The organism is Streptomyces sp. NPDC013187 (assembly GCF_042899705.1).
GTDB lineage: Bacteria > Actinomycetota > Actinomycetes > Streptomycetales > Streptomycetaceae > Streptomyces > Streptomyces hawaiiensis_A.
Genome location: NZ_JBIBAF010000010.1, coordinates 285,219 through 382,804 on the forward strand (window position 1 = coordinate 285,219; position 97,586 = coordinate 382,804).

Sequence of the window (97,586 nt, forward strand, 5' to 3'; positions counted from 1 at the left end):
CCGCCGGGCACGACGTGGTGGTGCACGCCCGCAATCCGGAGCGGGCGAAGGTACTGGACGAGCTGGCCGACCGCGGAGCACACGTCGTGGTGGGCGACTTCGCCGAGCGTGACGCCGTACGGCGGGTCGCCGACGAACTGAACGCCTCGCCGCCGCTCGACGCCGTCGTCCACAACGCCGGGGTGTGGAGCGGACCCGCGGTCATGCCGGTCAACATCGTCGCGCCCTATCTGCTGACCGCCCTGCTGCGCGGGCCGCGACGGCTGGTGTACCTGAGCAGCGGCTCGCATCTCGGCGGACGCCCGTCGGCACTGGACGCGGCCGACTGGCGGGGCGAGAGCGCGGGGTCGTACGCCGACAGCAAGCTGTTCGTGACGGCGCTGGCGGCCGCGGTGGCCCGGCTGCGCCCCGGGGCGCCGAGCAACGCCGTGGATCCCGGCTGGGTGCCGACGAGGATGGGCGGGCCGAGCGCGCCGGACGACCTCGAGCTCGGCCACCGGACGCAGGAGTGGCTGGCGTCGAGCGACGACCCGGAGGCCCTGACCACCGGCGGGTACTGGTACCACGGCCGGCGGTCGCAGCCGCATGACGCGGTCCACGACGAGGCGTTCCAGGACCGTCTCGTGCAGGCCCTGGCCGAGGAGACGGGTACCGCGCTCTGAGCGCGGGCCCACCTCGACCGGGCCCGCACCGAGCGTGCCCGTTCGCGGCCGCCCGCTCCGGGGACGGTCGGGCAGCCGAAGCGGCAGGGAACCGGGCTTGCACCGCCGGATGTGGGTTACCGGCCGCTGGCGGCGGCTCGGGGCATGCGCGGCCGGACCTACACCATCGGCGTGATGCTGCCCGACATCCGCAACCCGTTCTTCCCGGAGATCCTCGACGGCATCACCGGTGCCTCGAGGACATCGATACCAGGCCCATGGGGGCGGGCCGGGAGATCGGCCGCAACGCCGCGCGTCTGCTGCTGGAGCGGATCGCGGACCGCGGCAAGCCGTCGGTACAGGTCAAACCGTCCCCCACGCTGGTGGAACGGCGTACCACGGCCCGGCTGGGAGCGTAGCCGCGCAGGACCTCACATGGGCGGGGCCGGACGGGGCACCCGTGTGTACGTTCACCAGCGACGGAAGCCTTTCCCGCACGATGTGCGCCGTACGCTCGGTGCCGACTGTGCGAGCCGAACGGGGAGTCGAGTGATGAGCGCCGAAGACACGGACAAGCTGCTGGACGGACTGACCGTGGACACCAGCCGACGGGAGCAGCCGATCGTGCTGGACGGTGACGGACGCCCCATCCGGACCTGGCGTGAGAACTATCCGTACGACCGGAAAGTGGGCCGCAAGGAGTACGAGCGGACCAAGCGCATCCTGCAGATAGAACTGCTCAAGCTCCAGCGCTGGGTCAAGGACACCGGCGCACGCCTGGTCGTCGTCTGCGAGGGGCGGGACGCGGCGGGCAAGGGCGGCACGATCCAGCGGCTCACCGAGCGGCTCAACCCGCGTGGCGCACGCGTCGTCGCCCTGGACAAACCCACCGAACGCGAGGTGGGCCAGTGGTACTTCCAGAGGTACATCGCGCATCTGCCGACGGCCGGGGAGATCGTCTTCCTCGACCGCTCCTGGTACAACCGGGCCGGCGTGGAGCGCGTGATGGGCTACTGCTCCAAGGACGAGTACGAGTTGTTCCTCGACCAGTGCCCGGCCTTCGAGCGGATGCTGGTGGACGACGGGATCCTGCTGGTGAAGTTCTGGTTCTCGGTGTCGCGCTCCGAGCAGCGCACGCGCTTCGCGATCCGGCAGGTGGATCCGGTGCGCCAGTGGAAGCTCTCCCCCACCGACCTGGCCTCGCTGGACCTCTGGGACGACTACACCGAGGCGAAGGTGGACATGTTCCGCGCCACGGACACCGCGCACGCCCCCTGGACCGTCGTCAAGAGCAACGACAAGCGGCGCGCCCGGCTGGAGACCATGCGCAGTCTGCTGTCGCGCGTCGACTACGCGAGCAAGGACCGCGAGGCGGTGGGCACACCCGATCCCCTCATCGTGGGCGCCGCCGACACTCTGCTCGAGCCGGGTGAGGAGGACACCACGCTGTCGCCCACCCCGCTGTCCCCGGGCTCCGACGGGCCCGGCAAGCACCCCGAGACCGGCTGACGCAGTCGGGCCCCTCCCTTTCACGGAAGGTGAGGGGCCCTTGTCCGCCTCATGACCGGGCGGAGGCGCGCGTTTCCGTACGGTGGTCGTAGTACGCCCAGACGGTGACGGCCACCACGGCGGCGAGCCCGACCGTCAGGACCCGCACGGCCCCACTCGTCAGGTAGGCGACCAGCCCCGTGAGCGCCGCACCGCACAGCATGATCACGCGGCTGACGAAGCGGTTCTCGGGCGGCTGGGGGTCCTCCCGGTCCTTGAGGTCGTGCAGGGCGTCATGGGCCGGACGGGCGGAACCGCGCCGGGCACGGGCGCGGTACTGCAGCCCGTAGCTGATGACTGCGTACAGCGCGAGGGCGCCCAGGACCCAGAGCCAGACGTAGGGGTCGTCACTCGACCCTCGTGCCAGGTACACGACACTTCTCCTTCGGAAGCAGGCCTCGTCGGTGAGCGCAACTCAACCTGCGCTGCGGCCTTCCGGGTCGGCCGGACGGAAACACGCGGTCACCGTCTTGCCGTGCCGCTGGCACCTCATCGCCCACTCGTCGGCGAGCTTGCGCACGATCGCCACTCCACGGCCGGAGGCCTCACTCGGCTCCGGTTCGCGCTGGCGCGGCAGCGTCGGGTCCTCGTCGTGGACGCTCACATGAAGGCAGTCGCCGTCCCACGTGAGGACCAAATGCGCGTCGCTGTGCGCGTGGATGTGCGCGTTGGTGATCAGCTCGGACACCGCCAGCACCACCGCGTCCACCGTGTCCGGCTCGGCAGTGGCCCAAGGCAGGGTCTGGAGGCGTTCTCGCGTCCACTCCCTCCCTGCCCGCACTCCTTGGGACATTCGGAACGAGTGCGCCCACCCCATCGCCTTTACCGCCACTGCCCCCGGTCCCCTCTCCTCCGTCCAAGCACTGGCTCGTGCTGGAACCGAGTACCCGGTCCTCGCGCCGACAGGCATCGGAACGCGTCATCGGGCATCGGCTCGGCGAAGTGGCGGATGCGGGACGCCCGGACGCAGGGGCCGGCCCGCAGAGACAGGCGGCCGACGTCGACGACTGGGACGCCTGCGCCGACATCACCGTCGCGCTGCTGCGCGCCGAGGCGGGCCGCTACCGGCACGAACGGGGGCTGTGTGAGCTCACGGGCGAACTGTGCACGGTCAGCGGCGGGTTCCGCACCCGCCGGGTGTCGGCCCACGAGGCCCACTCCATGACCTTCTGCACGGCCCAGCCGGGCACCGCGTACGAGGACCGGCTGGAGCTCCTCGCCAGTCGGCGAGCAGGACCCGCCCCGATGCGGATGGTGGGCGGGCCCTGCTCGTGCGCACCATTGTCGGGACCGTGTGACGGACGGACCACGCGTGAGATCATCCGATGTGCGCGCGGCGCGCACACCCCGCGCGCACGGCGCACATCCCGCGCACCCGGCACCACCCCAGGGCGCCGCTTGGTCGGGGCTCACGCTGCCCCGCGCCACCTCACGCCGCCCGGTGCCGCAGCACTCCAGACGATGCCGCATCGCGCCGCCCGGTCGTCACAGTCCGCTCCTCCCACGTCACATGGCACGGCCCGGCACGGGTAGGCGGTGCGCATGACCCACGGCGAGACGGACGAAGAAACGGACCTGCGCGCGAGAGGGCGCGTCGGCCGCGAGCGGGCCGAAGCGGACGGACGGCCCGCGGTGGCGGGCAGCCACGGCACGACGAACGGCACGCCCCGGGTCGGCCGGGGAGGTGAAGGGCCGTAGACACGTACGTCACCGGCGCCCGCAGCCCCGTGCGACCCCGGGTAGCACCCGTCGGCCTGCGACGACGATACTGGCAGCCGCACCCGCCCCCGTTCACAGATGGACCCATGCAGACCTCCCTCACCGTCCGCACCATGACTCCCGACACGGTGTGGCTGGCGCGCGGCCGCCACGCCCCGGGCTCCGCGGAAGACGTTCTCCGGCGCTCGCTCCAGCAGCGCAAGGACAGCCAGGCCATCGACGACTTCCTGGAGTTGCCCGACGACGAATCCGCTCCTGCGGAGCGGGTCTTCGAGGCACGCTGGCGGGTCGGTGACGACGTGACCGTACGCGCCCGGCTGAGTGTGCGGCCCGAAGGCGATGCCGGGCCGGGGCAGGAGTGGACCCTGGTCGCGGAGGCCGAGCAGCCGTGGAACGACGCATGGCCCTCCCCCGCCGGTCTGTTCTGGCCCAAGGAGCCGGACACCGCCTGGAACCAGGACGCCGCCACCCGTCTGGCCCTGGGCGAGATCAACGTCCTCCCCCAGGACGACAAGGAGATGCGTCGCCTGCTGCGGAACGCCGTGCGTGGCGGATGGCACATCCACGTGGTCGTCCACGAGGCGATGACCACCGACGACCGGGGGCGTGCGCCGGTGGCGCGGTGGCTGCCGCCGGGCCTGCGCCACCGGGTGGTGGAGCATCACGCCGCCCCGCAGCAGCTGCGCGGCCTGAACTGGGCCCTGCGGGACACCGGCGTCGAGGTGCCGCGCGGCGGAGCGGTGGTCCTGCCGGGCGTCCCGGCGCCGGAGAACTACCAGGCCCGGGACTTCTCGGTCCGCGCGGTCTTCCTCGACGGCTCCGAGCCGGCCGACCTCGTCGACGCGGTGACGCGGTTCGCCGCACTGCGCAGGACCCTGCCCGACGGCGCCGAGGACGCCCTCACCGCACTGCGGGAGGACTGGCACCTGCTGACGCTCCGGGAGGAGCTGGACCGCCAGCGCGGCCTGGTGGCCATGTACGCCGAGGCGCTCGAAGCCATGACGAAGTCCCGTGACCTGTACCGGGAGGCGGCCGAGAGCGCCCACGAGGCCCTGGCCGCCTACCAGGAGTCCGCTGGGACGACTCCCGACAGACCCCGGCCGTCCGGTCCGCCCGCCGCGTCCCCGCTCCAGCAGCTCACACGGACGTTCGAACGCTTCAAGGTCAAGCGCCCGGCGCCCGCGGCCGAAGACGCGAAGAGCCACGACACGGGCGACGAAGGAAGTGACGAGAAGAGCACCTCCGCTCAGCGCGTGACGTCGGAGCGGTAACACCCTCCTGGCACGGCGCACGTGTCAGTCGCAGCCTCCTGGATACGCGGTCCGTACGGCATCACGGCCCGCCCGGGAAGGTCCTCCACGACATGGGCAACCACCAGCACCACTCGCGGACCGCACTCCGCGTCAACGGCAAACCCCACACGCTCACCGTCGACCACCGGCGGGTCCTGCTGGACCTGCTGCGCGAGGATCTCGGGCTCACGGGCGCCAAGAAGGGCTGCGACCACGGCCAGTGCGGCGCCTGCACGGTCCTGGTGGACGGGCGGCGTGTCAACAGCTGTCTGCTGTTCGCGGTCGCCCTGGACGGCTGCGAGGTCACCACCGTCGAGGGTCTGTCCGGCGACGGAGAGGAGCCGCATCCGCTCCAGCGGGCCTTCCTGGAGCGCGACGCCTTCCAGTGCGGCTACTGCACGCCGGGCCAGATCTGCTCCGCGGTCGGTGCGCTCGCCGAGGCGGCGGCCGGTCACCCCTCGCACGTCACCGACCCGGAGGCGCCCTCGGGCGAGCCGGTGCCGCTGGACCGGGAGGAGATCCGGGAGCGGCTGAGCGGCAACCTGTGCCGGTGCGGTGCGTATCCGCGGATCGCCGAGGCCGTCGAGGACGTGATCCCGTGAAGGAGTTCGCCTACGTCCGTGCCGGCAGCGTCGAGGAGGCGACCTCCGCGTACGCCTCGCACGCCGGTGCCCGCTATCTCGGCGGCGGCACCAACCTGGTCGACCTGATGAAGCTCGGCGTCGAGACGCCCACCGCTCTCATCGATGTCACCCGGCTGCCCCTGGACAGCGTCGACGAACTGCCCGACGGAGCCCTGCGCGTCGGGGCGACGGTCCGCAACAGCGACCTCGCCGCCCACCCCTTGGTCCGCGGCCGTTACCCGGCGTTGTCGCAGGCGCTGCTCGCGGGTGCGTCCGGGCAGTTGCGCAACGCGGCGACGACCGGCGGGAACCTGCTCCAGCGCACCCGGTGCCCGTACTTCCAGGACCTGTCGAAGCCGTGCAACAAGCGTGAGCCGGGCAGCGGCTGCGGCGCGCGGAACGGTGTCCACCGTGACCACGCGGTGCTCGGCCACTCCACCCACTGCATCGCCACCCATCCGTCGGACATGGCGGTGGCGCTCGCCGCTCTCGACGGGCGTGTCGAGCTGGACGGTCCCGAAGGGGCCCGCAGTGTTCCGGCGGCCGACTTCCACCGGCTGCCCGGGGACCGGCCCGAGCAGGACACCGAGATCCGACCCGGGGAGCTGGTCACCGGCGTGGTGCTGCCGGCCGCCACGGCCGGGCTGCCGTCGGCGTACCGCAAGGCCCGAGACCGGGCCTCGTACGCCTTCGCGCTCGCCTCCGTCGCGGTCGTGCTGCGTCTTGACGACGGGGTCATCGGTCATGCGGGGCTCGCCTTCGGGGCGCTGGCGCACCGGCCCTGGCGGGCCCGGCGGGCGGAGGAGGCGCTGCTGGGTGCGGCCCCGACCCGCGCGGCGTTCGAGCACGCCGTCGAAGCGGAGCTGTCCGCCGCGCAGCCACTGCGGGACAACGCCTACAAATTGCCGCTCGCCCGCAATCTCGCCGTGGACGTCCTGTCGCGGCTGACGGACAGCGCGCTCACCGGGAGGGCCTCATGACCGGCGGTGCGGGCGCGCCCGCGGAGCGCCGGGAGGGGCGCGAGAAGGTCGGCGGCACCGCCCGTTACGCCACCGAGTTCCACTCCCTGGGCGGGGCCCAGGCCTGGCCCGTACCGGCGGCGGTGGCCCGGGGCCGGGTGACCGGCGTCGACACGGCGGCGGCGCTGGCCGTGCCCGGTGTCCTCGCCGTCCTCAGCCACGAGAACGCGCCGCGCCTCGCGGAGCCGGACGATCCCACGCTCGCCGTGCTGCAGAGCGCCCGGGTTCCGCACCGCGGTTGGTTCGTGGCGCTGGTGGTGGCCGAGACCCTGGAGGCGGCCCGGGCCGGTGCCACCGCCGTCCGCGTCACCTACGACGCTGAAGAGCACGACGTGGCCCTCACCGTCTCGCACCCGGGTGTGTACGTGCCCGAGGAGGCCAACGGCGGTCATCCGGCCCTGCGTGAACAAGGTGACCCCGACGGTGCGTTCGGTTCCGCGGCCGCCCGGGTGGACGTCGCCTACCGGGTGCCGCCACTGCACAACCACCCGATGGAGCCGCACGCCAGCACCGCCCGGTGGGAGGACGGCCGGCTCACCGTGCACACCTCCAGCCAGGGCACCGGTGCCGTACGGGCCACGCTCGCCGCGCTGTTCGGCCTGCCGCAGGAGCGGATCGTCGTCACCGCCGAGCACGTCGGCGGCGGCTTCGGGTCCAAGGGGACGCCCCGGCCCGATGTGGTGCTCGCCGCCATGGCGGCCCGTCACACCGGGCGGCCGGTGACGGTGGCACTGCCGCGGCGCTACCTGCCCGCCGTCGTCGGGCACCGCGCCCCGACCCTGCACCGGTTGCGGCTCGGGGCCGACGCGGACGGCCGTCTCGAGTCCCTCGTGCACGAGGTCACCACGCACACCTCCCGCATCAAGGAGTTCGTGGAGCAGGCGGCGGTGCCCGCGCGAGTGATGTACGCCGCGCCGCACAGTCGTACGGTGCACCGGGTCGCGGCGCTGGACGTGCCGTCGCCGTCCTGGATGCGGGCTCCGGGCGAGGCTCCCGGCATGTACGCGCTGGAGTCCGCCATGGACGAGCTCGCCGCCGAACTCGGCATGGATCCGATCGAGCTGCGCGTCCGCAACGAGCCGGACGTCGAGCCCGACAGCGGCAAGCCGTTCAGCAGCCGGAACCTGGTCGCGTGTCTGCGGGAGGGCGCCCGGCGCTTCGGCTGGGCCGGTCGCGATCCCCGCCCGGGCACCCGCCGGGAAGGACCCCTGCTGCGGGGGACGGGCGTGGCGGCGGCGACCTACCCCGTCCTGGTGGCTCCGTCCACGGCGACGGCTCGCGCACGGCCCGACGGGACGTACCTCGTGCGGATCAACGCCACCGACATCGGGACGGGCGCCCGGACCGTGCTCGCGCAGATCGGCGCGGACGCCCTCGGGGTGCCGCTGGAGCGGGTCCGGATCGAGGTCGGCAGCACCGAACTCCCTTCGGCGCCGCTGGCCGGCGGCTCGTCGGGCACCGCCTCATGGGGCTGGGCGGTGCACGACGCGTGCGCCCGGCTGGCCCGGCGGCTCGCCGAGCGTCCAGGGCCGCTGCCCGAGCCGGGCCTCGACGTCAGCGCCGACACCGAGGGCGCGGCGGACGCCGAGAGCGACTTCGCCCGGCACGCCTTCGGGGCCCACTTCGCCGAGGTCGCCGTGGACACGGTCACCGGCGAGGTACGGGTCGGTCGGCTGCTCGGGGTGTACGCGGCGGGCCGCATCCTCAACCCCCGTACGGCGCGCTCCCAGTTCGTCGGCGGTATGACCATGGGCCTGGGCATGGCGCTGACCGAGACCAGCACCATGGACGCCGCGTTCGGCGACTTCACCGAGTCGGACCTGGCGTCGTACCACGTGCCGGTGCACGCCGACATCGCCGAGATCGACGCGCACTGGCTCGACGAGGAGGATTCCCGGCTCAATCCCATGGGCAGCAAGGGGATCGGGGAGATCGGGATCGTCGGAACGGCCGCGGCGATCGGCAACGCGGTGCACCACGCCACGGGCGTCCGCTTGCGTGAACTCCCGTTGTCACCGGACCGAGTGCTGACGGGGCTGCTCGATCGCCGGGTGCAGGGGGCGGTGTGACACGGTGTGACAGAGCACCGCATGGACGGGTGACCGGGGCGAGCGGCTGGTACCAGCCGCTCGCCCCGGTCACCCGTCCGTCTCAGTCGGTCGACGACGCTCCGACCGGGACGGCGGCCCACTGCCGGGCGGCGATGGGTGCCAGTACCCGGAAGACCAGTGCGACCAGGGCCAGCAGCGCCGCGCACACGGCGACTGCGGCGGCCAGCCACGGCGGGGCGAGCGCCAGATCGACGGCCCGGGGCAGGGACGCCGACGGGAAGGAGTTCCCGTACGCCTGGGCCCCGGCCAGCACGGTGGGCACCAGCACCGCACCGGCCAGGACCAGCGCCACCGGGCGCAGGGCCAGCAGCAGCGCCAGGACCGTGCACAGCACCGACAGGCCGAGGGCGAACGCGTGCAGCTGCAGGGACGCGTCGCCGCGCTGCAGGGGGAAGTGGACCACCGCGCACATGACCAGGGCCAGGGCGGCGAGCCAGCCCGACCAGGACACGGACCGGACGAGCCGGTCCATCGCAGGCTCGTGGTCCGGCGGTGCGTCGTCGAGGGTGCGGTGGTTCGCGAGGGGCCTGCCCTGGCGTGCCGTGCGGCGCCGGTCCGGACGGGCGGGCGCTTCGGGCCCGGCCGTCTCGCCCTCAGGACGCGAAGTCTCCTTCGGGCGAGGGCCTTCGCGGTCCAGCCGTTCCAGGCCGAGGCGGTCGATCAGCTCGACCAGCTCCCCGACGGACCGGCCGGTGGCGGCCGCGCGGAGGGCCTCCTCGCGGACGTGGGGTTCCTGCGGCTCCTTGTGCAGCAGGGTCACCAGCCGGGTCACCTCCTCCACCGGACGGTGGGCGGCCGCGGCCCGGATCGCCTCGTCCGCGCACTCGGCGTCGCGCGGGGGCTTCGTCAGCAGGGCGATCATCCGGGACACGTCCTCGACGGACCGGCGCACCCCGGCGGTGCGGAGCGCGTCCACCCGCGCCTGGGTGTGGTCGGGGGACTCCTCCAGCGAGACGATGAGGTCGACCACCTCCTCCAGCGGCCGGTCGGCCACGGCGGCGTGCACCAGGTCGCTGACGGCGTCGCCGTACGGTACGCCGGAGGCCGGGCCGGTGCCGGGCCGGAGCTCCACCGGGTTGTCGTCGAGCGACCGGATGACGAACGGCCGCGCACCGGGGTGGTCGGCGTCGCCCGGCCCGGGCCCGGCCGGCCCGGGCCCGGCCGGCGGATCGGCCTCGTCCCCGCCGCGCGCGGTGGGCTCGGGCGCGGTGCCCTCGCTCGGGTCTGCGGCAGCGGACCGGCCGGGGCCCGGCGCGGAGTCCGGCGTGTCCGGCGCGGAGTCCGGAGTGTCCGGCGCGGGAGTCACAGGCCTCGCCTCGGCGGGATCCAGCCAGTCCTCGACGGGAGGAGCCGGTTGCGCGGCGGCCCGATCCGGTCCGTGGGCGGCGGAGTTGGCCGTCTCGTCCGGGTCGCGGGCGACGGGCCGGGCAGCGGTGTGGTCCGTCCGGTCCGGTTCGAAGGCCGGCGGCTGCGCCGGTGCCCCGGCCGCCGGGTCGGAGCCGAGGGCGACGGGCTCGTCTGTCACCCGGTCGGCCGGGTGGGGACCGGCCGCGGGTTCGGAGCGCCCCGCCTGGTGCGTCTCGTTCGGGCCGGCGGCGGGCCGCGCGCTCGTCTGCGCCACCTGGTGCGTGCCGGTGGCGACGGTCGTCTCGGCGGACGGCTGGGCGGACCCGTTCGGCTCGACGGTTATGGCAGGTTCGTTCGAGCGGGGTGATGAAGAGCAGGTGGTCATACTCGCCTCCGTGGGAAGAGTGCGGCCGCTCCTGCGCCCCCCGTCGTGTGACGAGCGACGTTACGCTGACCATTACTAGGCGCCCCCGTCACCCCGTGCCACTCGGGTGAGCCACCGGGATGACCATGCGCGCGGGAAAATCCGCCGACTCGCCGACATGTCGGGCCCCGGCCGCAATACAGCCGCCGGAAAAGGGAATCCAGCTAAGGACACCCCGTGTCGTGGTATGCCAGGAGGAGGGCGCCCCGTGGACACGACCACACAAGTGATCATTCTGGCCGCGGCCCTCGCGGCCGTCGTCCTCGCCTTCGCCGTGGCCGTCCTCGTGCGGCTGGTCCGCACCCGGCGCGATCTGCGGCGCGCGGGACTGCCCGCGGGCCCGCGCTGGGTCTTCTGGGGCGCGGTGCTGTATCTCGTGCTGCCCACCGACTTGGTGCCCGACCCGGTGTACCTGGACGACATCGGCGTCCTGCTGCTCGCTCTGCGCACTGTCCGCGGCTCCCTCGGCGAACGGGAGCGCAGGTCGGCACACCGGCCGGACCGGCAACTGGCCGATGACTACGGAAAGTAAGGAAACCAACCACCCGTTCGATTCGTATAAGTCTCTGGAAGCCGAATCTGGTCGGCGGACCGGGTGGACTGCCCCTGGGCCACCGCCTGCTCGGCGCAGTACCGACGAGGGAGAGACGATGCAACCGTTCGCGCTCAACTACGCGCGCCCGGCAGTGGAGTTGGAAGCTGCCATTCCGTACGTGTACGACGCCGGACTGCAGTTGAACGTGCTCCGCGACGGCCGGGTCGCGGCCTGTGACTTCGCCCTGTTGAGAGAGTTCGGCACCACGACGTCCACCGCCGGCTCCAAGACGCACTTCGACGACTGACCGCGGGCCGCCGACGATGACCGTACTGATCCTCACCTGTGAGGAGGACGTCACCGCGGACATGGTGGTCGTGCACCTGAACGCCACGGGGGTTCCGGTGGTCCGGGTCGATCCCGCGGACCTGACCGGTGGTGTCTCGCTCTCGGGGGAGTACGTGCACGGCCGGTTCCGCGGCCATCTGTCCGCCGGGGGGCGGCTGGTGAGTATCGGGGGGCTCCGGTCCGTGTGGGTGCGCCGGCCCGGCATCCCGGCCGCGCGGGCGGCCCAGCCGTCCGCCTGGCTGACCGAGGAGGCCAACCAGGCGCTCTACGGCATGCTGCGGGGCTCGGACGCGCGCTGGATGAACCACCCCGACGCGGCCCGGCGGGCCCGCCACAAGCCGTGGCAGCTGCGGCTCGCCCAGAGATGTGGCCTGCCCGTGCCCGCGACGCTGATCACGACGTTTCCGCGCGCCGCCCGCGAGTTCGCCGAACGCTACCCGGAACTGGTGGTCAAGCCGGTGTCGGGCGCGCATCCACAGGACCCGCCGCGGGCCGTGCCGACCAGCCGGGTCGCGCCCGACACGGACTTCTCCGCCGTGGCGTTCGGGCCGACGCTGCTGCAGCGGCGGATCACCAAGCGTGCCGACATCAGGCTCACCGTCGTGGGCGAGCGATTGCTGGCCGCCCGTAAGGCGACCGCCGAGGACGCGGACCCGGACGACGTCGACGTGCGGTTCGCCGCGCCGGGCTCACCATGGCTGCCCACCGATGTGCCGTCCCGCATCGCGACGGGCGTCCTCGCCTATCTCCGCGAGGCGGAACTGGCGTACGGGGCTTTCGACTTCGTGGAGGACTCCGACGGGGTTTGGTGGTTCCTGGAGTGCAACCAGTCGGGGCAGTTCGGGTTCGTCGAGGTGGAGACGGGTCAGCCGATCGCCCACACCATCGCCGAGTGGCTGGCCCGGCCTGTCTCGGTCCAGCCGTCCCATGTCAACGGCTCGAACACGAGGGTTCCTTGAGAGCCCGGCCCGGCGGCGGGCCGGGCCGGGCAGCCGTCCCGTTCACTGCGGGCGCGGGCCGGGAAGCATACCCGCGCGCTGCCAGCCCGCACCCGGGGAGTGCGGGCGGTCGTAGCCGAGGGACTGTGAGGGCCGCATGACCAGCTCCAGTTCCCTGCTCACACGTTCGGCCTCGCGGCGCACCTGTGCGGGTACGTCACCGCGCTCCGCGATGAGTCGGTCGTAGATGGGGGAATCCTGGAACACCCGTCAACGCGCCTTTCTGCTCGTCGGCCCCGTGCGGGGGCGAGACTGCGAGTGTAGGCGGCGCCGTGTCCCGGAGTGTGAATTCCCTGGGATGACTTGACGCAGACCGGACATCCGTGACAGGTGAAGGCGGGTTGTTCACGCTCCCGTCGTGGAACCCGGGCGGACGACCATCAGGACGGTGACCGTCGCCCACAGCAGGTTGAAGACGCCGGTGAACATGGCGAGTTGCGCGGTGGCGCGGTGATCGGGCGCCTGCTCGCCTTCCAGCTGCTCCAGGATCTCCTCCTGCCGGGGCAGGACGAAGGCGGCCAGAACGCCCGCGGCCGCGGCGGTCAGGGCGATGGAGGTGACGAGCCATCCGCTGCCGAGGACGCCCATGGCGGCCGCGGTGGCGAACCCGAGAACCGGAACGGTCAGACCGACACCGGCGTAGACCCGGCAGATGCGGTGCAGGAGCGCCACCGTGCCGACGCCCGTGGGCGCCGCGCGGCGCGCGGCGGGCGGGAACATGCTGGCCGCGACGGTCACGGGACCGACGGCGACGATGGCCGCCAGGACATGGAGGGACAGCAGGATCTTGGTCACCGGGGCTCTTTCCGTGGAGGCGAGGGACTGCGCCCACGCTAGGGTGGCCCGGCGTGATCACCCAGAGGCTGGAGCGACAGCTTCCAACGGGTTCCCGCCAACCCGTCCCACCTGCGCTCTCCCTTCCGGAGCCGGCGCGATCCCACGTCACCGGGCCGGCGGGAACACGCCTAGGGTGGCGGTCATGCACTCCGTGGCGATCCTGGTTCTCGATCACGTGGTGCCGTTCGACATGGCGGCGCCCCAGCAGACGTTCGACTGGACCTGCCTGCCGGACGGGCGGCCCGCCTACCGGGTCCGGTTGTGCGCGGAGACGCCCGAGGTGCGCGCGGACGGCGGCTTCACCCTGCGGGTCGAGCGGGGGCTGGAGGCACTGGCGGAGGCGGACACCATCATCGTGCCCGGCTGCTCCCCCGACGCCGCGCCACCTTCCGCCCGGGTGCTGGCGGCCCTGCGCGAGGCGGCCGGGGCGGGCACCCGGATCGCGTCGGTATGTGTCGGCGCCTTCGTGCTGGCGGAGGCGGGGCTGCTGGACGGACTGCGCGCCACCACGCACTGGGTGGCCGCCGGTGAACTGGCCCGCCGCTTCCCGCGGATCGAGGTGGAACCGGATGTGCTGTACGTCGACAACGGGCAGATCCTCACCTCCGCCTGGGCAGCCGCCGCGCTGGATCTGTGCCTGCACATGATCCGGCGGGACCTGGGATCGGCCGTCGCCGCGAACAGCGCCCGGATGTCGGTCATGCCGCTGGAACGCGAGGGCGGCCAGGCCCAGTTCATCGTGCATGAGCATCCACCCGTGCCCCGGGGCTCCGCGCTCGAACCGGTGCTGGAGTGGATCGAGGATCACCTGGCCCACGAGGTGACGCTGGGCGCACTGGCGGCGCGAGCGGGAATGAGCGAGCGGACCTTCAGCCGCCGCTTCCGCGAGCAGACCGGCACCACGCCACTGCAGTGGCTGCTGCGGGCGCGGGTCCGGCGTGCCCAGTACCTGCTGGAGAACTCCGATCACTCCGTCGAACGGATCGCACGCCAGACGGGGTTCGGGTCGCCGACCGCGTTCCGGGAGCGGTTCCGCAAGGTGGCGGGCACCACACCGTACGCGTACCGCACGGCGTTCCACGGGCGGACGAACGCCTCGGCGGCCCGTTCCCGGGCCGCCGAGGCGTGATGCCCGGTCCGCGCCGGGCCTTCGTCAGCCGTCAGCCGACGAGCGTCAGGCCGTTCTCCCCGTCCGCGTCCGCGGCATCCGGCCGCCCTTCGGTGAGCAGCAGAACATCCGCCTTGGCAATGGCGTCACTGATGTCGGACGTCCCCATCATCACGCACAGCGTGTAGCTGACGTCCTCCAGTTCGCGTGCCGCCGTCGGCACGTGCCTCTCCGACTGAGCGATCCTCAGCGACGCGTACCGCGTCAGCAACTCCCTGACGATCTTCCGGTCCGGTACAAGCACGTAGCGCCCCTCTCTGTGTTTTCGCTGCGTATGCCCGAACCACGCGTAAACATTCACACCATTTTCTCACCCGGGATGGATTTGACGAGAACTGATCGGTTGCGACCGGTCTTGGGTGAGCCGACCGCTGTGCGGGCGGTGCACACCCTCCACCCGGCCGGGACGCCGACGGCCGTATCTCGTCACCACGACGGCATCCGGCCAACGCCCCTTCTCCTTTCCGTCTTTCGGACAACCGAGCAACCGGTCCATTCCTCTCACAGTGCGGCGAAGCGAACGCCTCTCCACATGACGGCCCCGGCCTGGACCTATCGGACGCGCCGTGCGGCCTGCTTCCTTCTCACACCACCGGAGGACGAGGGAACCATGACCAGAAGACGCACCGTTCGGCTGCGGCGTACGCTGCTCGCCGGCACCACGGCCATCGCCGTGCCGGCCGTTACGGCCGGCATCGTGGCCGCAGCACAGGAACCCGCGAACGCCGCGACGGGCCCCGAGCTGAGCCTCGTCGCCGCGACCGACTCGGTGACCCTCACCTCCTGGAAGGAGGAGCCGGGTGTGTACCTGGACCTCGGCACCTACCTCGTCTCCGAGGGAGCGCCGCTGGAGCTCAAAGTGACCCGGAAGTCCTACAAGGACCCGGTGACGGTCACTCAGACCGTGTACGAGGGCGGCAAGGCCAAGGCGAAGAAGCTGCCCACCGGCACCGTGAAGGACTTCTCCGGGCTGCCCGGTTTCTCGGAGATCACTCTCACCGACAAAGCCGGCAAGAAGGTCCTCACCCGCAGCGAGAGCTTCTGCCCGAACAACGCCAGCGGCCGCGTGCGGCCCGACGCGCCCTCCACCTCCAAGTATCCGGAGAGCTGCCCCACCAACCCCTTCACCCTCGGCTCCGTGTGGGGCGTCGAGAAGGGCTGGGCGGCCAACACCTACGCGGGCTCCTACACCGAGCCCGTCCAGCTGCCGGCGGGTACCTACACGGCCAAGGTCGGTGTCGCCAAGAAGTACCGCGACCTGTTCGGCATGGCCGACAAGGCGGCCACGGTCAAGGTGACCGTGGTGGAACGAAGCGACGAGGACGAAGAGAGCGCCACCGGGGCGGTACCCCGCTCCGCGAAGGCCGGCGAGCACGCCGGGCACGGTGCGGGTCACCAGGCGCCGACCGCGCACGCCGGTCACGGGCCGGGGCATGCCCCCGCTCCCGCCGAGGCCGCCGCGCCGGTGACGAGCGGTGCGGGTCCCTCGTACAACGTGGGCCACGGTCCGCTGAAGGCCGCGCCGCCGGCCCTGCCGTGGGCGCTGAAGAAGAAGCAGACGACCTCGCTGTCTCCGCAGGCCCGGGACATCGGCGGCCGGACCGACGGCTCGCGTCAGGCGCCCGCCCTCGAACCGCTGTCGAAGCGGCCCACCGGTGAGGCTTCCGTCCCGGACGTCCCCAAGCCGGACCTGCGCTCGCTGCCTGCCTACGGCATCACGATCAGCGACGGGGGCAGGGACATCCCGGGCAAGGATCACCTGGCGTTCAGCGCCAACGTCTGGAACGCCGGCCCCGCGCAGCTCGTGGTGGACGGGTTCCGCTCGCCCGGCAAGGCCAAGATGGACGCCTTCCAGTACTTCTACGACGCCAAGGGCAATCAGGTCGGCTACACCCCGACCGGCACCATGGAGTGGGACCCGCGCCCGGGGCACGTGCACTGGCACTTCACCGACTTCGCCAGTTACCGGCTGCTGAAGGCGGACAAGAAGGAGGCCGTGCGCAGCGGCAAGGAAGCGTTCTGCCTGGCCAACACCGATGCGATCGACTACACGGTGAAGAACGCCAACTGGCACCCGTACAACACGGACCTGGCCACCGCCTGCGGTGAGGAGAACTCGATCTCCGTCCGCGAGGTGCTGGACGTCGGCTCCGGTGACACGTACACCCAGGACCTGCCGGGCCAGTCGTTCGACATCACCGATCTGCCCAACGGCACCTACTACATCCAGGTGCTGGCCAACCCGGAGAAGCGGCTGAAGGAAACCGACCTCGACAACAACAGTGCCCTGCGGAAGGTCGTGCTCGGCGGCAAGCCGGGTAACCGGACGGTCACCGTGCCGGCGCACGACCTGGTGGACGCCAACTGACCCCGCGGCTCCTCGCCGAGGGAAGAGTCCCCGCCCGAGACCAGGGCGGGGCACGGCCATCGGCGGCATGCCCTGAGCGCCAGTAGGTCGCTCACCGAACGGGTCACCGGTCCTGGTGGCCGGCGATATCGACACCGTTCGCTGACGATGCGGTCGCTGCGGTGATCGGCTGCGAGGAATCCGGCTCCAAGCGTACGCAGCAGTGACCGGGGCGGGGCGCCAGGCATGCCTGGTAACCGCTTTCGGCGAGCCCGTCGAGCAGGCCGCGGAGCAGGTGGAGGTTCATGCCGCACACCGTCTGGGTGTGCTCGCGGGCGAGGGCGTGGAAGGGGCAGTTGCCCAGGACGATGGCATCACCGTCGGAGCGGGGTTCGAAGCCGTTCTCTTCCAGCACGGCGACCACGTCCGCCTGGCCCGGTCCGGCGAGTTGCGCGCCCAGGCCGTGGGCCTTTCGGTGGAGAACCGAACGAACCGGTTCACCTGTGGACTCGGATTCCTCCAGTGCCTGGGCCAGGAGCCGTCCGGCCAGTTCGTAGTGCCGCTCCGGGAGGCTGACGGTGACCTGTTTGGCGGACCGCTTGTAGAGCTTGGCGGGCCGGCCTGCTCCGGGCCCGGTGCGGCCGCTGCGCCGCTCATAGACGACGTCGAGCAGCGATTCGTCGGCCAGCCGGTCCAGGTGGAAGGCCGCCGTCTGCCGGGCGAGGCCGAGGGCCTCGGCCGCTTCGTCGCGGCTGACCGGGTCCGGCCGGCGTACGACGTGCTCGTAGAGCCTTCTGCGGGTCGGCTCGTCGAGAGCGGCGACGGCGGAGACGTCGGGGCGGGGTACTTCCTTCGAGGGGTCCACGAACACCAGTGTAAAACCAACAGCGATTGACTAAAGAAGGTTTCCGCGCTTCTATCGTTAATGAGAGTTGTCGATAGAAGGAGGGCGCCATGTCGTCCGCAACCACAACCACCGCATCCGCCGCCTCCCGGCGGCCCGCGCTCAGCGATCCCGGCTACCAGGCGTTCGTCATCCTGCGCACGGGGTTCACCGTGGCGCCGATCCTGTTCGGGCTGGACAAGTTCGCCAACCTGCTCGTGGACTGGCCCACCTACCTCGCCCCGTGGATCAACGACATCGCTCCCGGGAGTGCCCAGGCGGCCATGTACGCAGTCGGAGTGATCGAGATCGTCGCGGGCCTTGTCGTCGCGCTCGCCCCGCGCTTCGGCGGCTGGCTGGTGGCCGGCTGGCTCGCCGGGATCATCGTCAACCTGCTGACCATCCCCGGTTACTACGACGTCGCGCTGCGCGACTTCGGCCTGCTGCTCGGCGCGCTGGCCCTCGCCCGGCTCGCCCAGCGCTACAACGGCGAGCGCCAGTCTCGCTGACGACAGGAAGCGGCCGCCGGGGGGCGACGAGGCGGGTGGGCCCGCCATCGGCTCACCCGCCGGGTACTCGACGATCTTCACCAGGACGATCCGCTCGGATTCCCGCTACGACGAACGGGATGGGGCGGGTCGATAGGCCCCCTGGGCGGCCAGACCCCGCTCAGGCGGCGTCCAGCTCCGCCAGTTCCCCGGCCGTCAGGGTGAGGCCGGTGGCGGCGAGTGAGTCGCGCATGGTCTCGGGCCGGCTCGCGCCCGGGATCGGCACGACCACCGGCGACTTGGCGAGCATCCAGGCCAGGCACACCCGCTGCGGGCTCACCCCGTACGCTTCGGCGATACGGGCGAAGGGGGCGTGGCCCGAGCCGAGCTCACCGGCCTTCGAGATCCCGCCGAGAGGACTCCAGGGCAGGAACGCGATGCCGAGCTCGTCGCACAGACGCAGTTCCGGCTCGCTGGAGCGGAAGGCCGGGGAGAACTGGTTCTGCACGGAGACCAGGCGCCCGCCGAGGATCTCCTGGGCCTGCCGGATCTGCTCGGGGTTCGCGTTGGAGATGCCGGCCATGCGGATCTTGCCCTCGTCGAGCAGGTCCCGGATCGCGCCGACGGACTCCGCGTAGGGGACGCGCGGGTCGGGGCGGTGGAACTGGTAGAGGCCGATGGCGTCGACGCCGAGCCGGCGCAGCGACTCCTCGCAGGCCGCCTTGAGGTGGTGGGGGCTGCCGTCGAGCGTCCAGCTGCCGTCGCCGGGGCGCAGGTGGCCGCCCTTGGTGGCGACGAGGACGTCACCGCCGCGGTCGTGGGAGGCGAGGGCCTTGGCGATCAGGGTCTCGTTGTGACCGACCTCGTCGGCGTCGCGGTGGTAGGCGTCCGCGGTGTCGATCAGGGTCACACCGGCGTCGAGGGCCGCGTGCAGGGTGGCGAGGGAGCGTTCCTCGTCCGGTCGTCCCTCGATGGACATGGGCATCGCGCCCAGGCCGATCGCGCTGACCTCGACGTCACCGATGCGGCGGGTGTGCATGGGTCGTGACCTCTTCCGGCTGTCGGGCGATGGTGCACTCCAGCGTGGACGCCGTACGGCCGGGGGTCCAATAGAAGAAGTGGAACGCATTCAGCACTCGGGCCACTGAATCGCGCCCGGCCTTCTGAGGCCTCCTTGTCACGCCTGGATGAATCCTCGCGCCCGAGGACTCAACTCCCCCACACAGACCGGCGATCCGTACGGCGCTCCCCCGCCCCGCTGCCATATTCGAGAGCCACTTCGGAGGTGGTTGTGAGCACAGAGGTGACAGCATCCGGTCCGGGGGAGACGGCGACGCACACGCCCGGGGACACCGCGGAGCGCGTCGCCGGCCTGGAGCACCGGCGGGAGCGGGCGGTCGCCCCGGGCGGTCCGCGCAGACGCGGGGAGTTCTCGGCCCGGGAGCGGATCGAGCGGCTCGTGGACAAGGACTCCTTCACCGAGACCGGCCTGTTCGTCCGGGCCCGGCCCGCCGGGCACGACGCCCGCCGTCCCTACGGCGACGGCGTGGTCACCGGGTACGGCACGGTCGACGGCCGCCAGGTGTGCGTCTTCGCCCAGGACTCCACGGTGTTCGGCGGCAGCATGGGCGAGGCCTTCGGTGAGAAGACCGTCGCCCTGATGGAGCTGGCCCTGAAGACCGGCTGCCCGGTGATCGGCCTGAACGACTCCGGCGGAGCCCGGATCCAGGAGGGGGTCGCCGCCCTCGCCCTCTACGCCGAACTGGTGCGGCGCAACGTCAAGGCGTCCGGGGTGATCCCGCAGATCTCGGTCGTCCTGGGCCCGTGCGCGGGCGGTGCCGCCTACTCCCCGGCGATCACCGACTTCACGGTGATGGTGGACGGTGCCTCGCACATGTTCGTCACCGGCCCCGACGTCATCGAGACGGTCACGGGCGAGCGCACCACGGCCGAGGAGCTGGGCGGCGCCCGCACCAGCAACACCGTCAACGGCAACGCCCACTTCCTGGCCGCCGACGAGGAGGACGCCCTCGACACCGTGCGCGACCTGCTCTCCTACCTGCCGGCCAACAATCTGGAACGGCCCCCGGAGTACGCCCCGGGGCACGCCCCGGCCGGTGACGGGCTCGACACGATCGTCCCGGACCGGCTCGGCGAGGCCTACGACATGCGGGACATCCTGCACGCGGTCGTCGACGACGGTGAACTGCTGCCGGTGCAGGAGCTGTTCGCGCCGAACATCATCTGCGCCCTGGCCCGGATCGAGGGCCGCTCGGTGGGCGTCGTCGCCAACCAGCCGCTGCACGCAGCCGGGGTCCTCGACATCGACGCGTCCGAGAAGGCCGCGCGGTTCGTGCGGTTCTGCGACGCGTTCGGCATCCCGCTGCTGACCTTCGCCGACGTACCCGGATATCTCTCCGGGGTACGGCAGGAACAGGCCGGGATCATCCGGCGCGGCGCGAAGCTCCTGTACGCCTACGCCGAGGCCACCGTCCCCAAGGTCACAGTCGTGGTGCGCAAGGCGTACGGCGGCGGATACGCGGTGATGGGCTCCAAACACCTCGGCGCCGATGTCAACCTCGCCTGGCCCACCGCCCGGATCGCCGTCATGGGCGCCGAGGGGGCCGTGGGCGTCCTGCACCGGCGCGAACTCGCCGCGTCCGACGACCCGGAGGCGCTGCGCGCAAGCCTTCTCGCCGTGTACGAACGCACCCACGGCACCCCGTACCTCGCCGCCGAGCGCGGTTATGTCGACGCCGTCATCGCGCCGCGCGAGACCCGGGAGCAGGTCTGCCGCGCCCTGCGCGCGCTGCGCGGCAAACGCGCTCCGATGCCGGAACGCCGGCACGGCAACATCCCGCTCTAGCCCTCCCCCCTTCTCCCTTTTTCCGACTCTCCCCCTCTGCGACCCGTAGGCCGATCCGCGCCGTGAGGAGCCCCGCCCGATGGACAGCCGTCGCCCCCCGCTCGCGCCCGAGTGCCCCACGCTGCCGGAGTACGTGCGGCACTGGGCCGAGACCACCCCCGACCGCCGGGCCTTCACCTTCGTCGAACACCCGGCCCCGCACTCGCGCGGCGTCCACCGCACCCTGACCTGGCGCCGCCTGGACGTGCGGGCGCGGGCGATCGCCGCACGTCTCACGGACGGGACGGGCCCCGGGGACCGGGTCGCAGTCCTGTGTCCGCAGGGCACGGAGTATGTGACCGCCTTCCTCGCGACCCTGACCGCCGGGCTGGTCGCCGTACCGCTGTACACGCCGGGTCTGCCCGGGCACGCCGACCGGCTCGCGGGCGTCCTGGCCGACGCGCGTCCCTCAGTGGTGGTGACCACGAGCCGGGTCCGGGACGAGGTGCGGGACTTCCTCGGGGCCGACGGCCCGCGGATCGTCGTCGCGGACGACGTACCCGACGACGCAGGCCGGGACTGGCGACCGGTCGCCCCCGACGCCGGGGCCCTCGCCTACCTCCAGTACACGTCGGGCTCGACCCGCTCCCCGGCCGGTGTGGAGATCAGCCACGGCAACGTCGTCGCCAACGCCCACCAGGCCCTGGCCGCCTACGGCCTCGACACCCGCCCGATGACCAGCGTGGGCTGGTTGCCGCTCTACCACGACATGGGGCTGGTGCTCAGCGTCGCGGCCCCGGTGGCGCGCGGGGCGCTGTCGGTGCTGATGGACCCGGCCGCGTTCCTGCACGAGCCGGTGCGCTGGCTGCGGCTGCTCGCCGCGCATCCGCACGCCGTCAGCGCCGCACCCAACTTCGCCTACGACTACTGCGTCGCGACCGTCACCGCCGACCAGAAGGAGGGTCTGCGGCTGGACAAGGTGACGGCGCTGATCAACGGCAGTGAGCCGGTCCGCCCGGGCACGGCCGACCGGTTCCACGCGGCGTTCGCCGACCAGGGCCTGGCGCCGGGGACGCACTGCCCGTCGTACGGGCTGGCCGAGGCCACGGTGTTCGTGTGTGCGGCCCGGCCGGGTGAGCCGCTCAGCCGGTTCGCGCTCGACCGCGACGCCCTGGCAGCCGGAAAGGCCCTGACCACCCGGCCCGACGATCCGCGGGCGGTGCTGCTGACGGGCTGTGGCACTCCGGCGGGTCAGCGGGTGCGGGTCGCCGATCCGGTGACGCGGGTGCCGCTCCCGGAGGGTGAGGTCGGGGAGATCTGGGTGCAGGGGCCGAACGTGGGCCGCGGCTACTGGAACCGGGACTCGGAGGAAATCTTCGGCGCGGAGTTCGCGGATGCCGCGGCCGGTCCGGGACGCTGGCTGCGCACGGGCGATCTGGGGACGGTGCTGGAGGGGCAGCTGGTCGTCACGGGACGGCTGAAGGACCTGATCATCGTCGACGGGCGCAACCACTATCCGCAGGACGTCGAGGCGACGGTGCAGGAGGCGCACGGGGCGGTGCGCAGGGACCGGCTCGCCGCCTTCGCCGTTCCGGGGGGTGCCGGTGGCGAGTGTGCGGTCGTCGTGGCGGAGCACGCGCGGACCGCGCGCCTCGCCGAACTGGACGTACCGGCGGTGGTGCGTGCCGTGCGCGGTGGCGTCTCCGCGCGGCACGGACTGCGACTGGCCGATGTCGTCCTGGTGCCGCCGGGCACGGTGCCGCGCACCTCCAGCGGCAAGGTGTCGCGGGCGCTGACCCGCGCCCGGTACCTGGAGGGTGCCTACGGCGGGCAGGCCCGGGCGGCGGGTGCCGCGGAATGAGGACCGTCGACGAGGCCGCGCTGCGCCGGCTGATCGCCGAGCGGGTGGCGGCCTGGAACGGCACGTCCCCGGACGACGTCCCGATGGACCGGCCGCTCGCGGATCTCGGCATGGCCTCGCGGGATGCCGTCGCCCTCGCCGGGGAGCTGTCCCGCGCCACCGGCCGGGAGCTGCCGACGACGCTGCTGTGGGAGGCGCCCACCGGGGAGGCCCTGGTGGCGCGGCTGTGCGAGACACCTGCCCCGGGAGCCGAGGCCGCGCCGGTGGGGCGTCCCGTCGTGCCCGGCGGGACGGCCGAGCCGGTCGCGGTCGTCGGGGTCGGCTGCCGCCTGCCCGGTGGCGTGCACGGCCCGGACGACTACTGGCGGCTGCTCAGCGAGGGTGTCGACGCGATCCGGCGCGTTCCGGAGGACCGCTGGCGCGACTTCACCGCGTTCCCACCCGCCGACGCCCATCCCTGGGGCGGCTATCTGGACGACATCGCCGGGTTCGACGCGGACTTCTTCCGCATCACCCCGCGCGAGGCCGCGGTGATGGACCCCCAGCAGCGGATCCTGCTGGAGGTCGTCCGCGAGGCGCTCGACCACGCCGCCGTGCCGGCCGGGTCCCTGGCGGGCACGGCCACCGGCGTGTTCGTCGGCATCTCCGCACCGGAGTACGGGCAGTTGACGGGTGCCGACCCGGCCGCCGTCGACCCCTGGGCGCCGGCCGGGGGCGCACTCAGCGTCGCCGCGGGACGGCTCGCCTACGTCCTCGACACCCGAGGACCGAGCCTGGCCGTCGACACGGCCTGCTCCTCCTCGCTGGTCGCCGTCCACCACGCCTGCGTCAGCCTGCGCACCGGCGAGAGCGACACGGCGATCGCGGCCGGGGTCAACCTGCTGCTGTCGCCGACCGTCACGGTCGCCTTCCACCGGGCGGGCGCCCTGGCACCGGACGGGCGTTGCAAGCCGTTCTCCGCGGCAGCCGACGGCATCGGGCGCGGCGAGGGCTGCGCGGCCGTGATCCTCAAGCGGCTGTCCGACGCCGAGCGGGACGGCGACCGGGTGCTGGCCGTCATCCGCGCCTCCGCCGTCAACTCCGACGGCCGCTCGAACGGCCTCATGGCGCCCAACCCGGCAGCCCAGCAGGCGTTGCTGGGGCGGGCGTACGCGCAGTCCGGGCTCGCCGCGGAGCACGTCGACTACGTGGAAGCGCACGGCACCGGCACCCCGCTGGGCGATCCGATCGAGGCGGGGGCGCTCGGCGCGGTCCTCGGCGCGGGGCGCGACACCGACCAGCCGCTGCTGCTGGGGTCCGCCAAGGGCAACCTCGGTCATCTGGAGTCCGCCGCGGGCGTCGCGGGCCTGGTGAAGACCGTGCTGGCCCTGCACCACGACGGCATCCCGCCGTCCTTGCACTGCGAGGGGGGCAGTTCCCTCACCGATCCCCGGCTGCGGGTGGTGACCGAGCCCGAGCCCTGGCCGCGCTACGGCGGCACGGCCGTCGCGGGCGTCTCGGGGTTCGGCTTCGGCGGCACCAACGCGCATGTGGTGCTGGAGGAGGGACCGCCCGGCCTGGTCCCGGTGCGACCGGCCGAGGAACCGGCCGCCCGGGTCCACCTGCTGTCCGACCTCGACACCGAGCGCCTGCGCGACACGGCGGGCAGGCTCGCCCGCCGGTTGCGAGAGCACCCCGCGCACCCCGCCGACGTGGCACGGACCCTGGCCGGCCGCACGGGCCGCGGTCCCGTGCGTGCCGCCGTGGTCGCCCGTGACCGGGGCGAACTGGCCGACGCGCTGGACGCGTTGGCGTCCGGGCGCCCGGACCCACGGGTGACGACCGGGGACCGCGACCGCGTGGGGAGCGGCCCGGTGTGGGTCTTCTCCGGGTACGGCAGTCAGTGGCCCGGTATGGGGCGCCGGCTGCTGGCCGAGGAACCCGCGTTCGCCGCCGCCGTCGAGAAGCTCGACCCGCAGCTCGCCCCCGAGTGCGGCCTGTCCCTGTACGACCACCTGTCCTCGGGAGAGGGTCTCGACCGTCTGGAGGTCGCCCAACCGGTGCTGTTCGGCCTTCAGCTGGCACTCGCCGAGCTGTGGCGTTCCCACGGTGTCGAGCCCGCCGGCGTGATCGGCCACTCCATGGGCGAGGTGGCGGCGGCCGTGTGCGCGGGCGCGCTGGACGTGGCGGACGGGGCGCGAGTCATCGCCGTACGGGCCCGGCTGCTGAGCGGCCTGCGGGGCGGCGCGATGGCCGTGGTGGACCTCGACGACGCCGAACTGGACGCGCTGGCGGGGGACTTCCCGGAGGTGCAGGTCGCCGTGCACTCCTCCCCGAGGCAGAAGGTCGTCACGGGTGACGAGGCCGCAGTGGCCGCGCTCGTGCGCCGGCTGGAGGGGCAGGGCCGGGCGGCGAGGGCCATGCGGGTCGTCGGCGCCGGGCACTCGCCGCAGGTGGACGGGCTGTTGCCGGAGCTGGTGGACGCGCTGTCCGGCATCCGGGGGCGGCGGCCGCGCGTCCCCGTCCACTCCACGGTCCTCGACGACCCGCGCGGGGACTGCCTCTTCGACGCCGCGCACTGGGCGGCCAACCTGCGCAGGCCCGTGCGGCTGGACCGGGCGCTGGCATCGGCCGCCGACGACGGCCGCACGGCCTTCGTCGAGATCTCCCCCCATCCCGTGCTGACGGGAGCCGTCGCCGACACCGTACCGGGCGCCCTCGCCCTGGCCACGCTGCGCCGGGACGCCGACGGGTCGGAGGCGTTCGCCGGGCAAGTGGGCGCCCTGTACGCGGCGGGACAGCGACTGCCCGTGCCGCCGGGGCGGGTCATCGACCTGCCGCTGCCCCGGTGGCGGCACGTACGGCACTGGTGGACGGACGGACGGGCCGCTCGTACGGAGCCGCTGCCGGAGGAGCCTCCTGCCGCGGCGACCGAGCCCTCCTCGGTCCTGGCCCGCCTTATCCAGCACATAGCCGCCGTCACCGGCCACTCCCCCGCCCGTATCACCCGGGGCACCGCGTGGGCCGACCTCGGCCTGGACTCGCTGATGGCGGTCCGGGTGCGCACGGCGGTGGAGCGCGAGTTCGGTATCGAACTGCCCCTGCGCGAGTTGTTCGCCGCCGTCACCGTCGAGGACGCCGCCACTCGTGTCGAGCGTGCCCTCCCCCGGGACGACACCCCGGTGCGGCCCCTGCGCGCCACCGGTTCGCGGCCTCCCCTGTTCCTGGCCCATGCCGCCGGGGGCCCGGTCAGCGTCTACCGGACGCTCACCGAACTCCTCGGCGACGACCAGCCGGTGTACGGGCTGGAGCGGATCGAGGAGGCCCGGACCGTGCCCGAGAAGGCGCGGCGCTACGCCGAGGCGATCGAGGCCGTCCACCCGGACGGCCCGTTGTCACTGGGGGGTTGGTCCTTCGGCGGCTTCGTCGCCCAGGAGACGGCACGGCGACTGAGCGCCGCCGGGCGGGAGGTGCGGCTGGTCGTACTCATCGATTCGGTACGGCCTCTCCCCCGCCCGGGATCGACGCGGTCCGAGCGGATCCGGGCGCACTTCGAGGGCTTCGCCCGCCACGTCGCCGACGCCTACGGCGTGCAGCTGGAGTTGCCGTACGACGAGCTCGTGGCGATGGACGACGACGCGGCCCGGATCGACGCCGCGCTGCGGGCCCTGCGCGAGGCCGCCGACGTGCCGCCCGCGGCGCTGGAGCACCAGCGGTCCTCCTACCTGGACATGGGCGTCGGCGAGTCGCACACTCCCGCCCCCCACGACGGGCCGGTGGTCCTCTACCGCGCCACGGAACCCGCGCCGCACACCGTGCGCGACCCCGCGTACGAGCGGGACGACCCGGCGCTGGGCTGGGACGAGGTGTGCCCACGTCTGCGGGTGGTGCCGGTGGCCGGTCACCATCTGTCGCTGCTCGATCCGCCGCACGTCGACGAGATCGCCGCCCATCTGAGCCGGACACTCACCGAGCCGGCCCCCTGACATGGACCCCGAGGAGCCGTCATGTCCCACCTGCCGCAGCAGCCCGCCGCCGGAGTGTCCCGGCGCACCGTCGCCAGAGCGGCGGCCGCCGCCTCTCTCGCCGCCCTGCTCGGGGCCGCGGCCGGCACGGCCCCGGCCCGGGCGGCCACCCGGCTCGGGCCGCGCACGCTGGACGTGTCCGTGCCCTCCGCGGCGCTCGGCCGCAGCGCGCCGGTCCGGCTGATCCTGCCGTCGGACTTCGGTACGCGCCCGGAGAAGAAGTACCCGGTGCTGTACCTGCTGCACGGCGCGCACGACGACTACACCTCGTGGACCCGTGAGACGGACATCGAGGCGTTCACCGCCGGCCGCGACCTGATCGTCGCGATGCCGGACGCGGGTCCCACCGGCATCCCGAGCGTCTGGCGCGGCGGCCCCGACTACGAGACGTTCCAGGTGAAGGAGGTGCCGGCGCTGCTCGCCCGGGACTACCGGGCCTCCGGCACCCGGGCGGTCGCCGGGGTGTCCACCGGCGGCTACGGGGCCATGGCCCACGCGGCCCGCCACCCCGGGGCGTTCGCCGCGGCGGCCTCCTACAGCGGGATCCTCGACACCACGGCCCCCGGTGTTCCCGCCATCATGGACGCGATCGTGGCCCGGGAGAACCTGCCGGCCGCGTCCCTCTGGGGAAATCCGGTCTTCAACCTCCTGACCTGGCGGGACTTCAACCCGCGCGCCCGTGCCACCGGGCTGCGCGGCACGGCCCTGTACGTGTCGCAGGGCAGCGGGGTGGGCGGCGGCGGTGATCCGTTGCCCGGGATCCTGGAGAGCGCCCTGTGGCCCTCGGCCCAGGGCTTCGCCCGCACGCTGGCCCTGATGGGCATCCCGGCCACCACCCACTTCTACGGGGGCGGCGGGCACGACTGGGCGCACTGGAAGCCGGAGTTCACCGCCTCGTGGCCGGTCCTCGCCCGTGCGCTGGGTGTGCCCGAGTGACGGGGGTGCCGTCGGGGCACGGAACGGAACGGAGGGGTCGTCCGTCCTACACAGGACTTCCCACTCGTCCCACAGGCGACAGCCCGCGGGTGAGCCGCTTCCGGTCGAAAGGAGTGTCCGTGATGGCTGTGCCCACCCCGCACGGCGTGCCGGACCGCCCCACCGCGCCGCAGTTCCCCCCTGAGCTGGCGAAGGTGCTGCGCGCCGATCTGGCGGCCGTCGCCGACGAGGTGGAGGAGGAGGTCCGCCGCCAGGTCCCCGAGTACGCCCGGCCCGCCGACGGCACGTACCGCCAGAACCTGCGGGCAGGGGTGGTGCAGGCGCTGACCCTGTTCGTCGACCACATCGCCGACCCGCGCGACGACGGGGGCGCGATCGCGGCGACGTACTACGAACTCGGGCGGGGCGAGGCCCTGGAGGGCCGCAGCCTGGACGCGCTGCAGTCCGCGCTGCGGGTCGGCGGGATGCGCGCCTGGCGGCGGATGGGCCAAACGGCGGAGGAACTCGGGCTGGACTCCACGGTCGTGGCCGGGCTCGGGGAGCTGGCGTTCCGGACCGTGCACGAGGTCGCCCAGGCGGCCGCGTCCGGGTACGCCGAGGCCCAGCTGCGCAGCTCCGACGAGCTGGAGCGGCGCCGCAAGCGCCTGCTGGACCTGCTCCTGGAGGACGGGCCGGTGGCGCCGGCGGCCGTGCAGGACCTGGCGCACGGCGCGCGCTGGCCCGTACCGCGGACGGTCGCCGTGGTGGCGCTCGCGGCGGCACCGGAGCGGCGGGAGGAGGACCGGCCGCTGGCGGCGGCGGGCGCGCTGGTGGACATGGGGTCACGCCCGCCGCGCATGCTGGTGCCCGACCCGGACGGCTCCGGCGGCATCGGCGGCCGGGCGTTCACGCTCGCGCTGCGCGGCCGGCCCGCGGCGATCGGCCCGACGGTCGCGGTCACCGAGGCCGCGCGGTCACTGCGCCTGGCCACCCGGGCGCTCGGGCTGATGGGCCGTGGGGTGCTGCCCCGCCAGGGCGTGGTGCGCTGCAGCGAGCATCTGTCGACGCTGCTGCTGTACGGCGACGAGCCGCTGCTGGAGTGGCTCCGGGCCCGGGTCCTGGCGCCCCTCGACACGGTCTCGGCGGGGCAGCGCGACCGGCTCGCCGAGACACTGCTGGCCTGGCTGCTGAGTGGCAGCAACGTGCCGGACGTCGCCGTGCGGCTGCACATCCACCCGCAGACGGTCCGCTACCGCCTGCGCCAGCTGGAGAAGCTGTTCGGCGACGCCCTGCACGACCCGGCGACCCGCCTCGACCTCATTCTCGCGTTGCGCGCGGAATCCCTGCGGGCAGGGCAGGACTGACCTCCGTATTCAGGCGCTTGCTCAATCGGCGACAAAAATTTGCGGGGTTTCCATAATCCCGTCCATAACAGCAGGCGAGAGAAAGCCCATACGTTCGGGGCGTCCTTTTTCGCAGGCGCTGCTCGCGCCTTTCCACGCGGAGGATCCCCCATGCGCATCCGTATGTGTCTCGCGGCGCTGTCACTGGCCGGCGGGGCCGGACTCGCCACTCTCTCGGCTCCCCCGGCCCTGGCCGCGGCCTGCTCGGACGTCGAGGTCGTATCGGCTCGCGGCACCTTCGAGCCGGGCACGCTCGGCTTCATCGTCGGCGACCCGGTGTATTCCGCCCTGCAGAAGAAAGCGGTGGGCAAAAACCTGTCCAGCTACAAGGTGAACTATCCCGCCGACCTCTCCCCCACGTCCGCGGCCCAGGGCAATCTGGATCTGGTGAACCACGTGAAGAGCCAGGCCGCAGCCTGCCCGGCTCAGAAGTTCGTTCTCGTCGGCTATTCGCAGGGTGCGAACGTCGTCGACAACTCGATCGGCATCAGCAGCGCCGGTGCGGTGGTCGGCAGCCCCATCGTGGCCACCCTGCCCACCGCCGTCGAGCCCAAGGTCGCCGCGGTGCTGCTGTTCGGCAACCCGATCCGGGCGCTCGGCAAGAGCGTCACCGGCACCTACCAGAGCCGCACGCTCGACCTCTGCGCCAAGGGCGACCCGGTCTGCGAGAACGGCGGGGGTGACGTCGGGGCGCACCTGAGCTACCGGGACGACGCCGAGGGGGCGGCCACGTTCGCCGCGGGCCGGCTCTGATCCCGTCCGGCACGAAGGGGCCCGGGAGGATGTCCTCCCGGGCCCCGGGCGTGCGTACCGGACGGGTTAGCGCGGTGTCCGCGCGAAGCCGGCGAGGCTGGTGGAGACGGGCTCGGGACGGCCGTCGTTCTGCACGGGCGCGGCGGTGAGGACGTCGAGGTGCTGGTAGCCGTCGGCCACGACGGGGTGCAGGTCGGCCGGGACCCGTCCCGCCAGCAGGCCCTCACCGGCGAGCACGGTGAGCACCGGGTTGGCCTTGAGCCCCTCGGGGTGGACGACGAGCTTCTTCACCTGGGGTGAGGTGGCCAGTTCGATGTCCGTGACCAGCTTGGTCGGGAAGTACTGCTCGGTGAAGTCCAGCGGCTGCTCGGCCAGGCTGCGGGCCAGTTGCCGCACATCGGTGACCTCCTCCCCGGCGCCGGTGAACGGGGTGCCGTCGGCCGACCGGTGGCCGGGGTCGTCCGCGTCGCCGACGCGGTCGTAGTTGCGCCAGGTGTAGAGCGGACCGTGCGGCCGGTCCGGGATGGCCTTGTACGCCGTCCCGTACAGCCCCGGTCGGGTGTCGCTCCCGTTGGCGGCGGGGAAGCTCTTGTCGGCGATCGGTCCGCCGTCGAAGAAGCCGACACTCGTCTGCAGGAACGCCAGCGGGACGGAGTTGTCGTCCAGCAGCGCCCCGAGCACCGCGCCGTTGGTGAGCCGGAAGTCCCTCACCGCCGGCGAGCCGCTGAGGAAGGCGGGGGTGTCCTTGGCGAACAGGAAGCGGTTGGTGGCCTCGATGTTGAGGTTGCGGGGCAGATATCCGGGCAGGTCGGCCTCTCCCTCCAGGTCCTTCAGGGCGCCCAGGCCCGCGATGCCGAGCAGGGTCATGGTCTCGGGATTGAGCAGCACCGGCGCGGACAGGGTGCGCGGCAGCACCCCGCTGTCCAGCCCGGCCTGCACGACGCCGTGACCGAGGCCGATGTCGGGCAGGTTGGTGTCGTCGGGGATGCTGCCGCTGAGGTCGCCCAGCGTGGTCGAGACGGTCGTGTCGAGGGCGAAGTAGCCGGCGCACTGGTTGTACCCGGCGTCCGCCGTGGTGGCGCGGTCGCCGTCGAAGTCGGCGGCGGCGAAGTACCCGGTGATGACACCGCCCAGCGAGTGCCCGCCGCACAGCACCTTCCGCTTGCGCAGTGACTGGGAGGGCAACTCGGCGGTGAGGAGGTCGTACTGGTCGCGTACGGTCTGCTCGATCCCGAGCTTCGCCATCCAGCCGAGCTGCGCGTTGCCGGTGTAGCCGCCGAAGGTCCGGCCGTCGACCTGCTTGCCGCGGTAGTAGTAGTCGACGGCGGTGTGCTGGTCGCCGGAGGCGATGCCGGTGCGGTCCTCCAGGCAGTTGGAGCGCCGGTCCAGCGCCCAGAACTCGATGTGCTGCCCCTGCTCGGCGGCCCGCTTGACGGTGTTGCGGGCGACGCTGTCGAACGCCCCCGCCCCTTCCAGGATGCCGGGCTGAGCGATGAGGATCCGGTCCGCTTCGGCCGACGCGGCCGGACCGTCGGCGGAACGGTAGCGCAGGTACGACAGCCGGTCGCAGGCCGCCGGACGGGGCCCGGCCGACTCCGGCAGCGGCACCTTCACCCGCACCATCGACTCCGTCACCCCGGTCACCGGCGACGTCGACGTCACCGGCGTCTCGGTGCGCGTGCCCTCGGCTCCTGCGCCCGGGGCGGCGGCCGTGAGTGTCCCGGCGGTCAGCAGCACCGCGAGTACGGCACCACGCCACTTCCCTCTGTGCGTACGGTTCATGTCCATGCCACGGACGCTAGGGGGGTGGCACGATCGCTCTCATGCAGTGCTGATGAGAACTCAGCTTCCGGATGGCGGCTTGTCACCGGCGCACAGCGCGCCCGGCGCCCCGGGCGCGCGAGGAGGATCCGTACCGCTTCTGGACGGCACCGAGCTGCGAACCGGCCGTTTCGGGAGCATGGTGGGGCTATGGACGGTCAACCCCCTGTGGTCGTGCAGCCGCCCGCGACGGACGGCGGACGGCTGGTGACCATCCACGGCGAGCGCATGGGCGTCGCCTACAGCCTTTTCGACGTACTGGACCTGCTGCACCGCGAGGGCCTGCCCACCACCGACACGGCCGTCGACGACACCGAGCTGATCGAGTGGCAGGGTGGCGGCCCGTACGACTGGAACAACGGGGCGTCCGACGAGGCGTAGGTCGTAGCCGTTCCGCACGCTCACGACGTCGGCCGGCCGCCGCTCGACGAGCCGTTGTCGGTGCCTGGCGATACGCTGCGCGAAAACGGCATTTTGCCCCCTTCTGGGAGGTTCCTATGGCCTCGCGCCTCAACCCGTACCTCACTTTCAACGGCGACGCCCGGCAGGCGATGGAGTTCTACAAGGAGGTCTTCGGCGGCACCCTCGACCTCAACAGCTACGGAGAGTTCGGGCAGGCGGACGCCCCGAACGCCGACAAGATCATGCACGGCATGCTGGAAACGACCAGCGGCTTCACCCTGATGGGCGCCGACAACCCGCCGGGCATGCAGTCCGAGCAGGGCAGCCCCTTCTCCGTGAGCCTGAGCGGCGACGACGAAGCCGAGTTGCGCGGCTACTGGGAGAAGCTGTCCGAGGGCGGTTCGGTGTCGGTGCCGCTGGAGAAGCAGATGTGGGGCGACGTGTTCGGCATGTGCACGGACCGCTTCGGCGTCCCCTGGATGGTCAACATCAGCACGGAGAGCTGAGCGACCGAGCCCCCCGACGGTCCCGGACCGTCCGCCCGGAGGCCGCCCGTACGCACCACTCACCACCGGTGCGCACGGGCGGCCCTCTTTTGTTGGTACGTCCTGACAAAGCTGTTGACATCCCCCCGGGGCGGCCGCATAGTACCTGCCACTAGAGCGCGCTAGTAACGCGCTCCAGTCACCGAGTACACGGGGTCCGCACCCAGGACCGCCGCACCACCATGACCGCCGCCGCCCCGGGCGCCCACCCACCGCCCGCCTCCCGGACCGGGCACGGCCCCCTCGTCCCAGCACAGTGAGGTGCACCCGACATGCGCAGACACCACAGAGCCGCCGCCCTGACCACCACCGTCGCCGTGGGCGCCCTGCTCGCCGCAGGCTGCTCCAGCGGCTCAGGCGGGAAGAACTCCGAGGCCGGCGGCACCGACGCCGCCGCGGGCAAGGCCACCACCCCGCGGATGACCGTCGCCCTGGTCACCCACGCGGCGCCGGGCGACACGTTCTGGGACCTGATCCGCAAGGGCGCCCAGGCCGCCGCCGCGAAGGACAACATCAAGCTCGTCTACTCCAGTGACCCGGTCGCCGGGAACCAGGCCAACCTCGTGCAGAACGCCATCGACCAGAAGGTCGACGGCATCGCCCTCACCGCCGCCAAGCCCGACGCCATGAAGGGCGTCGTGGCGAAGGCCAAGGCGGCCGGCATCCCCGTCGTCGGCTTCAACTCCGGTCTGGACGACTGGAAGGAGCTCGGCATGCTCGAGTACTTCGGCCAGGACGAGAACATCGCGGGGCAGGCGTTCGGCGAGCGCCTGAACCAACTGGGCGCCAAGCACGCCGTCTGTGTCATCCAGGAGCAGGGCCAGGTCGCACTGGAGGCCCGCTGCGCCGGATTGAAGAAGGGCTTCGAAGGCACGACGGAGAACCTGTACGTCAACGGCACGGACATGCCGTCGGTGAAGTCGACGCTGACCGCCAAACTTCAGAAGGACTCCTCCATCGACCAGGTCGTCACGCTCGGCGCCCCGATCGCCCTCACCGCCGTGCAGTCGGTGAAGGACGCCGGCAGCGAGGCGAAGGTCGCCACGTTCGACCTCAACAAGGACCTCGTCGGGGCCATTCAGGGCGGCAGCATCGAGTTCGCCGTCGACCAGCAGCCCTACCTCCAGGGCTACCTGGCGGTGGACGCGCTGTGGCTGTACAAGACCAACGGCAACGTCAGCGGCGGCGGCGCCGCTCCCGTGCTCACCGGGCCGGCGTTCGTCACCAAGGACAACGTCGACAGCGTCGCCGAGTTCGCGAAGAAGGGCACGCGCTGACGGAAGCGGGCGGCGGGGCACCCGAGTCAGGCCGGACCCGGCTCCTTCGGGGCCGGCCCGCTCGTCCCCCGCACCACCAGCTTGGGGTCCAGCACGGCCTCCCGCGGTTCCAGTTCCCCCTTCTCCAGCCGCTCGACGGCGAATCGGACGGCGCGCTCGGCCATCAGGGCGGCGTCCTGCCGGACGGTGGTCAGGCCGATCGGCATCAGGTGGGACAGGTGACTGTCGTCGTACCCGACGACGGACAGGTCGCGCGGGACCTCCACGCCCGCCCGGGTCAGGGCCATCAGCAGACCCATCGCGCACCGGTCGTTGCCGGCGAGCACCGCCGTCGGCAGCGGCCGCCCGCCGTCCCGTTCGGCCAGCAGCAGGCGGCCGGTCTCGATCCCGGACTCCTCGGTGTGGTGACCGGGAATCACCCGCGCCTCCGCCTCCAGCCCGTGGCGGCGCATCGCGGCCCGGTAGGCACGCCGGCGCTCCGCCGAGCCGGGGCCGCGTCCGCCGTCGATGTGGACGATTCGGCGATGCCCCAGCTCCACCAGGTGGTCCATGGCCTGCCGGACGCCCTTGCCCTCGGCCGTGTGCACGAAGTCGACCCGGGCCCGGGGCACCCGGCGGCTGACCGACACGGCGACCGTGCGCTGCCCGAGTTCGTCCAGGTAGGCGGACTCGGCGTCCGGGCCGAGCAGGATCACCGCCTCGCAGCGGTGACTGAGCAACGCCTCGATGGCCTTGGCCTCGCTGCGGCCTCGGGTCGCCCCGGAGAGCAGCACGTCGTAGCCGAGCCGTTCGGCCTCGGGGTAGATGCCGGTGATGAGGTCCGTGTGGAACGTCTGCTGCACGGTGAACATGACGCCGAGCGTGCGGCTGCGCCCGCGGGCCAGCAGCCGGGCCGCACTGTCGGGCCGGTAGCCGATCTCGTCGGCCACGCGCAGGACCCGTTCCCGGGTCTCCCGGCCGGCTCCGGCCTGGTTGCGGAAGACGATCGAGACGAGCGCGCGGGAGACGCCCGCCTTCTCGGCGACGTCCGCCATCGTGGGCCGCTGCCTGCCCGATGCATTCACCTGTGAACCCACCCTCCGACGCCGCACACCCTACGCGGTGCCCCGAACCGGACACGCACGAGAATCCTGCGATCTCCCGGCGACCAGCTATTGACATGACATTTGGACAGGGGTCATCGTACTCGAACTAGAGCGCGCTAGTAGCGCGCGACAGCCAGCGGAAACCGCAGCGTGAAGGACACCTCCATGGCAACGGCGCCTCCCCCTCCCCGCATCACCGTCGGCAACCTGTGCCTCGGGTCCGCCCCCGACTCCTGGGGCGTCTGGTTCCCCGAGGACGAACACCAGGTGCCGTACACCCGCTTCCTCGACGAGCTGGTGCGGGCCGGCTACGCGTGGCTGGAGCTCGGCCCGTACGGCTATCTGCCCACCGACCCGCAGCGGCTGAAGGCCGAGCTGGACGCACGGGGACTCAAGGTCTCCGGCGGCACCGCCTTCGGCGCACTGCACCGCCCCGAGGCGTGGGACGAGACGCTCGCCCATGTCCGGCAGGTCGCGGCCCTGACCGCCGCCGCGGGGGCGCACCACCTGGTCTTCATCCCGCCGATGTACCGGGACGAGAAGACGGGCGCGTTCACCGAGTCGCCGGAACTCACCGCCGAGCAGTGGGCCGGGTTCGGCCGGGCCGCGGACCGGCTGGGCGAGTTGCTGCTGGACGAGTACGACGTGCGGCTGGTCGTACATCCGCACGCCGACAGCCACGTCCAGACGCAAGCGGAGATCGAGCGGCTGCTGAACGAGACCGACAGCCGCTACACCAACCTGTGCCTGGACACCGGGCACGTGGCGTACGGCGGCGGGGACAACCTCGATCTCATCCGCCGCTTCGGCGAGCGCGTCGGCTACGTCCACATCAAGCAGATGGACCCGGAGATCCTCGCCCAGGTCGCCGCCGAGGACCTGTCGTTCGGTGAGGCCGTGCAGCGCGGAGTGTGCGTGTCGCCACCCGCCGGGGTGCCGAAACCGGCCGACGTCGTCGCCGAACTGGCCGGTCTGGACGCCGAGTTGTTCGTGATCGTCGAGCAGGACCTGTACCCGTGCGCGCCCGAGGTGCCGCTGCCCGTCGCGATCGGCACCCGTGAGCACCTCGCCGGCCTCGGCCTGTCGGGTACCCGGCGCCCGAACGTCGACAGGTAAGGAGCGCCCATGGACGTCAGGGACGACACGACAGCGTCCTCCACCCCCACCACGGTCGCGGCGGACGACGCCCCCGCGGCGGTCTCCCGGCGACTGCGGGTCATCACGATCATCGCCACGTTCGGGGGCCTGCTCTTCGGCTACGACACGGGCGTCATCAACGGCGCGCTGCCCTACATGACCGAGGACCTCGGCCTGACCCCGGTCACCGAGGGCATGGTCACCAGCTCGCTGCTGCTGGGTGCCGCACTGGGCGCGGTCACCGGCGGCCGGCTGTCGGACGCGCGCGGCAGGCGGCGCGCCGTCCTGCTGCTGGCCGTGCTGTTCTTCATCGGCGCTCTGGGCTGCACGCTCGCCCCGACGACCGCGGTGATGATCGTGGCGCGGTTCGTGCTCGGCCTCGCGGTCGGCGGCGCCTCGGTGACCGTGCCGGTGTACCTCGCGGAGGTGTCACCCGCCGAGCGGCGCGGTGCCCTCGTCACCCGCAACGAGCTGATGATCGTCAGCGGTCAGCTGCTGGCCTTCACCTCCAACGCGATCATCGCGCAGGTCGGCGGCGAGTCCGGCGGGGTGTGGCGCTGGATGCTGGTCATCGCGACCCTGCCGGCCGTGGTGCTGTGGTTCGGCATGCTGGTGATGCCGGAGAGTCCGCGCTGGCTGGCCTCGCAGAGCCGTTTCGGCGAGGCCCTCGAAGTCCTCAAGGAGGTGCGCTCGCGGGCCCGGGCCGAGGCCGAGCTGCAGGAGGTCTCCGCGCTCGCCGTCAAGGACGAGCAGGCCAAGCTCGGCGGCTGGCAGGACATCAAGAGCACACCCTGGGTGCGCAAGCTGATGTTCGTCGGGTTCGGCATCGCCATCGTGCAGCAGATCACCGGTGTCAACACGATCATGTACTACGGCACGCAGATCCTCACCGACGCCGGTTTCGCCGCCGACAGCGCGCTCACCGCGAACATCGCCAACGGTGTGATCTCGGTGCTGGCCACCTTCGTCGGTATCTGGCTGCTGGGCCGGGTGCCGCGCCGCCCGATGCTGATGACCGGTCAGGTCGGCACGACCCTCGCCCTGTTGCTGATCGGCGTCTTCTCGCTGGTCCTGCCCTCCGGGGACCCGAGGGCGTTCGCGGTGCTCGCGATGACGGTCACCTTCCTCGCCTTCCAGCAGGGCGCGATCTCTCCGGTGACGTGGCTGATGCTGTCGGAGATCTTCCCTATGCGGATGCGCGGCTTCGGCATGGGCGTGGCGGCCGTGGTGCTGTGGCTGACCAACTTCGCGATCGGGCTGGTCTTCCCGTCCCTGGTCTCCGGGATCGGGATCTCCCACACCTTCTTCCTGTTCGTGGCGGCGGGCGTGCTGTCCCTCGCCTTCGTGAAGCGGTACGTCCCCGAGACCAAGGGCCGCACGCTCGAGACCCTCGAGGCCGAGCTGCGGGCGCGCTTCTCCTGACCATCCTCCGAGGAGTCTCACCATGACCGTACGAGTAGGCGTCATCGGCGCCGGAATGATCGGCCAGGACCACATCCGGCGGCTCACCGAGGTCGTCACCGGTGCCGCCGTCACGGCCGTCGCCGACGTGGACACCGAGCGCGCCGCCGAGGTGGCGGCCCGGGCCGGTGCCACCGTGCTGCCCACCGGCGCGGACCTGGTCGCCTCCCCCGACGTGGACGCCGTCCTCGTCACCTCCTGGGGTCCCACCCACGCCGAGCACGTCCTGAACGCGATCGCCGCCGGCAAGCCGGTGTTCTGTGAGAAGCCGCTGGCCACGACCGCCGAGGACTGTCTGCGGATCGTCGAGGCCGAGCGGTCGCACGGCCGCCGGCTGGTGCAGGTCGGCTTCATGCGCCGCTTCGACGCCGGCTACCGGCAGATGAAGGAGGTTTTGTCGACCGGTTCGCTCGGGGCTCCGCTGATCGTGCACTGCGCGCACCGCAACCCGACCGTGCCGGAGTCGTACCACTCCGCCATGGCCGCCCAGGACACGGCCGTGCACGAGATCGACGTGCTGCGCTGGCTGCTCGACGACGAGATCGTCTCCGCCCAGGTGGTCACCCCGCGCGCCACGAGCAAGCGGTTCGCCCATCTGAAGGACCCCCAGATCATGATCTTCGAGACGGCCTCGGGCGTTCGGATCGACCTGGAAGTCTTCGTCAACTGCCAGTACGGCTACGACATCCAGTGCGAGGTCGTGGGCGAGGACGGCCTGGTCAGGCTGCCGGACCCGGCGGCCGTAGGGGTCCGCACCGCGGCCCGGCACGGCACCGGCGTGCTGCAGGACTGGAAGGACCGGTTCGCGGAGGCCTTCGACACCGAGTTCCGCGAGTGGGTCGCCTCCGTGGCGGATGGCACGGAGCCCACCGGCCCGTCCTCCTGGGACGGCTACGCCGCCACCGTCATCACCGACGCCGCCGTCCGGTCCCTGGAGACCGGCGGCGAGACCGTCACCACCGACATGAAGCCCCGGCCCGCGCTCTACGGAGGCACCGCGTGAAGATCGCCCTCGACCCGTACATGTTCCGCGCCCTGCCCATCGACGAGATGGTGCGCACGGTCGCCGAACTCGGTTACGAGTACATCGAGTTGTCGCCGCGTGACGACTTCATGCCGTTCTTCCTGCACCCGCGCGCGGACGACGCCCGGGTGGCGGAACTGAAGAACGCGCTGCGCACGCACGGCGTTCAGCTGTCCTCCGTACTGCCGCTGTACAAGTGGTCCTCGCCGGACGAGACCGAGCGGCAGGCCGCCGTGCGCTACTGGAAGCGGATGATCGAGATCACCGCGGATCTCGAATGCCCGCTGATGAATTCGGAGTTCAACGGCCGACCCGAGCGTGCCGCCGAGAGCGAGGCGGCGTTCTGGCGCTCGCTGGAGGAGCTGCTGCCGGTGTTCGAGCGCGAGGGCATCGCCCTGAACCTGGAGGCCCACCCGGACGACTTCTGCGAGGAGAACACCCCGGCCGTCGATCTCGTCCGCGCGATCGACAAGCCGTGGGTGAACTACCTGTACTGCGCGCCGCACACGTTCCACCTCTCGGGCCCCTCGGAGGTCGGCGCGGACATCGCGAAGATGATGCGTTACGCCGGCGACAAGCTCCAGCACGTGCACATCGCGGACTCCTTCAACCACAAGGGGTCCAGCGGCCTGCGCTACATCCTCAACCCGCCGGGCACCCCGGCCCGGATCCACCAGCACCTCGACATCGGCCAGGGCGAGGTCGACTGGGACGTCTTCTTCGGCACCCTGCGCGAGCTGGGCTTCGACGGGGTCGCGACGGCCTGTGTGTTCGCCTGGGAGGAGCGGGCCCGGGAGTCGTCGGCGTTCATGCTGGACCGCATCCGCAAGGAGCTGGCCGCCTAGGAACGCCGCCCGGCCGGAGCGTCAGGAGCTCGTGAGGATCACGAGCTCCCGCGTCGCCCTGGTCATCGCCACATAGTGGTCGACGGCGCCCTCGACGCCGTCGCCGAAGTCCTCCGGGTCGACCAGGACCACCAGGTCGAACTCCAGCCCCTTCGACAGCTCCGGGGTGAGCGACCGGACGCGGGGCGAGGCCGGGCGGTACCCGGGATCGCCGATCACACAGGCGATCCCGTCGGCTTGTCCGGCCAGCCAGGTGTCCAGGACCGGCGTCAGCTCCGCGGCGGACCCATGGCGGACGGGGACGCCGCCGCTGCGGATCGACGTCGGCACGTTGGCGTCCGGCAGCACGGCCCGGATGACCGGCTCGGCCTCAGCCATGATCTCGGCGGGCGTGCGGTAGTTGATGCTCAGCGAGGCCATCTCGACCCGGTCCAGCCCGATCCGCTCCAGGCGTTCCCGCCACGACTCCGTGAATCCGTGCCGGGCCTGGGCACGGTCGCCGACGATGGTGAAGCTCCGGGACGGGCAGCGCTGCAACAGCATCTGCCATTGCGCGTCGGTGAGTTCCTGCGCCTCGTCCACCACGATGTGCACGAACGGCCCGGCGAGCCGGTCCTGGTCGGCGGTGGGCAGGGCACTGTCGTCGACCAGGGAGTTGCGCATGTCCTGTCCGTGCAGCATGACCAGCACGCCTTCGCCGTCGTCGTAGCTGTGGGCCTCCAGCAGGTTGTCGATGACGTCGGCCATGCCCTCCTGCTGGGCGGCGAGGGCGGCCTCCTGCCGGCGCCTGCGCCGTGCGGCGCCCGGGTCCCCGAGCCGATGGCGTGCCGCGTCCAGCAGTGGCAGGTCGGACACGGTCCAGGCGTGCGGCTGCGCGCGTTGCAGGGTGCGCACCTCGTCGCGGTCGAGCCAGGGCGCGCACATGCGCAGATAGGCGGGCACGGACCAGAGGTCCCCGACGAGGTCGGTCGCCTCCAGCAGCGGCCAGGCGCGGTTGAAGACCGTGAGCAGTTCCCGGTCCCGCGACAGCGTCTTGCGGAGCAGGTCCTCCGGGGCGTCGCCCTCGTGTTTGTCCACGAGGATCGTGAGCAGTTCCTCCCAGACCTGGTCGCGTGCCTCGTTGTGCGGTGTGCCGGGTTCGGCCGCGTCGAAGGCCGCCGCCCAGTCGTGGGCGCCCAGGCGGATGTCGGACCAGTGGGTCGTGACCGTCATCGCCTCCGTGGGCGGCTCCTCGTAGAACCGGACGGCCTTCTCTATCGCCCGCACCATGTCCGCGGACGACTTCAGACGGACCACCTCCGGGTCGGTCTCGGCCGCCGCGGTGGCTCCCTCGTCGACGAGGTCCGCCAGGACGCAGGTCTGCACACCCTCCTCACCGAGGCTCGGCAGGACGTCGGACACGTAGGACAGGTAGGGCCGGTGCGGGCCGACGAACAGCACCCCGCCCCGGCGGTGCTGCCCGAGGCGCGGGTCGGAGTAGAGGAGGTAGGCGGAGCGGTGCAGGGCGACGACGGTCTTGCCGGTGCCCGGGCCGCCGTCGACGACCAGGGTGCCGCGGGAACCGGCGCGGATGATGGCGTCCTGGTCGGCCTGGATGGTGCCGAGCACGTCCCGCATGCGGGGTGAGCGGTTGGTGCCGAGGCCGGCGATGAAGGCGGACTGGTCGTCGAGCGCGGCGTGTCCGGCGAACGCGTCGGCGGTGAACACCTCGTCCCAGTAGTCGCTGACCCTGCCTTCGGTCCAGCGGTAGCGGCGGCGGCTGGTCAGGCCCATCGGGTTGCCGTGGGTGGCCCCGAAGAAAGGCTCCGCTGCCGGGGAACGCCAGTCGACCAGCAGCCGGCGGCCCTCGTTGTCCGTGAGGCCGAGCCGTCCCACGTACACGGGCTCGGAGCCGTCCGCGCCGACCATGTGCCCGAGGCACAGGTCCAGTCCGAAGCGGCGCAGGGCGCGCAGGCGCGCGGTGAGCCGGTGGATCTCGGCGTCCCGGTCCATGGCCTGCCTGCCCTTGCCGCCGGGGGCCCTGCGCTCGGCCTCCAGACGGTCGGACAGCTCCGCGATGGACTGCTCCAGACAGTCGGCGACGGCGGCGAAGTGCCGCTCGTCCCCGGCGATCGACGCCGGGGCGGCCTTGTGCGCGAGGCGGCCGGGAAGATCGAACGCGCTCGTTGTCGCAGGGGTCACGTCATGCTCCCGTTTCCGCAGGTCCTGGGCCTAGGCCGGACATTTTGCGGCAGACGGGGGGCCTTGCCGCAAGGCCCCCCGTGGGCTATAACTTGAGACAGGCGAGGAGAACACTCCTTGCCTTTTCTGTTGTCCGCCCCTGGTGCCCACCGGCCGTTTCCGTGTGGCACGCTCGTCGTCCTGGCAGCGTGGAGAGGCGGCGGCATGCGCATAGGACTGCTCGGCACCGGACCCTGGGCACGGATGGCCCACGCCCCCGCGTTGAGCGGGCACGAGAAGCTGGACTTCACGGGTGTGTGGGGCCGTCGCCCCGAGGCCGCGAAGGAACTGGCCGAGCGGCACGGCGTCCGCGCCTACGACGATGTCGACGAACTGTTCGCCGATGTGGACGCGGTGGCCGTGGCGCTGCCGCCGCAGGTGCAGGCCGCACTCGCCGCGCGGGCGGCGCGGGCCGGGTGCCACCTGCTGCTCGACAAGCCGCTCGCGCCGACGGTGGAGCAGGGACGAGCCGTGGTCGAGGCGGCCCGGGAGGCCGGTGTCGCCTCGGTCGTGTTCTTCACGACCCGATTCCAGCCCGAGCCGGCGGCGTGGATCGCCGAACAGGCCGCGGTACCGGGCTGGTTCACGGCCCGGGCCGAATGGCTCGGGGCGGTGTTCACCAGCGAGAGCCCCTTCGCGACGCCGTGGCGGCGGGAGAAGGGCGCCCTGTGGGACGTCGGCCCGCACGCCCTGTCCGTCCTGCTGCCGGTCCTCGGCGATGTGCGGCGCGTCACCGCGGCGGCGTACGGCCCCGGCGACACGGCGCACGTCGTCCTCGACCACACCGGTGGCGCGTCGAGCACCCTCACCCTGAGCCTGACGGCACCGCCCGCCGCGGCCGGTGCCGCCGTGGAGCTGCGCGGGGAGGCCGGGGTCGCTGCGCTGCCGGACGGCTCCGACGGAGCCGTGCCCGCGCTGATGCGGGCGGCGGACGCGCTGCTCGACGCCGCCCGCACCGGCCGCCCGCACGCCTGCGACGCGGCGTTCGGTCTGAGGGTCACCGAGATCCTCACGGCGGCCCAGGAGTTGCTGAGCCCCTGAGCGCGCGGGCGGCCCTGCCTACTGCGCCGGTTCGAAGTTGAGCCGCTCCTTCACCACCGGGTAGCCGGCCTCGGCGAAGTTCGCCGCCATGGGGAAGTTGCCCTGGTCCGTGGCGGCGGCGACGAACTCCGCCCCCTGCTCGACCAGGAAGTGCGTGCACTCGGCCAGCAGGTCGTAGGCGTAGCCCTGGCCGCGGTGCTCCGGAAGGACGCCGATGAAGCCGATGCAGGGCCCCGACTGGTTGTGGGCCGGTATGTGGATGCCGGCCAGGTCGCCCTGCGGCGTGTACGCCGTCTGCCACCACTCGCGCGGTGACGGGCACCAGTGGAAGAAGTCGAGTTCCTCCTGGGCCGCCCGGTCGAGCCCGCCCTCCTCGATGGCCCTGAGCGCGTGCGCGTCCAGGGTGGCGGAGTGGACGCGGCGCAGTGCGTCGAAGAACACGGCGTCGTCGGGTTCCACCCGGAACTGAAGGCGCCCGGGCCGCTCGGGCAGACCGCGGTCGGGGGTCCAGCGGTACAGCAGGCGTTCGACCAGGAGGTCGTAGCCGGCGGTCCGGGCGGCGGTGAAGCGGGTCTCGGCGGCGGCGCGCAGGGCCGGGTCGTCGCGCCAGCCGGTGGGCAGGTTCAGTTCCAGTTCGACCTGCCAGGGGGCGGAACGCAGGAGTGCGGCGCCCGCCTCCTCCTCGCCCTCGGCCACGTCGAACCAGTTGAGGTTGACGGGCTCGCTGTCGTCGGGGCCGCCCCACCAGGCGCCGCGGGCGACCACACGGCCGTCGCGCAGGGCCACGCGCTTCCAGTCGGGGCGGTGCCGGGTCAGCCGGTGGCCCTCACGGGCGCCCAGCGGATCGGGCAGGGTGTCGAAGAGTTCGGCGTCGCTCGTGTCGAGCGCGCGGATGACCAGATCGGCCATAGGGGTGGTGTCCTCCGGGACGCATGCTGCTCGGAGCGCTCCCGGTCGGTCAGTCGCGGCACGCCGGGGCAACGGGGAGGGAGCGCGGGAACGGTGTGATCTGCACGGCTCTGCCCTCCTTCCGCCGGTCTCGGGGCGTGGCGCGGCACAAAGCTACGTGATCTCCGGGCGGGCCGTCCATCGATTTCCGGCGGGGCTCGAGGGCCCCTTGAGGGGCGGCCGAGCGACGCCTGCCGCCCCTGTGGGGTGACACCCTCACCGCCCTCGACGGTGCGGGCCCGGGTGCGGCGGCCGGTCGGCCGTAGCAGCGTGGTGGTGTGAGCAGTATGCGCGGCCGGCCGGCGCGCCGGGACCATGACCGGCGCGGCTGGCTGCGCGGCGCACCCCCGCCCCTCTGGGCCAGGGTGCTGCCGTCGGCCCTGCTCGCGGGCGTCTGCCTGGCGGAGCTGATCACCCCGGAGCCGCTCGACATCGGATTCCTGCTGGGGGCCATCCCGCCGCTGGCCGTGCTGGCACACGGTCCGGTGGCGACGGCGGTGCTCGGCGCGCTGGTGGTGGTCGTGCTGACCGTGCCCGTCTTCAATCTCGACGATCCCGGCAGTACCGACCTGCTGACCGTGTGCTTCGTCTCGGTGCTGAGCGTGCTGCTGTCGTACGTCCGCTCCCGGCGGGACGCGCAGCTGGTCACCGAGCGGGCCGTCGCCGAGGCCGCGCAGCGGGCTGTGGTGCCGCCGCTGCCGGATCGGGTGGGGCCGGTGCGGTGCGCGGGACTGTACCGGGCCGCGCAGCGCGGCACCCTGGTCGGCGGCGACTTCTTCGACGTACGGGCGGGTCCCTACGGCGTACGGGCGGTCATGGGCGATGTGCAAGGGCACGGGCTGTCGGCCGTGGCCACGGTCGCGTCGCTGCTGGGCGCGTTCCGGGAGGCGGTGCTGGACCAGCCGGACCCGGAGGCGGTGGCGGCCCGGCTCGACCGGAGGCTGGCGGTGGACTCCGCGGGCGACCCGCACGCCGAGCTGTTCGCGACGGCGGTGCTGCTCGACTTCTCCGCCGACGCCCGGGTGGTGCGGATCGTGGCGTGCGGGCAGGCCGGACCGCTGCTGCTGCGGGACGGCCGGGCCGTCGAGCTGGACGTCGAGCCGTGCACACCGCTGGGTCTCGACCTCGCCGAGGCGGTCCCGCCCCGGGTCGTCTCGGTGCCGCTGAGGGCCGGTGACCGGCTCTTCCTCGCCTCCGACGGGGTGACCGAGGCCAGGGACACGCACGGGGTCTTCTACCCCCTGACCGAACGGCTGCCCGGCCTTGCCGCCGACGATCCGGTCGCGCTGGCCGAGCGGGTCTGGACCGACCTCGTCCGGCACTGCCCGGACGTGCAGGACGACGTCACCATGCTGGTGCTCGCGCCGCGTCCGCGGGACGGGGCGGGCGGGGCCTGACATCAAGGTGTCAGTCGCAGGGGCACGTGATTCCACCGTCACCCGGAGGTAGGACCCGCGACATCCATGGTCGTCCGAACGGGGTGTCCGGGCCCGGACCGCGCTCTCCGGATGCACGCCGCGCTCCCGCGGGGAATGGTGATATCGGACCGGTTTTTCAGCACCGGGGCCTCCCCAGCGATCCGGACCCTAGGAGCAGAGAACATGTCGACGTCAGAGCCTGCCGCATCCCGGCCGCCCGAGGACCGCGCCACCCCGGACCGCCTGCTCCACGCCCGCACCGGCACCGACGTGTCGCCGGAGGACCTCGTCCTCGCCTCGGGCAAGGACCTCAACCCGCACACCCTCGAGTGGGCCAAGCGCAAGCTGGCGGCGGAGGGACCTGCCGCCCTGGAGAAGCTGCTGCCCTAGCCGAGAATCCGCTGCCCTGGCCGTCCCCCATCGGCACACTCGGCACGCGGAGGGCCACCGGACCCGGCGCGGACGCGCACGGGCGCGGTGGCCCTCCGCGTGCCGGCGCGACCGCACGCCGGCGAACGGGTCACACGCCGCCGTCGCCCTCGGGCAGTGCGCTGTCGTCCTCCACCACGTGCACGGCGGCCTCCTCCGCACCGGCCGCCCCGCCGTCGATGCCGACGTCGGAGGCGACGGTCTCCTTCGTGGTGTCGGCGTGGGCGCCCTCGTCGGGGGCGACCAGACGGCCGGCGCGGGCGGTGCCCGCCTCGGGGTCCACCGGTTCGCCGTCGCCGTCGGGGGTGTCACCCACGCCGTCCCCGGCGGGCTCGGCGGACACGTCGGGTACCTCCTGCGCCAGCCGTTCGTCGAGGCTCTCGCCCTCGTGCTGTTCGGCCGCGGTGGTGCCGCGCTTGGTGACGCCCAGGGGCTTCTCCGGCGGGGAGTAGCCCTCGTCGAGCGTGTCGTCGTACGTCCGTTCGTCGACGGCGTCCTGCAGGTCCAGCGGCGCGGCGTCCTCCTGCTCCTCGTTGGTACCGGTGGGCTGGTACGCGTCGTCCGCCATCGGTTCGGGGCGCATCGGTTCCGTGCCCATCACTCCTGCCTTCCTGTCCGCTGCTCGGCTCGTTCGTCTCGCCTGTCCGTTCCGCGTTTCCCGTAACGCGGGCTCTAACCTCGGCGGACGTCCCCCGGAACCGGGAGGCTGCCCGAACGTCGCGGGAGCCAACAGGAGTTAAAACCCCGGGCGGTACCGGACATTACCCACCGGTCAATCTTGAAAGCTCAATCAGTAGGACTATCATCACTCGCACACACGGTGTGACCGGCTGTCGACGCGGCGGCAGCACGGTATCCGCCACCCCTTCTCACGCCGTCGAGACCGAGGCCACCCTTTCCTCCGTCCGGCGGCGAGCTCCACCCCCACCCCCCAACGCCGCCGGGACGGCCTGCCCGCCTCCGGCCGCGCACAAGTGAAAGCAGCGCATCCATGAGCTACAGCAGGGGCAGAGGGCTGCAGGCCAATGTCCTCAGCACATTCGACACCGTCGTGATGGCGGTCGCGGGCAGCGCCCCGGCGTACTCGCTGGCCGCGACCACCGCCGTGCTGGTCGGCGCGGTGGGGCCGGCGAGCCCGGCCGCCCTGCTGTATTGCGCGATACCCATGCTGGGCATCGCGCTGGCGTTCAGCTACCTCGGCCGGATCGACGTCAACGCGGGCGCCAGTTACTCGTGGGTGGGGCGCACGCTCCACCCCTTCCTCGGCTTCATCAGCGGCTGGGCGCTGGTGATCTCGGCGACGATCTTCATGGTGGCCGGGTCGCTGCCCGCCGGTTCGATGACGCTGGCGCTCTTCGACGACGGTCTCGCGGACAACACCGCGCTGTCCACGGTGGTCGGCGCGGCCTGGTTCCTCGTCATGCTGGGCGTGGTGCTCGGCGGCGCCCGGCTCACGGTCCGCGCCCAGCTGGTCATGTCCGGTGTCGAGCTTGCCGTCCTGGCGCTGTTCGCGGTGCTCGCCTTCTTCCACACCGGCAACGCCCGCGCCTTCGACTGGTCCTGGCTCGGCTTCTCGCACTTCGACGGCATGGCCGGCTTCGCCTCGGGCGCGCTCATCGCCGCGTTCTACTACTGGGGCTGGGACGTCACCAGCAACCTCAGCGAGGAGACCCGCAACAGCCGCCGTACGACGGGCCTCGCGGGCCTGATCGGGGTGGGCATCGTGTTCCTGCTGTTCGAGGTGTTCACCATCGCGGTGAACGTCATCCTCACCTCGAAGCAGATCGAGGAGAACGACGCGAACGTGCTGGCGGTGCTCGGCGAGGAGATCTGGCCGGGCTGGGGCGGCAAGCTGCTCATCGTGGCCGTGATGCTGTCCACCATCGCCACCCTGGAGACGACGCTGATCCAGGTGACGCGCTCGCTGTTCGCGATGGGCCGGGACCGTACGATGCCGTCGGCGCTGGGCCGGGTGCACCGCCGGTGGAACACGCCCTGGGTGGCGATCGTGGTGGTCGGATCGGTGGCGCTGGTGATGTTCATCGCCGCCAACGCCCTGGGCTCGGTGGGCGACATCCTCTCCGACGCCATCTCCGCGATCGGCCTGCAGATCGCCGTCTACTACGGTCTCGCGGGACTCGCGGTGGTCGTCGCGTACCGGAAGATGCTGCTCAAGTCCCCTGCCAACTTCCTCTTCGGCGGCCTGTGGCCGCTGTGCGGCGCCCTGTTCATGTTCTGGGTGTTCGTGGAGTCGCTGGGCGAGCTGAGCAGTGCCGCGATCTCGATCGGCATCGGCGGGCTCGCGGTCGGGCTCGTCCCGATGCTCTGGTACTGGAGGCAGGGCAGCGACTACTACCGGCCCGCGAAGCTGGACGCCTCGCGCGCGGTCGAGACGGACTACGTCCCCGACGAACAGGACGCGCGTGCCCGTGTCCACGAGGGTCTGTCCACCGACTTCTGAGGGGGACCGGTGATGGCACGCGGTCTCAGACGCGGTTTCACTCCCGACTTCGACCCCGACTGCGGGGACACCGACCTCACCTCCGCCCGCCAGGACGTCGTGATCGGCCGCTGGCAGGGGCTGCGGGACCTGCTGGCCGCCACCGGCCGCGACTGGACGGCCCGGGGGCACCGGATCCGGCAGCTCGCGCAGGTGTGCGCGGGCAGTTCGACCGTGGAGTCCTGGCTCTCGGCCGACGCCCACAGCGCCGACGCGCTGGTGCTGCGGGCGGCGACGGAGACCGCCCGCACCTTCAACGTGGCCATCGCGGCGGGGCGGGGCGTGCCGATCGACCAGCACCGCGTGGACGCGGCGGTGCTGGCCTGCCTCACGGCGGCGGAGGCGTACCCGGAGGACCCGACGCCCTGGGTGTCGCTGATCTCGGTGGCGCGTCTGTACCCGAAGGGCGTACGCCGGCAGGAACTGGGGCGCTGGTGGGACGAGTTGCACGGCCGGGATCCCTACAGCGTCGAGGGACACCTTCAGGTGCTCCACTACTACTCGGCGCGCTGGCACGGCACGCACGGCCTGATGTACGACTTCGCCCGGGACGCGGCCGGAGTGGCGCCGCCCGGCTGTCCGCTGCCGGTGCTGGTGCAGTACGCCCGGGTCGAGGAGTACCGCTTCGCCCTGGACGCGGCACAGGGCAGGCACTCCGCCGTGGGCCTCTCACAGCACTGGAACCACGACGGTGCGTCGAGCGACCTGCGGCGGACCTGGCAGCGCTGGGTCATGGGCCGGAGGCAGAGCGGGATCGCGCCCGGTGAACTGCGCGACTTCAACTACCTGGCCCACGCGGCCTGCTCCGCCGGCGCCACTGACATCGCGGGCGTCCTGCTGGGCATGCTGGGGCCCCGCGCGACGCGCACGCCGTGGTCGTACACGGGTGATGCGGAGAAGCAGATCACCAAGTGGCGCAAGGAGCTGCGGCTGGGGGCGTGAGCGGCGGGGGCCGCGCGGGCGCGTCGGGCCGCCCGGCTCGGGCTGTCCGTGGTGACGGGGCTGTTCGGGACGGTCGTGATCGCGGGGGCCGTCCTCGTCCTCGCGCTCGTGGTGGCCCTCACGCTCGGCTACGCCATGGCCGTCATGTACTGACGCCGCGCTCCGGCCCTGCCAGGTCCCCGGACCACTTCTCCTCGATGCGTCCGACCCTCCACACCACCAGCGCCACCACCCAGGTGGCGAAGAACAGGGCGACGACGACGTAGCCGAGGATGTTGAAATCCAGGCCGGAGATCCAATCCCAGAAGGGACCGTGCAGGTCGAGCCGTTCGGCGAGGAGGCCGAGGAGTTCGACCGTGCCGATGAGGAGGGCCACGGCGACGGACAGGCCGGTGATGGTGAGGTTGTAGTAGACCTTGCGGACCGGCTTGGAGAAGGCCCAGCCGTAGGCGAAGTTCATGAACGAGCCGTCGACGGTGTCGAGCAGGCACATCCCCGCGGCGAACAGGACGGGCAGGCACAGGATCGCGTACCAGGGCAGTCCGGAGGCCGCGCCGGAGCCGGCCAGGACGAGCAGGGCGATCTCGGTGGCGGTGTCGAAGCCGAGGCCGAACAGCAGGCCCAGCGGGTACATGTGCCAGGGCTTGGAGACCGACTTCATGACGCGGCCCAGCAGGCGGTTCATGAACCCGCGGTTGTTCAGCTGCTCCTCCAGGGCGGCCTCGTCGTAGCGGCCCGAGCGCATGGCGCGGAACACCCTCCAGATGCCGGCCAGGACGACGAGGTTGACGGCCGCGATGAGGTAGAGGAACGTGCCGGAGACGGTCGTGCCGATCAGGCCGGTGACGTCGTGCAGGGCTGAGCCGTCGTCACGGACCGGCCCGGCCAGGGTCTTCACGCCGAGGGTGAGCAGGAAGGCCAGGGCGAAGACGACGCTGGAGTGGCCGAGGGAGAACCAGAAGCCCACGGACAGCGGCCGCTGTCCCTCCCCCATGAGCTTGCGGGTGGTGTTGTCGATGGCGGCGATGTGGTCGGCGTCGAAGGCGTGCCGCATGCCGAGCGTGTACGCGGTGACGCCGATGCCGATGCCGAAGGTCTGCGCGCCGATGGCGTGGTGCTCCGGGGTGACGATCGCCACGAGGGTGAACCAGCCGATCACGTGCAGGGCCAGGATGAAGGCCGCCATCCCCCCGACCCCGGTCCACTCCCGCCGCGTCATGGAGGTGCGGACGCGGTGCCAGGCCGTGCGCTGGGCGGGGGCCGGGGCGGGGAGGCGCGGAGTGGACTCAGGGGCGGCCGTCATCGGGGGGAAGGTCTTTCTGTCGGACGGACGGCTGCGGTGAACAGCCTTGTGCCATCCTCCGGCAGCTGCAAGTGATGTGCAGTAAAGCCCGTGACAGGTCTTGTCCATGGAACCGAAAACTCCGCCGGGCCGGCGTCCGGCAGTCGGGCAGTTCAAGCCGGCGCATCGCAGTGGGGCCGGCCGGGTGTCATACCTCGGCGCTCGGTCCGTCCGGCCGGCTGTGGCGCTGCTCGACCATCTCTCGGCTCAGCTCCTCCGTCTCCGTCGCGGCCAGCCTCTCGAAGCCGTCCTCGGTGATGACCGAGACGATCGGGTAGATGCGGCGGGTGAGGTCGGGGCCGCCGGTCGCGGAGTCGTCGTCCGCCGCGTCGTACAACGCCTGCAGGGCCACCAGAGCCGCCTCGCGGCGGGACAGGCCCGGTCGGTACAGCTTCTTCAACGCGCCCCGGGCGTACGGCGATCCGGAGCCCTCGGCGTGGAAGCCGAACTTCTCGTAGCGGCCGCCGACGACGTCGAAGGAGAAGATGCGGCCCTGCTCCCCCTCGGGGGCCGCGGGGTCGTAGCCGGCGAGCAGTGGAACGACCGCGAGGCCCTGCATGGCCTGGCCCAGGTTGTCACGGATCATGGTGGCGAGCCGGGTCGCCTTCGCCGCGAGGGTCATGGGGATGCCCTCGATCTTCTCGAAGTGCGCCAGCTCGACCTGGTACAGCCTCACCATGTCCACCGCGAGCCCGACCGTACCCGCGAAGGCGACCGCGCAGTGGTCGTCCGCGGGGTGCACCTTCTCCAGGTCTCGCTGGGCGATCAGGTTGCCCATCGTCGCCCGCCGGTCGCCCGCGATCATCACGCCGTCCCGGTAGGTGAGGGCCAGCACGGTCGTGCCGTGCGGTACGCCCTCGGCCCGGACGCCGTCCGGCAGGGCGCGACGGGTGCTCAGCAGCTCGGGGCGGTGGGCCGCCAGGAAGTCGGTGAAGGACGAGGAGCCCGGGGTGAAGAACACTTCGCCCAGCCTGCCCTCGTGGTCGCTCGCCACCATGCCGTTCCCCCTCGATCGTGACCGTCCACCCGACTCCTACCTGACCCGGACCGACGGGAAACGCCGTCGGAGGTGTCAGCGGCCCGGTGCCACGCGGACGTCCAGGTCCGAGATCCGGTGGACGGGCCAGGACCGCGCGTAAGGGGGTGGCGTGCCGCCGGCCGGTGACAGGTGGGCGACCGGGCGGCGCTCCGCGGTGCGCAGGATGTCCGCCGCGGTGGTGTTCTCGTTGTTTCCGGACGTCGCCCCCGAGGAGCAGCCGGTGTAGTAGCCGATCGGGATGGCCTCGTGACCGGTGAGCAGACAGGGGGTGCGGACACCGAGCCGGTGCAGGGCGTCGGCGGTGCGGCCCCAGTCACGGCGGCTCTCGATGTTACGGGACACGGCGCCGTCCAGCACGGCGAGCTGTGCCGCGAGATGCCCGGCCAGCGCGAGCGCGACGAGGGGGGCGGCCACCGGGCGCCACGCGCCACCCGGGGTTCTGGCCAGGTGCCACAGGGCGTCGGCGACCGGGAGGGCGAGCAGCGCGTAGGCCGGCTGGAGGAAGCGCGGGGCCGCGTAGCCGATCATGAAGAGGTACGGCAGCGCGGCGGTGGCCGCACAGGCCAGCGGGACCAGGGTCCGCTCCGGGCGCCGGGCCCGGACCGCGACGGCCAGCCCGAGACCGGCCAGGACCGGCAGGGCGAACCACCAGAGGGTGACCAGGGGGGTGGGCATCGGCCCGGTGCACGGCCGGCACAGGGCGCGACCGCCCAGACTGCGCAGCTGGTCGTCGACGGCGATCTGCCAGCCCAGTCCGCCCTGGATCCGGGAGGCCTCCGCCAGCCGCTCGCCCAGCCCGCCGTAGCTCACGTACGCCTCGACCACCCACGGCACGGCCCCCGCCGCGAGACCCGCCACGAGCGCGAGGAGGAGTCGCCGGCGGCGCGCCAGGGCGAGGACGAGCAGCGGCAGGGCCACGTAGGCCGCGTCGGTGGGGCGCATCCACGCCATGAGGGCGGCCCCGGCCGCGAGACCCCACAGGAGCACCGGGGCGGGACGCTCCTCCCGGGCCCTCAGGAAGCAGCCGACGCCGATCAGGGCGCCGATCGCGACCCAGTAGTTGGGCATCGCCTGCGGGCCGTAGAAGAGGGTCAGCCACAGCGAGGCGAAGAGGGCACCGCCGAGGACCAGGACGCGGGTCGGGAACAGGCCCCGCCAGGCGCGCAGGGCCAGGTAGAGGGCGAGACCGGACAGCAGGGCGAGGTAGACGCGCAGCAGCGGGACGGACGACGACCAGGACGCGACCGGCGCCACCAGCAGCGAGACGCCGCGGGAGCGGGGGGCGCTGAAGAAGGCCGCGGGGTGGTGCGAGGTGACCTGGCTGACGTAGACGATCTCATCCCAGCCCAGGCCCAGGACGGGCCGGACGAGGACGAGCTGCGCGAGGACGAAGACGGCGGCCAGGGCGGCGAGCGGCCGGTTGCCGCGCGCCCCGAAGGCGGCGCGCGGCCCGGCCGCCTGTTCGCGTCTTCGCCTGCGGACGAGGATGGCGTTCGCGCCATCAGGCATGTTCCGCCCCTTACCCCGATGATCGGACAACATGATCAAGCTAACCCGCGGGGCGGGGAGGTGCAGGGCGGAACTCGGCCAAGTGCCTGACGCGCGAAGGCGGGTCAGCGGGCGTGCGGGGCGCGGTGCGGGGGCTGGCTCGGAGCCGGGCGGTGGGTCAGCTCAGGGATCGGCCGGGAGACGGGTGCGTCCTCGCTGACCGTGATCTCGGTGCCGTGGTGCCGGATGGTCAGGGGCATGCCGGAGTTCAGGGTGTAGGTGGCCTGGTCGGCGGTCAGTTCCACCCGCAGGCACCGGTCGAGGAAGCCCACCGTGAAGGCGAGCCGGCTGTACCGCTCGGGCAGGCGGGGCGCGAACCGCAGGGCGCCGTCGCTGCACCGCATGCCGCCGAACCCGGCGACCAGCGCCATCCAGGTGCCGGCCAGCGAGGCGATGTGCAGGCCGTCGCGGGTGTTGTGCTCCAGGTCGCCGAGGTCCATGAGCGCGGCCTCGGCCGTGTAGTCGGCGGCCAGGTCGAGGTGGCCCGACCGGGCGGCCATGACGGCCTGGACGCAGGCGGACAGGGAGGAGTCGCGGACGGTCAGCGGCTCGTAGTAGGCGAAGTTGCGGGCGATCTGCTCCTCGTCGAAGTACTCCTCGAAGAAGGCGCCGCACGTGTACATCGCCAGTACCAGGTCCGCCTGCTTGATGACCTGCTTGCGGTACAGGTCGAAGTAGGGGAAGTGCAGCATCAGGGGGTACTGGTCGGGGCCGGTGCGGTCGAAGTCCCAGCGCTGGTAGCGGGTGAAGCCGGAGTGCTGCTCGTGCACGCCGAGTTCGTCGTTGTAGGGGACGTTCATGGCCTCGGCGGCGTCCCGCCAAGCGGCCCGCTCCTCCTCGTCGGCGCCGAGCCGCGCGGCCTCGTCGGGGTGACGCTTGCACGCGTCGGCGGCGGCCAGCAGGTTCGCACGGGCCATGAGGTTGGTGTAGGTGTTGTCGTCCGCGATGGCGCTGTACTCGTCCGGTCCGGTGACACCGTCGATGTGGAAGACGCCCCGGTCGTCGTGGTGGCCGAGGGAGCGCCACAGACGGGCGGTCTCCACCAGCAGCTCCACGCCGACCTCGCGTTCGAAGGTCTCGTCGCCGGTGACGGCCACGTACCGCACGACCGCGTCGGCGATGTCCGCGCCCACGTGGAAGGCCGCCGTGCCGGCCGGCCAGTACGCGGAGCCTTCCGAACCCTCGATGGTGCGCCAGGGGAACGCGGCGCCCCGCAGGCCGAGTTGGGTGGCGCGCTCCCGGGCGGCGGGGAGGGTGTCGAGGCGCCAGCGCAGGGCCTCGGCGGCGGACTTCGGCGCGGTGTACGTCAGCAGCGGCAGCACGAACGCCTCGGTGTCCCAGAAGGCGTGACCGTCGTAGCCGGAGCCGGTGAGTCCCTTCGCGGGGATGGCGCGCTGTTCGGCGCGTGCGCCCGCCTGCAGGACGTGGAAGAGGGCGAAACGGACGGCTTGCTGGATCTCCTCGTCGCCGTCGATCTCGACGTCGGCACGCGCCCAGAAGGCGTCGAGGTAGGCCCGCTGCTCCTCCAGGAGCCCCTGCCAGCCGCTGTGCCCGGCCGCGGCGAGGGCGGCCTCGACCTGGTCGCTCATGGCGGGCCGGGAGCGGACGCCGGACCAGCCGTGCGCGACCAGCTTCTCCACGCGCAGCCGCTCCCCCGGCTCCAGCACGGAGGTGACGGTCAGCCGGGACACGTCCACGTTGGACTCGCTGCTCGTGGTGGTCCGTTCGGGGCCGGTGACGTTGTGGTCGGCCGCCACGGCGACCCGCAGGCCGCTGCGGCGGGTGCGGTGGACCAGGCGCAGCCGGCTGCCCTCGGCGAGGTCCTCCTCCGGTTCCAGCGGCGACTTCAGCGCCTTGGCGGCGCGCGGGTCGCCGTCCGGCTCGGGCAGGCTCTCGTTGGCGACGAGTTCCGACTGGACGACCACCCGGGTCCGGCTGTCGACGGGCTCCACCTCGTACGCCACGGCGGCTATCGCGCGCTGTGTGAGGGACACCAGCCGCGTGGAGCGCACCCGGACCGTCGACCCGGCCGGTGAGGTCCATTCGCAGACCCGCTCCAGGACGCCCCGCCGCAGGTCGAGGGTCCGCTCGTGGGTGACGAGCCGTCCGTAGCGCAGGTCGAACGGCTCGTCGTCGACGAGCAGCCGCAGCACCTTGCCGTTGGTGACGTTGATGGAGGTCTGGCCCGACTCGGGGTAGCCGTAGCCGGCCTCGGCGTAGGGCAGCGGGTGCAGTTCGTGGACGCCGTTGAGATAGGAGCCGGGCAGGCCGTGGGGTTCGCCCTCGTCGAGGTTGCCACGCCAGCCGACGTGCCCGTTGGACAGGGCGAACACGGACTCGCTCTGTGCCAGGACGTCGAGGTTGAGTGCCGTCTCGCGTACGGTCCAGGGCTCGACGTTGTACGCCCGCTGTGCGATCACTGCGTTTCCCCCAGTTCCGCGAGGTCCTGCACCACGATGTCGGCGCCGTGCCGGTACAGCGCGTCGGTCTGCCCGACCCGGTCGACTCCGACGACGTATCCGAAGCGCCCGGCGCGGCCCGCGTCCATGCCGGCCAGGGCGTCCTCGAAGACGGCCGCTTCGCAGGGCTGGACGCCGAGGTCCTCCGCGGCGGCCAGGAACGTGTCGGGGTGCGGCTTGCCGGGGAGCTTGCGCTCGGCGGCGACGACGCCGTCGATGCGGACGTCGAAGAAGTGCTCGGCGCCGATCGAGCGGAGCACGTCACGGCAGTTGGCGCTGGAGGAGACGATCGCGGTGCTGAGTCCGTGGGCGCGGACGGCCTCCAGATAGCGCAGGGTGCCTTCGTAGGCCTCGACGCCATCGGTGCGGATCTTCTCGAGGACCAGGTCGTTCTTGCGGTTGCCGAGTCCGTGCACGGTCTCGGCTCCGGGTGGGTCGTCGGGGTCGCCGTCGGGCAGGTCGATGCCGCGGGAGGCGAGGAAGGTGCGCACCCCGTCGGCGCGTGGTCGCCCGTCGACGTACTCGTCGTAGTCCGCCGTCTCGAACGGCCGGAAGTCCGCGCCGTCGCGCTCGCGCAGGAAGGCGTCGAACATCTCCTTCCAGGCGGCCGCGTGCACGACGGCCGTCTTGGTGACGACGCCGTCGAGGTCGAACAGACAGGCGTGGATGCTTTCGGGAAGACCGAGCTGCGTCATACAGGACCGGTTCCCCCTGCGGAGATGTTCCAGTGAGTGGCGCACGCCACACGCCGGGGGCGCGAGGGGAGCGGAGCCGTCAGCTCCCGAGCCGGGCTCGGCTCCCGACTCCCGACTCCGGCTCCGGCTCCGGCTCCCAGCTCCCGGCTCCCGACCCCCGACTCCGGCTCCGGCTCCCAGCTCCCGGCTCACGACCCCCGACTCCGGCTCCGGCTCCGGCTCCGGCTCCGGCTCCGGCTCCAGCTCCCAGCTCCCGGCTCACGACTCCGGCTCCGGCTCCAGCTCCCAGCTCCCGGCTCCCGGCTCCCGGCTCCCGGCTCCCGGCTCCCGGCTCCCGGCCCGGGGTGACACACTTTGCTCCGTGCCGCTCACCTTCGACGACCTCGTCCACCGCGCCCGGGCTCTCCCCCAGGGCGGCCGGCGCGCGCTCCTCGGCATCGCGGGCAGCCCCGGCGCGGGCAAGTCGACACTCGCCGAGCACGTGGTGCGGGAGTTGAACGGCACCGGCGACCCCTGGGTCGCGCACGTACCCATGGACGGCTTCCACCTCGCCGACGCCGAACTGGAGCGCCTCGGCCGCCGGGACCGCAAGGGGGCACCCGACACGTTCGACGCGGCCGGGTACGCGGCCCTGCTGCTGCGGCTGCGCGACGAGCCCGGCGACGACGTCGTGTACGCGCCCGGCTTCGAACGCGTTCTGGAGCAGCCGATCGCGGGCGCGATCCCGGTTCCCCCGGCGGCCCGTCTGGTCGTCACCGAGGGCAACTACCTGCTCCTTACCACCGGTTCCTGGTCCCGCGTGCGCCCCCTCCTCGACGAGGTGTGGTTCTGCGAGGTGCCGGAGCGGGAACGCGTCCGCCGGCTGGTGGCCCGCCACGAGCGGTTCGGCAAGACGCACGAGGAGGCGGTGTCCTGGGTGGCACGCTCGGACGAGCGTAACGCCGAGCTGGTCGCGACGACCCGGGGTCGGGCGGACCTGGTGGTGCCGGAGTCGGCGATGCCGGGTGCGCAGGCCTGAACGCCCGTCAGGCGTCCATCGGCAGCCGCACCCCAGCCCGACCCAGGGCCGCACCGGAAGCCCGCTCCATGCGCCGCCGCACGGACCGCCTCCTGAGCACGCCCGCACGGCGGCGACGGAGGTGAACACCGCGTCAGGAAGGACGACTTGACGCGTCCCGGCAAGCGGTTCCAAGGCTGTTCGGCCATGGGGCATGATCTGCCGCATGATCAGATCCGCCACCCTGGACGACATCCCCGAGATCCGCACCATGATCCGTGAACTCGCCGCGTACGAACGGGCGGTGGAGCAGGCCCGGGCCACCGAGGAACAGTTGGGCGAGGCACTGTTCGGGGAGCACCCCGCCGCCTTCGCCCTGATCGCCGAGGACGACGGCACGGGTGAGGTCATGGGCTACGCCCTGTGGTTCCCGCGCTTCTCGACCTGGACGGGCACCCGCGGCATGCACCTGGAGGACCTGTACGTCCGCCCGCACGCCCGCGGCGCGGGCCACGGCAAGGCCCTGCTCGCCGCCCTCGCGGCGACCTGCCGGCGCAACGGGTACGACCGCTTCGAGTGGTGGGTCCTGGCCTGGAACACGCCGACGATCGACTTCTACACGTCGCTCGGGGTCGAGCTGCTGGACGAGTGGAAGGTGTGCAGGCTGAGCGGTGATCCCCTCAGGGAGCTCGCAGCGCAGGCACCGCCCGTCCGCGACCCGGCCGCCGACACGCAGGAGAGGCACTCGTGCGACCCCCTGTGACCGAGGTGATCGCAGCGCATGGCCCGCTCGGCGGAACCGGAGGCGGTCTGGGCCCGCTTCGGTGAGGCCGGCTGGGGCCGCCCGTGGGTCGTCTGGGTCACCCGATGGGTGCGGACCGGTGGGCGCGCAGTGCGACGGTCAGTGTGTGCGGGCCGAGTCCACCGATGTAGACGCGGTTCCCGGTCGTCGCGTCGGTGCCGCCCACCACGGTGTAGTCCTGCCCCGGGTCGTACCGCAGTACCTCGCTCCGGTCCGGCCCGGCCAGCGGCTCACCCGCCCGGACGTCGGCCTCGATCCGGATCTCGTCGGCACCGGCCCGGTAGGTCATCGCGCCGGTCGTCAGGCACCAGCGGCCGTCGCCGATCGGTACGGCGCCCTCTGGCACGCCACCCGGCCGGAAGGTCAGTTCCAGGGCCCAGGGCACCCGTGGCCCGCTGATGTCGATCCGCAGATCGGCACCGTCCTCCCGCAGGTCGACCTCGACGCGGGTCGTGTGGGAGACCTCGTCCCGAGGCCGGTCGGGGAAGGCCATCGCGGCCGAGAAGCGCCCCTCGTCCGCCATGCGGTAGGCGCCGTCGTCCCGGCGCCGGTCCGATGGCAGCGGCCGGTAGTAGGCGGCCGTGAGGGTTTCGGTGAGCCGGTACCGGTGGCCGGCGGACTGTTGCATGTCGGCGGCGCGGAACGGGCCCAGGTCGAAGAAGCCCCGCGAGAGACGGACCGCTTCCAGGACCGCGTCGCCGGCGAACAGGCGCAGGAAGGTGGGATTGCAGGCGAGGCCCGAGCGGATGCGCCGGTGCTCGGGCACGTCGGAGCCGCCGTACACCACCGTGTGCGCGGTGGCCGAGGCGCGTGCGGCGAGGCGCGCGGTGGTGAGGTACCGGTCACGCGGAAGGGTCTCCGCGGCCGGTGCCGGCAGCACGCGGCACAGGTCCGGGGTGAGGAGGCTCTCGGCGAGCAGGTCGGGGTCGTCGATGCCGCCCGCGGCCGCCAGCGTCGCCGCCCGGCTGAAGTCGCCCCGGCCGGTGCGGATCGCGAGCAGCCGGTAGTGAGGCAGGTAGGGCGCCAGCGGGAACGGGTGCTTCTGGTCCTGCCGGCGCGAGTGGACGGTCTCCACCGTGCCGTCCGGCCTGATGAGGTCCAGGGTGGTGGTGAGGTTGCGTTCGACGGCGTCCAGCAGGTCGTTACGGCCGAGGACACCGGCCAGCAGCAGCAGCGAAGGGTTGGACACGTGAACCGCGTAGTTGGCGCTGCGTTCCGAGTACAGGCCTTCCGTGTCGATGTCCACGCCCTCGGACAGCCACTCCTCGATGCGCTCGAGGAGCCGGCCGTCGGGGAACGACCGGTGCAGTCGGGCGAGCGCCGCGCACAGCTCCCAGCGGTGGTTCGGGGTGTGTACTCCGCCGGTCAGGAGACTGCCGGAGGAGGCGTGGGCGATCTCGGCGAGCGTGGCCGTGAGGTCGCGCAGTTCCGGCCCGGCGCCGGCGGCCAGCACGTGCGCGTCGCACACGTCGTTGACGGTGAACGCGGAGTCCGGCGGGGACTGGACGTTGTCGCCGCCGGCGAAGAGCCCGGTGGCTGTCTGCGTGGCCTTCAGGGCGCGGAGCTGGGTCGTCGCGGCGGCGATGGCCTGCCCGCTGCCGTGCAGTGCCGATTCCGGGGACCGGTATGCCGCGATCAGCGTCTTCGCCCGGCGTGCCAGAGCGCGGTGGGCCACGCCGTCGGGTTCCTCGTCGGGGGCGGCCGCCAGCGGCATGGCCGTCCGGTCGGCGGCGCGGGCCACCGCACGGACGAACTCGTGGTCGAGCGGGGTGAGCAAGGTCAGTCCTTCAGTCCGGCGTTGATGTCGGCGCCCATGACGTAGCGCTGGAAGACCAGGAAGATGGCGATCAGGGGGATCATGGAGATGACCGACGCGCCGAGCAGGACCGACCAGTTGATGTTCTGCGCGCCGACGATGCTCTGGATGCCGATCTGCACGGTGAACTTGTTGGGGTCGTTCAGCATCAGCAGCGGCCAGATGTAGTCGTTCCAGCGCCACTGGAAGGACAGGATGGCGAGGGTCAGCATGATGGGGCGGGAGAGCGGCACCATGATCCGCACGAAGATCGACAGTTCGCGGGCGCCGTCGATACGGGCGGCTTCCACGAGTTCGTCGGGGACCGTCAGGAAGAACTGGCGGAACATGAAGCACCCGGTCGCCGTGAGCACGGCCGGGAGGATGATGCCGGCGAACGAGTTGTAGAGGCCGAGGTTGCGGACCACCAGGAACTCCGGGGCGAGCATGACCTCGGACGGCAGCATCGTGGTGGCCAGGATGCAGAGGAAGAAGGCCTTGAGCCACTTGTTGTCGTACTTGGCGAGCGCATACCCGGTGCAGCAGCTGACACCCACCGTGAGGATCGTCGTGATCACGCACACGATGGCCGTGTTGATGAAGTACTGGGAGAAGTTGGCGCTGTCCCACGCCGCCTTGAAACCCGACAGCGTGGGGTTGTGCGGGACCAGTGTCAGCGGATAGGAGAACAGGTCACTGGACGGCTTGAGGGAACTGAGGATGAACCACAGCACCGGCAGACCGTAGAGGCACGCCAGGATCCACAGGAGCGTCGTCGCGGGCACCGCCCGCCGGAGCCCCCCGGTGGCCGCGTTGCGGGGCCGCTTCCTGGACGCGGGCTGTTTGGCATCGGCGTCGAGCGGGCGTGGCATGTCTGTGGTTGTCATCGGTTCTCCACCCGCCGGTTGACGATCAGCTGGATGATCGCGACGGCCATCAGGATGAGCATGAGCACGAACGACGCGGCGCTCGCGTAGCCGATCTGGCCCCGTTTGAAGCCGGTCTCGTAGATGTACTGGACCATCAGGTTGTTCGACGTTCCGGGTCCGCCGTTGTTGAGGGCGACGAACACCGGGTATTCCTTCATCGCGTTGATCGTGTTGAGCAGGATGACGATGAACGAGGTGGGCGCGATGCTCGGCAGCGTGATGCTCACGAACTTGCGCCACGAACCGGCGCCGTCGAGCTCGGCCGCCTCGTAGTACGACACCGGGACGTTCTTGATCGCCGCGATGAACAGCAGCATCGTGAAACCGGTCCACGCCCAGGCTGCCGCCATCACCACCACCAGCAGCGACAGGTCCGCGTTCGACTGCCACGGAACGGCGCTGCCGCCGAGCTGCTCGATGACGTAGTTGACCAGTCCGAAGTTCTCACCGAACAGCCACCGCCACAGGACGCCGACGACGATGGGCGACAGCAGCCACGGGATGAAGAAGATGACGCGGGCGACCGACGAGCCCTTGGCGTGTTTGTTCACCACCAGGTTGGCGGCGAGCAGCGAGAGCGCGAAGTTCAGCGGCACGAAGAGGACGGTGTACAGCAGCGTCCGGCTCAGCGCGTCGTAGAACGTGGAGTCCCCGAACAGGTTGGAGTAGTTGTCCAGCCCGACCCACTGGAACAGCCCCACGCCCGTGTAGTTCGTGAAGGAGTAGAGGAGCCCGATCACCGCCGGCCAGACGAAGAACAGCGCGAAGAGCACGACGTTGGCCGCGATGAGGACGAGCGGCGCAAGGGTGTACTTACTGCGTCTCCTGGGCGGGCTCGCGGACACGTCCGAGGCGCGTTTTGTCATCTTCCTGACTCCGTGCTGGTGGAAGGGATTGCGGTGGGCTCACGCCATGAGCCCGACATCACGGGGCGTTGAGGGCCGGGCGGCGGTGTCTCACCCCCGCCGCCCGGCCCCGCGGCCTACGATCCGCCGCCGACCTGCTGGTTGTAGCCGGCCACGATGTTCTCCAGGGCCTTGTCGGGCGACTGCTGGCCGTTGATCGCCTTGCCGAGTTCCGTCTTGGTCGGGTCCTCGGTGAGGCTCTTGCCCTTCAGCACCCACTTCGTCTGCGCGCCGTTGAAGTAACCGGAGATCGGGGCGTAGAGCGGGATCGACTCGTTGTACAGCTTGAACGCCGCCTGCGCCGCCTCGGACTTGAAGGGGTACTTCGGGTTCAGGCCGCTCTCGACCGGCAGGAAGCCGGAGGCCTCGCACAGCACGCGGTAGTTGTCCGGCTCGTAGACCCAGGACAGGAACTTCTGCGTGGCGGTGGCGGCGTCACCGTTGTTGTTGAAGCCGACCATCATGCCGCCGCTGTTGACGTCGCTGGCCTGCACCGGCTGGGCGGGAGTCGGGACGCTCGCCCAGTCGAACTTCTTGATGCTCTCGGAGAAGGCGGCGACCTGCCACACGCCGGACCAGTAGGCGACCACGTCACCGCTCTGGAACATGGCGGACGGGTCGGCGCCGCTGGTCCACACCGACTTCGGCATGGTCTTGTTGTCGTTCCATCCGACGAAGGTGTTCACGGCCTTCTTGGTCGCCGCGTCCACCGAGAACTTGCCGGAGGAGTCCGCGTGGACGTACTTCCCGCCCATCTCGTACACCATGGCGCGCAGCCGGGACGGCGACTGGTCGAAGGTCAGGGAGTACTTGCCGCCGGTCTTCTCGCGGACCTTGTTCGCCGCCTTGATGAACTCGGTCCAGGTCCAGGTGTTCTGCGGCGAGGTCGGGAAGGAGACGCCGGCCTTCTTGAACAGCGACTTGTTGATGAACAGACCGGACGCGGTGACGTCCGAGGGGATGGCCAGCACCTTCCCGGACGAGTCCTTGGCGAGGAAGTTGGCGTTGATCTTGTTGCTCTTCTTGCCGGCGATGGAGCTGAGGTCGATCAGCTTGTTCGCCCAGATCGGGTCCAGCGCCGGCACGGCCGCCACATCGGGCAGGGAGTTCGCCTGCGCGGCGTTGTGCAGCTTCGTCGGGTAGCCGTCGTAGGGGATGTTGACGAGCTTGACGGTGACGCCGGTGTCCTTCTTGTACTGCGACACCATCTTCTTCCAGCCCGCGTCCTGCCCCGGAACCGTGGAGATCCAGAACGTCAGCGACTTGGAGGTCCCGCCCGAGTCGGACCCCGATCCGCAGGCGGAGAGCAGAAGGGCACTTGCCGTGGCCACGGCAGCGAGGGGAACCACACGGCGTATACCGCCGCGGCCGAGACGGCGGGAGCGCCGCACACCCACACTGATCATCTTCGATCCCTTTTCTTCGTAGCGGAAGAAGCACGGCGCCAGCCGAGGCGGCACGGGTGCATTTTGCAGGAAATTTCGCTTTCCGGGGGCACGGCCTCGCCCGGCCGCGTCGCCTTGACGGGTGGGGTCCCCGGCCATGACGGCCGGCGTCGCACAAGCACGCCCTCGTGCGGCTGCCGTACTTCGCGTACGGGCGGGAGGCTCACCCGGAGTCGGCGTCCCGGCCGACTCAGAAAGCGCTTGTCCGGACATTGGCACGACGAGTCGGAAGCCGTCAATCCTTCGCCCCGGCGACCTCGGTCACGGTTTGGACTCCTCGGGAAACCGCGAGCCTGGCGGCACCCACGACGGTGCCGAGATCGCCGACCGTGCTGCTGACGACTTCGGTGGGCCAGCTCAGCCGGGCGAGCTCGGCCCGGACGCCGTGCAGGAGCTGCGGGTACGCGCCCGTGCTGCCCCCCAGCACGACCAGTCCCGGGTCCAGTACCGCGGTCACGGCGGCGGCCAGCCGGCCCACGTCCACGGCATGACGGTCGACCACGGCGCGGGCGGCGGCGCGGCCCTGCCCGGCGAGGGTGAAGAGCTCCTCGGCGGTACGGGGGCACGGCCCGTCGGTGTCCGGCCAGGCCTCCGCCGCGCGCCGCAGCAGCGAGCGCGAGCCGATGTACTCCTCCAGTGCCTCGTGGCGGGGCTCGCGGCCGTCGTCCCACGGGTAGGGAATGCGGGCCAGCTCACCGGCGGCGCCGTTCGCTCCGCGCAGCACCTGACCGCCGACGACGATGCCGAGGCCGATACCGACGCCGATCCGCAGGTAGCCGAAGATGTTCCGGCCCCGGGCGGCGCCTTCGTGCAGCTCGGCGAGGGCGGCGCAGTTGACGTTGTTCTCCAAATGGACGGGGACGCCCGGCGGCAGCGCGACGGCCACGGCGTCGAAGACGGGACCGGCCTTGGCGGTCGCCGGACGCATACCGGTGCCCTCCTTGCGCGGCGCGGTGACGTCACCTACGGCGACGACGATGGTCCGCAGCGGGGCGTCGGCGGGCAGCGCGTCGAGCGCCTCGCGCACGACGTCGGCGGCGCCCTCCCGGGGCCCGGTGGCCTCGGCGAGCAGTGTGCCGTCCAGGGCGCAGCCGCGGACCCGGGTGAGGGCGGGGCCGAGGTCGACGGCGAGCACGGCCCCCGCGGCCGGCCCGAGACGGTATACGGCGGCATTGCGCCCCGTGCCGCTGGAGGCGGTGCCGGAGTGGGCGGCGAGCCGGACGCTCTCCAGTTCCGCGACGGCGGAGGACACCGTCGGTTTGGACAGGCCCGCGAGGCTCGCGAGCTGAGGCCGGGTCGCACGGCCGGCCCCGGCCAGCACGGCGAACACCGCGCCCGCGCTCTCGGTCAGGCGGGGGGCTCTTGCCAGGTCTTGTTCCAACAGTTACCCCACACAGGTCATGGGCCGCTCTCCCCGGGGCGGTCGGCTTCGCGAACGGCTCCGTGGATGCGGCGATGGGATTCCTCTTGACGCACTGTACTTCGTTAGTTAACTTCCTAACGAATGTCACGGTACTCGCCTGCCGTGACTCCGCCAGAGGCCCGTCCCGGGGCTTCCAGAGTTGTCAACTGCCCTTCTCTCAGGCACGGTTCGCCCGCCGTCGCAGCACTGCGCACCGACGAAAGAGGATCCGTGCAGGACTCCGACTCCGCCAGCTCTCTCGTGCTCGGCATCGATGTGGGCGGCACCAAGACGCACCTCCGCGCCCTGGCGGGGGACCACCGCGTCGTCGATCACGTCCGTTCGAGCGCCGGCTGGCGGCCGCACGACCCCGCGGCCGCGGCCGACTGGCTGACCGGCCTGGTCCGCGAGACGCTGCCGGCCGACGCCCGCCCCTCGGCTCTTGCCGTGGGCGCGCACGCCTGCGAGACACCCCGCCAGTGCGCGCGGATCCGCGCCGCCGTGGAGAGTGCCTTCGGCGTGCCCGCGCTGGTCGTGGGCGACGCGGAGCTCCTGGTCCCCGCCGCCGGTCTGGACAAGGGTGCCGGCCTGGTCGCCGGCACCGGGTCCGTCGCCGTGGGGCGGCTGCCCGACGGCACCACTGTCCAGGTGGGCGGCTGGGGCGCCGTGCTCGGCGACGAGGGCGGCGCCGCCGGTCTCGTCCGGGAGGCGGCCCGTGCCGTCTGGGCGGCGCACGACCGGGGCGAGGAACCCGACGAGCTGGCGCTCGGCCTCGTGGCCTCGCTGGGCGTGCCGGAGGTACCGGCGCTGGGCGCGGCCCTGGAGAGCGCCTCCGACGTGTCCGCCGAGTGGGGCCGGCACGCTCCCGTCGTCTTCACGGCCGCCGAGGCGGGCTCGACCCTCGCCCGTGCCGTGATCGCCGAGGCGGGCCGCTCCCTCGCCGCACTCGTCGCCCGTCTCGCCGCGCGCGGGGCCGTCGTCGACGACGTGGTGGTCGCGGGCGGCACCGTGCTGTCCCAGCCCGCGCTCTTCGACGCCCTCACCGCGGCCCTCGCCGACACCGTGCCCGCGGCCCGTACCAGGCCGCTGCGGGAGCCACCGGTCGAGGGCGCGGTGGCACTGGCACGATCGCTGCTGTGACGCACCGGGTCACGCGTGCCCCCTCGTTCACCCGCGGGACATGTCCCGGCCGCAGCACCCTCGCCGATGGGACACCACCCGGCCGTAGTTCTTCGCTCGTAGGCACCACCTGACCCACGGGCCACTCAACTCCCCGTCGCATCAGGCAAGATCGCACGATCGCACCCGGCCGCAGGGCCGCAGAACTGAAGAGAGGCACACCCATGCCGTCATCCGCCGGGCACCACTCCCCCACCCTGAACCGGAGGGGTTTCCTCAGAACCTCCCTGGGCGGCTCGGCCGCGCTGGTCGCCGCGCCGGCCTTCGTCGGGTGGCTGGGCGCAGCGGACGCCAAGGCAGCCACCGCTCCCGCCGCGTTCGTCGACGACTACAAGACCAACGTCCTGGCGAACCAGACGCCCGAGACCAACGCGGTCGTCCGGGCCCTGGGAGGCTTCGCCCAGGTGTGGAAGACCGGCGGCGCCTGGAACACCGGCACCCCGCTCATGCCGGACATACTGCGCGCCAACGTGCGCTACTGCGAGCGGATCACCACCGAGCGCACCGACGCGGAGGCGAAGAAGGCCTTCGTCGTCGACCGCCAGCACCAGAGCTACGCGATGATCGACGGGCTCGGCCCGCTCGCCGCGCTCTACAAGACGGGGGCCAAGGCGGTCACGTCGATCACCAGCGCCCCGGACGGAACACCACCGGCCAAGATCGACGACGCCGTGCCCGCCGGCGCCCCGGCGGGCTCCGCGCTGGGCGCCGGCTCGTACGACTCCGAACTGGGCCAGGTGGCCCGGCTGGTGGACACCCTGCGCGGCAACTGGGCTTCCGGCAACCCCGCCAAGTTCGCCTATCTGTACCCGCGGCCGTGGCGGATGAACGAGGACAGCGAGGTCGTCGACACCGGCAGCAAGGACGAGTTCGGCTTCCCGGTGTACGAGTCGAAGGTCGTGGTCGCCCCGCAGCTGCTGCGCCAGCGCAGCGACAAGCCGGCCGAGGACGGGGGTTTCCCCAGCGGCCACACCAACGCCCTGCACCTGGCCTCGCTGGCCTACGCGTACGCGGTTCCCGAGCGTTTCCAGGAGCTGGTGACGCGAGCCCTGGAACTCGCCCACACCCGGATCGTCGCGGGCATGCACTCCCCCGTCGATGTGCTCGGCGGCCGGATCATGGCCACCGCGCTGGCCGCCGCCACCCTGGCGGACCCGGCCAACTCCGGGCTCAAGGCGGCGGCCCGCGCCCAGGCCCTGGCCTACTTCACGGAGAAGACCGGCACGACGGCCGACACCCTGTACGCGTACGCGCACTCCGCGGACACCGGCGCCGACCCCTACGCCGACCGGGAGGCCAACGCCCGTGCGGTCCGGCCCCGGCTGACGTACATCCTGCCCCGCCGGGGCCGTAAGGACCCGCTCGAGGTACCGAAGGGTGCGGAGGTGCTGCTGGAGACGCGGCTGCCGTACCTGACCGCGGCCCAGCGGCGCGAGGTGCTGCGGACGACCGCGCTGCCGTCGGGTTACGTCCTGCTGGACGGCTTCGAACAGTGGGGGCGGCTGAACCTGTTCGCCGCGGCGGACGGTTACGGCGCCTTCGAGCGGGACGTCGTCGTGACGCTGGACGCGGCGGCCGGGGGCTTCCACGCGGCCGACAGCTGGCGCAACGACATCGAGGGCGACGGCGGCCTGACCAAGCGCGGTTCGGGAACGCTCACCCTGACGGGCCACAACTGCTACCACGGTGGAACCGCCGTCGAGGCCGGTACCCTGGTCGCCGCCTCGCCGGGCGCTCTCGGCGAGGGCGACGTGCACGTCACGGGCGGCACGCTCCGCGCGGACAAGGTCGCGCGGGTGCGCGGCTCGTACGTCCAGGAGGGCGAGTCGACGCTGGAGCTGCCGCTGCGCGGGAACCACGGCCCGGCCCTGACGGTGAGCCGGCGGGTTCTGCTGGGCCGGGGCAGCGTGCTGTCCCTGCGGCTCGACGCCGAGCGGCCGCCGGCCGCGGGGACGACCGTTCCCCTCCTGTCGGCTTCACAGCTGCGCGGCCGGTTCGACCGTGTCGAACTGGACTCGCCGTCGCTGCGGGCCGTGCCGGTGTACACGGCTGACGGTCTGTCGGTGCGACTCGTGAGGCGGTAGCGCTTTCTCCGGCGGGGGCTGATGCACAGTGGGTCCATGAGGGACCTCTGGATCGCTCCCGCCGTTCCGCGGCCCGTGTCGCTGTCGCCCCCGGCACGCAACACGCCTGGGCCGGGCACACGGTGGCCGGTGCCCCTCCTCGTGGCCGTGCTGCTCGCCCAGATGGCCTGCGCGATGGTCACGACCGCCGTGCAGCAGACCCCGACCATCGACGAACCGGTGTACGTGGGCGCGGCCGCGGAGTACGTGCACGAGCACCGGCTGCGGCACAACCCCGAGCATCCGCCGCTCGGCAAGCTGGTCATCGGCGCCGGGGTCGCCCTCGCGGACCCGCACATCGATGCCGCCTTCACCGGGGACCAGGGGCAGTCGGGCCGCGACCTGCTGTACGAGTCGGGCAACGATCCCTGGCGTTTGATGCTGTGGGCCCGCCTTCCGATGATCGCGCTGACCCTGTCGTTCGGTCTGGTGGTGTTCGCCTTCGCCCGTGAACTGGCCGGATCCGTCGCCGGGTTGGCCGCTCTCGCGTTGTACTGCTTCTCCCCCGACGTCATCGCCCACGGCTCGCTCGCCACCCTCGATGTGCCGTCCGCCGGGTTCGTGCTGACCTCGGCGTGGCTGGTGTGGCGGGCGCGCCGCAGACCGCTGCTGTACGTGCCGCTCGCGGGGATCGCGCTCGGCGCGGCGTTGGCCACGAAGATGAGCACGTTGCCCGCAGTGCCGGTGGTGATGGTGCTGGCCGCGCTGTCCGTGCGGCGGGCGTCCGGGGGCAGCCGGCGCCGGGCCGTGGTGGCCGCGTCAGGTGTGGCCCTGGTCGCGGTCGCCGTCGTGTGGGTCGCGTATCTGGTGGTCGATCCGCGACTGCGCTGGGTTCCGGAGCAGCATGTGCCGGTGGTGCACGGGCTGCGGGGACTGCTGGTGGAGATGATGCCGTTCCCGGAGGCCTACCGGGACGGGATGCGCGTGCAGTTCGGGCTGGAGAACCGGCCCTGGCAGGGGTTTCTGTTCGGGCGGCTGTACGACGGCTCGCTCTGGTACTACCTGCCGGCCGCGCTGCTGGTGAAGACGCCGCTGGGGATGCTCGCGCTGTGGGCCGGGGGCGCCGCGGCCGTCGTCGGGGTCCGGCGGCTGCGGCCTGTCGCCCCCTTCGTACTGGCCGTTCCCCTGGTGCTGCTGGCGGCGGCCATGCAGGGGGCACGGGACTTCGGGACCCGGTATGCCGTGTTCCTGCCGCTGTTCCTCGCGGTGGCGGCGGGGTGCGTGCTGGTGTCGCGGCGGCGGTGGGTGTCCGTCGGGGTGGCGGTGCTGGTCGCGTTCGCCGCGGTGAGTTCGGTGCGGGCGTACCCCTTCTATCTGCCGTACGCCAACGAGGCGTTCGGGGGGCCGGGCCGGACCCGGGAGTGGCTGCACGACTCGAACGTGGACTGGGGGCAGGACCTCGGGCGGCTCGCGGATCGGCTGCGGGAGCGGTATCCGGGTGAGCGGGTGTGGCTCGTGTACAAGGGCGGTGGGGTGCCGTCCGCCTACGGCATCGAGGCGCCGGATCCCCGGCGGGTGCCGGTGCGTGAGGTGCGGGGGCTGCTGGCCGTGTCGGACTCGGCGGCCGCGAAGGCCACGGGGCGGCTGGCCGAGTTGATCCAAGGCAGCCGCCCCGTCGACGACGTCGGGCACTCGATCACGCTGTATCGCCGTTGAGTGCCGGGGCCCGCACGGGTCAGTGGGTCGCGTAGAAGAACCCGTCCGCGCTCACGTGCTGCATGACCCTGCTCGCCACCCGGTAGCGGCCGTTGGGCACCTCGGGGCACTTCGCCACGTGGACCGCCAGCGGGCCGGCGAACTCGTAGCCGCGGCGTTCCGCGTGGCGGGACAGGCTGTCGGTGAGGGCCTGGCCCACGTCGGTGCCGGTGCGGGTCAGATGGTCGTGCACGTCGTCGGGGAGTTCCACGTCGTAGGCGTTGGGGACCATGACGCGGCCCTCACGGCACACGACGGCGTTGTCGTCGCACTCACGCCGCAGGGCGTCGACGACCTCGACCGGTTCCTTGTCGAGGAGCCGCGCCCACAGCGCGTCCCAGCGGTTCTCCAGGGTCTGTTCCAGCGCACTCAGCGCGCTCATGCCGTCTCTCCTGCCGGAAGCGTCGTCGGTCGGTCGGGGTGTCGGGGGATGCCCTAGCGGTCGTCGAAGTCGTCGGGGCGCACCTCGGCCTCCTCCAGGGCCTCGCGCATCGTGCGGCCGGTGGCCCCCGGCGGGCGCGTGCGGTTCTCGTCGTGCTGTTCCAGCAGTTCGTCGGTGGTCTCCGTCTTGGGCCGGTTCTCCTCGGGGACGGTCATGACGTCGGCTCCTTACTTCGGTCGCGTGCGGCGGCGGGTTCCCGCCCGGCGCACGGGTAACCCCCTGCCGGGTGGCTCATGCCGCCCGGAGAAGCCCTGGTCACCATGTGCGTGAGCTATGTTGAACGTCCGTGGGAGACGAAGGAGGCGCACCGGTGCCATCGCCGCAGCAGGCACGCGCACAGGCATCCGCGATCACCTCGGGGAAGGCCGCCCCCGAAGCGGAGGTCTCCCCGTCCGCCCAGCTCAGGGCGCTCTTCGACCGTCCCCGCCTGTCCCCGGGCCAGCGGCGCATCGCTCAGTATCTGATCGAGCACATCACCGAGGCGGCGTTCCTGTCGATCACTGATCTCGCGGACCGGGTCGGCGTCAGCCAGCCCTCGGTGACGCGGTTCGCCTCGGCGGTCGGCTTCAGCGGATACCCGGCGCTGCGGGAGAAACTGCAGTCGATCGCGCTGGGCACCCTCGCGGTCGGCCCGGCCGAGGAGATGCGGGGCAACGAACTGCAGGCGGCGGTCGACGCCGAGATCGAGAACCTGGAGAACCTGCGGCGGGACCTGGCCGACCCGAACATGGTCATCGACGTCGGCCGCAAGCTGTCGTCGTCGGCCCCGCTGACGGTCCTCGGGCTGCGCATCTCCGTCTCGCTCGCCGAGTACTTCGCCTACGCCGCCCGCCGGATCCATCCGGACGTACGCCTCGTGACGCGGGGCGGCAGCGTCGCCTACGACGCGCTGCTGCAGTCGCGTGAGGCGGGCGGGACCTGGGTGCTGGCCTTCTCCATGCCCCGGCACGCGCAGGAGACCCTGACGGCCGTGCGGGTCGCGCGGGGCGCCGGGCTCAAGGTCGCCCTGATCACCGATCTGGCGCTCGGGCCGCTCGCGGACGAGGCCGACGTCGTCTTCGCCATCGGGACGGGGTCTCGGCTGGTGTTCGACTCGTACGCGGCCCCGGGCGTGATGTGCTCGGCGCTGCTGCAGGCCATGACGGACGCGGATCCGGAGCGGACGCAGGCGCGGCTGGAGGAGTACGAGCAGGTCGCCGACCAGCATCAGTTCTTCCTCAGGGACTGAGCGGCGCCCGGCGGGTTCCACAAGGGGGCCATTCCACAACAAAGCGCGCATGAATGTTTTCATGCTCCTTGCAAACCGGATGGCATATATAAATACTGCTCACGGATCGCGACCCGGCCGGTTCCGGATCCGTTCCGCACCCGTGGAGCCGGGTCCTACCCACTCCGGGTCCCGGGTGTTCGTGGCGGCCCCGGTCATCCCCTAGGCCGGGGCCGCCCCGACCCGTCGTCCACCCTTACGACGCCGCACACCCGGAAGCGATGATCATGCAACTGACGACCACGCGCATCAGCCCCGACTGGCCCTGCCAGGTCAAGACGCCCGGGAGCTACGACTGGGAGCGCTCGGCGGCCAAGTGGCTGCGCGAACTGGTGCCCACGCGCTACGCCGGCTACCCCGTGTTCATCCGCCACCCCGTCCTCCTCGCCCGGCACGCCCACATCCAGGTCCAGAACGAGATCCGGGTCGCCCGCACCGCCCTGCAGACCGCCCGCGCCGACCTGCCCGGACTGGGCCTGCACGAGGGTGTCATCGAGCACACGATCAAGCTGTACGCGGCCGAGGTCATGCAGCTCCAGCACATCGCGCGCAGCGTCCGGGCGGTCACCCAGGCCCTGGTGGAGGCGAACCGCCAGCCGTGAGCCGCCCGGCATGACCGGCGCCGTGCGTGGCACACGTGAGGGAATGAGCACCACGAAAGCCCGGCGCGGTGAGCCGGTGACCACGGTCCTGACCTGGCAGGTGCGCCCCGGCCGGGAGCAGCGGTTCGAGGAGTGGACGCACGGCATCACCCGCTGCGCGAGACAGTTCCCCGGCAACGAGGGCGTCTCCTGGCTGACCCCCGAGGACGGCCACCGCTACCACGCGGTGCTGCGCTGGTCCGATCAGCACCGGCTCGCCGCCTGGCTGGAGTCCGAGGAGCGTGCGCGCTGGCACCGGCGGATCGAGGACGTCGCCACCGAGGTCAGCAGCGAGCGCCAGTCGACGACCGGGATGGAGACCTGGTTCAGCCTCCCGGGCACCACGGTGCAGGCCCCGCCCCGGTGGAAGATGGTCCTCACCACCTTCCTCGGCGCCTACCCCTTCACCCTGCTCATCCAGTGGCTGGTGACGCCCCACACCACCGGCTGGCCGCTGCCCCTTCGGGCCGCCGTCTTCCCACTGGTGCTGTTGCCGCTGCTGACGTACCTGGTGATGCCGCGGCTCAGCCGGCTGCTGCGGCTGTGGCTCTATCCGCGCGACGGCAACTGATAGGTCCCCGCGGGGCAGGTGTGGCCCGAGTGGCCACGGAGACGGACGAGCAGTCCGGGCGCACAAGGCGGTCTGCGAATCGGGCCAGGTATGCGATGCTCAACCCGTGACGAGCGAGCCCGTGACGCCGGCGCAGCCCGGTGCCGCACCGGACCTGGCCGAACTGGCCAAGATCGTCGCCCGGCAGCGCGCCGAGATGGACCGGCTGCGCGACCAGGCGGCCGTCTCCGCTGTCGTGGAACGGGCCAAGGGCGCGGTGATGGCGCTGACCGGCTGTTCCGCGGACGCCGCGGGTGAGCAGCTGCTCCAGCGGGCCAAGTCCGCCCGTCACACCCTGCTGGAGGAGTGCTGGATCACCCTCGGCACACTCGCTCCGATGCCGCCCGGCCCGGGCAGGGCGAGCGAGTCGTACGGCATCGAGGCGACCGGCTGGGCAGGTGACCCGGAGCCGCTGGAGGTGCCCGACGACGTCACCGCCGCCCTGGCCCGCCTCGGCCAAGCCCTCGTTCGGGTGATGACACCGCACGACCTCGCCCGGTGTCTGCTGGAGCACCTGGGTCCCGACATGTCGGCGGACGCGGTCCTGATCTACGCCCGCAGGCCCGACGGCGGCCTCGGACTGATCGGGCACGCGGGGATCGACGAGAATCTGGCGGCCCAGTGGTGCCAGGTGCCGCCGCTGAGCGGAATGGCGGCGCTGGACGCGCTCCGGGCGGGCGAGCCGCGCTGGCTGGAGGACTTCGCCGCGGACCAGCGGCGGTACCTGCTCATCGGGGATCCTCCCGACCGGTGGCGTTCGCGGGCCTGGCTGCCCGTGCCTGCCGCGGGGTCCGCCGAGGTCTGCATCGGTGTGCTGCGCGGGCGTGCCGGGGCGTTCACCCCACGCGACCGCGCCCACCTGCGGGGCGTCACCGGGCTGTGCGCCGGCCGGCTGCGCGCCTTCGAGATCCCGCCCGAGCGCGACGCCGACGCCGCCACGGACGCGGTGCAGGCGCTGTTCGAGGCGCTGCCGGTGGCGGCCATGCTGCTCACGCCGGTGCGGACCGCGACGGGCGAGACCGAGGACTTCCGGGTGGAGGCCGCGACCACCCAGGTGGGCGATCTGCTGGGCCGGACCGGCGAGGAACCGGCGGGGCGGCGGCTGCTGGAGCTGCGGCCGGCTCTTGCGGCCGAGCCGCTGTGGCAGGGCTGTCTGCAGGTGCTGGCCACCGGGACGGCGTACGAGGGCGAGCCGTTCGCGCACGAGGAGGTCGTGGAGGGCGTCGCCGAGCTGTCCGTGTACGCGGCACGGGTGGCGCCGCTGGGCGACGCCCTCGTCGTCTCGTGGATCCGGCACGGCTCCTCCGACCGGCAGGAACAGCGGCTGGCGGACCTGCAGCGGCTGGGCAATCTCGGCTGGGCGAACTGGAACCTGGCCACGCAGGAGGCGTCCTGGTCGACCCAGGTGTTCTCCCTCCTCGGCCGGGACCCCGCGCGCGGTCCGGTGCCCCTGCCCGACGTGCCGGAGCTGGCGCTGCCCGAGGACACGCCCGCGCTGACGCGCGCGGTGGGGGAACTCGTCCATGACGGGCGGCCGTTCGACGTGCCGTTCCGGATCCGGACGAGCGGCGGCATCCGGCATCTGCGGCTGGTGGCGGAAGCGGTGCCCGACCGGCATGGCACACCCGTGGAGGTGCACGGCTTCGTACAGGACATGACCGCCCGGCGGCGGGCCGAGCTGGCCCTGGTGGAGAGCGAGCGGGCGATCCTGACGCAGCACGACGTGCTCCAGGCCGAGCGGACCCTGGCCTCCCGGCTCCAGCACGCACTGCTGCCGATGTCCAACCGGCCCGTGCATCTGGCCGGGTTGCGCGTCGAGGTCGCCTATCTGCCGGCCCAGTCGGGTGTGCACGTGGGCGGTGACTGGTTCAGTGCCATCGAACTGCCCGACGGGGACGCGCTGCTGGTGGTCGGCGACGTCGCCGGGCACGGCGTCGACGCCGTGGCCACGATGGCCCAGCTCCGGTTCACCGCGAAGGGCATGGTCATCACGGGCTCGTCGCTGACCGGCGCACTCGCCCGGCTGAACACGCTGCTGCTGCACTCACGCGACTCCCATACGACCGCCACGATGGTGCTGGCCCGCTACGAGCCCCGCCGCCGGCGCCTGGTCTGGGCCCAGGCCGGGCACCCCCCGCCACTGCTGCTGCGTGACGGGAAGGCGCAGTTCCTGCGCCGCCCCGGCGGCATGCTGCTCGGGGCGGCCGCCACGCCGGTCTATCAGGAGGCGGAGTGCCGTCTCGATCCGGGCGACCGGCTCATCCTGTACACCGACGGCCTGGTCGAGCACCCTCCGGACAGCATCGACCGGGGGCTGGATCAGCTCGCCGAGGCGGTGGCGGCTCCGCACGGCGACGGGCCCGCGTCGCTGGGGCCGTTGCTCGCGCGGATGCTGCCTGACGTGCGGCGGGACGACGTGTGCGTGGTGGACGTCCGGGTCCCTGGGGTCCAGGACCGGTAGGGCACGCCCGCCTCACGAGTCCCCGCGGTGGCGCCAGTACCACCACAGGCCCACGAGCAGGGCCAGCAGGAACAGGGTGGGCAGCACCAGGCCGGGGATGCGGGAGCCGTTCATGGGCGTGGCCTTCGGTTCGCGGCGGTTCGGGCGCCTCGTGCGTCGCCCAGGGCCAGGGTGCGGCCGCGTGGCCTCGCCGTTCCGCTGCTTTTCCCAACCGTTGCCCGGCGTTCGATCAACGGGGGGGCGTCGTCAGTCGACCGGGTGGCCCGGGTCGATGGTGACGGCGTCGGACAGGCGCAGCAGCGGCCCGTCGTCCTCCCGGTGGCCGCCCCACTCGACCGGGTCGAGGACGAAGCCGATGTGGTCGCCGCCGCCCGTGCGCGTCACGATCCGGCCGACGAACCAGGCCGGCGCGTCCCGCAGGACCAGGGCCCCGCCGTACGCCTCCCGCAAGGAGACGTCCTGGAATTTGTCGGTCCGGTCGCCGGTGTGCCCGCCGAACAGCTCGGCCAGAGCGTGCTGTTCGCGGCCGAGCAGGTGCACGGCGAGGACGTCCGCGTTCCGGGCCACCCGGAAGGTGTGGTTGAGCTCGGACAGCCACACCACGAACCGCACGGGCCGCAGCGAACACTGCGAGGCGAACCCGACCAGGCAGCCGGCCCGTTCACCGCCCGCGGCGGCCGTGACCACGTACATCTCGGGGTTCAGCCGGTCGATGAACTCGTCCATGCCGGCCATGGTCACACATCAGCTCGTGCCCGCCGGGGTCCGGGACTCCAGGGCCGCCCGGGTGTCGTTGCCGTAGACACCCGTCTCGTCGCCGCGGATGCCGTACCAGAGCTGGAAGCGGGCGACCGCCGCGGTGAGGGCGGGGTCGTAGCGACCGCTGGTGGAGCCGTCCCGGTAGACGTCCGGGATGCGCAGGAGGCGTTGCTGGAGTTCGGTCACCTCCGGGCCGGATGCTCCCTCGCGCAGTGTGCCGGCGCCGTCCGGGTCCACGGGCGCGGCGGCGGGCGGGGTGGGCGAGGTGGCTGTGGGTGTGGGTGTGGGTGCGGGGTCAGGGGTGGAGGCGGCGGACCGGGCCGGCGGCGCGGGCGCGGGCGACGCGCTGTCGTCGGTGTGCTCGCCGCCGAGCAGGAGCGCACCGCCGAAGCCGATCACCGCGGCCGCGAGGACGGCCACCGCGACGGCGGCGCGGCGCAGCCCGGCTCCCGGGAGCACGGCGTCCGTGGGTCGGCGCATCTCGCGGGCGATGGGCGGGAGTTGCTGTGTCAGGGCCTCGGAGCCGGACGGCGGTCCGGTCAGCGCGACGGACTCGTGGCCGCCGGGTTCCTGACCGGTCTCCCGACGGAACTCCCGCATCAGTTCGGCGAGCGCGTCGGTGCGGCGGGGCCGCAGGACGCGGATGGGTTCGAGGGCCGGGCCGTCCTGCGGCGGCCTGGACTCGGACGGTGTCGACACGTTGCTCTCCTTCGTCCGGGCCCGGGGGCGCCCGTCTTCGAGGATCGTCCGTTCTTGTTTACGCGGCCGCCGCGGCCGGGGTTCAGAGGTCCGTCACCTCCGATGGGCAGAGCACTCAGTACCTCCGGACGAGTGCACCGAGTGCCATGTCCCTTCCGGGTGCTACGTTCGCGCTCATGAGCTCCGAGAAAGCCGAGGCGGGTACCGGGAAGCCGCCCATGCGGGACGCCTTGGTCGCGGCGGCCTTCCAGCTGTTCCCGGAGCGGGGGTACGAGCAGACCACCGTCGACGACATCGTCGCCCTCGCCGGGGTCGGACGGCGCTCGTTCTTCCGCTACTTCCCCTCCAAGGAGGACGTGGTCTTCCCGGACCACGAGCGCTGCCTGGCCGACATGACGGCCTTCCTGGCGGACGGCTCCGACGACGACGAACCCGTGGGGCGGGTCTGTGACGCGGCCCGGCTCGTGCTGCGCATGTACGCCGAGAACCCGACGTTCTCCGTGCAGCGCTACCGCCTCACCAAGCAGGTCCCGGGGCTGCGCGCCTACGAACTGTCGGTGGTGTGGCGCTACGAGCGGGCCCTCGCCGCGTACCTGCGCCGGCGCTTCGCCGCCTGCCGGGACGGCACCCTGCAGGCCGACGTGATCGCGGCGGCGGTGGTCGCGGCGCACAACAACGCGCTGCGCTCCTGGCTGCGTTCGGACGGGCAGGGCGAGGCGAGCGCAGCGGTCGACCGCGCGCTGGCCTATGTGCAGTCGGCGTTCGGCGGCGTACCGGTGCCGCCCTCCGTGGAGCAGCCGGAGGACGTGGTGGTCGTCGTGTCGCGCCGCGGGGCACCGCTGTGGCGGGTCGTGCAGGAGATCGAGACGACGCTGGGGCGGGGCTGAGCCTCCGCACATTGAGGGTACGGAGTGCCTTTACGAGTGGCACTGAGTGCCATACTCTGTGCTGCGTGCACGGTGGCACGGCGAGCCGCGCACCCGTGTGCGCGAGTGATCGCGTACGCGGATTCCGGCCGAGTGCAGGGAGTTGACCAGCGTGTACCACTCAGGAAGCGTCACTCAGCAGGCAGCCGGCTCCGCGACGGGTCTGCTCGACCCGAGGGGCCAGGACTCCGAGGCCATCCTCTACCAGCGCTGCACCTGGTGCGGCACCGCCATGTACCACCGGGTGCTCTGTCCGGTCTGCCGGGGCAGCGAGCTGCGCACGGAGCGGGCCGAGGGCACGGGCACGGTGCGCCACTCCACCGTGGTGCACCGCAACACCCCCGCGGCACGCAACGTCTCCCTGATCGAGATGGCCGAGGGCTTCGTGGTGCGCGGCCGGGTGATGGGCCCGCCGATCGGCATCCACAGCGGCGACCGGGTACGGCTGTCCACGGCCAAGGACCCGGTACGGGGCGAGCCGGTCTTCCAGCTCCTGGACGAGCCGTACCGGGCCTGGAGCTGACGCCTCCTCAGCAGAGAGTGATACGGATGCCCACGGTGCCGTCCACGCCCCGGCGCAACCGGCTGCCGAGCAGGGTGAGCCGGCCCGTCAGGCCGTACTTGCGGGCGATCAGCCGCCGGTAGCGGGCGGTGGTGGCCTGGTCGCAGATCTCCGCCGTCGCGGGCACCTGGTCACCGGTGGCGTTGCCACGCAGGTCGCAGGGGCCGACCAGTACGTCGGCGCGGTTGCGGATCCGCTTCACCTTCCAGGAGTCGGCGGGCGTCCACGCGCCGAGCGCCGCACCGTCGCGTACCACCCAGACCGGAGTGGCGACCGGTGTGCCGTTCCTGCGGTAGCTGGTGATCAGCAGGTACTTTCCCGCGCCGAGTGCGTCAAGCGGCGTGTCGTCCATGGCGGGCAGTGTACGAGTGCGTCCCGAGGCTCAGCGGAGCGCCGCCGCCATTCTGCGCACCGCCTCCGTGAGTACCTCTTGCGAGGTCGCCAGGTTGAAGCGGGCGTGGCCGGTGCCGCCTGTGCCGAAGGGGAGGCCGGAGCTGAGGGCGACCCTGCCGCGGTGCAGGAAGACATCGGCCGGGTCGTCGCCCAGCCCCAGGGCGCGGCAGTCGAGCCAGGCCAGGTAGGTGGCGTCGCCCGGCCGGTAGCGGATCGCGGGCAGGTGCTCGGCCAGCAGGTCCGCGAGCAGCCACCGGTTGGCGTCGAGGCCGGCCAGCAGGGCGTCCAGCCAGGTGACGCCGTCGCGCAGCGCGGCGGTGTGGGCGATGACGGCGACGTGGCTGGGGCCGTGCCCCACCTCCTCGGGCATCCGCTCCAGGTCGGCGGCTGCCTCGGGCCCGGCGATCGCGAGGGCGGCTTTGAGCCCGGGCAGGTTCCAGCCCTTCGAGGCCGACATCAGCGACAGGCCGCGCTCGGCGCCCGGCACACTCAGATACGGCACGAAGCCGGCGTCGCCGAGCACGAGCGGGGAGTGGATCTCGTCGGCGACGACGCGCACGCCGTACCGCTCGGCGAGGGCCGCGACGGCGGACAGCTCCGCGGCCGTGTGCACGGTGCCGGTCGGGTTGTGGGGGCTGCACAGCAGGTGAGCGGCCCGCCGCCGGTCCGTCACGGCCCGCCGGAAGGTCTCCTCCAGGACATCGAGGTCCAGGCGCCCGTCCGCCCCGAGCGGGGCCTCGGCCACCCGGCGGTCCATGTGCTCCAGGAACAGGTAGAACGGCGGGTACACGGGCGGGTTCACGACCACGGTGTCGCCGGGGCCGGTGACCAGTCCGAGCATCTCGACGACACCCAGCATGACGTCGGGCACGATCGCGGTGCGTTCCACGGCGAGCCCGTCCCAGCCCCACCGCTTCCCGGCGAAGTCCGCCAGTGCCTCCGCATAGGCGGTGCCTGCCGGGTAGCCGGTGTCGCCGAGGTGGAGCGCGTCGGTGACGGCGCGCACGACGGACCGAGCGAGCGGCACGTCCATCTCGGCCACCCACAGCGGCAGCACGTCTTCCGGGTAAGTGCGCCACTTCACGCTGGTGCGCTGCCGGAGACGGTCGAGAGTGAGGGCTTGCAGGGGATTAGGTTCACCGGACGACTCGTGCGGGATCCTGGTCATGGGCACACGATAGGGGGCTGTGCGGTGAGCGGGAATCTTGCGGCCGGGGAGCGGGGCGGGGAGGGGGACGCGGTCCTGGAGGTCGCCTGCGACGAGTCGGGGTCGGACGGTGAGAACCTCACCGGCGGGAACACGGACGTGTTCGCGCACGCCGGAGTCTCGCTGTCCGAGGCCGCGGCCGCGGCGACGGTGCGGGAGGTCCGGGACCGGATCAGGTCACCGGCCGAGGAGTACAAAGCGAACCATCTGCTGCGGGAGAAGCACCGCGCGGTGCTGGAGTGGCTGCTCGCGCCGCGAGGGCCGATCCACGGGCGGGCGCGCGTGCACCTCATGGAGAAGACGTTCTTCGTGGTGGACCGGACGCTGGGCCTGCTGCTCGACGACACGGTCGACGCGGCCGTTCTGTTCCGCGCGGGGCGCCCGGCCTTCGGGGAGGCCGGCTGGCGGGCGTTCCTGGAGGCGGCCAACCAGCTGCTGCGGGTCCGTCCGGACGGGGACCCGGTGGACGCTTTCTACGGCACCGTCGGCACCCTGCTCCGGGCACGGCCGCGGACGGACGCGGCGAGCGTCCTGGAGCGACTCGCCGCGACCCGGCCCCGCGCGGTGTCGTACCGGGACGGCCTCCTGACCGGGCCGCCGCTGATCCCGCTGCTCAATCCGCTGCTCCCGGCGATCGTGCGCACGGCCGCGCTCTGGAGCCGCGGCGGCCGGCCGGTCCACCTCGTGCACGACCGGCAGAACATGCTGACGCCGGACCGCATCGCGTGGATCGAGGGGACGGCCCGGCGGGCCGGGACCGGCCTGGTGGGGTTGCGGCTCGTGGTGGCGCGTGACGACGCACGGGTGCAGGTGGCGGACTTCCTCGCCGGAATCGCCCGCAAGATCGGCTCCGACGAGCTGAACGGCCGTGGGGATCCCTCGCTCACCGCCCTGCTGCGGCCCTACGTCGATCCGGGCTCGGTGTGGGGCGACGCCCGCAGCGGGGCCCTGCTCGCGGACCCGGTCTCCGGGTGACACGGAAGAGATCACCGGTGCGCTGAACGCGGCAGGGCTGCGCCCCGTATGGATGAGGGGCACTCAACTCAAGGAGGGCCCTGCGGTGTTCGCATCGTGATGTTCTGGTTCGGGAGCCATGCATGAGGCACGCACGACGACGGGTCGTCCGGCGAGTGACACGGCTGGCGGCCGTCGGCGGACTCCTCCTCGGAGGAGCCATGGTCACCAACGCCGTGGCGAGCGAGCCATCGGCCCCTGTCATCGGCGTCCCCTTCACCGCGCCGCCGGCGACCGGCGAGGGCACCGACCTCGTGTCCCGGCTCGGCAACACACGCACGGCGGGCAGCTGGATCGACAAGTCCGGGCGGCCGGTCGTCGCGGTCACCGACGAGAAGGCGGCCGCCGAGGTGAAGCGCGCCGGAGCGCGGGCCAAGATGGTCAGCCACAGCATGAGCGACCTCAAGTCCGCCGCGGCGACGTTGCGTTCGGCCCCCAGGGTCTCCGGCACCTCGTGGGCGCTGGACTACAAGAACAACCAGGTGGTGGTGCGGGGCGACAGCACCGTCTCCGCCTCCGCCTGGTCCAGGATGACCGAGGTCGCCGAGGGCATCGGCTCCTTCGTGCGCATGGAGCGCACCGAGGGGACGTTCACGACACGGCTCAACGGGGCGCAACCCATCCTGTCCACCGCCGGGCGCTGTTCGGCGGGGTTCAACGTGACCGACGGGGAGAGCGACTTCATCCTCACGGCGGGGCACTGCGGTCCCGACGGTTCCGTCTGGTTCGCCGACGACCGGGGCCGGCAGCAGGTCGGCACGTCGCTCAAGGGGAGCTTTCCCGGCGACGACTACTCCCTGGTCAAGTACGACGCCGGGCGCGCGGGCAAGGGCGCGGACGTGGTGGCGGTCGGTGACGGCAAGGGCGTGCGGATCACCGGCGTCGCCGATGCGGAGGTCGGGCAGCAGGTCTTCCGCAGCGGCAGCACCAGCGGACTGCGCGAGGGAGAGGTGACCGCGCTCAACGCCACGGTCAACTACCCCGAGGGCACGGTCAGCGGGCTCATCGAGACGAACGTGTGTGCCGAACCCGGTGACAGCGGAGGCCCGATGTTCGCCGACGGCATCGCGCTCGGCCTCACGTCGGGCGGCAGCGGGGACTGCAAGGCGGGCGGTACGACGTTCTTCCAGCCGGTGACGAAGGCGCTGACCGAGCTGGGCGTCAAGCTGATCGTGGCCAAGTCGGCCGGCGGCACGGGCGCCGCACCCGCCCCGTCGGCGTCGCAGGGCGCGGCCTCGCCGGGTTCGTCGGCGCCGATCACGGGGACGGACGTGTCGACACTGCTGAGCCGCCTCACCGACCCGCGCAATGTCGGCCCCGGGATGCTCGTCATCGCGGGCAGCCTCATCGCCCTGGTGGCGACGCGCTGGATCCGCGCGGAGCAGGACCGCAAGGCGTATCGGCAGTACTACTCGGCGACTTGGGGGTGATGCCGTCGGCGGCCGGGCGTCGCCGGGTGTGCACCAACACCCTGTGCGCCGTCATGGGCGGGGACGCGATCTTCGAGGAGCTCCAGGAGCACCTCGGCGTCGGCAACGGCGAGACCACCCCGCACAGCACCGACGGCTCGACGAGGAAGGTGACGGCCGTGTGATGTGCGCGCCTGGAGAGCAGGCCGCCGGTGGTGGGAGCACCGCCCTGCTCGAGCGAAGCCGAGAGCCTGGGGGACGACGATGCCGTAGACGACGGCCGAGGAGAGCGCGAGAAGGGCACCCATTGGGTCAGGGGTGCCCTTGGACGAGGGTCCTATGCGTCAGCAGGTCAGCGGGCCGGGACGAGGGTCAGGCCGCGGCGCCTACTGCGGGGCCGCGGCGGCCCACTCCAGGACGAGCCGCTGGTACTCCTCGCGCTGCTCGACGCTCAGTGTCCCGCCCGACCGGCGCCACAGCGCACGGATCTCCTCGTTGACCTCGTCAGCCGATCGCTCGGATGAGGTTTCAACAGTGGTGGACATGCTGTGAAGCATACGTCGCCGGACGTGAAGGCGACGTGAGTAATCATGACCTAAACGGTCATTTCGGACAGTGTTGCTGATCACGTCCATCTCCCGGTAAACGTGAGGCTGTTCACATCAACCACCTGTGAGTACCTTTCGCCTACGGGAAGTTCGCCGTCGTTCACGCTTCCGCCGACTCCAGCACCAGCACCTTGATGGCCAACACGGCCGCACCGCGTGCCCAGTCGTGGAAGTCGGAGACCTTCGTCTCCAGACCGACGGGGGCGGCGAGCGGGTGCCGGTGCTCTCGGATCGTCTCCTCGACCGTCTTGCCGGCCACGTCCATCAGCCCGACCCCCTCCCCCGCGAGCAGGATCTTCTGCGGCATCACGAAATTGGAGATCTGCGCCACGAGCGTGCCCAGGGCTCGCGCCGCCTCGCCGACGACCCGGGCGGGCATCGGGTCCCCGGCGGCGGCTCGGGCGAGGATCTCCTCGTAGGTGCTGTCATCGCCGGTGGCGGCCCGGATCTGGTAGCGGATGCTCGGGATGGTCAGCAGCGAGACGGCACTGCCGCGCCTGCCGTCCGGGGTGAGCGGCCCGTGGGAGTCGACGATCCAGTGCTTGCCGAAACCGCGGTCCTCCTCCGCGAAGGGCACCCGCTTGCCGCCCAGGACGAGCCCGTAGCCGAGGCCGGCGCCGATGGTGAGGACGACGAAGCGGTCCAGCCCGCGCCCGGCGCCGAACCACGTCTCCGCCTCGACCAGGGCCGCGACGTCGTTCTCCACGACCACCGGCAGGCCGGTGCGCTCCTCGACCAGCTCGGCCAGGGGGACGTCCCGCCACAGCAGGAACGGGGACTCGCCGACCACGGCACGGTCCTGGACGAAGCCGCCGACCCCGATACCGATCCCGGCCAGGCGGGGGTGGCCCGTGGCCAGTCCGGCGGTCATCTCGGCCAGCACGTCGGCCACTTCGGCGGGGTCATGGCTGGTGAGCGGGCGGTCGTGGCGGGCGACGATGTGGCTGCGCAGGGTGGTGACGACCCCGTAGACCATGTCCTCGGTGATCTTGAACCCGAGGAAGAAGCCCGAGTCGGCGACGACGTCCAGCGGCTGCGAGGGACGGCCCTGGCGCGCCTCCGCGGGTGCCCCCGCCTCAGGCACCTCGACCAGCAGACCCGACTCGATCAGCGGCTTGGTCAAGCGGGTGAGGCTGCCGGCCGACAGACGCAGCCTGCGGGCGAGTTCCGTGCGCGACAGGGGGCCGTGGACCAGCACTTCGATCGCCACGGAGCGCTCGCCCGGGCTCAGCGGCAGCCAGCCGGAGGTGCCTTCGGTCATGAAAGGTCCGACCCCCTCTCCCATTTTTTTCGCACTGAAACCAACATGACCACTCTAGGCGGATGTCGGTTCCTGGGAAAAGATGTTTGCAGGGCTCTTGACGCAGCAATTGTTTCGCACCAAAAGTAAGTCCCGCCAGAGGACGAGCCGCCGCAGCGAGGGAGTCTCCCGATGACCATCGCCTCCAGCAGTCCTCCTTCGCGTCTGCCCTCGGGCGACGCGGCGGAGGCACCCAGCAGGACCGGGCCGCGACAGGGGGTGTCCGGCGAGGACCGGGGGGACGGCCGGCTGGCCGCGGTCTTCATCGCTCCGGCCCTGCTCGGCTTCCTGGTCTTCCTGCTCTGGCCGACCCTGCGGGGCATCTACCTGAGCTTCACCCGCTTCAACCTGCTGACGCCCGCGGAGTGGGTGGGCCTGGACAACTACGTCCGCATGGTCAACGACCCCATCTTCTGGGACTCCCTGTGGGTCACCGTCGAGTACGTCGTCATCAACATCGGCGTCCAGACGGTCGCGGCGCTCGCCATGGCCGTCCTGCTCCAGCGGCTGACGCAGTCGGCGACGCTGCGCGGCATCGTGCTGACGCCGTATCTGATGTCGAACGTCGTCGCCGGTCTGGTCTGGCTGTGGATCCTCGACACCCAGCTCGGCATCGGCAACGAGATCATCAGCGGTCTCGGCGTGGACCGCATCCCGTTCCTCGCCGACGAGACGTGGGCGATCCCGACGATCGCGCTCATCAACGTGTGGCGGCACGTCGGGTACACCGCCCTGCTGCTCTTCGCAGGTCTCCAGGCGATCCCGAACGACATGTACGAGGCGGCCCGGGTGGACGGCGCGAGCGAGTGGCGGATGTTCTGGCGGATCACCATGCCACTGCTGCGGCCGGTGCTCGCGGTCGTGCTGATCATGACCGTGATCGGGTCGTTCCAGGTGTTCGACACCGTCGCCGTGACCACCGCGGGCGGTCCGGCGAACGCGACCAACGTCCTGCAGTACTACATCTACGGCTCGGCCTTCGGCCGCTTCCAGTTCGGCTACGCCTCGGCCATGTCCGTCGCCCTGCTGGTCGTGCTGAGTGCGATCACCGTCCTCCAGTACCGGCTCACCCGGGCCGGCCGGACCGACCTCGGCTGACGGAAGGGAGACACCGCCATGGCTGCCGTGACGACAACGACACCGACGACCCTGCGACAGCGCAGGATCCCCTTCGGGCGGGCCGCCGCCTGGACCGTGATGGGGCTGATCGTCCTCATCACCCTGCTGCCGTTCTACTGGATCCTGCGCACCGCGCTCTCCACCAACGCGGGCTTGAGCGCCGACCCCACCAACCCCCTGCCGGTGGACCTCACCACCAGCGGCTTCGAACGGGCGCTGGGCCTGCAGTCGGCCGAGGAGGCGGTCGCGCAGGGCGGCGCGGGCGGCGGGCTGGACTTCTGGCGCTACCTGCTCAACTCGGTGCTGGTCTCGACCCTGATCACCGGATGCCAGATCTTCTTCTCGGCGATGGCCGCGTACGCCTTCTCGCGGCTGCGCTGGCGGGGCCGGGACAAGGTGTTCGGGCTGTTCCTCGCCGGGATGATGGTGCCCGCCATCTTCACGCTGCTGCCGAACTTCGTGCTCATCAAGCAGCTGCACCTGATCGACACGCTCCTCGGCATCGCGCTGCCCACCATGTTCATGACGCCGTTCGCGGTGTTCTTCCTGCGGCAGTTCTTCATGAACATCCCCAAGGAGGTCGAGGAGGCCGCGCTGCTCGACGGCGCCGGGAAGATCAAGATCTTCTTCCGGGTGGTCCTGCCGATGGCGTCCACGCCGATCATCACGCTGGCCGTGCTGACGTACATCACCTCCTGGAACGACTACTTCTGGCCGCTGATGGTCTCCTACAGCGACAGCTCGCGCGTACTGACCGTGGCCCTCGCGGTCTTCCGGGCACAGACACCGGCGACCGGCGTCGACTGGTCCGGGCTCATGGCCGCGACGCTGATCTCGGCGCTGCCGATGCTGGTGCTGTTCGCCTGCTTCGCCCGCCGCATCGTCAGCTCCATCGGCTTCACCGGGATCAAGTAAGGGGACTGTGATGCGAATTCGACTTCGTCCGCTCGTCGCGGCGACCGGAGCGCTGGCGCTGTCCCTGGTCGGCGGATGCGCGCAGGGAGGTGCCGCAGGCTCGTCCGCGAACACCGTCACGTACTGGCTGTGGGACGCCAACCAGCTGCCCGCCTACCAGGCCTGCGCGAAGGGCTTCGAGAGGGAGAACCCCGGACTGAAGGTGAAGATCACGCAGTTGGGGTGGAGCGACTACTGGACCAAGCTCACCGCCGGGTTCATCGCGGGCACCCAGCCGGACGTGTTCACCGACCACATCCAGAACTTCGGCCAGTTCGCCGACCTGAAGGTCCTCGAACCGCTCGACGACCTCGGCATCAAGGACTCCGACTACCAGCCGGGCCTCGCCGCCAACTGGATCGGCCAGGACGGCCACCGCTACGGCGCCCCGAAGGACTGGGACACGGTCGCGCTGTTCTACAACTCCAAGATGACCCGGGCGGCCGGGCTCACTCCCGAGCAGCTGAACGACCTCTCCTGGAACCCGCGGGACGGCGGCACCTTCGAGAAGGCCATCGCCCACCTCACCGTCGACAGGAACGGCAAACGCGGTGACGAACCGGGCTTCGACAAGAACAACGTCAAGGTCTACGGCATGGCCAGCAACGGCGGCGGCTTCGGCGACGGCCAGACCCAGTGGAGCAACTTCGCCGCCTCCGCCGGCTGGAGCTACCTCGACAAGCCGCGCTGGGGCACGAAGTACCAGTACGACAGCAAGACTTTCCAGTCCGTCATCCAGTGGTACTTCGGCCTGGCGAAGAAGGGCTACATGCCGCCCCTGTCCGACTACAACGTCCAGTCCAACCAGGCGAACACCCAGGTGGCGGCGGGCAAGGCGGCCACCGCGTTCGACGGGGCCTGGATGATCTCCACCTACGCCGGCTTCAAGGGCAAGGACATCAAGACCGCCCTGACGCCGACCGGCCCGACCGGCAAGCGCGCCACGATGATGAACGGCCTCGCCGACTCGATCACCAGGGCCTCCAAGAACAAGGCGGGCGCCCGCAAGTGGGTGGCCTATCTGGCCTCGGACCGGTGCCAGACCGTCGTCGGCAAGTCGGGCGTGGTCTTCCCCGCCACCCCGGCCGGGACCGAGGCCGCCGTCGCCGCGTACCGGAAGAAGGGCATCGACGTCTCGGCGTTCACCGAACCCGTGGCCGACAAGAAGCACGCCCGGACCTTCTCGTACCCGATCGCCAGCTACTCGGCGGACATGACCGCGCTCATGCAGCCCGCGATGGAAGACATCTACGGCAACGGCAAGCCCGTAAGCAGCCTCGATCAGACCAACGACCAGATCAACCTCATCCTCTCCCAGTGAAGGGCACGCGCTCCATGACGTTCTCCCTCGGCATCGTCGGCGCCGGGCAGTTCTCGGGCCAGTTCGCCACCCTGTTCCAGGCCCACCCCGGCGTCCGCGACGTCTACGTCACCGACCTGCTGCCCGAGCGGGCCGCGCAACTCGCCTCCGCCCAGGGGCTGGCGGGCACCTTCCCGTCCTACCAGGCCATGCTGGAGTCGGAGGACGTCGACGCCGTCGCGATCTTCACCCAGCGCTGGACGCACGGGCCGCTGGTGCTCCAGGGTCTGAACGCCGGCAAGCACGTGTACTCCGCGGTTCCCATGGCGATCAGCACGGAGGAGATCGCGGCGATCATCGACGCGGTCAAGGCCACCGGGCTGACCTACATGATGGGCGAGACCAGCGAGTACAACCCGGCCACGGTCCACGCCCGCAACCAGATCGCCGAGGGCGCCTTCGGGCGGCTCTTCTACGCCGAGGGCGACTACGTCCACGACATGGACCTGGGGTTCTACGAGGCCTACCAGTACAGCGGCGGCGAGAACTGGAAGGCGACCGCCAGCTATCCCCCGCTGCTGTACCCGACGCACGCGGTCGGCGGGGTGCTGGGCGCCTGGAAGACGCACGCCGTGAGCGTGTCGGCGATCGGTGTCACCGACGACCGGGGCGACGGCGTCTTCGACAAGGACGTCAGCCAGTTCGGCAACGACGTCTCCAACGCCACCGCGCTCTTCGAGGTGGCGGGCGGCGGTTCGTTCCGTACGAACGAGTTCCGGCGGGTCGGCTACCCCTCGCACATACGCGAGTCGCGCTTCCGCTTCTTCGGCACCGAGGGCAGCATGGAGCAGCTGGCCACGGTCGCGCTGTGGCAGGACAAGCAGGGGGTGAAGGACATCAGCGAACTGCTGGAGCCCAAGCCCACCATGGCTCCCGACGACCCCTCGCTGCAGCACATCGCGCCGGAGCTGCGGGCCGCCTTCACCTCCGGGTCGGCGCCCGTGCACGACCGCGCGCGGCTGCCGAGGGAGTTCGACCACCTCCACAACGGCCATGAGGGCAGCCACCACTTCCTGGTGGACGACTTCGTGACCGCCGTCAACGACCGCTCGTTGCCGTCGGTGAACGCCTGGGTGGCGGCCCGCTACACCCTGCCGGGGATCATCGCGCACGAGTCCGCGCGGCAGGGCGGGGTCAGGCTGGAGATCCCGGACTTCGGGGACGCGCCCCGGTAGGGGACGCCGGGTGCGAGCCGGGTACCCGGTATCAGGTGCCCGGCTTGCGGCCGTAGACGAAGACGTCGTCGCCCTTCTTCAGCAGCGACCAGTACTTCTTGGCGTCGGTCTTCGTCATGTTGGTGCAGCCGTGCGAGCCCGGCGGGTTCCACATGCTGACGCCGACCGAGTGGAAGGCCTGGCCGCCGTCGAAGAACTGCGCGTAGGGCATCGGCACGTCGTAGATGGACGAGACGTGGTCGATGTTGCGCCAGTAGATCTTCTTCAGGCCGGTGCGGGTCTCGTACCCGTCGCGGCCGGTGCGGACCGGGACGGGGCCGTAGACGAGCTTCTCGCCGTCCTGGATCCAGCTCAGCTGGAGCGTCAGGTTCACGCAGGCGATCCGGCCCTTGTTCACCGGGCACTTGCCGTCCTTGTTGGGGGTCTTGCCGACGGCCTTCTGCTTCTGCATCAGGTCCATCACACCCCAGGTGACGGATCCGGCGTAGCCGATGTTCGGGGTGATGCCGTGCTTGGTCTGGAAGGCCTTGATGGCCTTGCAGTCGGCGGCGGACTGCTTGCCGTCGACCGGACGGCCGAGGAACTTCTCGACCTTCTTCTGGTACGGGCCGGCCTGCGTGGTGCAGCTCGCGGCCTGGGCCGGCGCGGCGCCGAGTGCGAGCGTGAGCGGTGCCACCAGACCGGTGATCCCCAGTGCGACGGCGCTCCGTCTGCGTACGTCCCCCATGGCTGGTCATGCCCTTTCGCGAAAACGGGTCGGTGATGTCTGCCAGCTAGACGGACGGAGAACGGTTCCGGTTGTGCGGTCGGGCGCGCTGGGACGGAACAGTGACATACCCCACCGGAACAGAGCGGATATATCTGTACACAGTGGGGCATTTCGAAGAAGATCCGGTTCCCGGCTCGTCCGTGTCAGCGGTAGCCGGCCGTGTCCGCCGGCTTGCCCGCGTCCTGCACCTCCACGAGGTAGCGCCAGGCGTCCGGGCGGCTGCCGTCGAGGTCGGTGAAGCCGTACACCTGGGCGAGTCCGCCGCTGGACAACGACTGCCCGTTCCAGCGCGCCACGTCCGCGTCGGCGGCGAGTGCGGCCACGGCCCGGCCCACGTAGTGCGGGGTCTCCGAGATGGCGAAGTGCGGGACGCGTTCGAGTGCGTCGCGCCAGTTCTCCTCGCTCACCCCGTAGTGGTCCAGCATGATCTCCGAGCGCAGCCAGCCCGGGGTGAGAGCGACCGCGGTGGCGCCGCGCGGGCCGAGTTCGTGGCCGAGGGCGAAGGCCATGCGCAGCACGGAGGCCTTGGCGAGGTCGTAGAAGAAACTCACGCGGTAGTTCTCGGCGTTGTAGTCGGCGGTGCCGTCGGTGACCTCGACGACCAGCCCGCCGGGGTTGCGCAGCAGCAGGGGCAGGGCGTGGTGGCTGGTGACGGCGTGCGTCTCGACGGCGAGCCGGAGCAGGCGCAGGCCTTTGTCGAGGTCGTGCTCCCAGAGGGGGGCGTCCCACTCGAAGAGCGTCTCGCCGCCCCAGATGTCGTTGACGAGGACGTCGAGGCGGCCCTGTTCGTCCGCGATCCGGTCCATGAGCACCTTGACCTGCGCCCGGTCGAGGTGGTCGGTGGGGACGGCGATGCCCTTGCCGCCGGCGGCGGTGACCAGGTCGGCGGTGTCCTCGATGGTCTCGGGCCGGTCGTACTCCGAGCGGCGCTCGCGGGTGGTGCGGCCGGTGACGTAGACCGTGGCGCCGGCCGCACCGAGTTCGACGGCGATCCCCCGCCCGGCGCCCCGGGTGGCACCGGCGACCAGTGCGACCTTGTCCTGCAACGGAGCTGACATGTCCGACCTCCCGTGACGTGGCTGCTTGTCGCCCCCAGGGTCCCGGGTAAGCCGGACATCTTCTGTCGCCTTTTACGGGCGAGTCGCGGTCAGTGGCCCCGGGCGATCCATTCGTCCAGGTGCGGGGCCTCCGCGCCGATGGTCGTGGTGTCGCCGTGGCCGGTGCGGACCGTCGTGCCGGGCGGCAGGGTGAGCAGTCGGTCGCGGATGGAGTCGATGATCGTCGGGAAGTGCGAGAAGGACCGGCCGGTGGCGCCGGGGCCGCCCTGGAAGAGGGTGTCGCCGGTGAAGACGGTGCCCAGTCCCGGGTCGTAGAGGCAGACGGCTCCGGGCGCGTGCCCCGGGGTGTGCAGGACCCTGAGGTCGGCGCCGCCGGCCTCGATCGTCTGGCCGTCGACCAGCCAGGCGTCCGGTTCGCGGTCCGGGTGGGTCTGCTTCCACAGCGGCAGGTCGTCGTGGTGCAGCCAGATGGTGGCGCCGGTGCGTTCGGCGAGGGCGGGGGCGGCGTCGATGTGGTCGTTGTGGGCGTGCGTGCACACGATGGCCGTGAGCCGGCGGTCCCCGACGGCCTCGGCGATGGCGTCGGCGTCGTGGGCGGCGTCGATGACGATCGCCTCGTGGTCGTCGCCGACGATCCAGACGTTGTTGTCGACGTCCCAGGTGCCGCCGTCGAGGCTGAACTGCCCGGAGGTGACGAGGTGTTCGATGCGGGTCGTCATCACAGCACCACCACCGAGCGCAGCACGTCGCCGTGGTGCATCCGCTCGAAGGCCTTCTCCACCTCGTCGAGCTGGATCGTCTCCGTGACGAACGCGCCGAGGTCCAGACGGCCCTGCAGATGCAGGTCGATCAGCATGGGGAAGTCGCGGGAGGGCAGGCAGTCGCCGTACCAGCTCGACTTCAGCGCTCCGCCGCGGCCGAAGACGTCGAGCAGCGGCAGGTCGAGCTTCATCTCGGGTGTGGGGACGCCGACGAGGACGACCGTGCCGGCGAGGTCGCGGGCGTAGAAGGCCTGCTTGTAGGTCTCGGGGCGGCCGACGGCCTCGATGACGACGTCGGCGCCGAAGCCGCCGGTCAGCTCACGGATCGCCTCGACCGGGTCGCTCTCGCGCGAGTTGACGGTGTGCGTGGCGCCCATGGAGCGGGCGGTCTCCAGCTTGCGGTCGTCGATGTCGACGGCGATGATCGTCGCCGCTCCGGCCAGCTGCGATCCGGCGATGGCCGCGTCGCCGACCCCGCCGCAGCCGATGACGGCGACCGAGTCGCCCCGGCCGACGTTCCCGGTGTTGATCGCGGCGCCGATGCCGGCCATCACACCGCAGCCCAGCAGCCCGGCCACCTGAGGGGCCACGCGTGGGTCGACCTTGGTGCACTGCCCGGCCGCGACGAGCGTCTTCTCCGCGAAGGCGCCGATGCCGAGGGCCGGGGAGAGCTCCTGGCCGGTCGAGGCGAGGGTCATCTTCTGCTGCGCGTTGTGGGTGTCGAAGCAGTACCAGGGCCGCCCGCGCAGACAGGCCCGGCACTTCCCGCACACCGCACGCCAGTTGAGGATCACGAAGTCACCGGGCTCGACATCGGTGACGCCGGCGCCGACCGCCTCGACCACACCGGCGGCCTCGTGGCCGAGCAGGAACGGGAACTCGTCGTTGATGCCGCCCTGCTTGTAGTGCAGGTCGGTGTGGCACACCCCGCAGGCCTGCACCTTCACCACCGCCTCGCCCGGGCCGGGGTCGGGCACCAGGACCGTCTCGATCCGCACCGGCTCGTCCTTGCCGGGGGCGATCACGCCGCGTACTTCCTGGGCCATGGTGCTGACTCCTTCGTCGGCCGGTGTCCGTTCCCTTCCGACCCTACGCGCGACTGATCGGTGAGGGGTGCGGATCGGCCACCCCGCGCCGCACGGAAAGCCGCGAAAGGGCAGGCCGCACGGGTCGGCGGCGACGTAGCCTGAACGCTCCGCCGACGCCGAGGGAGCGCCGTGAGCATCGCAGAGACCGAGACCGCCATCCCCGCCTGGCGACAGCTCCTCGGATACGTACGGCCGCACCGCTGGTCCCTGCTCGCCGGCGCGCTGCTGTCCCTGGTCACCGGGGCGACCGGGCTGCTGCTGCCGCTGGTGGCGCGGGGCCTGATCGACGACCTGTCGCACGACCGGGCCATCACCGGCGCCCTGCTGGCCATGTCGGCCCTGGTCGTGGCCAACGCGGCGGTGGGCGCGCTGGGTTCGTACGTGCTGACCCGCACCGCCGAGTCGGTGGTGCTCGGCGCGCGGCGTGCCCTGTCGTCGTATCTGCTGCGGCTGCGGATCACCGCCGTGGACCGCAGCGAACCCGGTGACCTGATGGCCCGCATCACCTCCGACACGACGCTGCTGCGGGCGGTCACCACCGACTCGCTGGTCGGCCTGGGCACGGGCGGGCTGACGCTCGTCGCCACGGTCGTGATGATGGGTCTGGTGGACGCCGTGCTGCTGGGCGTCACCCTGGCCGTCATCCTGGGCGCGGGCGTGGTCCTCGGGGTGATCGTGCCGCGCATCAACAAGGCGAGCAGGCAGGCGCAGGACGCGGTGGGGCTCATGGGTGCCTCTCTGGAGCGGATCCTGGGCGCCCTGCGCACCGTCAAGGCGTCCGGCGCGGAGCACCGTGAGGAGCGGACGCTGCACGAGGCGGCGCAGGAGTCGTGGCGGCAGAGCGTGCGGGCCGCCAAGTGGTCGGCCGCCGCGGGCAACACGGCGGGGCTCGCCATGCAGATCGCCTTCATCACGGTGCTCGCCGTGGGCGGCGCACGGGTCGCGACCGGCACGGTGGACGTGGGCACGCTGGTCGCGTTCCTGCTGTACGTCTTCTACCTGATGTCGCCGATACAGCAGGTCGTCGGCGCCATCACCCAGTACCAGACGGGCGCCGCGGCCCTCACCCGCATCGAGGAGGCCCTGCGCCTGCCCGCCGAACCGGCCGCCGAGGCCGCCCCGCTGCCCTCCCCCGGCGCCGAGCCCGCCGCCCTCGACTTCGACGACGTCCGCTTCCGCTACGCCGACGACCTGCCCCACGTCCATCACGGAGTGACCTTCACCGTGCCCGCGCAGGGCATGACGGCGTTCGTCGGCCCGTCCGGCGCCGGCAAGACCACCGTCTTCTCGCTGATCGAGCGGTTCTACGACCCCGAGTCCGGCGTCATCACCCTGGACGGACGGGACCTGAACGACTGGGAGCTGCCCCGGCTGCGTGCCGCGATCGGCTATGTGGAGCAGGACGCGCCGGTCCTGTCGGGCTCCTTGCGCGACAACCTGCTGCTGGGCAACCCCGAGGCCGACGAGGACGCCCTCGCGCGGGTGCTGAAGACGACCCGTCTCGACGGCTTGGTGGCCCGGCTGCCCGGCGGCCTCGACACGCTCGTAGGGCACCGCGGCACCAAGCTGTCCGGCGGTGAGCGCCAGCGCGTCGCCATCGCCCGCGCGCTGCTGCGCCGCCCCCGGCTGCTGCTGCTCGACGAGGCGACCTCGCAGCTGGACGCGGTGAACGAGGCGGCGCTGCGCGACACCGTCGCGGACGTGGCCCGGACGACCACGGTCCTCGTCGTGGCGCACCGGCTGTCCACGGTGACGATGGCCGACCGGATCGTGGTGATGGACGCGGGCCGGGTCCGGGCCGTCGGCACCCACCGTGAGCTCGTGACGGCCGATCCGCTCTACGCGGAGCTGGCGGCGACGCAGTTCCTGGCCGCCGCGGACTGAGCCGGGCATGCGTGAGGGCCGCCCGGTTCCGGGCGGCCCGCGGCGTGCGCCGCCGTCAGCGGACGTTCGGCTCGCTTCCGCGTCGGCCGCGTTCGCCATCGGCGCGGCGAGGCCGGTGACCCCGGCGGCGAGACCAACGGCGGCGACGACACGTCGTGTTGAGATCATGCCTGTCGCAAGGCGCACGGGTCCCGGGCGGACCCCGGCGGGCGGCATCGCTCACCCGTCAGGCCCAGTGTTCCGGTTGCGCTTGCCGAGCCCGCCGGGCGGGAGGAGGCTCGACAGGAGAGGCCTTTCGCGGCCCGCGTCCGGCGGGCCGCGGCCCTTCGAAGGAGGTCATCATGGGAACCGCGGCAGACCCAGCCTTCGACCGGGACACCTTGCGCCAAGGCGTGGAAGGGGATCCGGACATCCTGCTCTCCCTGTACGCCGACGATGCGGAGCTGCGCATCGTGGACCGCACGACCCAGCCCAGCCACCCCAAGGTCCTGCACGGCCGGGAGGAGATCGGCCGGATGCTGGAGGACGTCTACAGCCGCGACATGTCGCACAAGCTGGAGCGGTGCGTCATCCAGGGCGACGAGGCCGCCTACAGCGAGAGCTGCCAGTACGCGGACGGGGTGCGCGTCCTGTCCGAGTCCATGATCGGGCTGCGCGACGGCAAGATCGCCGAGCAGACACTGGTCCAGGCCTGGGACGAGTAGCAGGAGCGTCACCGTGCTCCGTTAGGGTGGGGCCGGGCCGTGACTGGCGCTGAGGTGGAGCACCACCGGGGAGCGGCCCCGCGGAGGTCGATGCCGTGCGCCTGGGCGAAGCAGTTCACCAGCCCAGGAGTGGATCATGTCGCAGGCACGGCTCATGGACGGCACCGCACTCGCCCGGCGCATCATCGGGGAAACCGGCGAGCGCGCGGCCGGACTCACCGAACGGACGGGCACCGCGCCCTGTCTCGCGACGGTGCTCGTCGGTGAGGACCCCGCGTCCGTCACGTACGTCCGGATGAAGCAGAACCGCTGCCGCACGGCGGGCATCACCTCGCGACACGTGGCGCTGCCCGCCGCCACGACCACCGGCGAACTCGTGGGCACGATCGAGGAGCTCTCCGCCGACCCGGGGGTGCACGGCATCCTGCTTCAGCACCCGGTGGGCGACCACATCGACGAGCGGGCCGCGTTCGAGGCGATAGCGCCCGGGAAGGACGTAGACGGCGTCACCTTCGCCTCCTTCGCGACCATGAGCTTCGGGCTGCCCGGTTTCGTGTCGTGCACGCCCGGCGGGATCATGCGGCTGCTCGACGCGTACGGCGTCGACCCGGCGGGCAAGCGGGCCGTGGTCGTGGGCCGCAGCGCGATCCTCGGCAAGCCCGTCGGCATGCTGCTGCTCGCCCGGGACGCGACGGTCACTTACTGCCACTCGCGCACGCAGGACCTGTCGGCGGCCGTGCGCGAGGCCGACATCGTGGTGGCCGCGGTGGGCCGGCCCCGCATCGTCCGCGGCCAGGACATCAAGCCCGGCGCCGTGGTGATCGACGCCGGATACAACGCCGGGAACGTCGGCGACGTCGACTTCGACTCCGCCGTGGAGCGGGCCTCCCTGATCACACCGGTGCCGGGCGGGGTCGGGCCGATGACCATCGCCACGCTGCTGGAGCAGACCGTGGAGGCCGCCGCCCGGCAACTCGGTGTCGCCGGGGTGTGATCAGCGCATCCAGGCGCTGTACGACATGACGTCGCCCTTCTCGACGCCGAACGCGGGCTCCGGTGCGGTGAGGGTGCTCTCCAGCCCGAGGACGGCGCCGGTGGCCGGGTCCATGATCAGCATGCGGCGGACACCGCCGGTGTCGTTCACGTAGGCCTGGCCGCGCCGGCCCAGCCGGTCGGTCACCCGGCCGACCGGCCGCAGTCCCTCGGCGCCGGCCAGGAGCCGGGCGAGCGCCGCGCTCTCCCGTGCGCCGAGGGTCCAGTGGTCGAGCAGCGTGGCCATGGCGTCGAGCAGCTCGGGCGTGGTCAGCGGGGTGTCGGTGTACTGAGCCTCCATCAGGTAGGCGCGCAGCCGGGCCGGGTCGCGGGGCGGGGGTGACATGGGCGGGGCGTCGCTCCAGCTCGGCGGGTAGGTCCGGTCGAGGAGGACGTGGCCGTCGTCGACGAGGTGCGATTCGCCGCCCGCGTCCGAGAGGACCGGGCGGCCCGGGTGCCTCGGGTCCGTGGCCACGACGAGTTCGGTGTGGCTGTCGTCGGCCCGCCAGCGCACGATGCGCTCTTCGGGCAGGGTGATCGGGGGCTTGTCGTCGGACATGCCCAGACTCCAGGACTGCACGTGCGTGCCTTTGCGCAGGCGGGGCGCGTCAGGGGTCTCAGCCACGGCTGCCGCCCGCTCGGCCATGCGGCGCAGGGGCACGGGCGTGGAGCCGGTCTCGACCACCAGCGGTCGGGGCGCGGCGACCGCGGGCGGGGTGCCCGGTCCGCTCAGCACGAGGGTGAGGGTCAGGGCGGCGACGACGGCGGTGGCGACCACACCCCAGGCCAGCCGGAGCCGCCGGGGTCCCGGGAGCAGCAGGTCGCGCAGGCGGCCGGAGAGCAGACCTCGGTCTCCTGGGCGAGTGGGAAGCCCGTTCCCCGGATCGCGCAGCAGTTGTTCGAGCCGGCGCTCGGCGTTGTGGTCCAGGGGGCCGTCGCCGAAGTGTGGGCCGTCGGGCGGTGCGGGGTCGGCGCCGCGCAGCAGTTCGAGTTCGTCAGCCATGGCCGTGTTCCTTCGGGGCGGTCATGCAGGAGTGCTCGGCGATCGGTGGTCCGGGACGCATGCGGTCGATCTCGGCTCTGAGGCGGCGCCGGGCCCGGTGCAGCCGCATGGACGCGGCCCGGTTGCCGCAGCCGAGGACGACGGCGACCTCGTCGATGCCGAGTTGCTCCCAGGCCGTCAGCCGCAGCACCTCCTGGTCGGCGGCGGAGAGCCGGGCGAGTGCCTCGTGCACCCAGCCGCCGGGCGTGTCGGCGTCGGGGCCCGCCGCGATGTGCCGGCCGTGGGCGGTGTCGTCGTTGCCGAGCCGGTCGACGAGACGGCGGCGGCGTCCGTGGCCGCGTACCGCGTTGGCCAGGCAGTTGCGTGCCACGCCGTACAGCCAGGGCAGCGCGGCGGCCGGGAGGTCGGCCCGGCGCCGCCAGGCGACCGTGAACACCTCCGCCACCACTTCCTCCACGTCGCCGGCCCGCCCGTCCAGCCGCCGGGCGACATAACGGGTGACCGCCCAGTAGTGCTCGCGGTAGGCAGCGGCGAAGATCTCGTCGTTGCTCATGTCCCGTTCCTGTCCGGCACCTTCTGGATCGTCACACCCGGTTTCGTGATGCTCGTCGCGTCGGTGCAGTGTGACTCCCGGGCGGGGCGCGGACACAGGCGGGGCATGAGGCACCTCAAGTGGCTGACGACCACGGATCACAAGACGATCGGCACGCTGTACCTGGTCACGTCGTTCGCGTTCTTCGTCATCGGTGGCGTGATGGCGCTGCTCATGCGCGCCGAGCTGGCCCGGCCTGGTCTGCAGATCATGTCGAACGAGCAGTTCAA

At 72.0% G+C, this 97,586-nt stretch carries 89 protein-coding genes, 2 pseudogenes and 1 riboswitch (1 of these 92 only partly in view); of the genes and pseudogenes, 54 read left to right on the plus strand and 37 right to left on the minus strand.

All coding sequences use genetic code 11. From position 1 onward, the window contains the following. The 3 genes from ACFY5B_RS23110 to ppk2 form a co-directional block, all read left to right on the plus strand. Positions 1-662: the 3' portion of an SDR family NAD(P)-dependent oxidoreductase gene (locus ACFY5B_RS23110; protein WP_389972205.1), read on the plus strand. 67 nt of this gene lie to the left of the window's left edge; 662 of the gene's 729 nt are visible here — the last part of the coding sequence; the start codon falls outside the window, past its left edge; the stop codon is at positions 660-662. A 257-nt stretch (positions 663-919) separates the two neighbouring features. Then, positions 920-1,060: a substrate-binding domain-containing protein gene (locus tag ACFY5B_RS23115; protein ID WP_389972051.1), complete on the plus strand. Its 141-nt coding sequence runs from the start codon at positions 920-922 to the stop codon at positions 1,058-1,060. A 133-nt stretch (positions 1,061-1,193) separates the two neighbouring features. After that, positions 1,194-2,150 carry a polyphosphate kinase 2 gene (gene ppk2, locus ACFY5B_RS23120; protein ID WP_389972053.1) on the plus strand — a complete coding sequence of 319 codons (957 nt, stop codon included), beginning with the start codon at positions 1,194-1,196 and terminating at the stop codon, positions 2,148-2,150. 49 nt (positions 2,151-2,199) lie between these two features. Here the strand turns inward: ppk2 and ACFY5B_RS23125 are convergent, their stop codons facing one another. Then, positions 2,200-2,562, minus strand: a complete 363-nt coding sequence (locus tag ACFY5B_RS23125) for a hypothetical protein (protein ID WP_389972055.1) — start codon at positions 2,560-2,562, stop codon at positions 2,200-2,202. Positions 2,563-2,604: 42 nt separating this feature from the next. Further along, positions 2,605-3,021: an ATP-binding protein gene (locus tag ACFY5B_RS23130; RefSeq protein WP_389972057.1), complete on the minus strand. Its 417-nt coding sequence runs from the start codon at positions 3,019-3,021 to the stop codon at positions 2,605-2,607. 110 nt (positions 3,022-3,131) lie between these two features. Between ACFY5B_RS23130 and ACFY5B_RS23135 the strand changes: the two genes are divergently transcribed. From ACFY5B_RS23135 to ACFY5B_RS23155, 5 genes are all read left to right on the plus strand, one after another. Then, on the plus strand, positions 3,132-3,722 hold the full coding sequence (locus ACFY5B_RS23135) for a hypothetical protein (RefSeq protein WP_389972059.1): 591 nt from the start codon (positions 3,132-3,134) through the stop codon (positions 3,720-3,722). A 272-nt stretch (positions 3,723-3,994) separates the two neighbouring features. Then, positions 3,995-5,179, plus strand: coding sequence for a hypothetical protein (locus ACFY5B_RS23140; RefSeq protein WP_389972061.1), 1,185 nt, complete (start codon positions 3,995-3,997; stop codon positions 5,177-5,179). A gap of 92 nt (positions 5,180-5,271) precedes the next feature. After that, complete coding sequence (locus ACFY5B_RS23145) at positions 5,272-5,802, plus strand: (2Fe-2S)-binding protein (protein WP_389972063.1); 531 nt, start codon at positions 5,272-5,274, stop codon at positions 5,800-5,802. Beyond that, positions 5,799-6,803, plus strand: coding sequence for an FAD binding domain-containing protein (locus ACFY5B_RS23150; protein WP_389972065.1), 1,005 nt, complete (start codon positions 5,799-5,801; stop codon positions 6,801-6,803). The genes ACFY5B_RS23145 and ACFY5B_RS23150 overlap by 4 nt, the downstream gene beginning before the upstream one ends. After that, positions 6,800-8,911, plus strand: coding sequence for a xanthine dehydrogenase family protein molybdopterin-binding subunit (locus ACFY5B_RS23155; RefSeq protein WP_389972067.1), 2,112 nt, complete (start codon positions 6,800-6,802; stop codon positions 8,909-8,911). The genes ACFY5B_RS23150 and ACFY5B_RS23155 overlap by 4 nt, the downstream gene beginning before the upstream one ends. Before the next feature lie 82 nt (positions 8,912-8,993). Here ACFY5B_RS23155 and ACFY5B_RS23160 read toward each other — a convergent pair whose 3' ends face one another. After that, positions 8,994-10,685: a hypothetical protein gene (locus tag ACFY5B_RS23160; RefSeq protein ID WP_389972069.1), complete on the minus strand. Its 1,692-nt coding sequence runs from the start codon at positions 10,683-10,685 to the stop codon at positions 8,994-8,996. A 247-nt stretch (positions 10,686-10,932) separates the two neighbouring features. Here ACFY5B_RS23160 and ACFY5B_RS23165 point away from each other — a divergent pair, with 247 nt between their 5' ends. From ACFY5B_RS23165 to tgmB, 3 genes are all read left to right on the plus strand, one after another. Next, positions 10,933-11,256, plus strand: a complete 324-nt coding sequence (locus tag ACFY5B_RS23165; RefSeq protein WP_389972071.1) for a YkvA family protein — start codon at positions 10,933-10,935, stop codon at positions 11,254-11,256. Positions 11,257-11,374: 118 nt separating this feature from the next. Further along, on the plus strand, positions 11,375-11,566 hold the full coding sequence (gene tgmA, locus ACFY5B_RS23170) for a putative ATP-grasp-modified RiPP (RefSeq protein ID WP_053673313.1): 192 nt from the start codon (positions 11,375-11,377) through the stop codon (positions 11,564-11,566). Positions 11,567-11,582: 16 nt separating this feature from the next. Then, the gene (tgmB, locus tag ACFY5B_RS23175; protein WP_389972073.1) at positions 11,583-12,566 is read left to right on the plus strand and encodes an ATP-grasp ribosomal peptide maturase; all 984 of its coding nucleotides are present in this window, start codon (positions 11,583-11,585) and stop codon (positions 12,564-12,566) included. A gap of 42 nt (positions 12,567-12,608) precedes the next feature. Here the strand turns inward: tgmB and ACFY5B_RS23180 are convergent, their stop codons facing one another. Both ACFY5B_RS23180 and ACFY5B_RS23185 read right to left on the minus strand, forming a co-directional pair. After that, positions 12,609-12,812 carry a hypothetical protein gene (locus ACFY5B_RS23180; protein WP_031111422.1) on the minus strand — a complete coding sequence of 68 codons (204 nt, stop codon included), beginning with the start codon at positions 12,810-12,812 and terminating at the stop codon, positions 12,609-12,611. A gap of 138 nt (positions 12,813-12,950) precedes the next feature. Then, positions 12,951-13,400 carry a DUF2269 family protein gene (locus tag ACFY5B_RS23185; RefSeq protein ID WP_389972075.1) on the minus strand — a complete coding sequence of 150 codons (450 nt, stop codon included), beginning with the start codon at positions 13,398-13,400 and terminating at the stop codon, positions 12,951-12,953. A 184-nt stretch (positions 13,401-13,584) separates the two neighbouring features. Between ACFY5B_RS23185 and ACFY5B_RS23190 the strand changes: the two genes are divergently transcribed. Continuing rightward, positions 13,585-14,571, plus strand: a complete 987-nt coding sequence (locus ACFY5B_RS23190) for a GlxA family transcriptional regulator (RefSeq protein ID WP_389972077.1) — start codon at positions 13,585-13,587, stop codon at positions 14,569-14,571. Between the two features lie 31 nt (positions 14,572-14,602). Here ACFY5B_RS23190 and ACFY5B_RS23195 read toward each other — a convergent pair whose 3' ends face one another. Further along, complete coding sequence (locus ACFY5B_RS23195; protein ID WP_102913448.1) at positions 14,603-14,854, minus strand: DUF5133 domain-containing protein; 252 nt, start codon at positions 14,852-14,854, stop codon at positions 14,603-14,605. 366 nt (positions 14,855-15,220) lie between these two features. On the opposite strand from ACFY5B_RS23195, the gene ACFY5B_RS23200 reads away from it, so the two are divergent. After that, a complete protein-coding gene (locus tag ACFY5B_RS23200; RefSeq protein WP_389972079.1) occupies positions 15,221-16,978 on the plus strand; it encodes a lysyl oxidase family protein in 1,758 nt (585 codons plus the stop codon). Between the two features lie 103 nt (positions 16,979-17,081). Here ACFY5B_RS23200 and ACFY5B_RS23205 read toward each other — a convergent pair whose 3' ends face one another. Further along, a complete protein-coding gene (locus ACFY5B_RS23205; RefSeq protein ID WP_389972081.1) occupies positions 17,082-17,828 on the minus strand; it encodes a helix-turn-helix transcriptional regulator in 747 nt (248 codons plus the stop codon). A gap of 83 nt (positions 17,829-17,911) precedes the next feature. On the opposite strand from ACFY5B_RS23205, the gene ACFY5B_RS23210 reads away from it, so the two are divergent. Continuing rightward, complete coding sequence (locus ACFY5B_RS23210; protein ID WP_389972083.1) at positions 17,912-18,349, plus strand: hypothetical protein; 438 nt, start codon at positions 17,912-17,914, stop codon at positions 18,347-18,349. Between the two features lie 160 nt (positions 18,350-18,509). On the opposite strand, the gene ACFY5B_RS23215 is transcribed toward ACFY5B_RS23210, so the two are convergent. Further along, positions 18,510-19,367, minus strand: a complete 858-nt coding sequence (locus ACFY5B_RS23215; RefSeq protein WP_389972085.1) for an aldo/keto reductase — start codon at positions 19,365-19,367, stop codon at positions 18,510-18,512. Positions 19,368-19,631: 264 nt separating this feature from the next. Here ACFY5B_RS23215 and ACFY5B_RS23220 point away from each other — a divergent pair, with 264 nt between their 5' ends. The 6 genes from ACFY5B_RS23220 to ACFY5B_RS23245 all read left to right on the plus strand — a co-directional run bounded on the left by ACFY5B_RS23220 (position 19,632) and on the right by ACFY5B_RS23245 (position 30,109). Further along, entirely contained in the window at positions 19,632-21,194 is a 1,563-nt protein-coding gene (locus tag ACFY5B_RS23220) for an acyl-CoA carboxylase subunit beta (RefSeq protein WP_389972086.1), read from the plus strand. Between the two features lie 79 nt (positions 21,195-21,273). Continuing rightward, positions 21,274-23,034 carry a fatty acyl-AMP ligase gene (locus ACFY5B_RS23225; protein WP_389972088.1) on the plus strand — a complete coding sequence of 587 codons (1,761 nt, stop codon included), beginning with the start codon at positions 21,274-21,276 and terminating at the stop codon, positions 23,032-23,034. Beyond that, positions 23,031-26,999, plus strand: a complete 3,969-nt coding sequence (locus ACFY5B_RS23230; protein ID WP_389972090.1) for a beta-ketoacyl synthase N-terminal-like domain-containing protein — start codon at positions 23,031-23,033, stop codon at positions 26,997-26,999. Before ACFY5B_RS23225 ends, ACFY5B_RS23230 begins: the two co-directional genes overlap by 4 nt. 21 nt (positions 27,000-27,020) lie before the next feature. Further along, positions 27,021-27,974, plus strand: coding sequence for an alpha/beta hydrolase (locus tag ACFY5B_RS23235; protein WP_389972092.1), 954 nt, complete (start codon positions 27,021-27,023; stop codon positions 27,972-27,974). 122 nt (positions 27,975-28,096) lie between these two features. Further along, positions 28,097-29,317, plus strand: coding sequence for a PucR family transcriptional regulator (locus ACFY5B_RS23240; protein ID WP_389972093.1), 1,221 nt, complete (start codon positions 28,097-28,099; stop codon positions 29,315-29,317). Between the two features lie 150 nt (positions 29,318-29,467). Further along, positions 29,468-30,109 carry a cutinase family protein gene (locus ACFY5B_RS23245; RefSeq protein ID WP_389972095.1) on the plus strand — a complete coding sequence of 214 codons (642 nt, stop codon included), beginning with the start codon at positions 29,468-29,470 and terminating at the stop codon, positions 30,107-30,109. Between the two features lie 66 nt (positions 30,110-30,175). Here the strand turns inward: ACFY5B_RS23245 and ACFY5B_RS23250 are convergent, their stop codons facing one another. Further along, positions 30,176-31,897, minus strand: coding sequence for a hypothetical protein (locus ACFY5B_RS23250; protein WP_389972097.1), 1,722 nt, complete (start codon positions 31,895-31,897; stop codon positions 30,176-30,178). Positions 31,898-32,080: 183 nt separating this feature from the next. Between ACFY5B_RS23250 and ACFY5B_RS23255 the strand changes: the two genes are divergently transcribed. The 3 genes from ACFY5B_RS23255 (at position 32,081) to ACFY5B_RS23265 (ending at position 34,154) form a co-directional block, all read left to right on the plus strand. Beyond that, complete coding sequence (locus ACFY5B_RS23255; RefSeq protein WP_031143787.1) at positions 32,081-32,311, plus strand: hypothetical protein; 231 nt, start codon at positions 32,081-32,083, stop codon at positions 32,309-32,311. 116 nt (positions 32,312-32,427) lie between these two features. After that, complete coding sequence (locus tag ACFY5B_RS23260) at positions 32,428-32,838, plus strand: VOC family protein (RefSeq protein WP_389972099.1); 411 nt, start codon at positions 32,428-32,430, stop codon at positions 32,836-32,838. A gap of 311 nt (positions 32,839-33,149) precedes the next feature. Next, positions 33,150-34,154: a sugar ABC transporter substrate-binding protein gene (locus ACFY5B_RS23265; protein ID WP_389972101.1), complete on the plus strand. Its 1,005-nt coding sequence runs from the start codon at positions 33,150-33,152 to the stop codon at positions 34,152-34,154. Between the two features lie 26 nt (positions 34,155-34,180). Here ACFY5B_RS23265 and ACFY5B_RS23270 read toward each other — a convergent pair whose 3' ends face one another. Beyond that, positions 34,181-35,188 (minus strand): LacI family DNA-binding transcriptional regulator, encoded by a 1,008-nt coding sequence (locus tag ACFY5B_RS23270; protein ID WP_389972103.1) that lies wholly within the window; start codon positions 35,186-35,188, stop codon positions 34,181-34,183. Positions 35,189-35,404: 216 nt separating this feature from the next. On the opposite strand from ACFY5B_RS23270, the gene ACFY5B_RS23275 reads away from it, so the two are divergent. From ACFY5B_RS23275 to ACFY5B_RS23290, 4 genes are read left to right on the plus strand one after another with little or no spacing between them, the layout of a single operon-like run. Beyond that, positions 35,405-36,355, plus strand: coding sequence for a TIM barrel protein (locus ACFY5B_RS23275; protein ID WP_389972105.1), 951 nt, complete (start codon positions 35,405-35,407; stop codon positions 36,353-36,355). Positions 36,356-36,364: 9 nt separating this feature from the next. After that, positions 36,365-37,798: a sugar porter family MFS transporter gene (locus ACFY5B_RS23280; RefSeq protein WP_389972107.1), complete on the plus strand. Its 1,434-nt coding sequence runs from the start codon at positions 36,365-36,367 to the stop codon at positions 37,796-37,798. 22 nt (positions 37,799-37,820) lie between these two features. Then, positions 37,821-38,840, plus strand: coding sequence for a Gfo/Idh/MocA family oxidoreductase (locus ACFY5B_RS23285; RefSeq protein ID WP_389972109.1), 1,020 nt, complete (start codon positions 37,821-37,823; stop codon positions 38,838-38,840). Beyond that, the gene (locus tag ACFY5B_RS23290) at positions 38,837-39,706 is read left to right on the plus strand and encodes a sugar phosphate isomerase/epimerase family protein (RefSeq protein ID WP_389972111.1); all 870 of its coding nucleotides are present in this window, start codon (positions 38,837-38,839) and stop codon (positions 39,704-39,706) included. Before ACFY5B_RS23285 ends, ACFY5B_RS23290 begins: the two co-directional genes overlap by 4 nt. A gap of 21 nt (positions 39,707-39,727) precedes the next feature. Here ACFY5B_RS23290 and helR read toward each other — a convergent pair whose 3' ends face one another. Then, positions 39,728-41,887 carry an RNA polymerase recycling motor ATPase HelR gene (gene helR, locus ACFY5B_RS23295; RefSeq protein ID WP_389972113.1) on the minus strand — a complete coding sequence of 720 codons (2,160 nt, stop codon included), beginning with the start codon at positions 41,885-41,887 and terminating at the stop codon, positions 39,728-39,730. 204 nt (positions 41,888-42,091) lie between these two features. Between helR and ACFY5B_RS23300 the strand changes: the two genes are divergently transcribed. After that, positions 42,092-42,967 (plus strand): Gfo/Idh/MocA family protein, encoded by an 876-nt coding sequence (locus tag ACFY5B_RS23300; RefSeq protein WP_389972115.1) that lies wholly within the window; start codon positions 42,092-42,094, stop codon positions 42,965-42,967. 18 nt (positions 42,968-42,985) lie between these two features. Here the strand turns inward: ACFY5B_RS23300 and ACFY5B_RS23305 are convergent, their stop codons facing one another. Beyond that, entirely contained in the window at positions 42,986-43,876 is an 891-nt protein-coding gene (locus ACFY5B_RS23305) for a GNAT family N-acetyltransferase (protein WP_389972117.1), read from the minus strand. A gap of 326 nt (positions 43,877-44,202) precedes the next feature. Here ACFY5B_RS23305 and ACFY5B_RS23310 point away from each other — a divergent pair, with 326 nt between their 5' ends. Both ACFY5B_RS23310 and ACFY5B_RS23315 read left to right on the plus strand, forming a co-directional pair. Next, positions 44,203-45,312, plus strand: coding sequence for a PP2C family protein-serine/threonine phosphatase (locus ACFY5B_RS23310; RefSeq protein ID WP_389972207.1), 1,110 nt, complete (start codon positions 44,203-44,205; stop codon positions 45,310-45,312). 204 nt (positions 45,313-45,516) lie between these two features. After that, positions 45,517-45,723: a hypothetical protein gene (locus tag ACFY5B_RS23315; RefSeq protein ID WP_389972119.1), complete on the plus strand. Its 207-nt coding sequence runs from the start codon at positions 45,517-45,519 to the stop codon at positions 45,721-45,723. 130 nt (positions 45,724-45,853) lie between these two features. Here the strand turns inward: ACFY5B_RS23315 and ACFY5B_RS23320 are convergent, their stop codons facing one another. Beyond that, positions 45,854-46,345, minus strand: a complete 492-nt coding sequence (locus ACFY5B_RS23320; RefSeq protein ID WP_389972209.1) for a DUF5709 domain-containing protein — start codon at positions 46,343-46,345, stop codon at positions 45,854-45,856. A 408-nt stretch (positions 46,346-46,753) separates the two neighbouring features. On the opposite strand from ACFY5B_RS23320, the gene ACFY5B_RS23325 reads away from it, so the two are divergent. Next, positions 46,754-48,223 (plus strand): APC family permease, encoded by a 1,470-nt coding sequence (locus tag ACFY5B_RS23325; protein WP_389972121.1) that lies wholly within the window; start codon positions 46,754-46,756, stop codon positions 48,221-48,223. A 12-nt stretch (positions 48,224-48,235) separates the two neighbouring features. After that, positions 48,236-49,204: a hypothetical protein gene (locus ACFY5B_RS23330; RefSeq protein WP_389972122.1), complete on the plus strand. Its 969-nt coding sequence runs from the start codon at positions 48,236-48,238 to the stop codon at positions 49,202-49,204. Between the two features lie 142 nt (positions 49,205-49,346). Here the strand turns inward: ACFY5B_RS23330 and ACFY5B_RS23335 are convergent, their stop codons facing one another. From ACFY5B_RS23335 to ACFY5B_RS23355, 5 genes are all read right to left on the minus strand, one after another. After that, entirely contained in the window at positions 49,347-50,507 is a 1,161-nt protein-coding gene (locus tag ACFY5B_RS23335; protein ID WP_389972123.1) for a HoxN/HupN/NixA family nickel/cobalt transporter, read from the minus strand. Positions 50,508-50,694: 187 nt separating this feature from the next. Continuing rightward, entirely contained in the window at positions 50,695-51,543 is an 849-nt protein-coding gene (prcB, locus tag ACFY5B_RS23340) for a proteasome subunit beta (protein ID WP_389972124.1), read from the minus strand. A 75-nt stretch (positions 51,544-51,618) separates the two neighbouring features. Next, the gene (locus ACFY5B_RS23345; protein ID WP_389972125.1) at positions 51,619-53,094 is read right to left on the minus strand and encodes a hypothetical protein; all 1,476 of its coding nucleotides are present in this window, start codon (positions 53,092-53,094) and stop codon (positions 51,619-51,621) included. Positions 53,095-53,198: 104 nt separating this feature from the next. Further along, complete coding sequence (locus ACFY5B_RS23350; protein ID WP_389972126.1) at positions 53,199-55,553, minus strand: glycoside hydrolase family 65 protein; 2,355 nt, start codon at positions 55,551-55,553, stop codon at positions 53,199-53,201. Beyond that, complete coding sequence (locus ACFY5B_RS23355) at positions 55,550-56,287, minus strand: HAD family hydrolase (RefSeq protein WP_389972128.1); 738 nt, start codon at positions 56,285-56,287, stop codon at positions 55,550-55,552. Before ACFY5B_RS23355 ends, ACFY5B_RS23350 begins: the two co-directional genes overlap by 4 nt. 361 nt (positions 56,288-56,648) lie before the next feature. Between ACFY5B_RS23355 and ACFY5B_RS23360 the strand changes: the two genes are divergently transcribed. Both ACFY5B_RS23360 and ACFY5B_RS23365 read left to right on the plus strand, forming a co-directional pair. Continuing rightward, positions 56,649-57,305, plus strand: a complete 657-nt coding sequence (locus ACFY5B_RS23360) for a nucleoside/nucleotide kinase family protein (RefSeq protein ID WP_389972130.1) — start codon at positions 56,649-56,651, stop codon at positions 57,303-57,305. Positions 57,306-57,510: 205 nt separating this feature from the next. Beyond that, positions 57,511-58,047, plus strand: a complete 537-nt coding sequence (locus ACFY5B_RS23365; protein ID WP_389972132.1) for a GNAT family N-acetyltransferase — start codon at positions 57,511-57,513, stop codon at positions 58,045-58,047. Between the two features lie 97 nt (positions 58,048-58,144). Here the strand turns inward: ACFY5B_RS23365 and ACFY5B_RS23370 are convergent, their stop codons facing one another. The 5 genes from ACFY5B_RS23370 to ACFY5B_RS23390 all read right to left on the minus strand — a co-directional run bounded on the left by ACFY5B_RS23370 (position 58,145) and on the right by ACFY5B_RS23390 (position 64,541). After that, entirely contained in the window at positions 58,145-59,863 is a 1,719-nt protein-coding gene (locus ACFY5B_RS23370; RefSeq protein ID WP_389972134.1) for a hypothetical protein, read from the minus strand. 2 nt (positions 59,864-59,865) lie between these two features. Next, positions 59,866-60,768: a carbohydrate ABC transporter permease gene (locus ACFY5B_RS23375; RefSeq protein ID WP_389972136.1), complete on the minus strand. Its 903-nt coding sequence runs from the start codon at positions 60,766-60,768 to the stop codon at positions 59,866-59,868. Next, a complete protein-coding gene (locus tag ACFY5B_RS23380; RefSeq protein WP_389972138.1) occupies positions 60,765-61,676 on the minus strand; it encodes a carbohydrate ABC transporter permease in 912 nt (303 codons plus the stop codon). The genes ACFY5B_RS23375 and ACFY5B_RS23380 overlap by 4 nt, the downstream gene beginning before the upstream one ends. A gap of 116 nt (positions 61,677-61,792) precedes the next feature. Beyond that, positions 61,793-63,121: an extracellular solute-binding protein gene (locus ACFY5B_RS23385; RefSeq protein WP_389972140.1), complete on the minus strand. Its 1,329-nt coding sequence runs from the start codon at positions 63,119-63,121 to the stop codon at positions 61,793-61,795. Between the two features lie 274 nt (positions 63,122-63,395). Next, positions 63,396-64,541, minus strand: a complete 1,146-nt coding sequence (locus ACFY5B_RS23390; RefSeq protein ID WP_389972142.1) for an ROK family protein — start codon at positions 64,539-64,541, stop codon at positions 63,396-63,398. Between the two features lie 252 nt (positions 64,542-64,793). Here ACFY5B_RS23390 and ACFY5B_RS23395 point away from each other — a divergent pair, with 252 nt between their 5' ends. From ACFY5B_RS23395 to ACFY5B_RS23405, 3 genes are all read left to right on the plus strand, one after another. Next, positions 64,794-65,702, plus strand: a complete 909-nt coding sequence (locus tag ACFY5B_RS23395) for an N-acetylglucosamine kinase (RefSeq protein ID WP_389972144.1) — start codon at positions 64,794-64,796, stop codon at positions 65,700-65,702. Positions 65,703-65,905: 203 nt separating this feature from the next. Further along, entirely contained in the window at positions 65,906-67,825 is a 1,920-nt protein-coding gene (locus tag ACFY5B_RS23400) for a phosphatase PAP2 family protein (RefSeq protein ID WP_389972146.1), read from the plus strand. Between the two features lie 36 nt (positions 67,826-67,861). Further along, a complete protein-coding gene (locus ACFY5B_RS23405) occupies positions 67,862-69,520 on the plus strand; it encodes an ArnT family glycosyltransferase (protein ID WP_389972148.1) in 1,659 nt (552 codons plus the stop codon). A 19-nt stretch (positions 69,521-69,539) separates the two neighbouring features. Here the strand turns inward: ACFY5B_RS23405 and ACFY5B_RS23410 are convergent, their stop codons facing one another. Both ACFY5B_RS23410 and ACFY5B_RS23415 read right to left on the minus strand, forming a co-directional pair. Further along, entirely contained in the window at positions 69,540-69,941 is a 402-nt protein-coding gene (locus ACFY5B_RS23410) for a DUF3662 domain-containing protein (RefSeq protein ID WP_389972150.1), read from the minus strand. A 53-nt stretch (positions 69,942-69,994) separates the two neighbouring features. After that, positions 69,995-70,156, minus strand: a complete 162-nt coding sequence (locus ACFY5B_RS23415; RefSeq protein WP_344455851.1) for a hypothetical protein — start codon at positions 70,154-70,156, stop codon at positions 69,995-69,997. Between the two features lie 155 nt (positions 70,157-70,311). Here ACFY5B_RS23415 and ACFY5B_RS23420 point away from each other — a divergent pair, with 155 nt between their 5' ends. The 4 genes from ACFY5B_RS23420 to ACFY5B_RS23435 all read left to right on the plus strand — a co-directional run bounded on the left by ACFY5B_RS23420 (position 70,312) and on the right by ACFY5B_RS23435 (position 74,980). Beyond that, positions 70,312-71,229 (plus strand): MurR/RpiR family transcriptional regulator, encoded by a 918-nt coding sequence (locus tag ACFY5B_RS23420; RefSeq protein ID WP_389972152.1) that lies wholly within the window; start codon positions 70,312-70,314, stop codon positions 71,227-71,229. A gap of 260 nt (positions 71,230-71,489) precedes the next feature. Further along, positions 71,490-71,870, plus strand: a complete 381-nt coding sequence (locus ACFY5B_RS23425; protein WP_170321006.1) for a hypothetical protein — start codon at positions 71,490-71,492, stop codon at positions 71,868-71,870. A 43-nt stretch (positions 71,871-71,913) separates the two neighbouring features. Then, entirely contained in the window at positions 71,914-72,480 is a 567-nt protein-coding gene (locus ACFY5B_RS23430) for an antibiotic biosynthesis monooxygenase (RefSeq protein WP_389972154.1), read from the plus strand. 106 nt (positions 72,481-72,586) lie between these two features. Beyond that, positions 72,587-74,980: a SpoIIE family protein phosphatase gene (locus ACFY5B_RS23435; RefSeq protein WP_389972156.1), complete on the plus strand. Its 2,394-nt coding sequence runs from the start codon at positions 72,587-72,589 to the stop codon at positions 74,978-74,980. Positions 74,981-75,226: 246 nt separating this feature from the next. Here ACFY5B_RS23435 and ACFY5B_RS23440 read toward each other — a convergent pair whose 3' ends face one another. Together ACFY5B_RS23440 and ACFY5B_RS23445 are read right to left on the minus strand one after the other, a co-directional pair. Beyond that, the gene (locus tag ACFY5B_RS23440) at positions 75,227-75,715 is read right to left on the minus strand and encodes a flavin reductase family protein (RefSeq protein ID WP_389972158.1); all 489 of its coding nucleotides are present in this window, start codon (positions 75,713-75,715) and stop codon (positions 75,227-75,229) included. 9 nt (positions 75,716-75,724) lie between these two features. Next, on the minus strand, positions 75,725-76,438 hold the full coding sequence (locus ACFY5B_RS23445) for a peptidoglycan-binding protein (protein WP_389972160.1): 714 nt from the start codon (positions 76,436-76,438) through the stop codon (positions 75,725-75,727). A gap of 218 nt (positions 76,439-76,656) precedes the next feature. On the opposite strand from ACFY5B_RS23445, the gene ACFY5B_RS23450 reads away from it, so the two are divergent. Then, positions 76,657-77,325, plus strand: a complete 669-nt coding sequence (locus tag ACFY5B_RS23450; RefSeq protein ID WP_389972211.1) for a TetR family transcriptional regulator — start codon at positions 76,657-76,659, stop codon at positions 77,323-77,325. A gap of 151 nt (positions 77,326-77,476) precedes the next feature. Next, a complete protein-coding gene (locus tag ACFY5B_RS23455) occupies positions 77,477-77,887 on the plus strand; it encodes a Zn-ribbon domain-containing OB-fold protein (protein WP_104788120.1) in 411 nt (136 codons plus the stop codon). A gap of 7 nt (positions 77,888-77,894) precedes the next feature. Here ACFY5B_RS23455 and ACFY5B_RS23460 read toward each other — a convergent pair whose 3' ends face one another. Together ACFY5B_RS23460 and ACFY5B_RS23465 are read right to left on the minus strand one after the other, a co-directional pair. Further along, positions 77,895-78,278: a PPOX class F420-dependent oxidoreductase gene (locus ACFY5B_RS23460; RefSeq protein ID WP_389972162.1), complete on the minus strand. Its 384-nt coding sequence runs from the start codon at positions 78,276-78,278 to the stop codon at positions 77,895-77,897. A 30-nt stretch (positions 78,279-78,308) separates the two neighbouring features. Further along, a complete protein-coding gene (locus ACFY5B_RS23465; RefSeq protein ID WP_389972164.1) occupies positions 78,309-79,487 on the minus strand; it encodes a MalY/PatB family protein in 1,179 nt (392 codons plus the stop codon). Between the two features lie 24 nt (positions 79,488-79,511). Here ACFY5B_RS23465 and ACFY5B_RS23470 point away from each other — a divergent pair, with 24 nt between their 5' ends. From ACFY5B_RS23470 to ACFY5B_RS23480, 3 genes and pseudogenes are all read left to right on the plus strand, one after another. Beyond that, entirely contained in the window at positions 79,512-80,501 is a 990-nt protein-coding gene (locus tag ACFY5B_RS23470) for a hypothetical protein (protein ID WP_389972166.1), read from the plus strand. Between the two features lie 122 nt (positions 80,502-80,623). After that, positions 80,624-81,970: a S1 family peptidase gene (locus ACFY5B_RS23475; protein ID WP_389972168.1), complete on the plus strand. Its 1,347-nt coding sequence runs from the start codon at positions 80,624-80,626 to the stop codon at positions 81,968-81,970. Between the two features lie 23 nt (positions 81,971-81,993). Then, positions 81,994-82,089: pseudogene (locus ACFY5B_RS23480) on the plus strand (NAD(P)H-dependent oxidoreductase subunit E); the annotation flags it as partial. Positions 82,090-82,335: 246 nt separating this feature from the next. Here ACFY5B_RS23480 and ACFY5B_RS23485 read toward each other — a convergent pair. Beyond that, positions 82,336-82,494, minus strand: a complete 159-nt coding sequence (locus ACFY5B_RS23485) for a hypothetical protein (RefSeq protein WP_162494364.1) — start codon at positions 82,492-82,494, stop codon at positions 82,336-82,338. 163 nt (positions 82,495-82,657) lie between these two features. After that, positions 82,658-83,818 carry an ROK family protein gene (locus tag ACFY5B_RS23490; protein WP_389972170.1) on the minus strand — a complete coding sequence of 387 codons (1,161 nt, stop codon included), beginning with the start codon at positions 83,816-83,818 and terminating at the stop codon, positions 82,658-82,660. 171 nt (positions 83,819-83,989) lie between these two features. Here ACFY5B_RS23490 and ACFY5B_RS23495 point away from each other — a divergent pair, with 171 nt between their 5' ends. From ACFY5B_RS23495 to ACFY5B_RS23510, 4 genes are read left to right on the plus strand one after another with little or no spacing between them, the layout of a single operon-like run. Next, positions 83,990-84,955: a carbohydrate ABC transporter permease gene (locus ACFY5B_RS23495; RefSeq protein ID WP_389972172.1), complete on the plus strand. Its 966-nt coding sequence runs from the start codon at positions 83,990-83,992 to the stop codon at positions 84,953-84,955. Positions 84,956-84,973: 18 nt separating this feature from the next. Then, the gene (locus tag ACFY5B_RS23500) at positions 84,974-85,891 is read left to right on the plus strand and encodes a carbohydrate ABC transporter permease (protein WP_389972174.1); all 918 of its coding nucleotides are present in this window, start codon (positions 84,974-84,976) and stop codon (positions 85,889-85,891) included. 10 nt (positions 85,892-85,901) lie between these two features. Continuing rightward, on the plus strand, positions 85,902-87,251 hold the full coding sequence (locus ACFY5B_RS23505) for an ABC transporter substrate-binding protein (RefSeq protein ID WP_389972176.1): 1,350 nt from the start codon (positions 85,902-85,904) through the stop codon (positions 87,249-87,251). Between the two features lie 14 nt (positions 87,252-87,265). Next, positions 87,266-88,465 carry a Gfo/Idh/MocA family protein gene (locus ACFY5B_RS23510; protein ID WP_389972213.1) on the plus strand — a complete coding sequence of 400 codons (1,200 nt, stop codon included), beginning with the start codon at positions 87,266-87,268 and terminating at the stop codon, positions 88,463-88,465. A gap of 31 nt (positions 88,466-88,496) precedes the next feature. On the opposite strand, the gene ACFY5B_RS23515 is transcribed toward ACFY5B_RS23510, so the two are convergent. The 4 genes from ACFY5B_RS23515 to ACFY5B_RS23530 form a co-directional block, all read right to left on the minus strand. Continuing rightward, the gene (locus tag ACFY5B_RS23515; RefSeq protein WP_389972178.1) at positions 88,497-89,192 is read right to left on the minus strand and encodes a L,D-transpeptidase family protein; all 696 of its coding nucleotides are present in this window, start codon (positions 89,190-89,192) and stop codon (positions 88,497-88,499) included. A gap of 185 nt (positions 89,193-89,377) precedes the next feature. Then, positions 89,378-90,292: an SDR family oxidoreductase gene (locus ACFY5B_RS23520; RefSeq protein ID WP_389972180.1), complete on the minus strand. Its 915-nt coding sequence runs from the start codon at positions 90,290-90,292 to the stop codon at positions 89,378-89,380. A gap of 89 nt (positions 90,293-90,381) precedes the next feature. Beyond that, the gene (locus ACFY5B_RS23525) at positions 90,382-91,011 is read right to left on the minus strand and encodes an MBL fold metallo-hydrolase (protein ID WP_389972182.1); all 630 of its coding nucleotides are present in this window, start codon (positions 91,009-91,011) and stop codon (positions 90,382-90,384) included. Beyond that, positions 91,011-92,099 (minus strand): S-(hydroxymethyl)mycothiol dehydrogenase, encoded by a 1,089-nt coding sequence (locus ACFY5B_RS23530; protein ID WP_107458028.1) that lies wholly within the window; start codon positions 92,097-92,099, stop codon positions 91,011-91,013. The genes ACFY5B_RS23525 and ACFY5B_RS23530 overlap by 1 nt, the downstream gene beginning before the upstream one ends. Before the next feature lie 171 nt (positions 92,100-92,270). Between ACFY5B_RS23530 and ACFY5B_RS23535 the strand changes: the two genes are divergently transcribed. From ACFY5B_RS23535 to ACFY5B_RS23545, 3 genes are all read left to right on the plus strand, one after another. Then, entirely contained in the window at positions 92,271-94,025 is a 1,755-nt protein-coding gene (locus ACFY5B_RS23535; protein WP_389972184.1) for an ABC transporter ATP-binding protein, read from the plus strand. Positions 94,026-94,366: 341 nt separating this feature from the next. Beyond that, positions 94,367-94,729, plus strand: coding sequence for a nuclear transport factor 2 family protein (locus ACFY5B_RS23540; protein WP_033312434.1), 363 nt, complete (start codon positions 94,367-94,369; stop codon positions 94,727-94,729). A gap of 29 nt (positions 94,730-94,758) precedes the next feature. Beyond that, positions 94,759-94,843: riboswitch (ZMP/ZTP riboswitch) on the plus strand. A 22-nt stretch (positions 94,844-94,865) separates the two neighbouring features. Further along, positions 94,866-95,723, plus strand: coding sequence for a bifunctional 5,10-methylenetetrahydrofolate dehydrogenase/5,10-methenyltetrahydrofolate cyclohydrolase (locus ACFY5B_RS23545; protein ID WP_389972186.1), 858 nt, complete (start codon positions 94,866-94,868; stop codon positions 95,721-95,723). On the opposite strand, the gene ACFY5B_RS23550 is transcribed toward ACFY5B_RS23545, so the two are convergent. Together ACFY5B_RS23550 and ACFY5B_RS23555 are read right to left on the minus strand one after the other, a co-directional pair. Continuing rightward, positions 95,724-96,764, minus strand: coding sequence for a CU044_5270 family protein (locus ACFY5B_RS23550; protein ID WP_389972188.1), 1,041 nt, complete (start codon positions 96,762-96,764; stop codon positions 95,724-95,726). After that, positions 96,757-97,317, minus strand: coding sequence for an RNA polymerase sigma factor (locus ACFY5B_RS23555; protein ID WP_033312432.1), 561 nt, complete (start codon positions 97,315-97,317; stop codon positions 96,757-96,759). The genes ACFY5B_RS23550 and ACFY5B_RS23555 overlap by 8 nt, the downstream gene beginning before the upstream one ends. A 48-nt stretch (positions 97,318-97,365) precedes the next feature. Between ACFY5B_RS23555 and ACFY5B_RS23560 the strand changes: the two are divergent. Next, positions 97,366-97,586: pseudogene (locus ACFY5B_RS23560) on the plus strand (cytochrome ubiquinol oxidase subunit I); the annotation flags it as partial.

Excerpts from the sequence above, each read along its gene's own strand:
- ACFY5B_RS23115 (WP_389972051.1), top strand. The coding sequence starts at position 920 with ATGGGGGCGGGCCGGGAGATCGGCCGCAACGCCGCGCGTCTGCTGCTG.
- ppk2 (WP_389972053.1), top strand. The coding sequence starts at position 1,194 with ATGAGCGCCGAAGACACGGACAAGCTGCTGGACGGACTGACCGTGGAC.
- ACFY5B_RS23140 (WP_389972061.1), top strand. The coding sequence starts at position 3,995 with ATGCAGACCTCCCTCACCGTCCGCACCATGACTCCCGACACGGTGTGG.
- ACFY5B_RS23145 (WP_389972063.1), top strand. The coding sequence starts at position 5,272 with ATGGGCAACCACCAGCACCACTCGCGGACCGCACTCCGCGTCAACGGC.
- ACFY5B_RS23155 (WP_389972067.1), top strand. The coding sequence starts at position 6,800 with ATGACCGGCGGTGCGGGCGCGCCCGCGGAGCGCCGGGAGGGGCGCGAG.
- ACFY5B_RS23160 (WP_389972069.1), bottom strand. The coding sequence starts at position 10,685 with ATGACCACCTGCTCTTCATCACCCCGCTCGAACGAACCTGCCATAACC.
- tgmA (WP_053673313.1), top strand. The coding sequence starts at position 11,375 with ATGCAACCGTTCGCGCTCAACTACGCGCGCCCGGCAGTGGAGTTGGAA.
- tgmB (WP_389972073.1), top strand. The coding sequence starts at position 11,583 with ATGACCGTACTGATCCTCACCTGTGAGGAGGACGTCACCGCGGACATG.
- ACFY5B_RS23190 (WP_389972077.1), top strand. The coding sequence starts at position 13,585 with ATGCACTCCGTGGCGATCCTGGTTCTCGATCACGTGGTGCCGTTCGAC.
- ACFY5B_RS23200 (WP_389972079.1), top strand. The coding sequence starts at position 15,221 with ATGACCAGAAGACGCACCGTTCGGCTGCGGCGTACGCTGCTCGCCGGC.
- ACFY5B_RS23210 (WP_389972083.1), top strand. The coding sequence starts at position 17,912 with ATGTCGTCCGCAACCACAACCACCGCATCCGCCGCCTCCCGGCGGCCC.
- ACFY5B_RS23215 (WP_389972085.1), bottom strand. The coding sequence starts at position 19,367 with ATGCACACCCGCCGCATCGGTGACGTCGAGGTCAGCGCGATCGGCCTG.
- ACFY5B_RS23225 (WP_389972088.1), top strand. The coding sequence starts at position 21,274 with ATGGACAGCCGTCGCCCCCCGCTCGCGCCCGAGTGCCCCACGCTGCCG.
- ACFY5B_RS23230 (WP_389972090.1), top strand. The coding sequence starts at position 23,031 with ATGAGGACCGTCGACGAGGCCGCGCTGCGCCGGCTGATCGCCGAGCGG.
- ACFY5B_RS23235 (WP_389972092.1), top strand. The coding sequence starts at position 27,021 with ATGTCCCACCTGCCGCAGCAGCCCGCCGCCGGAGTGTCCCGGCGCACC.
- ACFY5B_RS23240 (WP_389972093.1), top strand. The coding sequence starts at position 28,097 with ATGGCTGTGCCCACCCCGCACGGCGTGCCGGACCGCCCCACCGCGCCG.
- ACFY5B_RS23245 (WP_389972095.1), top strand. The coding sequence starts at position 29,468 with ATGCGCATCCGTATGTGTCTCGCGGCGCTGTCACTGGCCGGCGGGGCC.
- ACFY5B_RS23250 (WP_389972097.1), bottom strand. The coding sequence starts at position 31,897 with ATGGACATGAACCGTACGCACAGAGGGAAGTGGCGTGGTGCCGTACTC.
- ACFY5B_RS23255 (WP_031143787.1), top strand. The coding sequence starts at position 32,081 with ATGGACGGTCAACCCCCTGTGGTCGTGCAGCCGCCCGCGACGGACGGC.
- ACFY5B_RS23260 (WP_389972099.1), top strand. The coding sequence starts at position 32,428 with ATGGCCTCGCGCCTCAACCCGTACCTCACTTTCAACGGCGACGCCCGG.
- ACFY5B_RS23265 (WP_389972101.1), top strand. The coding sequence starts at position 33,150 with ATGCGCAGACACCACAGAGCCGCCGCCCTGACCACCACCGTCGCCGTG.
- ACFY5B_RS23270 (WP_389972103.1), bottom strand. The coding sequence starts at position 35,188 with ATGGCGGACGTCGCCGAGAAGGCGGGCGTCTCCCGCGCGCTCGTCTCG.
- ACFY5B_RS23275 (WP_389972105.1), top strand. The coding sequence starts at position 35,405 with ATGGCAACGGCGCCTCCCCCTCCCCGCATCACCGTCGGCAACCTGTGC.
- ACFY5B_RS23280 (WP_389972107.1), top strand. The coding sequence starts at position 36,365 with ATGGACGTCAGGGACGACACGACAGCGTCCTCCACCCCCACCACGGTC.
- ACFY5B_RS23285 (WP_389972109.1), top strand. The coding sequence starts at position 37,821 with ATGACCGTACGAGTAGGCGTCATCGGCGCCGGAATGATCGGCCAGGAC.
- ACFY5B_RS23300 (WP_389972115.1), top strand. The coding sequence starts at position 42,092 with ATGCGCATAGGACTGCTCGGCACCGGACCCTGGGCACGGATGGCCCAC.
- ACFY5B_RS23305 (WP_389972117.1), bottom strand. The coding sequence starts at position 43,876 with ATGGCCGATCTGGTCATCCGCGCGCTCGACACGAGCGACGCCGAACTC.
- ACFY5B_RS23310 (WP_389972207.1), top strand. The coding sequence starts at position 44,203 with ATGCGCGGCCGGCCGGCGCGCCGGGACCATGACCGGCGCGGCTGGCTG.
- ACFY5B_RS23315 (WP_389972119.1), top strand. The coding sequence starts at position 45,517 with ATGTCGACGTCAGAGCCTGCCGCATCCCGGCCGCCCGAGGACCGCGCC.
- ACFY5B_RS23320 (WP_389972209.1), bottom strand. The coding sequence starts at position 46,345 with ATGCGCCCCGAACCGATGGCGGACGACGCGTACCAGCCCACCGGTACC.
- ACFY5B_RS23325 (WP_389972121.1), top strand. The coding sequence starts at position 46,754 with ATGAGCTACAGCAGGGGCAGAGGGCTGCAGGCCAATGTCCTCAGCACA.
- ACFY5B_RS23330 (WP_389972122.1), top strand. The coding sequence starts at position 48,236 with ATGGCACGCGGTCTCAGACGCGGTTTCACTCCCGACTTCGACCCCGAC.
- ACFY5B_RS23335 (WP_389972123.1), bottom strand. The coding sequence starts at position 50,507 with ATGACGGCCGCCCCTGAGTCCACTCCGCGCCTCCCCGCCCCGGCCCCC.
- prcB (WP_389972124.1), bottom strand. The coding sequence starts at position 51,543 with ATGGTGGCGAGCGACCACGAGGGCAGGCTGGGCGAAGTGTTCTTCACC.
- ACFY5B_RS23345 (WP_389972125.1), bottom strand. The coding sequence starts at position 53,094 with ATGCCTGATGGCGCGAACGCCATCCTCGTCCGCAGGCGAAGACGCGAA.
- ACFY5B_RS23355 (WP_389972128.1), bottom strand. The coding sequence starts at position 56,287 with ATGACGCAGCTCGGTCTTCCCGAAAGCATCCACGCCTGTCTGTTCGAC.
- ACFY5B_RS23365 (WP_389972132.1), top strand. The coding sequence starts at position 57,511 with ATGATCAGATCCGCCACCCTGGACGACATCCCCGAGATCCGCACCATG.
- ACFY5B_RS23375 (WP_389972136.1), bottom strand. The coding sequence starts at position 60,768 with ATGACAACCACAGACATGCCACGCCCGCTCGACGCCGATGCCAAACAG.
- ACFY5B_RS23380 (WP_389972138.1), bottom strand. The coding sequence starts at position 61,676 with ATGACAAAACGCGCCTCGGACGTGTCCGCGAGCCCGCCCAGGAGACGC.
- ACFY5B_RS23385 (WP_389972140.1), bottom strand. The coding sequence starts at position 63,121 with ATGATCAGTGTGGGTGTGCGGCGCTCCCGCCGTCTCGGCCGCGGCGGT.
- ACFY5B_RS23400 (WP_389972146.1), top strand. The coding sequence starts at position 65,906 with ATGCCGTCATCCGCCGGGCACCACTCCCCCACCCTGAACCGGAGGGGT.
- ACFY5B_RS23405 (WP_389972148.1), top strand. The coding sequence starts at position 67,862 with ATGAGGGACCTCTGGATCGCTCCCGCCGTTCCGCGGCCCGTGTCGCTG.
- ACFY5B_RS23410 (WP_389972150.1), bottom strand. The coding sequence starts at position 69,941 with ATGAGCGCGCTGAGTGCGCTGGAACAGACCCTGGAGAACCGCTGGGAC.
- ACFY5B_RS23415 (WP_344455851.1), bottom strand. The coding sequence starts at position 70,156 with ATGACCGTCCCCGAGGAGAACCGGCCCAAGACGGAGACCACCGACGAA.
- ACFY5B_RS23425 (WP_170321006.1), top strand. The coding sequence starts at position 71,490 with ATGATCATGCAACTGACGACCACGCGCATCAGCCCCGACTGGCCCTGC.
- ACFY5B_RS23430 (WP_389972154.1), top strand. The coding sequence starts at position 71,914 with ATGAGCACCACGAAAGCCCGGCGCGGTGAGCCGGTGACCACGGTCCTG.
- ACFY5B_RS23440 (WP_389972158.1), bottom strand. The coding sequence starts at position 75,715 with ATGGCCGGCATGGACGAGTTCATCGACCGGCTGAACCCCGAGATGTAC.
- ACFY5B_RS23450 (WP_389972211.1), top strand. The coding sequence starts at position 76,657 with ATGCGGGACGCCTTGGTCGCGGCGGCCTTCCAGCTGTTCCCGGAGCGG.
- ACFY5B_RS23460 (WP_389972162.1), bottom strand. The coding sequence starts at position 78,278 with ATGGACGACACGCCGCTTGACGCACTCGGCGCGGGAAAGTACCTGCTG.
- ACFY5B_RS23465 (WP_389972164.1), bottom strand. The coding sequence starts at position 79,487 with ATGACCAGGATCCCGCACGAGTCGTCCGGTGAACCTAATCCCCTGCAA.
- ACFY5B_RS23475 (WP_389972168.1), top strand. The coding sequence starts at position 80,624 with ATGAGGCACGCACGACGACGGGTCGTCCGGCGAGTGACACGGCTGGCG.
- ACFY5B_RS23485 (WP_162494364.1), bottom strand. The coding sequence starts at position 82,494 with ATGTCCACCACTGTTGAAACCTCATCCGAGCGATCGGCTGACGAGGTC.
- ACFY5B_RS23490 (WP_389972170.1), bottom strand. The coding sequence starts at position 83,818 with ATGACCGAAGGCACCTCCGGCTGGCTGCCGCTGAGCCCGGGCGAGCGC.
- ACFY5B_RS23495 (WP_389972172.1), top strand. The coding sequence starts at position 83,990 with ATGACCATCGCCTCCAGCAGTCCTCCTTCGCGTCTGCCCTCGGGCGAC.
- ACFY5B_RS23500 (WP_389972174.1), top strand. The coding sequence starts at position 84,974 with ATGGCTGCCGTGACGACAACGACACCGACGACCCTGCGACAGCGCAGG.
- ACFY5B_RS23505 (WP_389972176.1), top strand. The coding sequence starts at position 85,902 with ATGCGAATTCGACTTCGTCCGCTCGTCGCGGCGACCGGAGCGCTGGCG.
- ACFY5B_RS23510 (WP_389972213.1), top strand. The coding sequence starts at position 87,266 with ATGACGTTCTCCCTCGGCATCGTCGGCGCCGGGCAGTTCTCGGGCCAG.
- ACFY5B_RS23515 (WP_389972178.1), bottom strand. The coding sequence starts at position 89,192 with ATGGGGGACGTACGCAGACGGAGCGCCGTCGCACTGGGGATCACCGGT.
- ACFY5B_RS23520 (WP_389972180.1), bottom strand. The coding sequence starts at position 90,292 with ATGTCAGCTCCGTTGCAGGACAAGGTCGCACTGGTCGCCGGTGCCACC.
- ACFY5B_RS23525 (WP_389972182.1), bottom strand. The coding sequence starts at position 91,011 with ATGACGACCCGCATCGAACACCTCGTCACCTCCGGGCAGTTCAGCCTC.
- ACFY5B_RS23530 (WP_107458028.1), bottom strand. The coding sequence starts at position 92,099 with ATGGCCCAGGAAGTACGCGGCGTGATCGCCCCCGGCAAGGACGAGCCG.
- ACFY5B_RS23540 (WP_033312434.1), top strand. The coding sequence starts at position 94,367 with ATGGGAACCGCGGCAGACCCAGCCTTCGACCGGGACACCTTGCGCCAA.
- ACFY5B_RS23545 (WP_389972186.1), top strand. The coding sequence starts at position 94,866 with ATGTCGCAGGCACGGCTCATGGACGGCACCGCACTCGCCCGGCGCATC.
- ACFY5B_RS23550 (WP_389972188.1), bottom strand. The coding sequence starts at position 96,764 with ATGGCTGACGAACTCGAACTGCTGCGCGGCGCCGACCCCGCACCGCCC.
- ACFY5B_RS23555 (WP_033312432.1), bottom strand. The coding sequence starts at position 97,317 with ATGAGCAACGACGAGATCTTCGCCGCTGCCTACCGCGAGCACTACTGG.